Origin of the sequence: Pedobacter ginsengisoli (assembly GCF_002736205.1) — a bacterium.
GTDB lineage: Bacteria > Bacteroidota > Bacteroidia > Sphingobacteriales > Sphingobacteriaceae > Pedobacter > Pedobacter ginsengisoli_A.
Genome location: NZ_CP024091.1, coordinates 1,557,130 through 1,672,472, shown reverse-complemented (window position 1 = coordinate 1,672,472; position 115,343 = coordinate 1,557,130). Strand labels below are relative to the sequence as shown.

The 115,343-nt window shown below is 36.5% G+C and carries 97 protein-coding genes (2 of these 97 only partly in view); 37 read left to right on the top strand and 60 right to left on the bottom strand.

The genetic code is table 11. The features are described 5' to 3' along the window. The 3 genes from CPT03_RS06825 to CPT03_RS06815 all read left to right on the top strand — a co-directional run. A protein-coding gene (locus tag CPT03_RS06825; RefSeq protein WP_099438143.1) for a SusC/RagA family TonB-linked outer membrane protein crosses the window boundary here: on the top strand, nucleotides 1-272 show its 3' portion. It extends 3,037 nt beyond the left edge of the window; only the last 272 of its 3,309 coding nucleotides appear in the window; the start codon falls outside the window, past its left edge; it ends in the stop codon at nucleotides 270-272. A 31-nt stretch (nucleotides 273-303) separates the two neighbouring features. After that, entirely contained in the window at nucleotides 304-1,992 is a 1,689-nt protein-coding gene (locus tag CPT03_RS06820; RefSeq protein WP_099438142.1) for a SusD/RagB family nutrient-binding outer membrane lipoprotein, read from the top strand. An 84-nt stretch (nucleotides 1,993-2,076) separates the two neighbouring features. Beyond that, nucleotides 2,077-3,408 carry a cytochrome c gene (locus tag CPT03_RS06815; protein WP_216641615.1) on the top strand — a complete coding sequence of 444 codons (1,332 nt, stop codon included), beginning with the start codon at nucleotides 2,077-2,079 and terminating at the stop codon, nucleotides 3,406-3,408. Between the two features lie 10 nt (nucleotides 3,409-3,418). On the opposite strand, the gene CPT03_RS06810 is transcribed toward CPT03_RS06815, so the two are convergent. Together CPT03_RS06810 and CPT03_RS06805 are read right to left on the bottom strand one after the other, a co-directional pair. Beyond that, nucleotides 3,419-5,857: an alpha/beta hydrolase-fold protein gene (locus CPT03_RS06810; RefSeq protein ID WP_099438140.1), complete on the bottom strand. Its 2,439-nt coding sequence runs from the start codon at nucleotides 5,855-5,857 to the stop codon at nucleotides 3,419-3,421. 126 nt (nucleotides 5,858-5,983) lie between these two features. Then, nucleotides 5,984-7,483, bottom strand: coding sequence for a malate:quinone oxidoreductase (locus tag CPT03_RS06805; RefSeq protein ID WP_099438139.1), 1,500 nt, complete (start codon nucleotides 7,481-7,483; stop codon nucleotides 5,984-5,986). A 295-nt stretch (nucleotides 7,484-7,778) separates the two neighbouring features. Between CPT03_RS06805 and CPT03_RS06800 the strand changes: the two genes are divergently transcribed. The 4 genes from CPT03_RS06800 to CPT03_RS06785 all read left to right on the top strand — a co-directional run bounded on the left by CPT03_RS06800 (nucleotide 7,779) and on the right by CPT03_RS06785 (nucleotide 10,817). Further along, nucleotides 7,779-9,152 (top strand): NAD-dependent succinate-semialdehyde dehydrogenase, encoded by a 1,374-nt coding sequence (locus CPT03_RS06800; RefSeq protein WP_099438138.1) that lies wholly within the window; start codon nucleotides 7,779-7,781, stop codon nucleotides 9,150-9,152. Nucleotides 9,153-9,227: 75 nt separating this feature from the next. Continuing rightward, nucleotides 9,228-9,722 (top strand): SRPBCC domain-containing protein, encoded by a 495-nt coding sequence (locus tag CPT03_RS06795; protein WP_099438137.1) that lies wholly within the window; start codon nucleotides 9,228-9,230, stop codon nucleotides 9,720-9,722. Nucleotides 9,723-9,817: 95 nt separating this feature from the next. After that, nucleotides 9,818-10,324 carry a GNAT family N-acetyltransferase gene (locus tag CPT03_RS06790; RefSeq protein WP_099438136.1) on the top strand — a complete coding sequence of 169 codons (507 nt, stop codon included), beginning with the start codon at nucleotides 9,818-9,820 and terminating at the stop codon, nucleotides 10,322-10,324. Nucleotides 10,325-10,334: 10 nt separating this feature from the next. Next, nucleotides 10,335-10,817, top strand: coding sequence for a MarR family winged helix-turn-helix transcriptional regulator (locus CPT03_RS06785; protein ID WP_099441034.1), 483 nt, complete (start codon nucleotides 10,335-10,337; stop codon nucleotides 10,815-10,817). Between the two features lie 3 nt (nucleotides 10,818-10,820). On the opposite strand, the gene lspA is transcribed toward CPT03_RS06785, so the two are convergent. Continuing rightward, nucleotides 10,821-11,324, bottom strand: coding sequence for a signal peptidase II (gene lspA, locus CPT03_RS06780; RefSeq protein ID WP_245869995.1), 504 nt, complete (start codon nucleotides 11,322-11,324; stop codon nucleotides 10,821-10,823). Between the two features lie 184 nt (nucleotides 11,325-11,508). Between lspA and CPT03_RS06775 the strand changes: the two genes are divergently transcribed. Continuing rightward, entirely contained in the window at nucleotides 11,509-14,649 is a 3,141-nt protein-coding gene (locus CPT03_RS06775; RefSeq protein WP_216641614.1) for a TIM-barrel domain-containing protein, read from the top strand. Between the two features lie 59 nt (nucleotides 14,650-14,708). Here the strand turns inward: CPT03_RS06775 and CPT03_RS06770 are convergent, their stop codons facing one another. Together CPT03_RS06770 and CPT03_RS06765 are read right to left on the bottom strand one after the other, a co-directional pair. Beyond that, nucleotides 14,709-15,065: a LiaF transmembrane domain-containing protein gene (locus CPT03_RS06770; RefSeq protein ID WP_099438133.1), complete on the bottom strand. Its 357-nt coding sequence runs from the start codon at nucleotides 15,063-15,065 to the stop codon at nucleotides 14,709-14,711. Between the two features lie 132 nt (nucleotides 15,066-15,197). Continuing rightward, nucleotides 15,198-16,784 (bottom strand): M1 family metallopeptidase, encoded by a 1,587-nt coding sequence (locus tag CPT03_RS06765; RefSeq protein WP_099438132.1) that lies wholly within the window; start codon nucleotides 16,782-16,784, stop codon nucleotides 15,198-15,200. Between the two features lie 183 nt (nucleotides 16,785-16,967). On the opposite strand from CPT03_RS06765, the gene CPT03_RS06760 reads away from it, so the two are divergent. Further along, nucleotides 16,968-17,495 carry a superoxide dismutase family protein gene (locus CPT03_RS06760; protein WP_099438131.1) on the top strand — a complete coding sequence of 176 codons (528 nt, stop codon included), beginning with the start codon at nucleotides 16,968-16,970 and terminating at the stop codon, nucleotides 17,493-17,495. 43 nt (nucleotides 17,496-17,538) lie between these two features. On the opposite strand, the gene cfa is transcribed toward CPT03_RS06760, so the two are convergent. After that, complete coding sequence (gene cfa / locus CPT03_RS06755) at nucleotides 17,539-18,654, bottom strand: cyclopropane fatty acyl phospholipid synthase (protein WP_099438130.1); 1,116 nt, start codon at nucleotides 18,652-18,654, stop codon at nucleotides 17,539-17,541. Nucleotides 18,655-18,784: 130 nt separating this feature from the next. Here cfa and CPT03_RS06750 point away from each other — a divergent pair, with 130 nt between their 5' ends. Both CPT03_RS06750 and CPT03_RS06745 read left to right on the top strand, forming a co-directional pair. After that, nucleotides 18,785-19,417: a hypothetical protein gene (locus CPT03_RS06750; RefSeq protein WP_099438129.1), complete on the top strand. Its 633-nt coding sequence runs from the start codon at nucleotides 18,785-18,787 to the stop codon at nucleotides 19,415-19,417. A 15-nt stretch (nucleotides 19,418-19,432) separates the two neighbouring features. Continuing rightward, the gene (locus CPT03_RS06745) at nucleotides 19,433-19,672 is read left to right on the top strand and encodes a hypothetical protein (RefSeq protein WP_157766369.1); all 240 of its coding nucleotides are present in this window, start codon (nucleotides 19,433-19,435) and stop codon (nucleotides 19,670-19,672) included. A gap of 3 nt (nucleotides 19,673-19,675) precedes the next feature. Here the strand turns inward: CPT03_RS06745 and CPT03_RS06740 are convergent, their stop codons facing one another. The 6 genes from CPT03_RS06740 to CPT03_RS06715 form a co-directional block, all read right to left on the bottom strand. Continuing rightward, the gene (locus CPT03_RS06740) at nucleotides 19,676-20,203 is read right to left on the bottom strand and encodes an RNA polymerase sigma factor (protein ID WP_099438127.1); all 528 of its coding nucleotides are present in this window, start codon (nucleotides 20,201-20,203) and stop codon (nucleotides 19,676-19,678) included. A gap of 125 nt (nucleotides 20,204-20,328) precedes the next feature. Further along, nucleotides 20,329-20,517, bottom strand: a complete 189-nt coding sequence (locus tag CPT03_RS06735) for a hypothetical protein (protein ID WP_099438126.1) — start codon at nucleotides 20,515-20,517, stop codon at nucleotides 20,329-20,331. 68 nt (nucleotides 20,518-20,585) lie between these two features. Then, nucleotides 20,586-21,641, bottom strand: coding sequence for a UDP-glucose--hexose-1-phosphate uridylyltransferase (locus CPT03_RS06730; RefSeq protein WP_099438125.1), 1,056 nt, complete (start codon nucleotides 21,639-21,641; stop codon nucleotides 20,586-20,588). A 16-nt stretch (nucleotides 21,642-21,657) separates the two neighbouring features. Next, nucleotides 21,658-23,868, bottom strand: a complete 2,211-nt coding sequence (locus tag CPT03_RS06725; protein WP_245869994.1) for an alpha-galactosidase — start codon at nucleotides 23,866-23,868, stop codon at nucleotides 21,658-21,660. Nucleotides 23,869-23,887: 19 nt separating this feature from the next. Then, complete coding sequence (locus CPT03_RS06720; RefSeq protein WP_099438124.1) at nucleotides 23,888-27,229, bottom strand: DUF5107 domain-containing protein; 3,342 nt, start codon at nucleotides 27,227-27,229, stop codon at nucleotides 23,888-23,890. Nucleotides 27,230-27,286: 57 nt separating this feature from the next. After that, nucleotides 27,287-28,627: a sugar porter family MFS transporter gene (locus CPT03_RS06715; RefSeq protein WP_099438123.1), complete on the bottom strand. Its 1,341-nt coding sequence runs from the start codon at nucleotides 28,625-28,627 to the stop codon at nucleotides 27,287-27,289. Between the two features lie 128 nt (nucleotides 28,628-28,755). Between CPT03_RS06715 and CPT03_RS06710 the strand changes: the two genes are divergently transcribed. After that, nucleotides 28,756-29,640 (top strand): AraC family transcriptional regulator, encoded by an 885-nt coding sequence (locus CPT03_RS06710; RefSeq protein ID WP_099438122.1) that lies wholly within the window; start codon nucleotides 28,756-28,758, stop codon nucleotides 29,638-29,640. Between the two features lie 2 nt (nucleotides 29,641-29,642). Here CPT03_RS06710 and CPT03_RS06705 read toward each other — a convergent pair whose 3' ends face one another. The 12 genes from CPT03_RS06705 to CPT03_RS06650 all read right to left on the bottom strand — a co-directional run bounded on the left by CPT03_RS06705 (nucleotide 29,643) and on the right by CPT03_RS06650 (nucleotide 45,297). Continuing rightward, on the bottom strand, nucleotides 29,643-30,608 hold the full coding sequence (locus tag CPT03_RS06705; protein WP_099438121.1) for a YpdA family putative bacillithiol disulfide reductase: 966 nt from the start codon (nucleotides 30,606-30,608) through the stop codon (nucleotides 29,643-29,645). Nucleotides 30,609-30,612: 4 nt separating this feature from the next. Beyond that, a complete protein-coding gene (locus CPT03_RS06700; protein WP_099438120.1) occupies nucleotides 30,613-31,956 on the bottom strand; it encodes a deoxyguanosinetriphosphate triphosphohydrolase in 1,344 nt (447 codons plus the stop codon). Nucleotides 31,957-31,977: 21 nt separating this feature from the next. Beyond that, nucleotides 31,978-33,573 carry an aldehyde dehydrogenase (NADP(+)) gene (locus tag CPT03_RS06695; protein WP_245869993.1) on the bottom strand — a complete coding sequence of 532 codons (1,596 nt, stop codon included), beginning with the start codon at nucleotides 33,571-33,573 and terminating at the stop codon, nucleotides 31,978-31,980. 23 nt (nucleotides 33,574-33,596) lie between these two features. Then, nucleotides 33,597-34,448 carry a fumarylacetoacetate hydrolase family protein gene (locus CPT03_RS06690; RefSeq protein WP_099438118.1) on the bottom strand — a complete coding sequence of 284 codons (852 nt, stop codon included), beginning with the start codon at nucleotides 34,446-34,448 and terminating at the stop codon, nucleotides 33,597-33,599. A 40-nt stretch (nucleotides 34,449-34,488) separates the two neighbouring features. Beyond that, nucleotides 34,489-36,147, bottom strand: a complete 1,659-nt coding sequence (locus tag CPT03_RS06685; protein ID WP_099438117.1) for a UxaA family hydrolase — start codon at nucleotides 36,145-36,147, stop codon at nucleotides 34,489-34,491. Between the two features lie 42 nt (nucleotides 36,148-36,189). Then, the gene (locus CPT03_RS06680) at nucleotides 36,190-36,525 is read right to left on the bottom strand and encodes a peptidylprolyl isomerase (protein WP_099438116.1); all 336 of its coding nucleotides are present in this window, start codon (nucleotides 36,523-36,525) and stop codon (nucleotides 36,190-36,192) included. Between the two features lie 13 nt (nucleotides 36,526-36,538). Further along, a complete protein-coding gene (locus CPT03_RS06675; protein WP_099438115.1) occupies nucleotides 36,539-37,609 on the bottom strand; it encodes a GTP-binding protein in 1,071 nt (356 codons plus the stop codon). 24 nt (nucleotides 37,610-37,633) lie between these two features. Next, the gene (locus CPT03_RS06670; RefSeq protein WP_099438114.1) at nucleotides 37,634-40,261 is read right to left on the bottom strand and encodes a GH116 family glycosyl hydrolase; all 2,628 of its coding nucleotides are present in this window, start codon (nucleotides 40,259-40,261) and stop codon (nucleotides 37,634-37,636) included. A gap of 22 nt (nucleotides 40,262-40,283) precedes the next feature. Next, a complete protein-coding gene (gene fucP, locus CPT03_RS06665) occupies nucleotides 40,284-41,594 on the bottom strand; it encodes an L-fucose:H+ symporter permease (protein WP_099438113.1) in 1,311 nt (436 codons plus the stop codon). Between the two features lie 11 nt (nucleotides 41,595-41,605). Beyond that, nucleotides 41,606-42,835, bottom strand: a complete 1,230-nt coding sequence (locus tag CPT03_RS06660; RefSeq protein ID WP_099438112.1) for a DUF6786 family protein — start codon at nucleotides 42,833-42,835, stop codon at nucleotides 41,606-41,608. A 27-nt stretch (nucleotides 42,836-42,862) separates the two neighbouring features. Continuing rightward, nucleotides 42,863-44,029 carry a glycoside hydrolase family 172 protein gene (locus CPT03_RS06655; RefSeq protein ID WP_099438111.1) on the bottom strand — a complete coding sequence of 389 codons (1,167 nt, stop codon included), beginning with the start codon at nucleotides 44,027-44,029 and terminating at the stop codon, nucleotides 42,863-42,865. Between the two features lie 227 nt (nucleotides 44,030-44,256). Next, nucleotides 44,257-45,297: a substrate-binding domain-containing protein gene (locus tag CPT03_RS06650; RefSeq protein ID WP_099438110.1), complete on the bottom strand. Its 1,041-nt coding sequence runs from the start codon at nucleotides 45,295-45,297 to the stop codon at nucleotides 44,257-44,259. 177 nt (nucleotides 45,298-45,474) lie between these two features. Between CPT03_RS06650 and CPT03_RS06645 the strand changes: the two genes are divergently transcribed. Further along, a complete protein-coding gene (locus CPT03_RS06645; protein ID WP_099438109.1) occupies nucleotides 45,475-46,371 on the top strand; it encodes a DUF3078 domain-containing protein in 897 nt (298 codons plus the stop codon). Nucleotides 46,372-46,501: 130 nt separating this feature from the next. Here the strand turns inward: CPT03_RS06645 and CPT03_RS06640 are convergent, their stop codons facing one another. From CPT03_RS06640 to CPT03_RS06630, 3 genes are read right to left on the bottom strand one after another with little or no spacing between them, the layout of a single operon-like run. Beyond that, nucleotides 46,502-48,097, bottom strand: a complete 1,596-nt coding sequence (locus CPT03_RS06640) for an MFS transporter (protein ID WP_099438108.1) — start codon at nucleotides 48,095-48,097, stop codon at nucleotides 46,502-46,504. Beyond that, nucleotides 48,094-49,158, bottom strand: coding sequence for an HlyD family secretion protein (locus CPT03_RS06635; RefSeq protein WP_099438107.1), 1,065 nt, complete (start codon nucleotides 49,156-49,158; stop codon nucleotides 48,094-48,096). Before CPT03_RS06635 ends, CPT03_RS06640 begins: the two co-directional genes overlap by 4 nt. Before the next feature lies 1 nt (nucleotide 49,159). Further along, nucleotides 49,160-50,485, bottom strand: a complete 1,326-nt coding sequence (locus CPT03_RS06630) for a TolC family protein (protein ID WP_099438106.1) — start codon at nucleotides 50,483-50,485, stop codon at nucleotides 49,160-49,162. Nucleotides 50,486-50,568: 83 nt separating this feature from the next. Here CPT03_RS06630 and CPT03_RS06625 point away from each other — a divergent pair, with 83 nt between their 5' ends. Next, a complete protein-coding gene (locus CPT03_RS06625) occupies nucleotides 50,569-51,363 on the top strand; it encodes a helix-turn-helix domain-containing protein (protein WP_099438105.1) in 795 nt (264 codons plus the stop codon). 129 nt (nucleotides 51,364-51,492) lie between these two features. Further along, on the top strand, nucleotides 51,493-51,864 hold the full coding sequence (locus CPT03_RS06620; RefSeq protein ID WP_099438104.1) for a hypothetical protein: 372 nt from the start codon (nucleotides 51,493-51,495) through the stop codon (nucleotides 51,862-51,864). Nucleotides 51,865-51,871: 7 nt separating this feature from the next. On the opposite strand, the gene CPT03_RS06615 is transcribed toward CPT03_RS06620, so the two are convergent. Genes CPT03_RS06615 through CPT03_RS06605 form a run of 3 tightly spaced genes read right to left on the bottom strand, consistent with a single transcriptional unit; the run spans nucleotide 51,872 to nucleotide 56,021 of the window. Next, the gene (locus tag CPT03_RS06615; RefSeq protein ID WP_099438103.1) at nucleotides 51,872-52,333 is read right to left on the bottom strand and encodes a DUF4268 domain-containing protein; all 462 of its coding nucleotides are present in this window, start codon (nucleotides 52,331-52,333) and stop codon (nucleotides 51,872-51,874) included. 17 nt (nucleotides 52,334-52,350) lie between these two features. Further along, nucleotides 52,351-54,843: a YfhO family protein gene (locus CPT03_RS06610; RefSeq protein WP_099438102.1), complete on the bottom strand. Its 2,493-nt coding sequence runs from the start codon at nucleotides 54,841-54,843 to the stop codon at nucleotides 52,351-52,353. Beyond that, the gene (locus CPT03_RS06605) at nucleotides 54,840-56,021 is read right to left on the bottom strand and encodes an MFS transporter (protein ID WP_099438101.1); all 1,182 of its coding nucleotides are present in this window, start codon (nucleotides 56,019-56,021) and stop codon (nucleotides 54,840-54,842) included. The genes CPT03_RS06610 and CPT03_RS06605 overlap by 4 nt, the downstream gene beginning before the upstream one ends. 44 nt (nucleotides 56,022-56,065) lie before the next feature. On the opposite strand from CPT03_RS06605, the gene cysC reads away from it, so the two are divergent. Next, a complete protein-coding gene (gene cysC, locus CPT03_RS06600) occupies nucleotides 56,066-56,611 on the top strand; it encodes an adenylyl-sulfate kinase (protein ID WP_099438100.1) in 546 nt (181 codons plus the stop codon). Here the strand turns inward: cysC and cysQ are convergent. From cysQ to CPT03_RS06580, 4 genes are read right to left on the bottom strand one after another with little or no spacing between them, the layout of a single operon-like run. Continuing rightward, nucleotides 56,608-57,372: a 3'(2'),5'-bisphosphate nucleotidase CysQ gene (gene cysQ / locus CPT03_RS06595; RefSeq protein ID WP_099438099.1), complete on the bottom strand. Its 765-nt coding sequence runs from the start codon at nucleotides 57,370-57,372 to the stop codon at nucleotides 56,608-56,610. The two genes, cysC and cysQ, sit on opposite strands and share 4 nt — an antisense overlap. 4 nt (nucleotides 57,373-57,376) lie before the next feature. Continuing rightward, nucleotides 57,377-58,393: a sulfotransferase family protein gene (locus CPT03_RS06590; RefSeq protein ID WP_099438098.1), complete on the bottom strand. Its 1,017-nt coding sequence runs from the start codon at nucleotides 58,391-58,393 to the stop codon at nucleotides 57,377-57,379. A 28-nt stretch (nucleotides 58,394-58,421) separates the two neighbouring features. Next, nucleotides 58,422-59,633, bottom strand: a complete 1,212-nt coding sequence (gene chrA / locus CPT03_RS06585; protein WP_099438097.1) for a chromate efflux transporter — start codon at nucleotides 59,631-59,633, stop codon at nucleotides 58,422-58,424. Nucleotides 59,634-59,664: 31 nt separating this feature from the next. After that, nucleotides 59,665-60,864, bottom strand: a complete 1,200-nt coding sequence (locus tag CPT03_RS06580; RefSeq protein ID WP_099438096.1) for an MFS transporter — start codon at nucleotides 60,862-60,864, stop codon at nucleotides 59,665-59,667. Nucleotides 60,865-61,002: 138 nt separating this feature from the next. Here CPT03_RS06580 and CPT03_RS06575 point away from each other — a divergent pair, with 138 nt between their 5' ends. Beyond that, on the top strand, nucleotides 61,003-62,217 hold the full coding sequence (locus CPT03_RS06575) for an MFS transporter (protein ID WP_099438095.1): 1,215 nt from the start codon (nucleotides 61,003-61,005) through the stop codon (nucleotides 62,215-62,217). 7 nt (nucleotides 62,218-62,224) lie between these two features. Here the strand turns inward: CPT03_RS06575 and CPT03_RS06570 are convergent, their stop codons facing one another. Together CPT03_RS06570 and CPT03_RS06565 are read right to left on the bottom strand one after the other, a co-directional pair. Continuing rightward, nucleotides 62,225-62,941: a LytR/AlgR family response regulator transcription factor gene (locus CPT03_RS06570; protein WP_099438094.1), complete on the bottom strand. Its 717-nt coding sequence runs from the start codon at nucleotides 62,939-62,941 to the stop codon at nucleotides 62,225-62,227. Beyond that, the gene (locus tag CPT03_RS06565) at nucleotides 62,941-64,011 is read right to left on the bottom strand and encodes a sensor histidine kinase (RefSeq protein ID WP_099438093.1); all 1,071 of its coding nucleotides are present in this window, start codon (nucleotides 64,009-64,011) and stop codon (nucleotides 62,941-62,943) included. The genes CPT03_RS06570 and CPT03_RS06565 overlap by 1 nt, the downstream gene beginning before the upstream one ends. Before the next feature lie 222 nt (nucleotides 64,012-64,233). Here CPT03_RS06565 and CPT03_RS06560 point away from each other — a divergent pair, with 222 nt between their 5' ends. Next, nucleotides 64,234-66,672: a TonB-dependent receptor gene (locus CPT03_RS06560; protein WP_099438092.1), complete on the top strand. Its 2,439-nt coding sequence runs from the start codon at nucleotides 64,234-64,236 to the stop codon at nucleotides 66,670-66,672. 42 nt (nucleotides 66,673-66,714) lie between these two features. Here the strand turns inward: CPT03_RS06560 and CPT03_RS06555 are convergent, their stop codons facing one another. Genes CPT03_RS06555 through CPT03_RS06540 form a run of 4 tightly spaced genes read right to left on the bottom strand, consistent with a single transcriptional unit; the run spans nucleotide 66,715 to nucleotide 71,181 of the window. Next, entirely contained in the window at nucleotides 66,715-67,779 is a 1,065-nt protein-coding gene (locus CPT03_RS06555; RefSeq protein ID WP_157766368.1) for a glycoside hydrolase family 99 protein, read from the bottom strand. Next, nucleotides 67,772-68,545, bottom strand: coding sequence for an SDR family NAD(P)-dependent oxidoreductase (locus CPT03_RS06550; RefSeq protein WP_216641613.1), 774 nt, complete (start codon nucleotides 68,543-68,545; stop codon nucleotides 67,772-67,774). The genes CPT03_RS06555 and CPT03_RS06550 overlap by 8 nt, the downstream gene beginning before the upstream one ends. 22 nt (nucleotides 68,546-68,567) lie before the next feature. Continuing rightward, the gene (locus tag CPT03_RS06545) at nucleotides 68,568-70,280 is read right to left on the bottom strand and encodes an IlvD/Edd family dehydratase (protein WP_099441032.1); all 1,713 of its coding nucleotides are present in this window, start codon (nucleotides 70,278-70,280) and stop codon (nucleotides 68,568-68,570) included. A 10-nt stretch (nucleotides 70,281-70,290) separates the two neighbouring features. Continuing rightward, nucleotides 70,291-71,181, bottom strand: a complete 891-nt coding sequence (locus CPT03_RS06540; RefSeq protein WP_099438089.1) for an SMP-30/gluconolactonase/LRE family protein — start codon at nucleotides 71,179-71,181, stop codon at nucleotides 70,291-70,293. A gap of 129 nt (nucleotides 71,182-71,310) precedes the next feature. Between CPT03_RS06540 and CPT03_RS06535 the strand changes: the two genes are divergently transcribed. After that, nucleotides 71,311-73,647, top strand: a complete 2,337-nt coding sequence (locus tag CPT03_RS06535) for an ATP-binding protein (protein ID WP_099438088.1) — start codon at nucleotides 71,311-71,313, stop codon at nucleotides 73,645-73,647. 15 nt (nucleotides 73,648-73,662) lie between these two features. Here the strand turns inward: CPT03_RS06535 and CPT03_RS06530 are convergent, their stop codons facing one another. After that, nucleotides 73,663-74,049, bottom strand: coding sequence for a VOC family protein (locus CPT03_RS06530; protein ID WP_099438087.1), 387 nt, complete (start codon nucleotides 74,047-74,049; stop codon nucleotides 73,663-73,665). A 255-nt stretch (nucleotides 74,050-74,304) separates the two neighbouring features. Here CPT03_RS06530 and CPT03_RS06525 point away from each other — a divergent pair, with 255 nt between their 5' ends. The 4 genes from CPT03_RS06525 to CPT03_RS06510 all read left to right on the top strand — a co-directional run bounded on the left by CPT03_RS06525 (nucleotide 74,305) and on the right by CPT03_RS06510 (nucleotide 80,299). Further along, nucleotides 74,305-76,275 (top strand): LTA synthase family protein, encoded by a 1,971-nt coding sequence (locus CPT03_RS06525; RefSeq protein WP_099438086.1) that lies wholly within the window; start codon nucleotides 74,305-74,307, stop codon nucleotides 76,273-76,275. 10 nt (nucleotides 76,276-76,285) lie between these two features. Continuing rightward, the gene (locus CPT03_RS06520; protein ID WP_099438085.1) at nucleotides 76,286-78,712 is read left to right on the top strand and encodes a TonB-dependent receptor domain-containing protein; all 2,427 of its coding nucleotides are present in this window, start codon (nucleotides 76,286-76,288) and stop codon (nucleotides 78,710-78,712) included. Nucleotides 78,713-78,739: 27 nt separating this feature from the next. Next, entirely contained in the window at nucleotides 78,740-79,774 is a 1,035-nt protein-coding gene (locus CPT03_RS06515; RefSeq protein ID WP_099438084.1) for a DUF3500 domain-containing protein, read from the top strand. Between the two features lie 66 nt (nucleotides 79,775-79,840). Continuing rightward, a complete protein-coding gene (locus tag CPT03_RS06510; protein WP_099438083.1) occupies nucleotides 79,841-80,299 on the top strand; it encodes a DUF1569 domain-containing protein in 459 nt (152 codons plus the stop codon). Between the two features lie 7 nt (nucleotides 80,300-80,306). On the opposite strand, the gene CPT03_RS06505 is transcribed toward CPT03_RS06510, so the two are convergent. Genes CPT03_RS06505 through CPT03_RS06495 form a run of 3 tightly spaced genes read right to left on the bottom strand, consistent with a single transcriptional unit; the run spans nucleotide 80,307 to nucleotide 82,026 of the window. Next, entirely contained in the window at nucleotides 80,307-80,681 is a 375-nt protein-coding gene (locus CPT03_RS06505; RefSeq protein ID WP_099438082.1) for a hypothetical protein, read from the bottom strand. Nucleotides 80,682-80,725: 44 nt separating this feature from the next. After that, a complete protein-coding gene (locus CPT03_RS06500; RefSeq protein ID WP_099438081.1) occupies nucleotides 80,726-81,358 on the bottom strand; it encodes a M23 family metallopeptidase in 633 nt (210 codons plus the stop codon). Continuing rightward, complete coding sequence (locus tag CPT03_RS06495; protein WP_099438080.1) at nucleotides 81,355-82,026, bottom strand: peptidylprolyl isomerase; 672 nt, start codon at nucleotides 82,024-82,026, stop codon at nucleotides 81,355-81,357. Before CPT03_RS06495 ends, CPT03_RS06500 begins: the two co-directional genes overlap by 4 nt. Nucleotides 82,027-82,200: 174 nt before the next feature. Between CPT03_RS06495 and CPT03_RS06490 the strand changes: the two genes are divergently transcribed. Further along, nucleotides 82,201-82,683, top strand: a complete 483-nt coding sequence (locus tag CPT03_RS06490) for a hypothetical protein (protein ID WP_099438079.1) — start codon at nucleotides 82,201-82,203, stop codon at nucleotides 82,681-82,683. Between the two features lie 2 nt (nucleotides 82,684-82,685). Here the strand turns inward: CPT03_RS06490 and CPT03_RS06485 are convergent, their stop codons facing one another. From CPT03_RS06485 to CPT03_RS06460, 6 genes are all read right to left on the bottom strand, one after another. Next, nucleotides 82,686-84,821, bottom strand: a complete 2,136-nt coding sequence (locus tag CPT03_RS06485; RefSeq protein ID WP_099438078.1) for an ATP-binding protein — start codon at nucleotides 84,819-84,821, stop codon at nucleotides 82,686-82,688. A 176-nt stretch (nucleotides 84,822-84,997) separates the two neighbouring features. Continuing rightward, nucleotides 84,998-85,213: a hypothetical protein gene (locus CPT03_RS06480; protein ID WP_099438077.1), complete on the bottom strand. Its 216-nt coding sequence runs from the start codon at nucleotides 85,211-85,213 to the stop codon at nucleotides 84,998-85,000. A gap of 74 nt (nucleotides 85,214-85,287) precedes the next feature. Beyond that, on the bottom strand, nucleotides 85,288-86,568 hold the full coding sequence (locus CPT03_RS06475) for a sialidase family protein (protein WP_099438076.1): 1,281 nt from the start codon (nucleotides 86,566-86,568) through the stop codon (nucleotides 85,288-85,290). Between the two features lie 11 nt (nucleotides 86,569-86,579). Then, nucleotides 86,580-88,886 (bottom strand): TonB-dependent receptor, encoded by a 2,307-nt coding sequence (locus tag CPT03_RS06470; protein WP_099438075.1) that lies wholly within the window; start codon nucleotides 88,884-88,886, stop codon nucleotides 86,580-86,582. A gap of 71 nt (nucleotides 88,887-88,957) precedes the next feature. Further along, complete coding sequence (locus CPT03_RS23050) at nucleotides 88,958-89,158, bottom strand: hypothetical protein (protein ID WP_245869992.1); 201 nt, start codon at nucleotides 89,156-89,158, stop codon at nucleotides 88,958-88,960. A 211-nt stretch (nucleotides 89,159-89,369) separates the two neighbouring features. Then, nucleotides 89,370-89,816: an energy transducer TonB gene (locus tag CPT03_RS06460; protein ID WP_099438073.1), complete on the bottom strand. Its 447-nt coding sequence runs from the start codon at nucleotides 89,814-89,816 to the stop codon at nucleotides 89,370-89,372. Between the two features lie 60 nt (nucleotides 89,817-89,876). On the opposite strand from CPT03_RS06460, the gene CPT03_RS06455 reads away from it, so the two are divergent. The 12 genes from CPT03_RS06455 to CPT03_RS06405 all read left to right on the top strand — a co-directional run bounded on the left by CPT03_RS06455 (nucleotide 89,877) and on the right by CPT03_RS06405 (nucleotide 102,711). After that, on the top strand, nucleotides 89,877-90,743 hold the full coding sequence (locus CPT03_RS06455) for a hypothetical protein (RefSeq protein ID WP_099438072.1): 867 nt from the start codon (nucleotides 89,877-89,879) through the stop codon (nucleotides 90,741-90,743). A gap of 132 nt (nucleotides 90,744-90,875) precedes the next feature. After that, complete coding sequence (locus CPT03_RS06450; protein WP_099438071.1) at nucleotides 90,876-91,727, top strand: sugar phosphate isomerase/epimerase family protein; 852 nt, start codon at nucleotides 90,876-90,878, stop codon at nucleotides 91,725-91,727. Between the two features lie 467 nt (nucleotides 91,728-92,194). Further along, nucleotides 92,195-93,313 (top strand): formylglycine-generating enzyme family protein, encoded by a 1,119-nt coding sequence (locus CPT03_RS06445; RefSeq protein ID WP_245869991.1) that lies wholly within the window; start codon nucleotides 92,195-92,197, stop codon nucleotides 93,311-93,313. A gap of 196 nt (nucleotides 93,314-93,509) precedes the next feature. Next, on the top strand, nucleotides 93,510-94,373 hold the full coding sequence (locus CPT03_RS06440; RefSeq protein WP_099438069.1) for an RNA polymerase sigma factor RpoD/SigA: 864 nt from the start codon (nucleotides 93,510-93,512) through the stop codon (nucleotides 94,371-94,373). 92 nt (nucleotides 94,374-94,465) lie between these two features. Continuing rightward, complete coding sequence (locus CPT03_RS06435; RefSeq protein WP_099438068.1) at nucleotides 94,466-96,868, top strand: heavy metal translocating P-type ATPase; 2,403 nt, start codon at nucleotides 94,466-94,468, stop codon at nucleotides 96,866-96,868. Beyond that, on the top strand, nucleotides 96,859-97,041 hold the full coding sequence (gene ccoS / locus CPT03_RS06430) for a cbb3-type cytochrome oxidase assembly protein CcoS (RefSeq protein ID WP_099438067.1): 183 nt from the start codon (nucleotides 96,859-96,861) through the stop codon (nucleotides 97,039-97,041). Before CPT03_RS06435 ends, ccoS begins: the two co-directional genes overlap by 10 nt. Before the next feature lie 69 nt (nucleotides 97,042-97,110). Beyond that, nucleotides 97,111-99,222, top strand: coding sequence for a cytochrome-c oxidase, cbb3-type subunit I (gene ccoN / locus CPT03_RS06425; protein WP_099438066.1), 2,112 nt, complete (start codon nucleotides 97,111-97,113; stop codon nucleotides 99,220-99,222). Between the two features lie 7 nt (nucleotides 99,223-99,229). Continuing rightward, nucleotides 99,230-99,397 (top strand): hypothetical protein, encoded by a 168-nt coding sequence (locus tag CPT03_RS22890; protein WP_172954144.1) that lies wholly within the window; start codon nucleotides 99,230-99,232, stop codon nucleotides 99,395-99,397. Further along, complete coding sequence (locus CPT03_RS06420) at nucleotides 99,394-100,191, top strand: cbb3-type cytochrome c oxidase N-terminal domain-containing protein (RefSeq protein ID WP_099438065.1); 798 nt, start codon at nucleotides 99,394-99,396, stop codon at nucleotides 100,189-100,191. The genes CPT03_RS22890 and CPT03_RS06420 overlap by 4 nt, the downstream gene beginning before the upstream one ends. A gap of 2 nt (nucleotides 100,192-100,193) precedes the next feature. Beyond that, nucleotides 100,194-101,594: a cytochrome c oxidase accessory protein CcoG gene (ccoG, locus tag CPT03_RS06415; RefSeq protein WP_099438064.1), complete on the top strand. Its 1,401-nt coding sequence runs from the start codon at nucleotides 100,194-100,196 to the stop codon at nucleotides 101,592-101,594. 5 nt (nucleotides 101,595-101,599) lie between these two features. Beyond that, on the top strand, nucleotides 101,600-102,028 hold the full coding sequence (locus tag CPT03_RS06410) for a FixH family protein (protein ID WP_099438063.1): 429 nt from the start codon (nucleotides 101,600-101,602) through the stop codon (nucleotides 102,026-102,028). After that, entirely contained in the window at nucleotides 102,025-102,711 is a 687-nt protein-coding gene (locus tag CPT03_RS06405) for a sulfite exporter TauE/SafE family protein (protein WP_099438062.1), read from the top strand. The genes CPT03_RS06410 and CPT03_RS06405 overlap by 4 nt, the downstream gene beginning before the upstream one ends. A gap of 11 nt (nucleotides 102,712-102,722) precedes the next feature. Here the strand turns inward: CPT03_RS06405 and hemN are convergent, their stop codons facing one another. The 4 genes from hemN to CPT03_RS06385 all read right to left on the bottom strand — a co-directional run bounded on the left by hemN (nucleotide 102,723) and on the right by CPT03_RS06385 (nucleotide 106,883). Next, the gene (hemN, locus tag CPT03_RS06400; protein WP_099438061.1) at nucleotides 102,723-104,087 is read right to left on the bottom strand and encodes an oxygen-independent coproporphyrinogen III oxidase; all 1,365 of its coding nucleotides are present in this window, start codon (nucleotides 104,085-104,087) and stop codon (nucleotides 102,723-102,725) included. Beyond that, nucleotides 104,077-104,550, bottom strand: a complete 474-nt coding sequence (locus CPT03_RS06395; RefSeq protein ID WP_099438060.1) for a lactate dehydrogenase — start codon at nucleotides 104,548-104,550, stop codon at nucleotides 104,077-104,079. The genes hemN and CPT03_RS06395 overlap by 11 nt, the downstream gene beginning before the upstream one ends. A gap of 81 nt (nucleotides 104,551-104,631) precedes the next feature. Then, nucleotides 104,632-105,693: a response regulator gene (locus CPT03_RS06390; protein WP_099438059.1), complete on the bottom strand. Its 1,062-nt coding sequence runs from the start codon at nucleotides 105,691-105,693 to the stop codon at nucleotides 104,632-104,634. Then, nucleotides 105,693-106,883, bottom strand: a complete 1,191-nt coding sequence (locus CPT03_RS06385) for a PAS domain-containing sensor histidine kinase (protein ID WP_099438058.1) — start codon at nucleotides 106,881-106,883, stop codon at nucleotides 105,693-105,695. The genes CPT03_RS06390 and CPT03_RS06385 overlap by 1 nt, the downstream gene beginning before the upstream one ends. A 129-nt stretch (nucleotides 106,884-107,012) precedes the next feature. Here CPT03_RS06385 and CPT03_RS06380 point away from each other — a divergent pair, with 129 nt between their 5' ends. Beyond that, nucleotides 107,013-108,839 (top strand): hypothetical protein, encoded by a 1,827-nt coding sequence (locus CPT03_RS06380; RefSeq protein ID WP_099438057.1) that lies wholly within the window; start codon nucleotides 107,013-107,015, stop codon nucleotides 108,837-108,839. 12 nt (nucleotides 108,840-108,851) lie between these two features. Here the strand turns inward: CPT03_RS06380 and CPT03_RS06375 are convergent, their stop codons facing one another. From CPT03_RS06375 to CPT03_RS06350, 6 genes are all read right to left on the bottom strand, one after another. Continuing rightward, on the bottom strand, nucleotides 108,852-109,109 hold the full coding sequence (locus CPT03_RS06375) for a helix-turn-helix domain-containing protein (protein WP_099438056.1): 258 nt from the start codon (nucleotides 109,107-109,109) through the stop codon (nucleotides 108,852-108,854). A gap of 174 nt (nucleotides 109,110-109,283) precedes the next feature. After that, nucleotides 109,284-111,278, bottom strand: coding sequence for a sensor histidine kinase (locus CPT03_RS06370; RefSeq protein WP_099438055.1), 1,995 nt, complete (start codon nucleotides 111,276-111,278; stop codon nucleotides 109,284-109,286). 80 nt (nucleotides 111,279-111,358) lie between these two features. Further along, on the bottom strand, nucleotides 111,359-111,793 hold the full coding sequence (locus CPT03_RS06365; protein ID WP_099438054.1) for a hypothetical protein: 435 nt from the start codon (nucleotides 111,791-111,793) through the stop codon (nucleotides 111,359-111,361). 352 nt (nucleotides 111,794-112,145) lie between these two features. After that, a complete protein-coding gene (locus CPT03_RS06360; RefSeq protein ID WP_099438053.1) occupies nucleotides 112,146-112,493 on the bottom strand; it encodes a hypothetical protein in 348 nt (115 codons plus the stop codon). A gap of 208 nt (nucleotides 112,494-112,701) precedes the next feature. Further along, nucleotides 112,702-113,793, bottom strand: a complete 1,092-nt coding sequence (locus CPT03_RS06355; RefSeq protein ID WP_099438052.1) for a helix-turn-helix domain-containing protein — start codon at nucleotides 113,791-113,793, stop codon at nucleotides 112,702-112,704. A gap of 63 nt (nucleotides 113,794-113,856) precedes the next feature. Then, nucleotides 113,857-115,343, bottom strand: the 3' portion of a protein-coding gene (locus tag CPT03_RS06350) for a polysaccharide biosynthesis protein (protein WP_099438051.1). 466 nt of this gene lie beyond the right edge of the window; the window shows 1,487 of its 1,953 coding nt (coding positions 467-1,953); the start codon falls outside the window, past its right edge — the gene reads right to left on this strand; the stop codon is at nucleotides 113,857-113,859.

The window sequence follows — 115,343 nt, the reverse complement described above, 5'->3', positions numbered from 1 at the left end:
GTATTCGTGAAAGAGGTGCATTTAAATCATCATGGGTTGCTGTAAGAGACATTACATTAGGTTACGATTTACCTAAAAGCTTTGCTGCGAAAATAAAAATGAATGGAATTCGTGTAAACGTTAGTGCCAGAAACGTAGGTTTCTTGTACAATAATGCACCTGACAACATTAATATTAATGACTTTACTGGTACTGGTGCCGGTGATGCATTTTTAGGTGGTGGTACTCCTTATGTAAGAACCTTTGGGTTTGGTATTAATGGTAGTTTTTAATTCATTGTTTGACAAAATTGACTAAAATATTATGAAATATTTAAAATATAAAGTTGGCATAACGCTAACATCTTGTGCGCTGCTCCTGGTAAGTTCTTGTAGTAAAGAGAAATTTGCTGAGTACAACACAAATCCGGATTTGGTAGGTGTAATAGCCCCTGCCCCTCTTTTTACTAAGGCAATTACTAATTGGCATGATGATAGTTTTGAAGCTTTTTATGAGCAATACAGAGGTATTTCTAGATGGACTCGTCAGCTCGTAGGAGTTGCCGGTAACTCTATTACTATTACAGATCCAATAGGAAACATTAACAACAGATACGGAAGATTCTTTTCTAGTTCCGGACCTCTATTGGTAGATGTTCAAAAAACAATTGAAAAGCTTCCTGCTGATCAAGTGCCACGTTATGCCTATATGAGTTCTATTGCTGAAATCATGAAGGTTTACGAAGCTTGGTTTGTAACTGACGGTAATGGAAGCATTCCATATACCCAAGCGTTTCAAGCACGTTACGGTGGTACTCTTACCCCAACTTATGATACACAGGAGCAGTTATATGATATTTTCGACAAATCTTTAAAGGCAGCTGTTACTACATTAAAGGCCACTCAACCTGTTGAACAAGTGAGTTTTGGTAACAACGACTTATATTTTCAAGGAAAAATTACTAACTGGATAAAAGTAGCTACAAGTCTTCGTCTTAGAATAGCTAGCCGCCTTTCGAAAAGAAATCCTGCGAAACTTAAAGAAATAGCACTAGAAATTCTAGCCAACCCTACAGATCTTATTTCATCTCCAGATGAAGATTGGTCATTAAAGGCCGGTTCTTTATTCATCGGTACCGGAAACTGGGATATAACTGCTTCAGGAGCCTATGGAGCTCATCATTCTGTTGATTTTATGTACAGAAACAATGATCCACGATTAAAACTTTTCTATTTACCAAACTCATGGACTTTAGACAGATTTAATCAGGCTAAAACTCAAGGAAAAATAGCTGCAAACGCAGTGTATGATTCAAGACGTTATTATGGACAGTATACCAGTCCTGATGCTTCTACAGATCCTACTAAAGCTGCATTCTTTAGCCCGGTAGTGATTAAAGACGGCACAAACAACGTTAATTTGGATACTGTATCGCAAGTTCAGAACAGAATGTGGGCTCCTCAGCTTAATAACGGTAAAGGTGCAGCTACTTTGTTAATTTTAACTTATGCTGATGTTTGCTTTATCAGAGCGGAATTAGCTGCTACAGGTGTAACCTCAGAAAGTGCGTCTGAATGGTATTATAAAGGTATCGACGCGTCTATAACTACTTATGATAGAATGGCAAAGGCTGCTGCTTTAGAGGACTATACAGCATTGGATAATAACGCTGTTACTGCTTACAAAGCAATGCCGGAAATTGTTTACAATCCAGCAACAGGTTTACAACAAATTTGTGTTCAGCAGTATTTAAATTTTTATAAAAACTTTAATGAGAGCTGGGCATTATTGAAAAGGACTGGATTGCCAAATAAAACAACATCTTTAGTAGTTGAAGATTTTGTTGTATCTGGTCAGGTTCAGGCAATTCCTAGGCGTTTTGTTATCAATTTCCCAGTAGCGGGAGATCCTAATTTTAATAATAAACAAACTGCTATAACTGAAATGGCAAAAGATCCTGGTTTTGGTCAGGCTACAGATGCAAAAGGCAGAGTTTGGTGGGATATGCCATAATTATTATTTAATTTTATGTTTATTAAATGGCCGGTTATACCGGCCATTTTTAATTAAAGTTGTTACTTTAATGATTTTTAGCGTATGATGAAATTTTACATTGCTGTATTACTATTACTGATAAAGACATCTTTTACTTTTGGACAAAAGGAAACTTTCTTTAAAAATGTAGCCCCAATAATTTATAATAAATGTGCACCATGTCACCGTCCGGGTGAAGCCGCACCATTCAATTTAATTTCTTATGAAGACGTAGTAAAGCGTGCTTCTTTTATTAAAGATGTAATTAATACTGGTTATATGCCACCATGGCGAGCTGACAGCCATTATACCTCATCCTCTTTTTCGAATGTAAGAATGTTAACTGCTGCTGAAAAAAAAACAATCAATAATTGGATTGATAGTAAAATGCCAAAGGGACATGAAATAAAATCCACAACGGATATACTGAATAAATATCATGAAGGTACCAGATATAGCAGGCAGCCAGATGCTGTGCTTAGCGTTAGTAAGCCATTTCAGGTTAAAGGTGATAATGCAGAGCGCTTTATTGTTTTTAAAATTCCATTTGAATTTGACAAGGCTCAGAATGTTGAGGCTATAGAATTTATTTCAAAAAATAAAAAAGTAATTCATCATGCTAATTTTGCTATTTATGATGTGCCTGATGCTATTTCTACAACCTCACAACCTGATTTTATTAATAATACAGTAGGTGAATCTGATGAGTCACAAATAGCTTATGCTCCGTTAAAAACTAATATGGTTTATTATGGTGGCTGGATTCCTGGCACTGGTTATGAGTCTTACCCAAAGGATATTGGATGGACTATGCCAAAACGCGGAGTAATATTACTAACTATTCACTATGCTCCTGTTGGCAAGGATGAAATAGATTTATCTGGTGTAAACTTCTTTTTCACTACGACTCCAATTAAGAGGGTTATTGATGTTATTAATTTCGGATCAGGCGGCGTAGCCGAAGAGGAAATCACACCATATTTTATGATTCCAGCCGATAGCGTTAGGAAATTTACGCTTGTGGTTAGTAATCCTGAGAAGCAATCAATAATAGCAGTATGGCCGCACATGCATTTATTGGGTAAAAGCTTTAAGGCATATGCAATTACACCTCAAAAAGACACTCTGAAACTTATTTCGATACCTGATTGGGATTTTAACTGGCAGGAACTGTACACCTACAAAAAGCCAATTATTGTACCCGAGGGATCGCGCCTGATTGTTGAGGCAGTTTACGACAATACCAAGAATAATCCGAAGAATCCCTCAAATCCACCAAAAATGGTTTTTGGTGGAGGTGAGATGAAAACAAAGGATGAAATGATGACGATGTTGTTGCTTTATCTTCCGTATAAAGAAGATGATGAAAACTTGAATCTGGAAGATCAAAAATAAGCCCAAGGGCTTATTTGATCTTCCAACTATAATCATAATAACCGGCAACTTTCACTTCATCTATTCCTGATTTAAGCATATCTAAGTGATACACCATATAATCAGGAAACCCGCTTCCTCCTGCAAAGTACTGATTAGCCAGGGCTGCATTCATACCTTTTATACCACTTCCGGCTATTACAGATACAGTATTTGAACTGGTATTTTTTATTGGCCATACAAAATATGCTGCCAGATCATCTCCTGTAAGCGTTTCTTTTCCTACTTTAATTGTATTACGGCTTACTTGCACAGGGCAATCTTTTAATAGAGGTTTCCATGCTAAATTAGTGTCCTCATTACCATATATAACTATGTTTCTGTCTTTGTAAGCACTAGTCGAATACTCCTTGTCTGCTATAATATCTACTGCGCCATTGCCCCTGTAATACCACGTTTCGGCATCAAAGCGAGCCTTGTTTACGCTCCATTCATTCTCTTCTTTAGTTCCGGCTGTGCTATATACAAAAACCATCTTTTTATTAAAACCGTCTTTGAATGTACCATATCTGTGTGGTCCTTTTTCAGATAAACCAGGTGCAGAGGTGATGTTCCATTTATTGCCTTCTTTTAGCAAGTAGATTTCATCTGTTGTACTTTTGGTTGTATAATTAACAGGGTCCAGGCTATCAATGGTAATGGTAATGTTTTTATTGGCGCTAAAGTCTTTTAGATCTATCTTCAAAAGCCTTACGTTTTGTGAGCTTCCAGTAATATTACCTGCATTAATATTTCTTTTAAATTGAATTCTACTGTATTGAAGCGGGGCTGTTTGTTGATGAACAGTGGCCCAATAATAAGAAGATGAAATACCAGGGCTAGCAGTAGTAAAATCAATGGTATTAACTCCTGTATCAATAGGTTTGCTGTGCCATTTAAAGTATTCAAAAAGCGGATTCCAATCTACACTTTCATTTCCGTACCAGTGGGATCCATTAGGATATTCGTAATAACTAAAATCCTGATGGAAGTCTGCTAAAGTCTTTTTCATTGATCGTGCGTAATTAACAGATACGGTACGATCGGCATCTCCGTGAAGTATATAAATACCAAATGATTTATAGTTGTTTTTAAGTTTAAATACATCGCTTTGGTTACTTGCGCTGAGTAGCACATTGCCTATGGCCGACGAGCTGCTGTCTGGAATTAATCCATCAGCAGAACCATACCCTTTTAGTGTTGGGTAACCCGCGCAAGGTGCGATAGCAGCCCATTTATCAGGATAAGTTGCTCCTAAAAACCAGGTGCCATGCCCTCCCATTGAGTGTCCGGTAAGGTAGATGTGCTGAGGATTCGGCTTAAACTTATCCTTTGCCAGCTGTAAAACTTCCAGTGCGTCCAGCCTTCCCCAATCTTCCCAGTTAAAGCCTCTTGGCCTCCTGTTTGTTGGAGCTACAAGATTTCCCCAGTCTTTGGATTGATACGCTCTTGCCTGACCAATTGCTTCTACTCCCGCCCCATGAACAGAAAAGAACAGTGCTGAACCTGGTTCATTTGCCCCTATTTTAGGTGCTACTGCATAATATTGAAGACTACCATCAATATTACTAATAAATGTATTCATGTACTTTTCTGAAGATGGATCGGCTACCTCCAATGCTATATTGGTTTCATCAAGGGTTCTATTTCCATCTGTTAAATTGAGCTTGAAACTGGTTTTGGAATTACCGGTTATAGCTTCCGTGTTTAATCTGAAGATTACTTTTCTGGTTGACATTGCAGGAATTGAAGGCAATGTTGTGATCGTTTCTTTTCCTTCCAGATTGCTTTTTATCTTATAGTTCTTTAATTCCTTACTGGTTGAATTGATTACAACAATGGCTCCAAGTAAGTTGTTGTTTTTATCTCCTTTAACAATGCTTGGTAGCGTTGCATCTTCCGTATTTAAATGAACTGGTTTGTTATTGAAAAATAGATTTGCTGATAGATTTTGGCCACGTACATAAAATTCATTCAAGCCTTTTTTTAAGTTCACTGGAATATACATCCAACCAGATGAATACGGATCGCCGGCATGAATAACACCATTTACAAAAACAGCGCTATTGCCTTTAATATTTAGTAAGGCAGTTTTTTCTTGATCAGAATTATAGGTCAGATACAAATAGCCTCCGTTAAATGATCTGCTTCTAAATCTGCCGGCTGTATCAGCCGAAATCTTAAGCCATTTTAATTCAGCTCCTGTACTGCTGTTGCCAAATACAGCATCAGGAACGGGTTGCTTAAGTGATTTGGTGAACAATTGATAGGCCAGCAAATCTGTGTAGAGAGCTTCTCTGCCATATCTGTGTACATTGTTTAGTAATAATCCTTCGGTAAATTTGTAAATGTTTTGAGCGAAGGTAATGTTAGTTAATAGTAATAATGGAAATAGAAATTTCCAACTAGGGCTTAGAGATTTTTTTTTCATTTTGAAAGGAGTTTCCGGTATTCTAAAATACTAAAAAACAGCCTTTAAAAAGCCTTTTCTCTATGTTTTAAAACGTAACATCTTTAATAGATGAAGCTACATTTTAAGCGCTAAATAAAACTAGTACTATGCAGTTTTTAGACTAAGTGCATGAGTAGTTTGAATCCTGATTTCTTCAGTTAACTGTGCATTACCATTAAGTGGCTGACCGTAAGATGGAATCATGCTTTTCAGCTTTTTCTGCCAGTCTTCTGTTTTAATCTGATCGCTAAAGCAACGCTCCATTAAAGTAATCATAATAGAAACAGCTGTAGACGCTCCCGGTGATGCACCAAGTAATGCCGCAATTGATCCATCGGCAGCAGTAACTACCTCAGTTCCAAATTCAAGAACACCACCATGTTTTTCATCTTTCTTAATAACCTGAACACGTTGACCTGCTGTCTCTAATTCCCAATCTTCCATTTTTGCAGTTGGCAGATATTCTCTAAGGGCTACCATACGATCCTCTGGCGACTGACGTACCTGATCTATCAGATATTTAGTAAGCTGCAAATTATCTAATCCAGCGGATATCATTGGTCTGATATTGTTTATTTTTATAGAAAGAGGTAAATCAAGTAAAGAACCGTGTTTTAAGAATCTTGTAGAAAAACCTGCATAAGGGCCAAATAGCAATGCTTTTTTGCCATCAATCATTCTTGTATCAAGGTGTGGAACAGACATTGGCGGAGCTCCAACTGAAGCCTTTCCGTATACTTTGGCATTATGACGCTCAATAACTTCCGGATTAACGCATTTAAGCCATTGTCCGCTTACCGGGAAACCTCCAAATCCGTTTCCTTCAGGAATACCTGCTTTTTCCAGAAGTGGTAAAGAACCCCCACCAGCACCAATAAATACAAATTTGGCTTTTACAACCCTCTTCTTTCCAGTGGTTTCATTTTTCACCTTTACTTCCCATAAACCATCATTTTGCTTTAGTTTACGAACTTCGTGGTCAAAATGCATGCTTACATTTTCTTTCTTCTGAAGGTAATTAAACATCATTCTTGTCAGTGCACCAAAGTTTACATCTGTACCAAGCTCCATTTTTGTACCGGCAACTTTCTCTTTAGGATCTCTTTCGTTCATAACCAAAGGCATCCAGCTTGCAAGTTCTTTTGGATCCTCAGAAAAGGTCATTCCTTTAAAAAGATCACTTTTCTGAAGGTTGTTATATCTTTCACGTAAAAATTCTACGTTTTCATCGCCCCAAACAAAACTAATGTGTGGGATACTTTTGATAAAGGTTTCAGGAGAATCAACAATTTTGTTTCTCACTAAAAACGACCAGAATTGTTTTGATACTTCAAAAGATTCAGCTATTGAAACCGCTTTTTTAGTTTCAACTGAACCATCAGGAAGTTGAGGAGTATAGTTTAGCTCGCAAAAAGCAGAGTGACCTGTTCCTGCATTATTCCAGGCATCAGAACTTTCTGCGGCTGCAACATCTAATCGTTCAAAAATTTCAATACTCAGATCCGGTTGCAATTCCTTAAGTAATACACCTAAAGTTGCGCTCATAATACCAGCGCCAATTAATACAACATCTACAGTACTATTTGATTTGCTTTTACCAGTCATTTTTGAAATTTTTTGCAAAATTACGATTCCTAATTAAATTTTGCACGTAATCTTTTAGTCTGATTTTAATTAAATTGCGTTTAATTTACATAACCGTCAGATTTTTTGATCAAAACCTGCTAAAATGTACGGGTACGGCCTTTTTCTTATCCGTAGATACTTGAAAAACCTGATGTATTTATTTTAAAAAGTAATAAGAATTAAATTCCAGGTATGCATTTTAAATAAGAAAACACGATCAAACAACTTTTTGACACAGGTGTTAATTAATTATAACGACTTACCAAAGACAACTATGAGCATTCAGTCGGTTAATCCCGTTAACGGGAAAGTAATTAAAAATTATAAAGAACATTCCTGGAATCAGGTTTCTAAAAAGATCGTAGCAACGCACCTTGCCTGGTTAAATTGGCAAAATACAAGTTTTTCTGAAAGGGCTTATATGCTTAGAAAAACTGCAGAGCTACTTGTTCAGCGTAAAACAGAACTAGCAACTTTAATGGCAACTGAAATGGGAAAGCCAATAAAAGATGGTATTGCTGAAATTGAGAAATGTGCCTCCGTTTGTGATTACTATGCTGATAATGGTGAGACATTTTTGAAGGATGAAATAATTGAAACTGAGGCTAGCCGGAGTTATGTAAGCTTTCGCCCATTAGGTGTTGTGCTGGCTGTAATGCCCTGGAACTTCCCCTACTGGCAATTATTCAGGTTCCTTGCTCCCGCACTTATGGCAGGCAATTGCGGTTTGCTGAAACACGCATCAAATGTTAGCGGCTGTGCTTTAAGCATTGAACAGATTATTAAAGATGCGGGTTTTCCTGCAAATGTATTTCAAGTGCTGTTAATTAATAGTAAGGTTGTTAAGGATGTAATTGCTCATCCGGCTGTAAAGGCGGTAACCTTAACGGGAAGCACAGAAGCGGGCATACATGTTGCTCAACAAGCGGCTCAGCAGCTAAAGAAAAGTGTATTGGAACTTGGAGGAAGTGATCCGTATATTATTTTGGAGGATGCAGATATTGAATTGGCAGCAGATATTTGTGCTCAAAGCAGGCTAATAAACAATGGTCAGAGTTGCATCGCTGCCAAAAGATTTATTGTAGTAAAGAAAGTAGAAAGGGAATTTGTGGAATTGTTTAAGGCTAAAATGGCCGCCAGGATAACGGGTGATCCTTTTGATGCGAATACAAATCTTGGACCGATGTCCAGACTAGATCTTCGGGACGAGTTGCATCAGCAGGTTCAGGAAAACATAATGGCAGGTGCTAAATGTATCCTTGGTGGGCAAATACCTGATTATAAAAGTAAGCATGCTTTTTATACCCCAACAATTTTAACGGGTATAAAGAAGGGTATGCCAGCTTATGAAGAAGAAATTTTTGGGCCTGTAGCATCAATAATTTCAGCTAGGAATACGGATGATGCAATAAGGATTGCAAATGATACATCTTTTGGTTTGGGTGCAGCCGTATTTACAAGAGATCGATCATTAGGAGAGCAAATAGCTAAAACAAGATTAAACGCGGGTTCTTGTTTTGTAAATTCGTTTGTGAAGTCAGATCCCCGTTTACCTTTTGGAGGGATTAATCAATCTGGTTATGGTCGTGAATTGGGAATATTTGGTATTAGAGAGTTTGTAAATATTAAAACAGTGTACGTTAAATAACAAATGGCTTCGCTTTTATGATAAGCCATATTTAAAAATAATAGCCTTAAGTTTGAATACACTATAACAACTACAATGAAAAACTTTGATTGGACCTCTTTTACAATAAGAATTTTAGTAAAAACGAGTTTAAGTGATATTTACAACGCTTGGACCACAGGCTCTGAAATAGAGAAATGGTTTTTGAAGGATGCCTCCTTTACTAATACAAACGGAGCAAAGATTGGCAAGGATGAACCTATCCGGAAAGATTACAGTTACGAATGGCTCTGGTACTTATATGAGGATAAAGCTACAGGTAAAATAACGGAAGCTAATGGTTCAGATTTTATCCAGTTTACCTTTGAAGGGGAATGCCTTGTTGATGTGAAGTTATCTGTTCAAAAGGATTACGTTTTAGTAGAGCTTACTCAGAAAAATATACCGACTGACGAGAATAGTATGCGAAATATTAGATTGGGATGCCATAATGGATGGTCGTTTTACCTTGTTAACTTAAAATCTATTTATGAAGGAGGAATTGACCTTAGAGGTAAAGATACCGACTTTAAACCAATGCTTAATACTTAATTTTTAGCTCAAAATATCATGAAAATCTCACATTATTAGTTTTTGTATTTAAGTACGTAGTTAACTACGTACTATTGAACATAAATTTAAAATGTATGAGTACTTCGATATTAATAGAACCTATTTACAACAACTATTGTGCAAGAATAATTGATATTATTTTGCCTATACAACAGATAGAATTTGGTGTACCAATTACTTTGGAGGGGCAGCCTGATCTTTTAGATATTGAAACAAATTATCATAAAGATGGTGGTGGTTTCTGGGGTGCGTTAAATAACGAGGAACTGGTAGGCACCATAGCCTTAATGAATGTTGGTCATAATGCCGGTGTTATCAGAAAAATGTTTGTTAAGAAAGCTTACAGAGGTAAAGAATTAAATATTGCTCAACACTTGCTTGAATCACTTATTGATTATTGCAGGCAAAACAATATAACTGATATCTATCTGGGAACTGTAGATATACTTAAGGCAGCTTGCAGGTTTTATGAAAGAAATGCTTTTGTGAAAATTGATATGGAAGAACTTCCATCCTACTTTCCGAGAATGAAAGCAGATAATACTTTTTATCACCTGAACTTAAATGTTCCCTCTCTTTAAAAATCAGCATATGAATGTAATAGATGAATCGGGTATTTTAGCTATATCAACCAGGCTTCAGCGTTTAAGTGAACAGCTTCGCAAAGATGGTTTTCTGCTCTATAAAGCTCATCATATTAATTTTGAGCCCAAATGGTTTCCTGTTATTTACACCTTGCATTTTAAGCCTGTTCTAAGTGTTGTTGAACTTGCAGCTGAAATTGGTTATACGCATCCATCAACCATTAGTTTATTAAAGGAGCTGGAAAGAGAAAAGATAATACGTTCCAGAAAAGATAAACAGGATGAGCGGAAAAGGCTTATTTTACTTACTGAGAAAGGCAAAGAACTGCTTAAACAAATGCAGCCTGTGTGGGATATAATGGTTTTAGCCTTAACTGAGCTTACAAATACAACCAATAACATTATGAAAGCTATTGGCGAAGTTGAGCAAAAACTAGAGGAACAAAGCTTTTTAGACAGGGCAAAAAGAATATCGCCACTTGGCAGGTAGTTTTTAAGCCAGTTCTGGATTTGCTTTTTTAAAGTACAAATGTGTAAGTATTAGTAGCATGCCTATCATGATAGATACATCTGCTATATTAAATATTCCTGTTTGAAAGATTCCTAAATCTATATGTAGAAAATCTGTAACTGAACCATATAATAATCTGTCGTACAGGTTACCTATACCACCACCAATTACAAAGCTTGCTCCAACGATAAGTAATTTGTCGAGTTCTGTTTTATTTAAAACGTAGTAAATACCAAAACACAATACAAACAACGGCATTAAAGAGAGAAAAACAAACTTAACCGGTACTGGAAGCGAGTCTCCCGAACTCAAAAAGGCTCCTGAATTCTCAACTTTTGTTAGGGTGAAATTGTCGCTAATGATCTTTATGCTTTCATTGTAGTCCACGTGTTTTCTTACAATACTTTTGGTAACCTGATCGCAGCCAATGTTTAACATAACAAGCGAAAGAACTAACATCCTTCTAAAAGTTTTTCCTTTAATCATTTTCATGTGTTAAATACATGCTTAATATACTTACATGTTGTGTATGATTAAATATAATCGTTTTTTTTTTACCAGTGCGGTGACATATAAAGAAGCAAAGCATTTTATTTAGAACAAACGTTTGCGCAGGGATATAAAAATATTATTTAACAGATTAGCAAAACAAAATCACTTAAGTCTTTAAATGAGAAAGTTAATTCTATTTTCCCTCATGGCTGCTTTTACCTCACAGTCATTTGCGCAAAAACCTGCACCAGACCCAAAGATCTTTTGGTCTGAAAGTTTTAAAACCGGCAAACTACCAGAAGGCTGGCAAAATGTAGATAAAAGTAAAAAGGACCTGGCATGGTTAATTACCAACCAGCCATATCCAGGCTCTTATCAGTATCAGCAACAGGCTCCTCCTATTGCATCTAAAAGTCGTGGCTATCACTTACAGTTTCAGGCAGGCTATTTTGTTGATGAAGATCAGCCATCATGGGTAAAAAGGAAGGAATATCCCAATACCTGGATGCAAACAGCGGGAATAGATTGCTCCGCTAAATCATCGGTAATACTTCGTTTTCAGCATACTTTTAGGTATAATAGTGAATTTGCAGCACCAGGAGCAGGTTTATATGTTGGTGTAAGTACTGATGGCGAAAAGTGGACAGACTATAATGTAACCAATAATGTGCCTTCGGCTACAGATATGTTTAGTCCAATTAATCAGGAGGTGAACATTAGTAAGGTAGCGGCAAAACAGCCAAAAGTATATCTGCGGTTTTACTGGAAGGGCTATTACAGTTGGTATTGGATGGTTGATGACATAGAATTGGCAGAGGCTTACAATAAAGATCTTGCTATTACACGCTTAACATCGCACAATGAGGAAGAAAACACCTTTACCAAAAATGATGTTTTGGCTGTTACTGTTAAAAATAGCGGTATAGAAAGTATCAAGTCGAATTTTAAAATAGTTGGAACTATTGATGGAAAGAGAGAAATTTCTGCCGATGTTTTGGCTAGTAAAAAACCTATTGCCAGCGGTGAAGAGATTACGGTTAAATTTCCTGCTGTAGATTTAACGGACAAAGCCACACACAATTTAAACTTCAATTTAAAGTTTGATACTGATGAGAAACTATCTAACAATACTTTAAAGGCAAAAATAAATGCTAAGGAGACAAAAGTTGGCAACCTTACTGATTTTAAAGCCAATGGTAATGAGTTTAATATTACTGCAGGTTTTTCAGCTTTTAAGGTAATATTTTATACTGATGATATTTTCAGAATCTGGATGGCATCGGATGGAGAATTTACTAATCCTGCCGGTAATGATATTGTGGTTAGTTACGACGTTAAGAACCCTTCTGTAAATTCTGCAGATAAGGGTACTTACTATCAAATAAAGAGTAAAGATTGTGTTGTTCGTGTTTACAAACAGCCTCTGCGCTTTGCAATGTATGATGTTACCGATAGTACGCCTATTTGGGAAGAATCGGAACCTTTGTCATTTGGTGCCAGAACAAAACAAACAATGAAGCGTCATAATGATGAGTATTTTTATGGCGGTGGTATGCAAAATGGCTATTTCTCGCACAGAGATAAGGATATTTTAATTGAAAAAGGTGGTGGATGGGATGATGGAGGCAGAGCTAACCCTGCTCCCTTCTATATGTCGACAGCCGGTTATGGGGCATTTAGAAATACTTTTGATGCCGGTAAATACTCATTTAAACAAACTTTGGGTTTTACTCATAATGAAAATCGTTTTGATTGCTTTTACTTTTTTGGACCGTCGCTAAAACAAATACTTAATGGTTATACCCAAATCACAGGAAGACCTTTTTTAATGCCGCGCTGGGCTTTAAGCATGGGTGATGCGAACTGCTATAACCGGGGTGCTAAAGGTGATGACAGTAAAAATTACAAAGGAACCGGAACAACTGGTACTACACCGGATGTAATAAAACTGGTAGCAGACAAGTATATAGAAAACAAAATGCCACGTGGCTGGATCTTGCCTAATGATGGTTATGGCTGTGGTTATACTAAGCTGGATTCGACCATAATGGAGTTAAAGAAAAGAGGATTTTATACAGGGCTTTGGACAGAAAACGGAGTTGAGAAGATTGCTAAAGAGGTTGGTGAATATGGATCAAGGTTGGCGAAACTTGATGTAGCCTGGGTTGGACCTGGTTATAAGTATGCTTTGGATGGTTGCAAAGCAGCTTACGAAGGTATTGAGAACAATAGTAATGCTCGTGGTTTTATTTGGAGCGTAATGGGTTGGGCAGGTACGCAACGCTACTCGACAGTATGGTCTGGAGATCAAAGTGGTAACTGGGAGTATATTCGTTTTCATATTCCTACTATTATTGGGTCTGGATTGTCTGCCCAGAATGCGGCAACCGGTGATGTTGACGGTATTTTTGGTGGTAGCGATTCGACTTATGTAAGAGATTTGCAGTGGAAATGTTTCACTCCTGTTTTAATGGTAATGAGTGGCTGGGCCAAAAAGAACAAACAGCCTTATTTGCAGGGAGAGGTTAATTCTGCTACTAATAGGAAATACCTGCAATTAAAGATGCGCATGACTCCATATATGTATACGCTTTGCGAAGAAGCGTATGAAACGGGAGTTCCGGCTTCGAGAGCAATGGTTTTAGAATTCCCTGATGACGAGGTTACCAAGGGTAAGCAAACTCAATATCAGTTCATGAATGGCGAGTCTTTACTGGTTGCCCCTGTTTATAAAAGTGAATCTAAAAGAGATAGTATCTATTTGCCAAAAGGAACCTGGTACGACTACTGGGATGGTAAAGCCTATTCTGGCAATACCTGGGTAAATAATTATTCGGCTCCTTTAGAAAAGCTTCCTCTTTTTGTTAAGCAGGGCGCAATTATTCCGATGTATCCTCAAATGGATTACGATGGTGAGAAAAAAACGGATAGTTTAACATTAGATATTTATCCATTTCAAAAATCTAAATTTGATATGTATGAGGATGATGGCTTAACCCGCGATCATAGAAAAGGTGCATTTGCAAAAACATTAATTGAAGTTGATGCAACCAAAGACATACAAATAACTATAAATGCTGCCAGAGGAGATTACGAAGGCAAAAACAAGGATAGGGTTTATCTGCTTGATGTACATCATTCAAAAGCACCTAAAAAAGTTAGTGTTAATGGTAAAAAGTTAAAAGCTTACAATAATCTGCAGCAGTTTGAAAAGGCTGGTGCTGGATATTTTTTCGATGCAAAGGACAAATCTGGTACTATCCATATCAAAACAGATTACCTGAGTACGTCTGCTAATCAAACGATTGCGTTGAATTAGTAGGAAAAAAAAGAGGCAACCGCGTCCGGTTGCCTCTTTTTAATATATGATAGATTTAATTATTTTTTATTTCCGAAATCACAAAACTGCACATCTCTTTTAGGTCTGAAAATCATATACAGCCCCACGCCTATTAAAACCATTGCAGTTGTATATTGCGAAATATCAAAGAATATTAGGTCTTTTAAAGTAAATACACCGCCTAGTATTACGAAAAACACCCATCCGCCAGCTTTAAAGTTTTTCCGGTAGCCAATTAATAATCCCAAAGCCAGGAATAATGTATGCCAGCTCAAAACCCAAAATGGAATATTAAGTCCAATATTTCTCAATAAAAATATAGCGCCAATTACTAATAAAAAGATACCCATTCCGAAATGGCGATTAGATTTGATTTTGTTATTTAAAGTTTCCATAGCTTTTTTTCTTCAAAACTACTGGCTATAGCAAGGCTAATCAATGCTGAATAGTTGTGTTGCAGAAAACTGTCGGCCAATGACCTTAATAAATCGGTAAAATAATGTATCGTTTTTTAACCGGTACTTTTGCTATTGCCCATTAAATGAACCTGTTTTATTAAGTAACCCAAAATATTTATCGAGGTTGATTCCTAATGATTCTTCAAAAGAAGATTTTAAATCTTCTGGTTGCGGGTGTTTATTTTTCCACTTATCAAAGTAATGTTTAAAAGCATTATCCATCTTTTCTCTGCCAACTGAATTTTCTAGAATGTATAGCCATAATGCAGTTTTTGCATATGATGTCATGCTGTAATCATCTGATGAGGTAAATTTATCTGAAGGTGTTTCAATAGCCGAATTCATTGGGATGCTGGACATTGCACCATAAGTGCGATCTAAAAATTCCTTTTCCGGTAAGGCCTTAATTTCGGCTGGTATGGCATCTCCAAACATAGAGTTTGTTCTATATTTCTGGGCTTCATACCTGAACTGAAAATAAGAGTTTAACCCTTCATCTAACCAGGTATGTTGCCTTTCATTACTACCAAGCATACTCATAAACCAATTGTGACCAATCTCATGTGCAATTACACCATCAAGCGATTCCTTTTTAGCATCCGGACTGGTAATTAATGTAATAGTTGGATACTCCATTCCTCCGCTTGAATTATTTGCTGGCCCCTCTACTACTTGCACAACCGGATATTCATACGCTCCTACCCAATTACTGTATTTTCTTAATGCATCTTTAGCATAATTAATACTGTTGCTCCACAGTGTTTCTTTTTTGTTGTGATAATAGGTAAAAGCATCAATTACTTTTCCTGAAGTGAGTTTAACTGTATCGTACTGTATTACAAAGTCCTTATCGGCAAACCAGGCGAAGTCAGGAACACTATCAATCTTATAAGTCATTTTTTTTGTAGTGCTTTTGCTTATAGGCTTATAAGTTGCAGGTTGGCCTGTTCTGTTTGTTGTATTTTTTGTACCAAGGCTTTTATAGAGTGCCAGTTCGTCGGTATTTTGCAACACCCCTGTTGCACCCACTACATAATCTGATGGAACGGTTATGTTTACTTTAAATGAAGCATAATCACTATAAAACTCTCCCATATCGAGGTATGGGAATTCGTGCCAGCCATTTTTATCAAACACTGCTGGTTTAGGATACCATTGGCAAATCATAAATTCACCATCGGCAAAACCAGATCTTGAAAAATAGGAAGGTAATTTTACTTTAAAATCTGTAGTGATAGTAACCGAATCACCTGGTTTTAAAGGCGATTTCAATTTCAATTTAATTACATCAATATATTGTGGATTAGGATGGGGTTCGGTTTCTGCTGTTTTCCCATTCACTTTAAAATTTAATCCCTCAATACTGCCGTATGTATATTTGTCGAGCTTTTTAACACGTGAAGTATCATTCTTTATCTGTTGAAACAATGCCGTAGATTCCTGTTTGTAAGCATTTGGCCATATATGAAACCAGATAAAATCCAATTCTGAAGGGGAATTGTTTTTGTATACTATAGTTTCAAAACCTTTTAAAGATTTGTCCTGATCGTTAAGGGTTACATCAATATTATAGTTTACATATTGTTGCCAGTATTTGTCTTGCGCAAATGCCTTAGATCCTAAGCATAGCAATAAAATTATCAGGTATTTTCTCATCTGTATATAATCTCCTTTTTTAACTTATGTTTTTTATATAATATGCTAGTTTAATTTAGCAAGTAAGCACATTCATATCAAAATCTGCTCCAATTATTCTATTTAGCCTGCCATTCGGAATTAATATAAAACTTAAAGTGACAGTTTTTGTTCTAAATAGTAATTACCAATATATATAACAATATGAAAAATTTTTTAACAGTAGCTATTATTACAATAATGGCATTTTTTACTTCCTGCTCAACTACTGCAGAAGTTGAAGTAGCAGAAGCAAAACTGGCAACAACCGCTGATGCAAAAGACATCGGAGTAGCAAAATTCTATAAGTTAAAAGATGGGAAGATGAAGATGGATTTAGAGCTTAATTTTCCTGCCCGTGCTGATAGTACTGTTGCAGTGCATTTTCATGAGCACGGAGATTGTGGCGACATGGGCAATAATACGCATGGCCATTGGAATCCCACTAATGAAGCTCATGGTAAATGGGGATCTGCAGCATATCATTCAGGAGATATTGGAAATATCCAATTAGACAGTAAAGGTCACGGTACTATATCGGTTACTACCGACCGTTGGAGTATTGAAGAAAATGATATCAAAAATATAATTAACAGAGGTATTATAGTTCACGGAGGTACAGACGATTATACTACCCAGCCTACAGGAAATTCAGGACCTAGAGTTGGATGTGGTGTAATTGTTAAACTTTAAATGAAATAAAGATAGAGTGTGTATTACATGCTCTATCTTTATTTTATCTTACAGACTGATATAGCTGAGAAAAGGAAGGTTTTGTAAGAATGATTTGCCAAAGGTGGTTCTTTCTTGCCCTAAATGATGCAGCACTTAAACTTAAATAATACTCCCACATCCTATAAAACCGTTCTGAATAACTATACTTTAAATTACCCCACGAAGCACGGAATCTGTTTAGCCATTCCATTAAAGTACGATCGTAATAAAGGCCGAAATTATGCCAGTCTTGCAAAATCAGGAGTTGATCTATTGATTTCCCTAATTGTTCCACCGATGGTATCATACCCCCGGGAAAAATATATTTGTTTATCCAGGCATCTGTGTTTATGTTATTCTCATTTCCGCCAATGCAATGTAATAGGAATATACCATCGTCTTTTAGACAGTTTTTTACAAGCTGCATGTAGGTACGGTAGTTTTTGTAACCTACATGCTCAAACATGCCTATAGAAACAATACGATCATAATACCCTGTTAATAACCTATAATCCTGTAACAGGATATCTACAGATAATCCATAACAACGATGCCTTGCCATTTCTGCCTGTTGACTGGAGATTGTAACGCCTGTAACTTTTACCTGGTACTTTTCTGAAGCGTATTGAGCAAAGCCTCCCCAACCGCATCCTATATCTAAAACTTCCATGCCTTGGGTAAGCTTTAGTTTTCTGCATATTAATTCCAGCTTATCCTCCTGCGCTTCATCTAAAGTTTTAGCTTTTTCCCAGTATCCACATGAATACATCATATGCTTATCCAGCATCGCCTCAAACAGATCATTACCAAGATCATAATGTTCATGAGCTACACTAACAGATTTAGCTATGGTTTGCATATTAAATAAATAAGCTTTTAGGGTTTGCCACCTTACCTTTAGGCTTTTAGAGATCTGCTTTTCTATATCTATATTCAGTAGCTGAAATAAGAAATGGTCTAGTGCTAAGCAATCCCACCATCCATTCATGTATGATTCACCAAGTCCTAAAGATCCATAACGCAATACATGATTGTAAAAGCGATCATCATAAACCTGGATATCAAAAGCTTCCGTTCCGTTTAAATGTATGCCAGCTGGAAGTATTAACTCCTCGATGGTAGCCTGGTATTTGTTCATTGATTTAAATGTATTCTATTTAATTCCTTAAACAAACGAAGTGGCATAGTGGTTTATAATATTATACTAGCTAAATTGTTACAACTAAATGGATTATGAATTGTTATTATTATATATAAACTTATAAAACATGAAAAAATTATTGTTGCCCGCTGCAATAGGTATGGTTTTCCTATTTGCTCTATTATTAAATGCTTGCAACAGCACGAAGATTATTTCGTCATGGGCTGATGCTCAGGGAACAATAGAAAAATCCAATAAGATACTGGTAATTGCATTGATGGGCGCGAAAGATAGAAACCTTAAAGAGAATGTAGAAAATATAACTGTCCAAAATCTTAAAGCTCATGGTATTAATGCAGGATCAGCATTGGCTGAATATGGCCCAAAGGCTTTTGAAGGATTAAATGAAGCAGAGGCGCTAAAGAAAATAAGAAATAAAGGATATGATGGTACTTTTACCATTGCTTTGTTAGATAAAACTAAGCAAAAGAGATACAATCCCGGTTCTGTAGGTATGTGGCCAGGACCATATCGTTTTTGGGGATACTATCATTTCATGTATGGAAGGATTTATGAACCCGGGTACTACAGTGTAACTAACAAATTTATTCTGGAGGCTAATTTCTATAGTTTAAATACCGAAAAGTTGATTTATTCAGTACAAACTAAATCATTAGATCCTTCAAGTCCGCGTGCACTTGCAGCAGACTTTAATAAAAGACTATTCGATGATATGGTAAGTAAAGGTGTAATTAAATAAAAGGAGGATATTATCATGAGAACATTTCCAGTTAGATTCAGGAAAGCGAGCATGGAACTGGATGTACTTGTTACTTCGTCCGATAACTGCCGAAAATTTAAGGTTGAGATGGTTACTGGCGAGCCAGACCCAATAGTTCTTAGCAGAACTGATGGCGAATGGACAGTTGAGCACCCTGGAACACGATGTTTTCCTCCTGAAGGATACGAAGACCTGGAAAAAGCAATAGACAATTATTTGGCAGAGAATCCGTAAAGTTTAGTAACCGTTACCTGCAAATTCTTTTGTATACATTTTAAGGTTCTTTTTTAAGATACCTCTGGCCATGTGTATTCTTGTTTTAACCGTACCAATTGGCACATGTAGCATTTCAGAGATTTCATGATATTTAAATCCTTCAAAATACTTAATGAAAGGAGTTAAATATTCTGGCTGAAGTTTTTTCATAGCGTTATGAATATCTTCGAGCATGAATTTATTCTCTCCGAAATTTCCTGTAGCACTGTTTTGCAATTGCGATACTGGAATTTCTTCGTGTGTTGCAATGAATGATCTGGTCTTTACCCCTCGTCTATAGCTATTAATAAACGTGTTCTTCATAATTGTATATAACCATCCACGAAAATTAGTTCCATCCCGGAATTTTCTGGAATATCGCATGGCCTTTAATAAGGTGTCCTGAACAAGATCATTAGCATCCTCATAGTCTTGGGTAAACTTAAAGGCAAAAGATTCTAGAGCGTTTTGATTGAGACTAAGTTGATGGTTGAAATCAGTAGTGTTCATGGCGCGGAGGTTTAGGGGTGACTACTTTTTAATTCATTTGTTCAATGTTTTTAATAAAGAAATATCCGTCAAAACGCGTACCAAAATACACGTAAAACGTTGATATACAATAGAAAAAAAAGTATTTAATCCTGATCCAGGTACTCCATTCCCAAAGGCGTTATAGAAGCCGAATGTTGTACACTATGTCTATTGATCGTAATGAACCCCAACTCTTCAAGTTCTTCATACTGTTCTTCCATTCCGCCCAGTATTGAAGAACTTACTTGTTGGTCAATAATCTCTAATAATGATTTTATATCCTCTTTTTCCATGGCATTATTACTTTAATAGATTTCTTAAACGTCTACTTAAAGTTAATAAAAATCATTTATTTTTAGTATTAAAGATTTATACTTTTATAATGAATTTCTGATAAATTTCTTAATGTTTCTGCTGCCGCTTCAGGAGTAATATCACGTTGAGGATTGCCTAGCATTTCGTACCCAACCATAAATTTTTTAATTGTTGCGGAGCGTAAAAGTGGCGGGTAAAAATGCATATGCCAATGCCATTCTGCATGATTGCCATCATTTACCGGCATTTGGTGCATACCAGCTGAATAAGGAAATGAAACCTGGAAAAGATTATCATATCTCACCGTAATGTTTTTAAGTGCATCTGCAAGATCTTCTTGTTCTTTATCAGTAAACTCTAATATGCTCCTAACATGTCTTTTACTGACAATCATGGTTTCATATGGCCATACAGCCCAAAATGGCACCAATACTACAAAACTATCATTTTCAAATACTATTCTTTTTTGCTCTTTAAGCTCTACTTTAAGGTAATCTGAGAGTAAGCTTCTGCCGTTTACCTGAAAATATTTTTTCTGATTTTCTGTTTCTTTATGAATTTCAAGCGGAATACTATTTTGTGCCCAGATCTGACCATGAGGGTGCGGATTACTACAGCCCATCAGTTCTCCTTTATTTTCAAATATCTGTATGTGCTTAATAGAAGGGTTTTCGCTTAAAGCCTTAAATTCTTCGGCCCATAGTTGAATAATGCCATTAATAGCCGTCAACTCAAGTTCTGCGAGTGTAAGATCATGACGCGGAGAAAAAGCAATAACCCTGCAAATTCCCGATTGGCTTTCAGCTCTAAGTAAGCCATCTATTGATATTTCTCCTACTGGCGTATCCGGCAACAGTGCTGAATAATCGTTAGTAAAAGCAAAATTCGTAGTGTAATCAGGATTCTTGCTTCCGTCTGCTCTTTTGTTACCGGCGCAAAGGTAACAAGCCGGATCATGTTCAGGTCGGTTATCGGCAGGCAGGGACTCTACTTTTCCCTGCCAAGGCCGCTTAGTTCTGTGTGGAGATACTAAAACCCATTCTCCGGTTAAAATATTTTGCCGCGTGTGCGGATGTTCATTCAAATCAAAATTGGTATCCATCGTGTTATTATATATTCTATTTTACTTCCTCAATTTTTAATATTACACTTGTTCTTGAGGAGTTTACATCAGGGTTAAAGCCTACTTTCATTAAGAAATCACCTGTGTAGGATTTATCACCTTTTATAGAAGAACTGGTACCCGGATAAAGATTTATCTCTTCAATTTTGTATTTCTTGGCTGCATCCAGTCCTTTTAATAGAATTGGCAAGCTACTGTTTACCCCATATCTATAATTAACAAGGTAGTTAAAGATCACACCAGAGGATTTGTTCTCATCCATGTATAGCATAGAAGCCACACTGGATTCTTTTGGGTTTGATAAACGGTATTGGTTACCTTGCCAAATTATCGGTTTAATTTCGTTGTAAACTTTAATTGCATCCTGGCAATACTTAAGGTCATTCTCTTTTAAATGACTAACCACAATATCAAATCCCAACTTGCCCATCATAGCTACATCTGTACGGAATTTAATTGGTTGCTTACCCCAATCAGTAACGTGATTAGAGCTTGCTATTGCAGGGTAGAAATAAGAATATTCCCATTGCATAAAAATACGCTCAAGTGGATCAGTATTATCACTAGGCCAAAATTCCGTAAAATATTTTAATGCAGCATAGTCTACCCTGCCGCCGCCGCCTGAACAAAGCATCATTGGTACAGTAGGGTATTTGGCTCTTATTCTTTCTAATACTTTGTATAATCCGCGCACATATTCAATGTAAAAGTGCGACTGATTTTTAAGGGTTGCAGAGTGTGCATTGTAAATAACCGCATTACAATCCCATTTAATGTAGGCTAAATCAGGATTTTTCGTAAACAGACCATCAACTACACCAAATACAAAGTCCTGAACTTTAGGATTAGTTAAGTCGAGAATCAACTGGTTTCTAAAATAATACTCATCTCTTTTAGGTTGCTTAACCACCCAATCAGGGTGTTTTTCATATAAAACGCTTTTAGGATTCACCATTTCAGGTTCTATCCAGATGCCAAATTTCACACTGTTATTCTGAGCTTCTTTAACCAACGAAGAAATCCCGTTTGGCAGTTTTTCTTTGTTCTCTTCCCAATCTCCTAAACCAGCAACATCGCCATTACGGGGATACTTATTTGCAAACCAACCATCGTCTAACAGGAATAAATCTACACCTAGCTTTTTTGTGTCTTTTAAAAGCCCGGCAAGTTTGCTTTCATTGAAATCAAAATAAGTTGCTTCCCAGTTATTAAGCAATGTTAACCTGGTACCTTTACCATCAAGTAGTTTGTAATTTCTTGCCCAACTTTGTAGATTTCTGCTTGCTACACCTTTACCCTGGGTTGATAAGGTATAAAGAAAAACAGGGGTAACAAACTCTTCATTTGGCTTAAGTGTGTATGGTGAAGCATAATTGTTTATACCAGAAATAATACGCAAATTATCCTGATAATCTACTTCCAGATCAGTACGGAAATTTCCGCTGTATTCTAATGCACCAAATAGCACTGTACCTTCATCTTCTGTTGCCGGCTTATTTACAGATACCATAAATACAGATGGCTGAAAAAGGTTAGCCCTTGTGCCTAACTTTGTATCAAGAGTTTTGATGCCGTGGGTAAGTTTAGACTCTTCAGACTGCATTTCTTTAGCCCAGTCGCCATGGTATTGGTTCAAATAATAACCTGCACCTTTTATATGAAGATTTGCAGATGCATATTTATGAAGTGTAACATTACCTTTTTCATTATGTTTAATAGATGACCATTGTTCTACCACATCTTCCTTATAATAGCTTTTATAATAAAGGGTAACAGTAAAATTATAGGCCGGATCTTTCAAGACTATGCTTAATAGCGTAACATCATCATCAATCTTCTTTAAATCATGGCTTACATATTTTAAATCCAGAGAATTGTTACCATCTGCATGAGTTACTGTAATTGCAGGCTCCAATAAATTGCGTGAGCCTGAACCTGTATATGCTGAATTAAGCATTCCTGTATAATCAGGAGTTTGTTTAAACACATTCAATACCTGACTGTATTCACTGCTATTGGATAACTTTTTTCCAAAATAAATTGTTCCCAGATCTTTATCTGCATCTGCCTGTAATATCAGGGCATTATTTTGCGTTTCAATAGGAATAATTGTTTGTGCAGTTAGCTTGGCCGATGCAACCATTATACTTGCCGAAATCATAGCAAATGATACGTAGGCTGGAATTGAGTGTTTATTAAATATCATATCTGAAATATATTTGGTATTACATTCTATAATCAAAATTTTGTTTAACCATGTCTAGATGAAGCCTTGCGCCCAGATGCTCTGCATCAAGTTCCAGGGCTTTTAATAGTGCATTACTGGCATTTTCAAATTTTGCAAGGCCAAGATAGCCTAAACCTTGCAGAAAATAGCAATGAACTTTATTTCTAATATCAAGATCATCTTCAAATATCAATAGGTTTGGCAATGACACAGCAAAGTAATCAATCTTAACCTGATCATTAATATGCTGATTACCATAGTCTATTAACTTATTAAATATCTGTTCGGCATACTCCGTGTTGTTAAGTTTTTTCCACGCAAGTCCCTGATAAAATATTTTGTCTGGTTGCTGATCGTTGTAAAACATAGCAGCCGATGGTTCATCCAGTCCTTTTGTAGCCATGTTAAAATATTTCTTCGAGTTATCCTCATCATTTAATCCCTTATAAGCACAACCCAGCCAATAAAATATATCATTCTCCTGAGCACCATATAATTTTCCTTCGCCAAGGTTATGAGGATAAGTTTGCGCATCATTCAATAGAGTTATGGCTTCCTGATAAGATTCATTATGTATCTTTTGCTTGGCAAGTTCAATCAGGCTGCATACAAATTGACCTGAGGCTTTGCCTTCTCCACCTTCCCATGGATGAAATTTGTGCTGCATAAGGAGTTCATATGCCTTCTCATTTTGACCTAAAAAATTATAAATAGATACCAAATCAAGGTATACATCATCTCTTTCTAATGCTGTGTTAAGATTGCTCTCCAGAAAACTTAAACGCTCATTAGGACTTCTGTTTAATCTCTTGTAAAGCTGGTGCAATTCCATACATAAGCGATCATCCTTAGGGTCTAATTCAAATGCTTTTTCGAAACATTTTAGTGCTACATCCTGCTTGTTTTGTTTATTGAAATAGGCAATACCCAGATTTCTCAGCACAGTTGGGAAATTACCATTTAATTTTGCTGATGCTTCCCAGTAAGTAATTGCCTCATCGTATTGTCTCTTATCGTAAAATAGGTTTCCCAGATAGTAAGGAGCTTTTGAATCGGCAGGATTTAATTCTATAGCTAATCTTAAAACGTTTATTTCCTGCAACCTATTTGGAAAACATAAATAGGAATTGGCCTCAGCAGCAGCTTTCAGATAGCTTAATGCCTGTTCGGTTTCACTTAGTTTATAATAAAAATATCCCAGGTAATAATAAACCAGTGGACTTGTTTCTTCTCCTTTAATCGCATAGGTTAGTAAATCTATTGCTTCAGAAAATAAACCTGATTCTGCATAATCAATAGCATACTCAATAAAGTTCTGCTCATAGCCTCTGGATAATTTAAGAAGCTCCTTTAGATACTTATCCTCATTTAATACATCTTTTAAAGATCTGTAAATACATACTTTCTCAAACAATGCGCCCAAATTAAATGCATCCTTTTCAAGAGCAAGATCAGTGGTACGAATAGCATCATTTATTTGTTCCAGCTTTCTGTAAGCAGACGATTTTAAAACATAAGCCTTACTATTATTTGCATTATTATCTATTGAATGGTTAATGTGCTCTAATGAAATCTCGTAATCTTCATTAAACATATCAATCTGTGCTACAGAAAAATAACCGCTGTCTTTATAAGCTTTATTCCAGGTAGATTTATAAAATACTTTGTAAGCCTCTTCCAATTTATTTTGAAATTTAAGACATAAGCCTAAATTATAATATGCCTCACAATCATAAGGATTTGGATTGCGCTGGATACTTGTTTCTATTGCTTTCCGAAAGTATGGTTCACTTTTTTCGAACTGGCCTCTTCTTAAATACCATAATCCCAATGCATTGTTGCTCCTTACATCTCCTGGCTCCCTTTCTAAGGCTTTTTCATAATATGGTACCGGACTATAGGTAGCATGCCTGTATTGTTCCAGATGCTGTCCGGTTAAGAATAGCTGTTCATTGCTTTTAATATCTCCAGGAGGCAGCGCCGGTTTTGCTGCTTCAGGAATGTCGTTAATCTTATTCCTTGAAGGTTCATATCTCAATAATTCTCGCCCTTTAGCATTATAAATAACAAACAACAACTCATTCTCATTAAAGCCAGCTCCTACTTCTATCACTTGAGTATATACGTCATTAGGTGTGATACTTACTACTTCTTCAAAATAAGTTTTATCACTATCACTTAGCTTAACAGAGAGATTGTTTTGAATAGATGTTACATAAATTTGTAGTTTAATTTTATTGTCTATTTTATTAACAGACAATAACATATCTTTACTTGCATTCTTAATTACGCCCAATGACTTGTAGGGCATAAAGTATTGCGTAAAAGACTTTTCCTCATTTGGCATCAACCATGTAAAATCCGGCTGATTGTCAGTAAACATCCCTGTCATTAATTCAATGTAAGGGCCGTCTTCATCCGTTAGATTTCTGTCCCAGGCAACTCCAAAATCACTATGCCCCCAGGTCCATTGCTTTTTACCTGGCGAAACGTGATGATTGGCAACATGAAGCAAACCTCCTTCAGTATCATGTTCATATCCGCCTACAAAATCATAATCAGAGTTGATTGCCATATATGAAGTAGGAACAGGAATGTTTTTGTACATTGATATATCTGTACCAGGCGAATAATCGACCTTATAATAAGTTCCTGTAGCAATAGGAAAGGTAGAAACATCCCTTTTTCCATGATCAAAAACAGCATTTACATCAGGTGGAAAAACAGACTGATAGTGATCATTAACCTTTACAGCCGGGTTGGCCCACCACAAAAAGGTTTGTGGCAGTTCTGATCTGTTTAATAACTTGGCTTTAATTTCTATATATGCTTTATCAGGATAAAGGGTAAAACCGGCCATTCCTTTAGTATGAAACATCTGTTCAACCTCATTAACCCAAACAGTTTTACTTCCATCAGTATTTTCTTCAAGCTTGTAATCAATTGGATTAAAGGTAGTAGGCCGGTGATGTTGCGGCCAGTTAAACTCTATACCTCCCGAAATCCATGGACCTGTTAACCCAACCAATGCCGGTTTAATTACCTGATTGTAATAAATAAAATGCCTTTCTTTTATCTTATCATATGCCATCTGGATACGGCCACCCAGTTCTGGCAGAATCATCATTTTTATATAATCGTTTTCAAGAAATAGTCCGATGTACTCTTTATCAGTCTTTTCATCAAATATCTTTTCTACAACCGGATTAGGATAAACAACACCACTGCTCCCCTGATAGATTCTTTTTTCAAAGAACATAGGGTTTTTATTAGGCTTACCAATACCATAGGTTGGTATAATAACTTTCTCTTCCCAAACGCTTACGCTCATGCTTTTCATTAGAATTGTTTTAATATTTTATGTTGTGAATGCTGTCTTCTTTAAATCAGAGTTCTGTTAATGCCTAACAAAACTCTCTTCCAGTTCCTCTAGTGTTTGTCCTTTTGTTTCTTTAACTCTTTTTTTGATGAAAAGAAATCCTAAAAAGCAAATAGCCGCATACAGGTAGAACGGACCAAATGTGCCCAGTTTTTTAGCCAATACAGGAAATGTAAATACAAGGATAAAATAGGCGCCCCATAACGAGATAATGGCCACAGACGATGCTGCCCCACGTATTTTGTTAGGGAAAATTTCGGAGATAAGCACCCATGTAACCGGCGCCAATGAAATTGCATACATACTAATCGCTAATAATACAAAAGCAGAAACCAAACTTGCCGGGAATTGATTTTGTAATAGAAAAGCCAATATGATATATACAATTGATAAACCTAAAGACCCGATAAGCATAAGTGGCTTTCTGCCCAATTTATCTACCTGCCACATGGCTAATAAAGTAAACAGTAGGTTTACGGCGCCAATAGCTACAGTTTCAAAAAGTTGTCTGTCCAAATTAGCACCTACTGATTCAAATATTGTTGATGTATAATTGAATACAACGTTAATACCACATAACTGCTGAAAAACAGCCAGTATAATACCTACAATAACGGCCGGACGAACACTTTTTTCAAATACTGCTTTGTACGATTGTTTTTTTACTCCTACAAGTGATTTTTCGATATCAGAGAATGTAGAACTTGCAAATGATTCAGAACCAATTTTTAGTAACACTTCATTTGCTTTCTCAGGTCTGCCAGCTTTAACAAGCCATCTTGGACTTTCGGGTAACCAAAGTACACCAATTAAAAATATCAAAGATGGTACTACTCCAAGCCCAAACATCCAACGCCATGCATCTGGGCCTGTATCAGCCAGAAAGTAGTTCACTAAATTGGTTATCAAAATACCAATTACTACTGTTAATTGGTTAATTGCTACATTTCGTCCTCTTACTTTTGCTGGCGAAATTTCAGCAATATACATTGGACATAACATAGAAGCCATACCTACACCAATCCCCGCCATAAATCTCATCACAACAAAAAGTGTAAGACTTGATGCGAAAGCAATACCTATTGATGACAGCGCAAAAATAATTGCCGCAATCATAAGTCCGGGCTTCCTTCCATATCGATCTGCAATATTACCGGCAATTAAACATCCTACAATGCATCCCAGAGCCAACGAGCCAGTTAAGAACCCCTCCCACCATGCATCCAGCATAAACTGAGTTCGTAAAAAGGGTAATGCGCCTGATATTACTGCAAAATCGAATCCAAATAGGTATCCTCCAAGAGCGGAAATGAAGGAGATGCCGATAATGTATTTATGATTAAAAGTTATTTTTTCCATACTGTTTTAGATTAATAATTTGGTTGGCTAAAATTGTCTATTATATCGCAGTCGGCAAATAGATTATTATTTCTTAAAGATGGACTTTTTTATCATTAATATTAATTGATAAATTTGCCCCAAGCACAATGGAAACAAAAAAGAAAATTAAAGAAGGATTTTTAGGGCAAAAAATGATTGTTCTTACTCCTAATATTAGGAAAAGTATTAAAAACAACCCTTTAATCAACTCTTTTTACCTTACCGCAATAGGTTATTATCCTAATGCTGTGGGGCATGACAGAGAGCGCAAAACAGGTTCCGCTGAGTTTATTTTAATTTATTGCGTAGATGGTGAAGGTTCTGTAGAACTGGACAATAAAGTTTATAATTTAAGAGCGAATACCTTCTTTATTATCCCCAAAAATACACCCCATAGGTACTTTAGTTCATTAAAGAATCCATGGAGTATCTACTGGTTACATTTTAGCGGGGTTAATTCACGTATGATTTACGAACGTTCTCTTTTTGAAGGACAATCTGAAGTGCATTCTATTCCATTTGAGCAGGATAGAATAGATATATTTAATCAGATATATACCATGCTCGAGGAAAGTTTTGGCACTAAGGAAATGGAGATCATGAATTTCAGGTTGCTCTATTTTGTAACCTCTCTAATTTATTATAAAGAGATAAATCCGTCTGTTTATAATAAAGACGCAGTAAGCAGCTCGATTTCATTTATGAAAGATAACCTGGATAAACGGCTTACCGTAAACCAACTTGCCGAACAACAAAAGATTTCTCTGTCTCATTATTTAAGGATATTTAAACAAAAAACAGGTATTTCGCCTATAGCTTATTATAATCAGCTTAAAATCCAGCACTCATGTCAATATCTTTATTTCACTGATAAAAGCATTAAAGAGATTTGCACTGTACTAGGTATTGATGATCAATATTATTTTTCTCGATTGTTTAGCAAGCTCATCGGCACATCTCCTTCCGAATACAGAAAAAAACACAAAAAGTAAGCTTAGCTTTTATCCTTAATATCTTTTATGATTTTGGCTGCATGGTCTCTTGAGTTCTCAATAAACCATAAATGGGTATCCATGCCACCACAAACTACCCCAGCTAAATAGATACCTTTTTCATTGGTTTCCATTGTCTCTAAATTATGTTCAGGTGAGCATTTCTCGTCTTCACTAAGTTTAACGCCAAATTTTCTCAGCAAATCAAAATCTGGCTGATAACCTGTTAGAGCCAGTACAAAATCATTAGGAATAGTAACTATTCCATCAGGTGTACGTATTTCAGCAGTATCATTGGTTATGCTAACCAATTCTGAATTGAAATAGGCTTTAATACTTCCTTCCTCAATGCGATTCACAACATCTGGTCTAACCCAATATTTAACACGTTTACTTATGGCTTCATCCCTTACAACCATAGTTACCTTGGCTCCTTTTCTGTAAGTTTCCAAAGCTGCATCTACCGAAGAATTACTGGCCCCAACAACAATAACATTTTGCATTGCATAGTAATGAGGGTCTTTGTAATAGTGCGCTACCTTTGGAAGCTCCTCACCTGGTATATTTATTTTATTGGGGAGATCGTAAAATCCCGTAGAGATAACAACGTTTCTGGTTAGATAGCCTGATTTTGAAGTATTTACTATAAAACCTTCATCTTGTCTCGTAACTTCATCAACCAATTCAAAAAGCCTTGTGTTTAGTTGAAACTTAAGTGCTACCCGTCTATAATACTCAAGCGCTTCGGAACGTGTAGGCTTAGGATTATTTGAAACAAAAGGAACTCCTCCTATTTCCAGCTTCTCTGATGTAGAAAAGAAGGTCATGTTCTGAGGATAATTATATAATGAATTTACAAGACATCCCTTTTCGATGATCACGTAGGTTAAACCAGCTTTTTTAGCTTCAATACCACAGGCAATACCAATTGGCCCTGCTCCTATAATAACTAAATCAGTAACTTCCATTCTATTAACTCATTGAAGGGAATGATATTCCCTTAATTTTCCTAAATAGTTCAACAGCATAGATATCTGTCATTCCTGATACAAAGTCTAAAACACTTTGTATTTTGGAATAAACATCCTCTTTTGGTGTTAAAAATTGTTTTGGTATCAGTTCAACCAGTTTCTTATGGTATTTCGATTCGTTTTGCAGATAGGCTGGAATAAACTCTTCCAAAAGCCCTCCCATAACCTGGTAACCTGCTACTTCGATCTGAACTACTGAAGAATAATTATAGATTTTCTTAATCGAAATCTGTTCTATTTCCTTCATTACCGATAAGAATGGCTCTTCTATAGCATCCATCAGGCTTTTATTGAAATTACCACTTAATATCGATTCCTGCTCTTGATAAAATACATTTGAACATTGCCATATCAATGTACTTATAGATTTTGCTCGCATCAAAGTGATCTTTGCATCATCATCTTCCATTTCAGCTAGTCTTGATAGCATCTTGCCATCATTACATAAAGGCAAAAGTAAAGTCTCTACTTCCTTGTAAGAGAGTATTTTTAAACGATGTGCATCCTCAAGATCTATAATATTATAGCAAATATCATCCGCGGCCTCCACTAAATATACCAGTGGATGGCGCTTATAAATTAAAGGCGATTCCTGCACTTTAATAAGGTCCATCTCGGCAGCAATCTTTTCGAATCCACTTTGTTCCGACTGAAAAAAGCCGTATTTTTTAGTATAAATATTCTTTTTGTTATGCCCTGCAATAGATGCGCATGGGTATTTAGCTATCGCAGCAAGCGTAGAATAAGTTAACGCAAATCCTCCTGTTCCTTTTCCTGCAAAGGGATGAGTTAATATTCTCAAAGCATTGGCATTCCCCTCAAAATGAATTAAATCTTCCCATTGCGCTTTAGTTACCTGCTTCTCATATATCTTTCCATCGCCGCTATTGAAATAATGTGATATAGCCGATTCACCGGAATGACCAAAGGCCGGATTACCCAAATCGTGCGCCAAACAAGCAGAGGCAACAATATTTCCGATTTCACAAAGTAGCGGACAAGTTTCGTCAATATTACTGTCCAAATCTTTTATCCTATTGTAAAAAATGGTCCCTAATGAGCGCCCAACACTTGCAACTTCAAGGCTATGTGTAAGTCGGTTATGAACAAACACACTGCCTGGTAAAGGAAATACCTGGGTTTTGTTTTGTAATCTTCTAAAAGGTGATGAAAATATGATCCTATCGTAATCTCTTTGAAACTCAGAGCGTGCTTCTTTTTGATTTCCAGTAAACCTATCTTCATTTCCCCATCGTTTTGATGACAATAACTTTTCCCAATTCATAGCTTAAAAATAAGCACGAAGTTAAGGTATTAAATCAGTTTTCCATGATCCATCTATCAACCTCAAAATACTCAATGGGTTACTGTTTTGTAATGCTTCAGGAAGTAATTGATCTGGTATATCCTGATAAGATACAGGTCTTAAAAAACGATATATCGCTGCTGTACCTACAGATGTTGATCTTCCATCAGTTGTTGAAGGGAAAGGCCCACCATGCTGCATAGAATGACAAACTTCTACACCAGTAGGAAAACCATTATAAATAACACGACCAGCTTTTTGAGTAATAATGTCTATTACGGAAACTAAATTGTTTCTGTCGCCAGGCTCGGCCTGAACAGTTGCTGTAAGTTGTCCTTCCAACTGGTTTAAAACATGCTGAAGTTGCGAAGTATTTTTAACCAATACAAAAAGCGTTGCTGGTCCAAAAACCTCTTCGTTTAACTGCTTGTTTGCAATAAAATCATCTCCCGAAACCGTAAAGGATATTGGTCTGGCTTCGTTTTTGTTATTATTTGCTAACTTTTCACCCTCAGCCAAAACATTAACTCCTCTTAGTGTTTTAGTTAATTCTATGCCTTTAGAATATGATTGACATATATTCTTGTTTAGCATTGTTGCAGGTTCAATTACACCAAAATGTCGCGAAAAATAATTAAGAAAATTCGTGCCTGCTTCGCTTTCAATAAGCAATATTAAACCAGGATTAGTACAAAACTGCCCTGACCCCATAGTTACTGAACCTGCTAATCCTTTGGCAATCGCCTCTCCTCTGGTTTTTAATGCTTCTTCCATTAGAATAACAGGATTTATGGCACTCATTTCAGCATAAACAGGGATGGGTTCAGGTCTGGTGGCTGCCGCGTTAAAAAGTGTCATACCTACCTTTCGGGAACCTGTAAAACCAACTGCTTTTATAACCGGATGCTGAACAAGTTTTACTGATTGATCATTATTTAGATTTAAAGCAGAAAATACCCCATCAGGCATTCCAGTTCTTTTAGCAGCCTTAATTATGGCATAAGATATCAGTTCGCTTGTACCAGGATGAGACGGATGCGTTTTTACAACTACCGGGCATCCGGCAGCAAGTGCTGAAGCCGTATCGCCGCCAGCTGTTGAAAAAGCCAGAGGGAAATTACTCGCTCCATAAACCGCCACAGGGCCAATTGGAATAAGCATTCTCCTGATGTCCGACTTTGGCAATGGAGCTCTTTCAGGCTGAGCGGTATCAATTCTTGCATCCACATACCAGCCATCACGTAGCAATTGGGCAAACATTTTAAGCTGACCGCAAGTACGGCCTCTTTCGCCAGTTATTCTACCAATGGGCAAGCCCGATTCTGTAACTGCTTTTTCTATTAATGTTTCCTCTAATGCAATTATCTCTTCGGCAATTGCATCCAGAAACTCGGCACGTTTAATTGTTGAAGTGTTTTTGTACCTTCCAAAAGCCTCCTGCGCTAGTGTTAATGCTTGCTCAAACTCCTCATCTGTTGCATATATAAACTTATCCGATATTAAAATATTTCCGGCAGGATTGAAAGCCTGAAAACTCTCGCCACCTTTACCACTTCGAATATTTCCAATAAAATTCTCACCTGTAATAGACATCATGTTTTGTAAAGTTTAAAACTATTTTATAAACGAATAGCTATGTGGTTTGTTAATGTTCCAATATTATCAATACTTATACTTACCTCATCGTTTTCATTCAAAGTAAAATCATTAGGAGGCACAATACAAGTACCGGTCATTAAAAAACAGCCTTTTTTAAAGTCGCATTCAGCATACAAATAGCTCACTAATTCATTAAGAGAACGTTTCATTCTGCTTATAGATACTGAATCACGAAAAACTTCATTACTATTTCTCTTTATTACCATCTCTATCATTGTTTTGTCTGATATTGGTTTTTCCGGTACATATAAACATGGTCCAAGTGCAGCACTCCTCTCATAGATCTTTGCCTGCGGCAAATACAATGTGTTTTCTCCCTCAATACTTCTGGAACTCATGTCATTTCCAATGGTATAGGCCTGTATGTTTCCTGATGAATTGATAAACAATGTTAGCTCGGGCTCCGGTACATTCCATGTAGAATCTTTTCGAATATTTACATGCTGATTGTGGGCTGCTACACGATGGGCCAATGATTTAAAGAATAGTTCAGGCCGGTCTGCATCATAAACTTTATCATACATGCTCGCTCCACCAGAATCTTGAGATTCTTCTTTTCGTGCGTCACGACTACGCAAATATGTTACTCCTGCGGCCCACACTTCCTGTTGTCCTATAGGTGCTTCAATAACGTTTTCTAATATGGTTAATGCTTCATCTTCCTGTAAAGACTCTGGATTGGTGCTTAATTTACCAAGTAAATATTGATGTAAATTGTCGTTATTAATTAATGTATCCCAATCAGCATCAATTAAGCAATATCCTTTATCGCTATGCAAAATAGCACCTCGTTTAGTTTTATATAATTTCATGATTTATAGTATCCATTTTAATTTGAAATTGTCTGTCTTATTATAAGGATATCCCCCTTTTCCAGGGAATAAAATCGTTGTGTCCAAGTGTTTCAGCCTTTGCTTTAACCTTGCCGCTTGCTATCTCAATAATGTAATCGAGTATACGTTCTCCTACCTGTTTAATCGTTTCTTCAGCGGTTATTATAGTACCTGCGTCTATATCAATTATATCGTTCATCTTTTTGTATAGTGTGGTATTTGTCGATATTTTTACCACCGGAGCAATTGGATTACCTGTCGGAGTGCCCAGACCCGTAGTGAAAAACACCAACGTAGCTCCTGCTCCAACCTCGGCTGTTGTCGATTCTATATCACTACCAGGAGTGCATAGCAACGTCAAGCCCGGTTTGGAAACCTGTTCAGGATAGTCAAGAACATCAATTACTGGTGAGGTACCCGCTTTTTTGGCTGCGCCTGCAGATTTAATTGCATCTGTAATTAAGCCATCACGAATATTACCTGCAGAGGGATTTGAGTCAAAACCCGAACCTACTGCTTTAGCCCTTTCATGATAAGCAGTCATTAAGGCCATAAACTTTTGGGCTACATTCTCATCTATACAACGATCGCTTAGTTCCTGTTCAACCCCGCAAAGCTCCGGAAATTCAGAAAGGATTACTGATGAACCTAAGGCAACCAATAAATCTGAGGTATACCCTAAAGCCGGATTAGCAGAAATTCCAGAAAAACCATCTGAACCGCCACACTCCAACCCTATGCAAAGTTTACTTAAAGGAGCAGGTTTGCGTATAATTTCATTGGCTTTCATAAGACCAGCAAATGTTTGCTTTATGGCCAACTTCATTAAATCAGCTTCTGTTCCTACCTGTTGCTGCTCAAAACAGTATAAAGGCTTGCTGAACTGAACGTCTCGTTTAGCAATCTGCTCCTTCAACAGCGATATCTGTGCATTCTGGCAACCTAAACTTAATACAGTAGCTCCAGCAACATTAGGATGCGTTATATAACCGGCAAGTAAGCCACAAAGGTTAATTGCGTCATCTTTTGTGCCACCACAGCCTAGTGAATGAGTTAAAAATTTAACTCCATCAACATTTGGAAAAACCCTATCCTCTGCCTTTACATCAGTTTCTAAAGCATTTAAATCAATATTTAATATATCCTCTCTTGCAATTCCTGCTCTGTGCATTTTAACCAATTGCTGTACCTGATTATAATATGATGAATCGCTATCATTATAGCCCAATCCTTTCATAAAGGCATCCTGAATAACCTGTACATTTTTATTTTCACAAAATACAAGAGGGATAATTAACCAGTAATTTGCCACGCCTACAGTACCATTATCTCTATGATATCCCATAAAGGTCCTGTCTTCCCATGCAGATACTGATGGTACATCCCAGCTTATTTTTCTTTCTTTAAGTTTGTAATTATTAGCCGCATGACTAATGTTACCTGTAGTAATTACTTCACCTCGTTTAATGGCCTTTGTCGCCTTGCCTACAAGTACCCCGTACATAATCACATCATCACCCGGTTGTAAGTCTGTTGTAGCAAACTTATGTTTTGCCTGCACATCGGTAATTAAATCATAAACCTCAGTACCACTGTTTATTGAGTTGCCTACCTTAAGATCTGATAATGCTACTTCTATATTATCAGTACTATTTATTTTAAGTGTTTTTGACTTCATTAATAAAGTATTTCTTTTTCTAGTATTCGTTTCAAATCCTTTCTAACAGCATCCATCGGGACCACAATAGTCATCCGGTAGCGGTGGGTTTATTCCATTTTTCAGTTCCTCATCACTAGCATATCGAACCTTGTCAATTACAACCAGAATATGGAAATCATCATCTAAATCCTGAAAGCCGTTTTCCTTTGATAAAAAAATCTTCTTTTCGTCTCCTTCATTTAGGCCAGTCAGCTCCTGCTCAAGTGAAGGAAGTATTGACCCTTTTCCATGTAAATAGCTAATAGGCAAGCCCTCAAAGATGTCTTCAAGTACCTCTCCTTTACTATTTTCCATTTTGTATCTTATCGATACTACTGTTTTCTCCTCAACGGTCATAAGTTCGCTTTAATTAGGTAAGCACTCTGTGAATGGGATTTGGGTATCCGGGTCTAAAGGATGAAATTCCCTTTTGAACTACCTTATATTCATTCCTTTTTTCCATTTCCCTAATTGTATTTAACACAATCAATTCGAGACGTTCTGGCGCTACTTGTACTCTTGCATTAATAAGAATATCAACTTTTGCTGAAACGTCTTTTCTATCTATACTTAGTGCAGACTGACTCCCTGCTGTAAAACTTATTTTCTCTTGTTGCATACCATCGTCAATAAAAAACTTCAAATGACCGATACTTAATTCATCATCCATTATCGCTGAATGAATTGCCCTGACTAATGCTGTTGCTTCACCAAATGCATTATTATTAGCTGAAAATAGTTTAATTTCTAAATCAAGCCAGGCTAATTCCGCCTCTCCGGCTCCATACACTTGATAGTCTAAGTCTAAAGACTCTCTAGAAGTTATTTTAGTACACATCAGTATAGTCAACCACTCATTTATGCTAACCTCATCCAGGGAATTTTGAAATAAAACTGTCTTCTCAGGATATTTAGAGGCAACCAATACCTTCATTTTTTCAAGTTCTGTATTGCTTAATGTATCAATCTTATTTATTACCAGTATATCCGCTTCCTGAATTTGCTTCTTATAAATGTAGTTTACACTATCTACAAATAAGGCCGTTCCCTGGAGGATATTTGGTAATACATTTGCATCAACAAAAACAGAAATTATAGTTTCTATATCCGTACGGAATTCTTGTAAAGGCTTCACTACAGTTGCTATCATATCTGTACAGGAGCCTACAGATTCAGCAAATATCACTTCAGTATTGTCTTTTTGCCTTAGAATTTCAATAATATCATCAAGCTTATTATAATTACAACAAAAGCAACCATCTGTAACTTCCATAACCGGAATATTGGCATATTTAATAAACTTTGTATCCACTAATTGTACCCCCTGATCATTGGTAATTACACAGACATTAACCTTGTGCCTTGTCAATTCGGCACATGCATTCAGGATAGCAGTTGTTTTGCCACTGCCCAAAAAACCACCAATAAGATATAATTTCATAGTTCTAATTTTAATATAGTCATATCAGGATAAGCGCGTTTCTTTACCAGCTATTACCGCCTTTTTTATTGGTATATTACCATAAGCAACATTTAAAGAAATTTTATTATTCTTAAAAGTTACTGTACCAAATCCTGTAGCTGTTGAAAGGAAACTGGTAAAATCTCCAACTTTAGAATCCATGTATAAAGTTTTATCTACTGCATCGTACCTCACACCAGTAAGCCCCTGTATCAAACCATAACTTGACATTGCTCTTGCATACCAGTGTCCACATTCATATTCATTAAAAGGGTTACGAACTCGTCCATCATAGCGGTCACGGCAAGCCTTTACAATATCTAATCCTTCATTTACCTGCCCCATAAGCATCAAATGAGAGGCAACCTGATATTCAATTCCGGTCCATACTTCATTGCTGTAAACAAAAGGCAAAGAAAGCATTCCCCCTTTAGGCCATGAACAGAGTAGTAATCCACCTTCGTATCCTGCCGCATATGATGGGCGCTGAGGATTTACGTGGTCACTCAAATCTGATTTCAGATTGTATTTGTGAACAGATAATAAATGACTTTTAGTCTTTTCAATATCCAATGGCTCCTCAAGTCCACACATTCTGGAAATCCATCCACCAAGAATACCGTCAGACAAGCAACCTGTTCCGTATTGGTATTTTGGACCTTCAATTTTTAAGATCTCAAGTGCTTCGGCAGTATACTGAGTGGCAAAAGATTTTTCGTTTACCGGATTGGGTGCTTTTAAGCCGGTCCATTGTATTTTCTGATTAAAATATTCTCCGTTATACAACTCCGTTTCCATGAACTTTCTACCGGCAGTGTAAAGTGCTTTATATTTTGAAATGTCTTTTTTAAGAAACTGCCCCATTTTAATAAATGCTGTCAGGGCTCCCAGGTAAAAACTTGTGCACATCCCGTCAGGTCCCCAAAACTCAATATCATAAGTATTATGGTGTGGTTCTTCAATAATACCTTTATTTCCAGGATCCCAGGTGGTGATTGCATAATCCATGCTTGTCTTTACCATTGGATACATTTTTTTCAACCATGCAGTATCACCACTAATCCTCCATTCCCTGTATACTTTCATAATTCCTCCAAGCTGACCATCAGCAGCAGCGTGAAAATCATGTTTCGCAGAACTTATAGGCATATTTGCTCTAAATTGCTGATGCCCGTCAAAGTTCTGATTTTCACAAAATTCTGTAGCTCTCAAACTCCTTTCAAGAGACGGAAAAAGATGAGGAATTGCCTGTGCATAATTCCATACGTGGGTGCAACTCCCATGACAACAGCCTCCATCATCTCCACACCCCTCCCAACTCCATAGCCGACCATCAAATTGTCTTAATACAGTTGGAGATTTAAGGATGGTAAGATTAGCAGCAACCGCTTCAATTACTTCTGGAGGCAAAGTGCTTGAATAGAAGGCTTCACGGAATATGGCTGACTTATTTTGTAGTTCGCCATATTTATCTTTCCAGTAATCGGCTACCTCTTCAATACTTTTAAATTTACTGCTATACCATGGTCTATAGTTTGGAGCATTGTAATTTGACTTCTCTTCAAGCCCAATCGCCGATGGGGCTATGCAACATTCTGCCGAATTAGTCTTTTTTGGATCAATAACCATATCTCCAATACGAAGATCCGAATCTGGCACATACCAGGCCAGCATGAGCCTGATTGTTTTTTGTTCTCCTGCATTGAGTTTAAACGGAACAAATAATGAAGCACCGGGTGCATCTGAGTCTGGCTCCTGGCTTTTAACTTTCCCCTCTTTAATAGTGTTCCAAACCATCGTTAGCGGATCAAACCATCCACCTCTAAACCAACAATAATCTACAGTTGCAGGTTCATTCGTAAAAATGGCGAAATCAGTTTTCAAATGTGGTTTCTCTTCTGTTCCTTCTTGCGAGAGTACAAAGCCATTAGACATTTTTTTAATCGCTCCTTTTTGTCCGCCTTGCAACACAAAATTTCTGGAGTTATAAGAAAATACTGCCTCAATGACTTCATTACTTGTATTAGTGAATTTATATTCTAAAGCACCAGCGGGTAAACCAGAATTGTCTTCATCAGTTGGGATAAAAGGACTCCAACCTATAATTTGTGCCTTTAAAGGAATATCCTTTTCTTCAAGGTCTATTGTTGCAAATGGAAACCGATCAGAAAATACAGTACTATTAAATCTTGGCAATCCATAATTAGCGCCACTAGCTCCATTCCCTGTACCGCGCTGACCAAACATCTTCCATTCCTCAACCGGTCCTTCCAGCACTCTGGCTACAACTTTCTCCCCCTTTATTGCAATGGCAGCAAACATATTGGGTTCATGAAAAATCTCAGGCCTGTTCCGTATTGACATATGAGATATGGCTCCGCTACCTTCTAAACAGAACATACCGGCACCCAAACCACCTATCGGAAAGGCAACCCTTCTCAGGTGTTCTTCTTTATAGCTGCTATTATAACCTCTTTTGCCACTCTTTGCGTCGGGTTTTGCCGATGCTTGCAATGCTTCAATATCCTTCTGCTTGGCTTCAGCCATCAACACTGAAGGCATAGCAGTAAGCCCTATTCCTCCAATAGCTACTTTCTTGATAAATGACCGTCTGTTATCATTATTTTTCATCAGCCTATAATTTTAATCTCTGTTAATGATGTTGCAGAGCAATGTTCTTTGCTTCTATTTTTTTCCCTATCCCTTTGATGGCGTACCATGCAATAAATGCGAAACATACCATTGGTATTACAAAGGCTATAGACATGCCGAAATTGTCGCCAATAAGTCCCATAACCGGTGGACAAAATGCACCACCTGCAACAGCCATTACTAAAAATGATGCTCCCTTTTTTGTAAGTGGTCCCAAATCATATACACCTAAGGCAAAGATTGTTGGAAACATTATCGACATAAAAAAGTAAGTAAGAAACAGTGCCACTACCGAGAACCATCCTATTTCTAACAACACTATAAATACCAACACTGTATTTACCACAGCATATATTCCAAGAAGTTTTTGTGGCGACAGGTATTTCATCATGTATGAACCTGATAAGCGACCAATCCAGAAAAGCCCCATTCCTCCTATTGCAAGAATTAAAGAAGCGGCCTGTTCAGGATTTTTAGGTGTAAATACTTCGCCAAACCAACCTAAATGCTGCATTATATTTTGAACCGGCCCTGTTACGTTAGGTATTGTCTCGGTTACATAGTTAATAAAGAATGAATTAACTCCGGTCTGAGCAGCTACATAAAGAAATTGGGCAATTACAGCCAACACAAAAGCCGGATGTTTTAATAAATTGCGCATAGGTGGGTCTTCTGCAGTCTCGGTCTCACTGGCTTCTTTAACCTCAGGAAGTTTGATCAGCATAAAAACCAATGCAACTACCACAACAATTCCGCCTACCAACATATATGGCCTTACAAGCGAATCAAACTTATCTACCCCAGGGGTATGTTCAGTACCAAAAATGAACAGTCCTCCCATTAATGGCCCTAAAATCCATCCCAATCCATTAAAAGATTGAGATATATTGATCCTTCTGGCGGCATATTCTTTTGGCCCTAAAATAGTTGAATAAGGGTTAGCGGCAGTTTCCAGACAAGCCAGTCCACATGCCAGTACAAACAAAGCAAGTAGAAACGGAATAAATGCCTGTAGTTTTGCAGCTGGATAAAACAGAAATGCACCAATGGCAAACAATACCAGACCTAAAATGATTCCTTTCTGATAACCAAACCGTTTCATGAATAGTCCTGCCGGCACAGCCATTACCAGGTATCCGATGTACAAAGAAAATTGTATAAAGCCCGATTCCGCTTTTGATACATGTAAAATATTCTGGAAATGCTTATCAAGCACATCCAGCAGTCCATGTGCAAAACCCCACAATAAAAACAAGCTGCATATGAATATAAAAGGCATAAGATAGCTCTTGCCATTTTCTGTTCTAAACATAATATTCAGTATTATAATTTAAATGTGCCTTCTATTTCATCTAAAGAGATCCCCAACACCTTTTTAGCAATCTCATTTAAAGCAGCCTTTTCTCCAATAAAATGAAATACACTGTGCATGTGCGTATGCTTTTCTCCAGGTTTTAAGAATGTAGGTGGCGATACACTTTCTAACTCATAGAATGGCCCCATTTGCGAACCATCTTCTAAAGGACCGTCATTATAAGCATTCATACCATCGCCGCTAAATGGATCCTTATCAGGTGTCCATTCCTGATTTAAATACTTGGCTTTATTATCAACATCAAACATTGTGATGGTAAGCAGATTCTGGTCTGCTGCATAGCTACCGGCAACATTTTTAACCCTTACAGGAGGAATTCCAAGTTTACCACGCGACTTACCATCTGCCTTAAACAGCAAAATTCCATTTTTATAGCTAATACGATCTTTAGCAATCTCACCAAAATAATTTGTAGTAGCCACTTTGCCCGGTGCATTTTCAATATAAGGAATAACAATAACGGTTTTAGGCGATGGGCTAAACATATCTAAACTCCATATACATGGTGCACCTGTTTTTTCTGTCCACTCATTGGTACCATTATTAGTGATGGTATTTATAGTTTTAAAAGCAACAGAACCAACCTTAGCATCCAAAGTAATGTTTAAAGCCTTTTCAATGTTATCTTTTTCCAGAATCTCTACATCTCTGTCAAGCTTTATTTTCAAATTGGTACCGGCATAGTTTTGCAGTTCCATTTCTTTGTTTAGGGATGCTTTCTTAGTATCAGACTTTACAAGAATCCAGCTTTCACTGTCAATCCCCGCAGGAGTGCGCCAGTTTTTAAATATCATTGAGTCGCCAGGCTTAAAATACAACGAGAATTTGCCACCTTCCGGGCCTAGCCATAAACGATCTTCACCGCCATATGCATTCATGTGCGGGTCCAAAGGTTTGCCAAAAGCTTTATAATTAACCCAACCAAAACTTTTGCCGTCAAGCCCTTCGGCAGTTGAGGTAAATACTTTTGCCTGATATTTTGGTGATAAGGCAAGCTGGGCGCTTCCATCATCATTTTTTAAAACAACAATGCTATCGTTTTCTTTAAGAAAGTTTAAGTCATAGCCAAACGTGCCTTTTTCATAAGCCTTTGTACTTTCCTGGTTCTTTGTGTTCGATTGGCAGGAAACAATCATCATTCCTGCCAGTATTATTGATGGAATTTTCAGCAATTTCATGTTCTGAGTTTTAAAGGTTAGACAGGGTTAATTTACTTCCAATTCGTCTCTAGAAGGTAGTTTAGGGAAATTACCATGAGGCTCGGTTTGGTACCAGTAAGCTACAGTCATGATGTCTGATTTCTGCGCAAGATATCTTCCTCCATCTCTCCATCCCAGATCTTGAATGGTAACCTTCAAATCTTTATCAAAACGTATAGGATCCATTATATGCCACCTGTACATGCCAAATCTTTGCTGTGCTTTATAGGTTCCATCTGGTCTTATTACCTGGTGTAAACCAGCATATGGGGTACTGTATTCAATATATTTACCACCCCTGTCGAAGTTGTACGATCCGCAGAAATAATCTTCGGTTCCCGTTCCGGCAATTGTAGGATATTCTTTATCACCATCTAAAAAGAACTTAATCTCGCCTTCTCCCCACCATCCATTGTTATTTACACCAAGTCCCATGTATAGACCAACAAATTGCCCTTTGCCTTTTACGCCATCAATTATAGTATGTAAAGAGCTGGTGTTAGGATTTGATCTTCTATATTGTGCATGAAAATAAGCCTCATCATCAGCCACCGGAGTAAGTGTATAGTTTACCTGATAGTATAACCTCATCTCGTCTCTTGGGTTAATGTTTTCTATAGTGATTTTGCATTTTTTTCTGAAAGGCATTTTCCAATAGCAGTTAAAAGCGCTCCCAGGGTTAACGCTAACCGGTAAAGAGTTCAATGGAGCATATTCCCCCCATCCCATTCCAAAAAATGCACCTACAGGAGCTTCAATTGAAGGTTCTTTCTCATCGTCCCAGTAAAAACGTAAAATAGAAAACTGCCAGTTACCCGTTGGTGTCATCCAGATTTGCTGTATAGCACCCGGGCCTTCCATTTCGGCTATTGTTATAGTTTCTCCACTTTTAACAATTATAAAAGGATTTACTTTCCAGCCAATTCCCAGGTCACGGGCTTCATTAGCGGCATTGGCTACGTTACGCTGACCTTTGCTTTTAACAGGGTCTGCCATTCCGCCTTTACCTTTTTCACCGGTAAAGTTCTCCGGACTAATTGATCTGGTCTTTGCATCAGACAATCGGGATAGATTACCAAGATTCATATCAAGGCCATCAAATTTCTTTGGATTTTGCGCAACTGCAGGTAAAACAAAAATGGTTGCGATGAATAGTACTAAAAGCTTTCTCATAATTTTAAATTGCGCTGTGTCTCAGTTACTTATTATTCCCTTAACCTCACGATATGCAATCCAAACAGTTAAAGAATAGATTTGCTTACACGTTTAAGCTAATTGATACAAAAAAAAATGCTGAGCACTTCGTGTTTTAAATGGTTTATACTTGGTTGTGTACTCAAACTTAAGCTTAAACGTTTAAACGAGCAAATATTTTTTACTTTTTTTATCGATTAGCAATATTACCTTACCTCTGCCTTATCAGACCCGCATGATTGTCTTACAATCAATTTCGAAGGGATACTTAATTGAGTATGGGTACTTTTCTTGTCAGAAATATTTTTGATCAATACCTGCACAGCTTTCCTCCCCATTTCTAGCAACGGCTGTTCTATATAAGTTAAGGGCGAATAGAAAAAATCAAAAGCTTCGCTTTCATCAAAGCAAACTATAGCTATATCATCAGGCACTTTCCAATTCATGTTATTAAGGGCTTTTAAACCCTTTAAGGTAAGTGTGTTTGTTGCAAAGAAAACAGCCTCCATTTTTGGGTTCTGAACCTTTAATGCTTTAATTGCTGCTTCTACATCATCCTGCGTAAAATCAAAATCAACGGTTTTTATCAGCGGAGTTTTGGCTTTTAACAATTTATGATCCTTAAGCGCTTCAATATATCCACGCTTTCTCTCCAGCATGTGCACCAGGTCAGTTTTGTATGCTATCATACCAATATGCTTATGGCCAACCTTAATTAAATGGCTAACAGCATTATAGGCCGACTCATAGTTGTTAGTTACAACGTAATTGGTTTCCAATCCCTTAAAATACCTGTCAATCAATACCAAAGGGATGTTATTCTTTAAAAGGGCTTCAATCTGATTTTGCGAATTTTCGGCTGGCGCAATAATAAAACCATCTACCTGCCTTTCGGTTAGCATATTTATCAGATTTTGAGATTTCTTAGGGCTCTCATCCGCACTTGCAAAAAGAACTGTGTAGTTAAATTTCTGTGCTTCATCTTCTACATTTCTGGCCAGGTTAGCAAAAAAAGGATTGGAGATATCTGCAACTATTAGCCCAAAGGTATGCGACTTACCTGTTTTAAGGCTTTTTGCTAATTGATTGGGCTGGTAACCCAGATCTGCCGCGGTATCTCTTATCACCTGCGCAATCTCCTTACCTACCCTTGCTTCTTTCTCTTTGTTGTTTAGTACATAAGAAACCAGTGCTGTAGATACACCTACGGCTTGCGCAATATCTTTAATTGATACCTTTTTGTTCATATAACAAATATATGCTTAATCGATTAAGAAGGAAAAATATTTAAAACAACATATATACTTCTCTTTCAATGAAGGCGTTTATTTTCATAAAATAACAACAATTAACGATATTAGATTAATCATTTATCGAATTAATTAGAACACAATTATTTAAAATTTATCTAAACAATACCTATTATGAAAAAAATTGCTTTACTACTTTCATTGTCGTGTGCCAGTATTGCGGGCTATGCACAAGACACTCCGGCTCCTGACACAACTAAAACCTGGACAATCCACGGAGAGAATACATTTTTAATCAACCAAAGTTCATTCTCAAATTGGGCAGCCGGAGGTGTAAATTCTATAGCTGGTAACCTCGTTTTTAACTATGATTTTAACTATAAAAAAAACAAATGGACCTGGGATAATAAAGCCATTGTCGGATTCGGACTTAGTAAACAAGATAATATTGGGGTTCGAAAAAATGACGACCGACTTATCCTGAACAGTTTACTAGGCTACAAGGCTTCTAAATATTGGATGTATACTTTTTACGCAAACTTTCAAACCCAATTTGCTAAAGGATACAGATATCAAGGTAACAACAAAGAACTAATTTCAGATCTGTTTGCTCCTGCTTATCTTACACTCGGTCCTGGTATAGCGTATAAACGTGATGATAATTTTAGGGTCAACATTTCTCCATTCGCATCAAGATTTGTTTTTGTAAAGAACAGGGATTTAGCCTCATCTTTTGGAAATGACCCAATGAAAAGACTTCGCTATGAGTTTGGTGCTTCCTTAGATGCTTATTACAAAGTAAACCTTGTAGAGAACATTAGTTTAGAGAACATATTGAAATTGTATTCTAATTATCTGGATAAACCTCAAAATATTTACACAGATTACACAGCTAACCTTTTTATGAAGGTAAATAAATTTGTAACCGTAAATGCTGGTGTACAGTTACTGTATGACGACAAAACAGAAATTCCAATTCTTGATGCCAATGGTGCAAGAATAGCAGGTCGTGGTAAAAAAGCTTTACAGGTTAAGCAAATTTTTGGAGCAGGCTTTACTTATAAGTTTTAGCCGGTTTAAATTCAATCCTTCACAAGATTAGCCTTTCTTCACACATTCTACGCACCTCCTTCACACCAAATACACAAACAGGTACCTTTTTGTGAAGGAGGTGCGTAGAATGTGTGAACTATGTGTGCACTTAATATGATATTGGAGCCGGTTGCTTGGTTTTAAGATTAACAATAGTTCTATTAATATATGGAATTAATGCTATAATAAGGATTACAACAATTAATAAAGCACTTATAACCTTATAGTAATCAATTGCCGATTTCAATTGAGCCTGAATTTCAATAGATTTACCAAGCAGTCCCTGGGCAATTTTAGATGCCTGTCCGGTTGAAGCACCCTTCGCCAATAGCGCCCTTTTATATATTTCAAGCTTTTCAAGTGCTACTGGATTTAAAGAAGTGATGTGCTCCTGAAAACGATTTATATGGTTGGTTTTATTGTAAAGCTGATAATAGTTGATGAGTGCTATACTGCTACAAAAACCCATAAAACGAAAAAATACCCCAACTGCTGATGCTGTACCACCCAAACGTTCAGGAACTGAAGACACAGCGAAAACAATTACCGGAGTCATCAGCATACCAGCTCCCATCCCCTGAACAATTAAAGGAATTATAAAAGTTGAAGCATCTGCCTGGGTGTTAAACAAAAATATCATCCAGATATGAAATATCAGAAGTAATCCAAAACCGTAGATCCAGATTAACCTCATCGGTCTTTTTAAAATCAATAGTCGTGAAGAAATTAAAACACTTATGGCAATTCCGACAATATTGGCCATCATGATATAAGCAATATGAATTGGATCCATTCCTAAAACAGTAGCAAAATACAGGTTAGTAATATTTAGCGCACCACGAACAATGTAAAGCACAAAGATTAAAAACACACCAATTATATAGTTTCTGTATTTAAATACTTCCATATTCTGGCTAGGTCTTTTTAAATTAAGTTGTCTTAAAATATGAATTAGCAATAGCACTAATATTGCTCCGCAACTTCTGTATATACGTTTATCCTGCAGCCAATAGTATTGTTGGCCATAAGCCAGCACATAGCCAATAAAACATAGCATTAGCGCATAGAGTACAAAACTTGCCCAATCTACCTGATAAAGTGGAATTTTGCGATTTAAACGCACTGTATTCATTATAGAAAGCAAAAGAATAGCGCCGGGTATATAGCAAAATATGATTGCTTTATACAAGAAGTTGTAATCGTAGGCATCTACAATAGGTGCGGTTAGTAAAATAGATATCGGGCTTATACATAGCAACATGCCATAGAAAATAGAATATCCCATCTCTCTGGCTCTTTCGCTTTGTATTCTACTAAATATTAAGGTAATACAAATGCTTGTAGTACCACAATTGGCCATGCCCTGTATAAATCTGAATATAAAAAGCGTGTGTAAATTCTGAGTATTATAGCAAATGTATGAGGTAACAATTTGTAATATAATTCCCACAAGAAAATACTCTTTAGTAGCCAGGTATACAAAAAATCGTCTTTCTAAGGCAAAGAAACTGGCTACGGCAGCATAAAAAATGATCATGGAGTATTGAACATCTGCCGGTTCAATACCGTAATACCCTGCCGCTGCATTCGGATTAGCTGTAGATAAGCCAAAAAGCAATAAACAAGGTAAAATTACGATGAATATTGTGCCTCTGATTAACCATTCCGGAGCCCAGCTTTTAAATACAGGTTTTACAGCGATCATTGGTTTTTAGCAATTACAACAATAGCATTCATACCAGCCTTAAGCTTATCTGTTAGTTTCTTGCTGTCATCTAACTTAATTTTAACCGGAATACGCTGTACTACTTTTACAAAATTCCCAGTTGAATTATCGGGTGGCAGCAAAGAGAATCTGGCTCCGGTAGCCGGAGATAAAGAAACGATTGTGCCCTGAAACTCCTCGCCAGGAAAGGCATCTGTTTCGATAACGGCATGACCATTTAGTTTCATACTTGCTATCTGTGTTTCTTTGAAATTGGCAATAACCCATTTACCTGCTTCCTGATCTACGATAAAGGCTAATGTTTGTCCGGCCTGAATTAGTTGACCCTCCTGAATGGTTCGTCTGCCCATTTTACCATCATAAGGCGCAGTAATTACCGTGTAACCTACATCTAGCTTGTTCCTGTTTAATAATGCCTCTCTTCGCTTTATTTCGGCCAGATATACATCTCTTTGAGATCTGATATCATTTACTTTAGAAGCTGAAGTTTCATAGCTATTGAGCGCTGATCTGTATTCTGCATCTGCAACGTCGAGTGCGGCTTTGCTATTTTCCAATTGCTGAAGGGTTGCAGATTCTACTTTAAAGAGCTTTGAATAACGATCATAATCTTGTTGCTGCTTTAGCAATTTAGCTTTTGCAGAAGCAATCTGTGATTTCATCACACTGGCCGCTTTGGCTGTTGTAAGCTCATTGCTCTCCATTACTTTAATCTGGGCCTGCGCATTTAACAATGCAGCTTCGGCCTCTTGCTGGCCTAATTTATATTCGCTATTGTCAATAATCAGCAGGGTATCACCTTTCTTTACATCCTGATTTTCCTCATATTTAATTGTTCTTATATAGCCTGTTACTCTTGATGTTATAGGATTTATATATTCTTCTACTTGTGCATCATTAGTCTCTTCATATTTATAAAGATCTAATAAGGAAATTGCTCCCCAAATCATTAAACCAACTACAATAACACCTGCAATCCAGGCAGTAATTTTGGTGATGAGTTGATCAGTGCTTGTATAGTTTTTCTTTTTTGTTCGCATTTTAAAGGTTACCTATTGCTTTTTGTAATTGGAAATATTGTAGTTGTGCCGCTATTTGTGATGCTGCCAAATCAAAACGGGTTTGCAACAATTGTGTATCAGCATCTAAAAGATCAGTTAATAGTGATAACTGATTGAAATAAGTATTGTTAACGATTCTTAGGTTTTCTGTAGCTTGTTTTATATTCTGCTTTGCTACATCAATACGTGTTATCGCCTCTTTGTATCTTAAATAGGCTTCGTTCACTTCCTGTCTAACCTTATCAGCTGTTGCTTCATATTCAACCTCTTGTCGCTTAAATGCCAGTTCCGCCACCTTGGTTTTATGTTTATTATGGTAAAAAGCCGAGATAGGAAAACTTGCTTTTATACCACTTAGTCCGAGGCCATACATTGCTATAGAATAGGGATAAAACTGAATTTGTGGGTAGGAATAAGCATAATTAGCAAAAAGTCCCACTTTAAAAGAAACGTTTGCCTTTACTTTTTTGAGTTCCAGCTTATTTAACTCGACTTCTTTTTCCGAGATTTTTAGCTCATATGAGTGGGCTACTGCTTCATCCAGATATTCCGGATATGTTTTAATATCCAAACCTGAACTGCTTAATGAGTCTGGTAATATTTTAAAACTATCCTCCTCACCTATTAGTATTGTCAGTTTTTGATTGGCTATGTTTATATCATTATCAATTTGTAATAGCGACATTTTTTGGCGCGACAGCTTAAGCTCAGCTCTAAGTACATCACTTTTTAAAATTACTCCGTTTTTAAGGAGTTGTCTGATTTCATCAAGTTGTTTCTCCTGATCACTGATATCCTTTAACAGCAAGTCTTTAAAGATCTTACTTCTTTGCAGGTCAAGGTAATATGCAGCTGATTTTAGTTTAATTTCGGAAGTAGTCAGGTTTAGTTGTTCTGCCGAAATATTCCTTTTTTCTTTCTCTTCCCTGATCTTCAGACTGGTTTTATTTCCATTATAAAGGTTCAGGTATGCATTGCCACCAAAGCTGTAAGCGGTATGAACTACTTCGAACTGTGATGGTGTATGAAACAGACCATTACTATAGATAGGCATATTACTTACTCTGGCATACTCTCCTTCTGCTTCGATATCAGGCAATCGTTCTGCTTTGGCATCTTTTATTGCTTCTTCAGATTCATTGAGTTTTAAACTCTGCATTCTTACAGCTTTACTGTTAGCCTCTGCTTTATTCCATATTTCGGCTAATGATAAATGGCTTGCTGATGGTTCTTTTTGGGCAAACGTAGCACTTGAAAGGAGGATTGAGAGTGAGATAAGAGCATAGTGTTTTTTATAGGAGTACATATAGTGTAAAGAATACACAAAGTTAGCTATACAATTAAGCTGTATTTTTATCTATATTGCCAATTATTTGTCCATTCCAGCCAATGAATATTTTACAAACATCAGAATATCTGAATGTAATTGACTTAAATTCAGATGGTATATTTGTTTTGCATGAAAAACTGGAGCGCAAATTACCTGTACATTCTCATACCAAAGGTCAATTAACGTATGTGCAAGGTGGAGTAGCTTACATCCATATTAAAAACGTAAGCTATATTATCCCTGCCCGACATTATGTATGGGTGCCGGTTGGTTTAATGCATTACCTGGAAGTAAGGCATCAGGGAACGGTTATCAGAAATATATATTTTTATAGTCAGGACGACTCCAAGGAGCCTTTTTTTGAGCAATTGGGCATCTACCCTGTTAATAACCTTTTACTGGAAATGATAATATATACTGAGAAATGGAATGGCTTTATCTCTTCTGATAATGTAGTTCCCTTCCAGTTCTTGTCTTCTTTGAAGAACTTGCTTCCACAGCTTGGTGCAAAAGAATTTCCAATTGCTTTACCTACTACAAATAATGAAAGATTATTGCCAATTATAGCTTTTTTGGCTAAGCATTACAATGAGCCACTTACGTTAGAAGATATTTCTAAAAGATTTGGCATGGCCGAAAGAACACTTTCAAGATTATTTCAATCTGTAATGAGTATCTCCTTTTTACAGTACTTAAAATTGTTAAGGATGGTTAGAGCTATTGAAATGATTTTACAAACAAGTAAATCAACCAGCGAGATTGCTTATGCTACAGGATATAATAGTTTAGCGGCATTTAGCAAAGCATTTTATCAACTCACAAATATCCGCCCGTCTGATTTTGGAAAGCGTTAGCAGGCTTAATAAAAAAGAAAACGGGAATAATCATACCGACCATTCCCGCTTATCTAAATTAACGCTCTCAATACAAAGACGCATATTTAACAGTAATATTGTATTAAGTTTAAAATAAATGTTTATGCCATGTCAGTAATCACCAGAAAAACACAAATAGATGCCGCGGTTTTTGAAACTGCTAATGCTAGTAATGAGGGTATTAACCGGCTTTTAGAGTTTCATATAAATAAAACCGGAGAATTGGATAAATTAATTATTGAGTACGAATATGGCAAAGGCAAAATAGAAAATGTTAAGGTGCTTGAAGGTAGCCTGAGCAATGACAGCAATTTAAAAGGTAAATTTAAAGCTACATATCAGATTAGCGAGTATTCTATATGTGCAGCAATAGACTATACGGATGATCATACGATGGATATAGATTTTGCTGTTGACAAAACTACCAATGAACTTACGCTAACCGGTGAAACCCGTTATGAAAGATACGATGAGCTTTAGATATACCTTATTTGAATAGCTCAAAACCATAACGCGCATCGCTCCAGAACTCATCTAAGGCTATGATTCGTGGCTTAAAGAACGATATTAGTTTAGGCCAATCTTCTTTATTAAATATGCTTACGGCTGGTAAAACGGTATAAATTTTACAAACTGTTTTGCCATATTCATCAGTTGTATGCATCTCCCACTCCCATTCTTCTCCTAAGGTGTTGCTTAAAAGCTTATTATACTCTTCAAATTGCTCAAATAAAAGCTGCTGTATACTAAGGTCTGGGTTCGATATTTCAATGCCTATCCACGCAGATTTTTTATCAACCTGCATTTTAAAAGCCAGATGTTTAATGCCGGTTTTATAGTTTACCCAGTTAATTCTTAATCCTTCTGCAGAAGGTTGCAAGGCCATGTACTGCCCATATGCGGTCCAAAAAGCTTGCTTAATTTGCGAAGCCTGATCTTTTGAATACAATCTTTATAGTTTAATATTTATACTGAAGCTGTGTTTTTCTTAGCCCTGAAATGCAAAAATACAGCAATACCTGAAATGATTACCAAAATCAAAGAAGAAATCATTGATATCTTATCTCCTACAAGGTAAGAAGTTGGTTCAAACTTAAATTCTAAATTGTGACTCCCAGCAGGTAGTTTAGCTGCTCTAAGTATGTAATTAGCTCTAAAATAAGGGATTTTGTTGCCATCCAAATAAGCATTCCATCCTTTATCATACCATATTTCTGCAAATACGGCGATGGCGTCTTGTGCACTTTTATATTTATAAACAAGGTGATCCGGATGATACTCGGTCAGTTGAATTTTTGCAGTAGTATCAGTTAAAGATTTTACATCACCAATTTGAGATTTAACGGTCTCATCAACTATTGCCGTTGTTTTAGGATCAAAACTGGTAATGCCTTTCATCTCTTCATCCGCATTTTTAACGTAGTTTATATTACTAATAAACCAGGCATTACCCAAAGCTGTTTTTCTTTCTATAGCCTGAGGTGTTGGACTGGATTTATCAGCCATTATCAAATATTTGGTATTTAACATATCTAATACAGGCTCGTTTATTTTCTCGCTAAATTGTGCGGTAATCATTTCATCATAGCGTTGTAGTCTTGCAGAGTGCCTTCCTCCTACCGATTTGTGGAAATACGAGGCCGAAGCATCAAAGAAAGGATTGCCTTTAGTGAAATCTATAACCCTAAAGTCAAGTGCTTTATCATTTAAGATCTGAAGATCAGCTGCAGTAGCCTGGTAATTTTGGTCGAGCACAGATTTATCATAGAAGTTGCTGTTATTCAGGTATCTTCTGTCTACACTCCACATATCAACCAATATCAGTACACCTAAAACAATAAATGCAGTGTTTGCTTTAACTTTGCCTTTCAGTATTGCCCATAAAATACCAAAGCCCAGTAAAATGAAAATCAGGGATCTGAAAGCATCAGTTCGGGCAAGTGATATCCTGTCTTCTATCAACGCACTACCTATTGAATTGGCAAAGCCGAGGTCAGCTTTAAATGCCTCGGCAATATGATTCACCATTTCCTGATGGGATGTGTCTCTAAAGTCAAAAAACAGTGTAGGAATAAGCATAAATACCAGTAAGCCACCACCTGTTATGTATAGCGAGTAAAGTAATTTCTTAGGTAAATCTTTTGTCTTGTCTTTCTCATCTACAAATTGCTTAAGCGCTACAAATGCAAGTAATGGAATAATTAATGCTGGTATAACCAATATAGATTCTACTGCCCGCATTTTGTTGTACATAGGGAAATAATCAAAGAATAGATCTGAGATTAATGGGAAATGCCTGCCAAATGATAAAAACACAAATAGAAATGTGGAAGTTAAAATCCACCACTTCATTTTACCCTTAACTATAAATAACCCAAGCACATATAAAAAGATTACAATACAGCCAAAATACCATGGGCCATGGGTGCTGGATTTTTCGCCCCAGTAGGTTCTTATTAAACCTTGCTGAAGCTGAGGGATAATCTCCTTAACCTGATCTTCGGGAACACCCTTTGCTACCAATGCTTTAGCAACATGAGAATGCTCGTCTAATTGTTTGATCTGTGTAGCGCCACCATACATGTTTGGAACAAGAAATGTAGATATTTCGCCAACACCCTGACTCCAGTTATAAGCATAATCTCTGCCAAGTCCGGTATCTGATTTTGAAGATGTCCTGGTTAAATTTGCCTTACCGCGTATAGATTCATTTCCATATTCATAGGTAGTCCATAACTGTCCGGCATTTACACCAACGGCTAAAATAACACCTGCTACAAGATAGCCCGCAGAGGTAAAGAAAGCCTTCAGCTGTTTGGATGCTATTGCATAATAAAGCTCAAAACCTGCTAATATGAGTAAACACATGAACAGATAGTAGGTCATTTGAATGTGGTTACATCTGATTTCGACAGCAAGAAAAAACGCAGTTAACAAGCCACCCAATAAATATCGCCCCCTAAAAGTGAGTAAAATAGAACCAAGCACAGGTGCAAAGAATGAAATTGCCATTGCCTGATTGCTGTGGCCGGCTTCAATATAAATGAAATTATAAGAGGTAAAAGCAAAAGCTATTGCTCCGGCAGCAGCAAGCCAGGGCTTCATTTTTAATGTACTTAATAAAAAGTAAGCACCCAAAAGATAACAAAGAACAATATCTATGGGGTTCGGAAATACAGTTTTTAAAGTATTTATAACATAGTTGGCAATACTTCCGCTGTTCGATACCCAGATCTGGAAACTGGGCATTCCACCGAACATAGAATTGGTCCACAATGGCCCTTTTCCAGTTGCGGCTTTAACATCCATAATTTCCTTTGCCATTGCCTTGGCTTCAAGCACATCGCTTTGGTAAAGGTCTTTACCCTGCATTGCAGGACTGAAATAGGCAAAACAAAGAATAAAAAATATCCCAATGATAATAAAATGTGTGCTGTTAGCTTGAAACCATTTCTTCATACAGTAAAGAAAGCTCTTTTTTTCCACATTATCATATACACCAGCGCCATTAGTGCAACACCGGCAGTACAATAAAGAATAGTTGGAATCATAGCGATCACGTCCTGATAGGCCCACCCGGCCAGTAAAGCTCCCAAACCAATACCTGCTTCAAGCGCTATGTACATGGTGGCCATAGCCTTACCCCTATACTGGGGGTGACTGAGGTCTATAGTCCAGGCGTTTAAAGCAGGCGATAAGATACCAGTTCCTATGCCATAAACCACTGCTCCTGCAAGTAAACCGGTTTCAGAAGTACCATACCCTGTAATAACCAATGAGGCACACAGAATGATCAATCCGCAAATGGCCACATTTATACGGCCATATTTATCAGATATCTTTCCGGCAATAAACCTGATCAGTAATGAAGATATGGTAAATACCATAAAGAATATCCCTTTGTTAGCCAGACCAATATGGCCACTCCAATCAGGTATCAGTGTTAATATAACACCATAGCCTACATACGATAGCAAGGTTACAATAGCTGCCGGCAATACCCTAACGTCAATTATGTCTTTACGTGATATTTTCAGAACAGACAAACTAAACTTCTGTTTATCCTTTAAAGTTTCCTTCATGTTCATCAATATGATGATCGATAGCAAAGCCAGCGCAGATGAACAGTAAAACAATACGTTTATTGAATATAAACCACTTATAAAACTACCAATAGCCGGGCCAATGGCCATTCCGGTACTAAAGCATAACCCATGTATGCCTAAAGCCTCTCCCCAACGCTCCCGCGGGATAATATCAGCTACATAAGCTGCCGTAGCTGTTGGCTTAAACCCGGTTGAAAAACCATGAACAAGACGTAGAAATAAAAAGCCAGAAACCGTACCAAGAATAGGATATAAAAATCCGCAAACAAAGCACACAATAGATCCGACAGCCATAACTGGAACCCTGCCAATTGTATCGGTCAGTTTCCCACTAAATGGTCGCGATATACCAGCTGTAAGTGTAAATAATGCTATAATCAGGCCTTTATATTCTGCACCACCCAAACCGCTAAGGTAAGCTGGTAAATCAGGAATAAGCATATTAAAGCTGGCTGAGAATAAAAGAGAACTCAGACAGAGTAATGCAAATGGAAGATTATATATTGGATCTGATGTAGAGGAATTATTCATTGACTATGCAAAGGTAGTAAACTATTTTTTTATACATTCGTTTAATGAAATTACCACATCAAAAGGGAATGGTGATATGGCTTATGGGCCTATCCGGAGCAGGCAAAAGTACCATATCGAATTTATTTGAAGAACAGTTAAATGAGTCTGGTTTCTTTTCTATAAAACTTGATGGTGATGAAATGAGAAAGGGCTTAAACCACAATCTTGGTTTTAGTATGGACGATAGAGCCGAGAATATTAGAAGAGCGGCTGAAACTGCTAAAATAATTGCCTTAAACGGAATAATTGTTACCTGTTCTTTTATTACTCCTTTAAATGCTCATAGAGAAATAGCAAGAACTATCCTTGGCGATATGTACTTTGAGGTTTTTATTGATTGCCCGCTGGATGTTTGTGAGCAAAGAGATATTAAAGGCTTATATGAACAAGCATACAACAATACACTAAAGAATTTTACAGGAATAAGTTCTGCTTTTGAACGACCGGAAAATCCGGATTTAGTACTTCATACCGATCATTTTACTGCTAAACAGTGCTGCGATCAATTGCATAATGCTGTAAAAACCAGAATTGCAGATATTTCTTAACTTACCTTACAGTAAAACCCTGGATTTAATAGCGATGGCTTATTGTAAACAAATTCTTCAAAATCTGCATTAACCATAATTGCACCGCTGCCTATGGCTATGGCTTGTCCAGCTGCAGTATCCCATTCCATAGTTGGACCTTTTCTATAGTAGATTTGAGCTTTACCTTCTGCAACCAAACAAAACTTTAACGAACTGCCTATTGAGAGTTTACTGACCACAGGATACTGCTTTAGTATGTTTTCCTCATCCTCATCAGCATGAGAACGACTACCGATAGCAACCCATTCTGTGGCTTTCTTATCCACACTAATGTGTTCTGAAGGTTCACCAGGGGTCATTTTCCAACTTCCCTTTCCAATAATCCCATAATAAACCACATTTAATACTGGACTGTAAATTACTCCTATTAAAGGCTTATTGTTTTCCATAAAAGCAATATTAACAGTAAACTGCCCATTCCTGCTGATGAATTCTTTAGTACCATCTAGAGGATCAACACACCAATACTGCTTCCATTCTTTTCTGATAGCATATTCAATATCGGCGCCTTCTTCAGATAGTATTGGAATTTGAGGATAAAGTTTAGTTAAGCCATCTACAATAATCTCATGCGAAACGCGATCGGCAATTGTTAACGGAGAATTGTCTTCTTTCCTGGTAATCCCAAAAGCTTCCTGTGTCCCATTATAGACTTCCAAAATGGCTTTTCCGGCTTTAATGGCAATATCGATTATTGGCTGTATATCTGTAATATTCATTTCGTTATGGTAATATTGTTGCTGATCTTTCTTTTATTTCTTTAAGGATTTTGGCTTGTGCTTCCCGGTTATCTAAGTCACTTTGTCTGGCGCTTAACAAGGTCTCTTTTTTTAATATGGCATTCTCTTTATCATAAGCAGCAATATGATCTGCATCAATTAAATTTGCATCTGGATTTTGGACAACCAGTTCATAATCTAACTGCCTCAATATATCACCTGCAACCAGCTCAAAAATTTCCAGGTCATTGCCTTTAAACTCATTTAAAAATTTACGGGTATTGTTACTGATGATGGGCTTTTCCAGATTGCTCCACATTTCGCCTGCAGCAGCCGTAAGCTTAGATGTTTTGGAATCGTAGAACTTAAGCATATCAGGTTGATAGGCAATATCCAGATAAAGGCATAGTTTCCTGATTTCGCTTTCAGGTTCAGTAATCAGTGTTTCATAATTCAAGGCAAAAAAGCGCTCTGCAGGTAAGCTTGCCCTTAATTTTAAACAAGCTGCCTGATCTTCGCTCCATTGCTTCGCAAGGTGATAAATGTGTTTTTCGCCAACAATAGCTTTCTTAAACGAGCAGGCTACATCTCTCCCATCTCTGTACAGGTAAATGTATTTCAGGTTTAATCCAAAATCTTCCATTTCTGTAGCATAATGAACATTTGCCATGCTTTTACAGCACCAATACTTAGCACCCTTGCTAATAGCTGCCTGTTCATATACCAGCCTGTTTATCTCTAAGAGATCATATCGTGTAGATTTTTCATAAATCTCATCTGCATTTAGTAAAACACCTTCCCACGGTACCGGATTGGCGTTTACATAAGCCACCACGTCATTAACCAATGTTTTGTACGATGCGCTGTCAAGCTTCCCGTACAAATGCAAAAGCGGCATAAAAACCACCAGAATATGTGGCGGATGTGGCGATGCTATTTCAGCCGACTGGTCCAGAATTACCCTTAAAAGATTAGATCCGGAACGCTGAGTTCCTATAATTTGTATGCCGGTATTGGTCATTCTTGTTAGTTAAAAATTAATCGGGCAGTTAACCCATAAAGTGCACTGCAGTCCCTATTAGTAAAGAAATAATGATTAAGTATACAGGATTAAATTTAAATCTGAAACTTAAAATAAATGCAACCAGAAATAATGTAACATTAATTGAAGTGGAATGCACTGAAAAAAAGAGCTTTATGGCCGAAGCGATGATCATACCCACTACAACAGGTTTTATTCCTGCCAGTGCATTTTTCATTACTGTGGAATCAGCATTGGTCTTAAATATTTTGGAAACAATAATCATGAGTACCGACGAAGGCACAAAAATAGCTATTGTAGCTAATGCCGCTCCTGCCAGACCCGCCAGTTTATAACCCGTAAAAAATGCACTTACCAGAATCGGCCCCGGTGTTAGCTGACTAAATGCAATGCTATCTATAAATTCCTGATTACTTAGCCACTTTAGTTCTGTTACAAAAAGCGACTGCATAATCGGGATCATCACATATCCACCACCAAAAAGCGAAAGGCTTATACCTGAAAATACAGAAGCTATTTTAAGTAAAACAAGATCTGTGTACCTGTATAATCCGGTAACAAAGGCTGCATATAACAACAACAGAGACGATAGCCCGATTTTAGCACTACTGCTTAATCTTTCCCATGTAAATTTGGCTTCGCCACTATCCCTTAAATTGGCCAGCTTAAAATAAACACCAATTAAGCCACCAATTAATATAAGCAATAGAATGATCAGGTATCCTTTAATAAAATAAAGTACTATAATAGAGATCAAACAAAGAGCTATTTTGCTGTTATGCCCTTTTACTTCTTTTAAGAATATATTTAAACCAGTAGTTAAGATAATAGCACTTACAGCCGCTACTGTATAGGCCATTATACCAGAAAGATCCTTAACATGGATATAGTTAAAATAACACCACGACAGTACATACATCAACACGCAAGCAGGAAGCAGGATACCCAGCATGCTTACCAGCAGGCCGTTCTTTTTGTGCAGATGGTAACCAATATATGATACCACATTTACTGCCAATGGCCCTGGTAACAAACTGGCAATACTAACCGCATTTAATAAATTTTCCTGACTCAGCGTTTTATCCTTTTCAATCATTTCCTTTTGAACAACGGCTATTAAAGCCATATGTCCGCCAAAAGAAACGCATCCTATTTTAAGAAAAGTAAGGAAAAGGTACTTTAAACCCACTTCCTTTTGTACTATGCTAATATCATTCACTCTCTTTCTTTGTTTTTACGGTTGATTAATGCTACTTCATCAGTCTGTACATGTATGCCGAGATCAATAACAAAATAGTAATCACAATCCAAAGCGTGTTGTAACCATACCTTTCGGCAATAAAAAACCCGGCTATAGGACCAACAACTTGCGCTATCGACCAGCAAAGCATGTATCCTCCTGCATATTGCCCCCTGTTAAACTCGTTTGCTCTGCTCATTACAAAAGTATTAATAAAGGGCAAAGCAAACATTTCACCAAAGGTGAAGAAAACTATACACAAGGTACCCAATAATATAGGACTTCCAAAAGGAAGCAAAAGTACAGCAAATGAACATGCAACTAATAAAGCGCCTACTACTATAAAAAAAATAGGAGACCTTTTATTCTCAATCTTATGGATCATCACCATTTCAAACAGTGCTATAATAATCCCATTGATCCCTAGTATTAAGCCTATTTCGAATTCGCCTATCTTCCAAATTTCTTTATAAAATACCGGAACAACTCTAAACATCAGAAAAGCGCAAATCACAAAAACAGCAGTTAATAGCAAGAATCTGATAAATACTGCATCTTCCCAGGGTTTGCGTACCACAATTCCTTTAGCTTTTTCCTTTAAAACCTTTCTGTAGTCTTTAATTCTTGGCAAAAACCAAAAGATACCCAGCCCTGCAATAATGTTTACCGAACCATCAACAATAAACAATAATCTGTAATCGTAAGATGCAATTAAGCCTCCTGCACTTACGCCTATTGCCCATCCCATATTCACAGCAAGCCTGTTTAACGAATAAGAACGGGTCTGCAGGTCTGGTTTGGCATAAGCTGCTATGGCTACAAAGTTGGCTGGTCGAAAAGCTTCTGAAAAGAAACTGATCACAACTGCCAGCACACAAAGGGTATGAAAATCAGTAATATTTGCAAAAAACAGAAAGAACGTGCCGCTAACAATAGATGCCACAATCTGAACCGGCCTAAATCCAATTACATCTGTAAGTTTACCGCCAGCGGCAGAGCCTAATATAGAACCCACCCCAAAAAGTGTAATGATAAAACCTGCATCAGAAGCAGGCCTGTGGAGCGATTGCGTTACAAACAACCCCATAAAAGGTACCGCCATGTATCCGCTTCGGTTAATGAGCATAACAATGCTCAATATCCAGGTTTCACGGCTTAAGCCGGCAAAGGATAGTTTATAATTGCGTGCAATTTCTCTGAATAATAGCATAGGTTAAGAGCTGTGACAAATATAGCAGTACTTTAAAATTTTACTTTCCGATTGTTTATTTATTACATTCCCGTGTTCTAAAAATATGGGCCAAAAACCCTTTAAAGGGTAACTTTGGCTGATCAAAAACATCACCAATTGACAGTATCAAAACCATTAAAAGAACACAATAAAGGCATTTCAACAGTCCTTGCTTTTGCCTTACTGCCCTTATCCGGCTTTGCAACAGATATTTATATTCCTTCCTTACCTACCATGGCCACAACCATGCAGGTTAGCAGTTTACAAGTACAGTTAACACTAAGCTTATTTCTGATCAGCTATGGAATTTCGCAGCTTTTTATAGGCAGCGTACTGGACAGTTTCGGCAGGTATAAACTCAGCCTGATCTGTCTGCTGGTATTTGCTGGGGCAAGTATTGTTATCGCTAATACCCATAACATCTACCTCATTTACCTTATGCGAATCATTCATGGGTTCACAGTAGGAACTATCATTGTAGGCAAAAGAGCCTTTTTTGTCGATATTTTTGAGGGCGACAAGCTTAAACATTACCTAAGCCTGTTCTCTATCATTTGGTCTACCGGGCCTATTGTAGCGCCATTTTTAGGGGGGTATTTACAGACCGTATTTGGCTGGGAGTCGAATTTCTACTTCCTGGCAGGATTGGCTTTGATACTGGCTTTATTAGAGTTCATTTACAGCGGAGAAAGCCTGAGCCGCTTTTCTAAATTCTCATTAAAGAACATAGGCAATGTCTATCTCAAAATGATTAAAACACCAAGTTTTAGTTTGGGTATAGTGATGCTGGGCCTGGCCTATTCAATGGTAATGATCTACAATATGACAGGTCCGTTTATTATAGAACATCACCTCCACTTTTCACCTGTAATAGCCGGTTATAGCTCTCTGATCCTCGGCTTTGCCTGGATGGTTGGCGGCTTTATAGGTAAAGCCACCATCAACAAGCCATTTTTAAAGAAAATGATTGTGAACCTGGGGCTGCAAATACTGTTTGTATTGCTCATGTTTATCAGCATTCAATTCATTTCAAGCATATATACACTCATATTTTTTGCCTTCTTAATTCACGTAACTGCAGGTTATATCTTCAATAACTACTTTACATTTTGTTTGGGCAGGTTCCCTAAAAACGCAGGTATTGCCAGCGGATTAACCGGTGGTGTTACTTATGTTATTGTATCATTTCTCAGCTATAGCGTAATCTCTTTCCTGCCGGCCAAAGATGAGCATAACTTAAATTTCAGCTACCTGCTTTTAGCCATAGTATCTGGTATAGTGATGTTTATTATCTTTAAGCTTACCAGAAAAGAAGAGCTAACAGCTGCCTGATAAGATTTTAAGAAAAACCAAGGTCTTTTAACAACTGATCTTTGTAATTACTTCCAATCGGAATTTCATTGTTATTAATAAAGATACGATTGCCCTCAATGTGGCCAATTTTGGACTTATTAATGATAAATGAACGATGCGTTCTTAAAAAAAGCGCTTTTGGCAATAGTTCTTCGAAGTTCGAAAAAGGCATTTTTGGCAACAGCAAATTACCCGTAGTTATGATTTTGGTGTAATTACCTTGCGCTTCGGCATAAAGCAAGTCATCATATTCAATTTTATAGATCTTGCCATCTGTTTTAATAAAAATAAAGTCTTCAGCAGCAGAGCCAGAAACTTCATTTGTCTGCACATTAGTTTTAGGTTCAAATTTCTCTAAAGCTTTATCTACAGCTATAATAAAACGATCAAAAGAGAATGGTTTTAACAGGTAATCGCAAGCAGCCAGGTCAAATGCATCCACTGCAAATTCCTTATATGCAGTAGTAAATATAATCTGAGGCTGATCTTTTAGCGTTTTTACAAATGAAATCCCGTCCATTATCGGCATATTAATATCCAGAAAAAGGATATCAATCTTTTGTTTCTGCAATACCGCTTTTGCTTCAAGTGCGTTTCCGCAAGAGGCTACCACGTTCAGGTAATCAAGGTGACCGCAATAAGTCTTTATTATATCCCTTGCAATGGGCTCGTCATCAACAATAAGGCAGTTTACCTGGTTCATTATTTCATTTTTAAATGTAAGATAACATTGTAAAATGAATTATCCCTTTTAATGCTTAATTCATGTTCTCCCGGATAAAGCAATCCTAGTCTTTTACTAACATTATCTAAACCAAAACCACTGCTTTTGTTAAGCGTATTTCTCTCTTTCTCTTCTTTTCCGTATGAGTTTTTAACTGAGAACAGAATAGAATTACCCCAGGTCTTTAATTTTATATCTATGTATATCTTCTCGTCAATTGTATTTTTAGAGTGTTTAAAAGCATTTTCAATAAACACAATTAAAAGCATAGGGGCTATTTTAATTTCGGGCATAATTACCTCTTCAATTTCTGTGGTTAATACCAGCCTGTCGCCAATTCTTATCTTTTCAAAGTCTATGTAGTTGTTAATGTAGGCTACTTCGTCCTTTAATGGAACATATATTTCTGTTGCATCATAAACGGAATAGCGCAATAATTCCGATAGTTTCAGCAGTAATCCCGGTATTTTCTCATGATCGGTAATAGAAAGGCCATACATGTTGTTCAGCGTGTTAAACAGAAAATGCGGGCTCAATTGAGATTGCAGCAAATGCAGCTCACTTTTGCTATGAGCAGCCATTGTTCTGGCCTCCCGTAACCTGTTCTCAGAAACCGCATGAACGATCTTGATCAATGCACCAAGCGACAAACTGATGAGCATAAATGGAAGCCACGACAGTAATAAATTAATAGCAACTCTTCCTTTCAAAGGGAAATCAGCATGAAAAAACAACCACCCAATACAAACAACAATCAGGATAAATAACCCCAAAGCAAGCTCTTTGGGAAGAGTTTTTAACCTTACAGTCCAAATCTGGGCAATATACCTGCCCGTAAACAACCCGATAAAAAAGACTACAGTTCCGGCAAAGGCTACAGCTTCATCTTCATGAACCTCAATAGACTTCGCATACGTTTCTATCACCAAAAAGATGGGGATAGCTACAATAAAAGATAAGAAAATATAAAGTGGCTGGCCAAAAAAACTAATCAATGGCTTAAATTTTATACCGCTCGTATTATTGCTGATGTTCCTTGTATCGTTCATAGGCTACAAATTTGAACAAGTTCACCGAGCCAATAAATATTTACTGATGAACAGGCCAAAATCATTGACAGAATCTTAAAAACAGGTTATAAAACTATTCAACACCCTAAAACGGCTTTCCATCAACGAACAGCCAAGTTACAACATATTTTTTTTCGTAGCTATTCTGAACAGGCAATATTTGATCAATCAATAACCTAATCACCATTAAAACAAATTGTAATGAAAACATATATCATCTTCTTTTTAGCTTCTCTTATCTCGCTTACGGCCCTTGCGCAGGTTAACCCCAGCATTATTTCTTCAACTGTAAAAGATTCAAAAAATGAAGCCATTGGTGGCGCTACAGTACGTCTGCTTAAAGCCACAGATACTGCAGTTATAAATACACGAACTACAGATGTTGATGGCAAGTTTCAATTCAATAATATCGCAAAAGGCAGCTATTTATTAAAGATAACAGCCGTAGGAATGAAGGAATTCAACTCATCGCCCCTACATGTTGAAGAAAATAAAGGCATCATTCTTCCGGTAATTGTATTATTACCAGCTAAAAGTACAGAACTTGCAGAAGTAGTTATTAAGGCAAAACGACCATTAATTCAAATGGAAATAGACAAAACAGTGGTTAATGTTGATGCCATGATCAGCAGTGCCAGCAGCAATACTTTAGAAGTGCTCGAAAAAACACCCGGCATTGTTATAAACTCCAATGGCGACATTACCTTAAACGGCCGCTCTGGAATAATGGTTTTAATTGACGGGCGCTCTACATATATGTCCGGACGCGACCTTTCTCTTTACCTGAAATCACTTCCCGGTTCTCTTTTAGATAAAATAGAATTGATGGAAAACCCTCCTGCCCGCTACGACGCATCTGGAAATGCAATTATCAATATCAAACTGAAAAAAAGTAGAATAGGTGGTTTTATAGGAAGCTTTTCTACAGGATATTCTAAGGGCGAGTACGGAAGAAATAACACTTCCATGAACCTGAACTACAACTATAAAAAGATCAACTTATTTGGAAGCCTTGGCTATAGCCACGAAAAAAACTATAGCTACGACAACATCACAAGGAGTTTTTTTGACAGCAGTAATAAGCCCACATCAACTGTGGGGCTGATAAACAACCAGGAATTTAAAAGCAATGGCTTAAACGCAAACGCAGGATTAGATTATGCCGCTACTCCAAATACCACCTATGGCTTGCAGCTGAATATAAACGACAATAAAAACAACGACCTGTTTAATTACAACAGCGACAATTACAGCGCCGGACAGCTAGACAACATTGGTGAAGGAAATACCATTGGCGATAATAAAAGGACCAATATAGGCTCTAACCTCAATTTTCTGCACAAATTCGGAACAACAGGAAAAGAACTGTCTGCCGATATCAACTATCTCAATTACCGCAGTACAGGCAATCAATCGCTGGTAAACTCACTTTATCAGCCAGACGGCGAGCCAATTAGCAACAGTAAATTCTTTTACGATTTACCATCTACCATAAATATCTATACAGCTAAGGCAGACTATGTACAAACCATGAAAAACAATGCAAGATTCGAAGCTGGCTTTAAGTCGAGTTTAGTTTACAATGATAACAAGTCTGATTATTACAACATTACCGATCAGGGACCGGTTATCGATAACGGACAATCAAACCATTTCAAATTCAGAGAGAACATCAACTCTGCCTACGTTAATGCCACAAAGGGCTGGAAACACCTGTCTATCCAATTAGGATTACGTTTGGAAAACACCCGGTCTAAAGGCGAACAGTTGGGCAATGCAGCAGTGCAGGGAAGCAGTTTTAATAAAAATTATACCCAACTGTTTCCAAGTATATTCTTTAATTACAAGCTGGATACAGTAGGCACTAACACGTTAAACTTTAGCATCAGCAAAAGAATAAACAGACCAAATTATCAGTACCTAAATCCATTTGTAATGTTTAAAGACAAGTACTCCTATTCTTCAGGTAATCCGGAACTAACCCCTCAATATCAGATGCGTTATGAACTTAAATATCAGCACAAACAATGGCTTAGAATGGGCTTAAGCTACAACCGCTTTACAGATGTAATTTTTCAGACCACACGTGTGGTTGACGATGTCTTTATCAGGAAGCCAGAGAACGTAGCTTTTGGTTACATGATGATCCTTAATACCAGCATTACAGCTACACCTTCTGAATGGTGGACGCTTTATTTTGAGCCTCAGCTTTCAAAAATGGGATTAGATGGCACTGCTTATGGCGAAAAACTTAATCCTAGTACCTATGTGGCCAGAATTGGCGTATACAACAGATTTCAGCTTAAAAAAGGCTGGAACGCTGAACTGGACAGCTATTATGCCAGCCGTGATTTAAACGGCCAAACTTATACAGCAGGCAGATACAGGGTAAATGCAGCAATTCAAAAAAAGATCTGGAAAGATAAAGCAAGTATCAGATTCAATATGGATGACATATTCCATAGCTGGGTAGCCAGGGAACGATCAGTAGCACTGGCACAAGCCTATTCCTATCAAATAGGCGAAACAGATACACAACGCTTTGGCATTTCATTTACCTGGAGCTTTGGTAAAGATACCTTTACACGTAAAAGCAAGCATAGAAACAATGCGCTTGACGAAGAAAAGAGCAGGATGTAATAAGATGACGGGCGTCGGAGTGGCGCCCTGAAAAATCTCTCGTCATTTTTTTAAGAAACGATTAGTCCAATATCTCGTTCTGGTTAGGTAATAATCATCTGACAGCGGGTTATAATCAAGGTAAGTAAAACCTGTAATGCGCTTTGGCTTTGCAGGTTCAATTTGTGTACCCTCATGCCATTCGTTAAATGAAGTAATGGCCACATATGGGCTTTTCACAGCAATTGCTTTCATCCAATAATCATCATAATATGCCCCATTATCCCTGCTTTGAGTGTTGGCACTGTTTTCAGGGCGAATACGTTCATCTATATAACCCGGCCCTACACAGGGGATAAATATTTTCTTATTCTGAACCGCCCATTCCTGCATCTTAGCCCAGTTATTTGGGTTAGAACCATAGCGGAACACCTTCGAAACAAAATAAGTATAGAACCCGTCAAATCCTGAATCTTTAAAGAACTGATGCTCATTATCGTTAACCCAAAGACCGATAAAATCAGCATCATAAGCCGTCTTTCTAATTGTTGAATTTCCAGATGGCGATAAGACCTCTGACCATTCAGCGGCTTTGCTTAAGTATGAATCATAAACAAAGAAAAGCGGTTTCTTCTCATCAGAATAATAAAAAGCAGGGTGTTTGCCATAAGTATCAACAATGTATTTCACATCGGCCTTAACCGTTAAAGGCGACCTGTTTCCGTAAGGTTCAATCTGAAAACCGACTTTTACACCAGCCTTTTTAGCTTCATCAAGTATCACCGGGATGCTCTTTGCTGTAAAATGACCTTTGCCCCACCAGGTCAAAAAAACTGCATTTATACCGGCTTTAGCAATCATGTTCATGTGTTTGCCTACCAGCACGGGGTCATTTGTACTATAATTCCCTAAGGATGGAAAAAAATTAGCACCTATGTTATCACCACCGGGGTAACCATTAGGATCGCCATTGCTCCAATGCGACCAGTGCTGATCTACACCATCAAAAGCCTTGGTTTGATACCAATTGTAATAAAAGCAAAAAACCTTTGGTTTAATTGCTACGGCCGATCCGCAAAACAACAGAACCAGCGGCAAAAGGAAGATAACTTTTCTTAATCTATTCATTTGGCGAAGGACTAATTGCACTCCAGCCACCATCAATAACCAAACTTTGGCCGGTTATATGTTTTGCACCATCAGAAACCATAAACAAGGCAGCATTGGCAATATCAATAGTTTTAGCAGGGCTGCCCATAGGTGTAATTCTAGACCATACCGCTTCATAATTAGGATCATCTAAAGTACGCTCAGTTAAGGTTGCACCCGGTGCAATGGTATTTACATTAATTTTAAACGGAGAAAGCTCTAGTACAAGGTTTTTGGCCAGCATTTCAAGAGCAGCTTTAGTCATACCATAGGCAGCAAGGTCTTTATGCGCCTGATGCGCAGTAACAGAAGAAGTAAACAATAAAGAGCCACCTCTGCCCTGTTTTTTCATTTGGTTGGCCGCGGCCTGTGCTAAAAAGAATGTGCCGCCCAAATTAGTATGCAACACCTTGTACAAAGAATCCTGAGGATAAGTAAAGAAATCACCAAATAAAGTAATACCTGCATTAGCAATCACAACATCCAGGCTGCCAGAAGTTTTCACTGCCAGATCAACCATACTTTGGATAAACTCTTTATCACCCGAATCGCCTGCACAGGCAATACAATTTCCACCTGCGCCTTTAATAGCCTGTGCTGCTTTATTAGCCAGCACCTCATCAATATCATTTAATAAAACTGTAGCACCTCTGGATGCCAGTTGCTTACATATTTCAAATCCAATGCCCTGTCCGGCACCGGTTACAATTACCGTCTTATTAACAAATGCTGTTGAAGTCATCATAATAGTCTTTCGTCTTTATAAATTAATGTGAATCGCGTAATACTTCACTACCTGAGTTACCTTTTAAAAAATCAAAATCAGCACCTAAATGTGCTTGTTCAACATGTTCTACATACAACCTTGCGTAGCCCCGCTTAAACTGGTTTACAGGATCAGCAAGCGCGATCCTTCTTCTTTCCAGTTCATCATCAGGCACCAGCAAGTTTAATTTTCGGCCTACAACATCCAGTTCAATCATATCACCGTTTTTAACCAGGGCAATTGTACCGTTTTCAGCAGTTTCCGGCGATACATGGAGTACCACAGTTCCAAAACCGGTTCCGCTCATGCGGCCATCAGATATACGTACCATATCAGTAACTCCTAAATCGAGCATCTTTTTAGGCAAGCCCATGTTGCCAACTTCAGGCATGCCGGGATAACCCTTAGGGCCGGTATTTTTTAGTACCAGCACACTATCAGGATCAACTTCCAGTTCCGGATCATCAATTCTGAGCTTATAATCTTCAATGTTTTCAAATACTACAGCCTTGCCAGTATGCTGCATTAAACGCGGATTAGCTGCCGAAGGCTTAATAATGGCACCATGCGGACAAAGATTTCCCTTTAACACTGCCACACCAGAATCAAGCTTAAAAGGGCTTTCCACAGATGCAATCACCTCCTGGTTCAAAGTCTGCGCCCTTTCAAGGTTCTGGCCTATACTCCTGCCATTTACAGTAATACATTCTGCATTTAAAAGGCTTTGCATTTCTTTCATTACCGCAGGCAAACCACCCGCATAATACAGATCTTCCATAAAATGCGCACCGGATGGCTGTAGATTAGCGATCAGCGGTATTCCGGCAGAGAAACGGTCAAAATCATCAATATTCAAAGGGATGCCCACTCTGCCAGCAATGGCCAGCAGGTGTATAACAAAATTGGTAGAGCCACCAATAGCCGCATTTACCTTTATTGCGTTTTCAAAAGCTTTGCGTACCAGAATATCAGATGGTTTAAGGTCTTCCCTAACCATATCTACAATCCTACGTCCAGAGAACTGGGCAAGCACCTTTCTTGAAGCATCGGCAGCAGGAATAGCAGCGTTGCCGGGCAGCGAAAGCCCAAGCGCCTCAACCATGCAAGCCATAGATGATGCAGTACCCATAACCGCACAATGTCCCCTGCTACGACACATACCGGCCTCGGCAAGGTTCAGTTCTTCTTCCGACATGATTCCCGACCTCACGCTCTCAGAAAAACGCCATATATCACTTGTACCTATATTTTTCCCCTGAAATTTGCCCGTAAGCATAGCACCACCCGAAACCACAATAGCAGGAATATCAACACTGCAAGCACCCATAACCAGCGCCGGAGTAGTTTTATCGCACCCGCACATCAACACCACACCATCAATAGGGTTAGCCCTTATAGACTCTTCCACATCCATACTTACCAGGTTGCGGTAAAGCATGGCGGTAGGTTTAATAAGCGTTTCACCTAACGACATTACCGGAAACTCAACCGGGAAACCACCTGCCTCAATTACCCCTCTTTTTACAGATTCGGCAAGTTCCTTGAAATGTGCATTGCAAGGTGTAAGTTCCGACCATGTATTGCATATTCCAATAACAGGCTTACCCTGAAACTCATCAGCCGGAATGCCCTGATTTTTCATCCAGGCCCTGTAAATAAATCCATCCTTACCCTTTTTACCAAACCATTGCTGACTGCGAAGCTTTTTTTCCATATCAATTTTATTATAACGCGCAATTAAAAACCTGAGCACCTGTTACGCCCGGCCCTACTATAAATATATGACCACTTTGGGGAAATTCCTTAAGGTCGTTTTCTGTCATTTCTTTTTTTGCCGTGGTGATGATCATCCTGTCCAGGGCCTCGCCTACAAAAGCACAACTGCTTACATTAGGGGCCGGAATATCAATAAATCCAATCATTTCACCAGATTCTACATCAAACCTGCCCACACCATAACCACCCCACAGGGCTATCCAGAGCTTACCTTCGGCATCCAGTGCAATGCCATCCGGCAGACCCTTTTCTAAAGGAACTTGCACAACTATCCGCTCAAATTCCAGATCACCGGCAAGCTCATCATATAAATATGATTTAATAGCACCTGTAATACTATCAGTATGATAGAGCCTCTTGTTGTCGGCAGTCCATGCCATACCATTAGAAATAGATAGCTTATCCATTTTCTCGCTAACCTTCGTGTTTTTATCAACACAATAAAGCGCACCTGCATCTGCTTTGTGTTTCAGTTCAGTAGTACTTATCCATAATCTGCCCATATTGTCGCAGCCCCCATCATTACACCTGTAGGTTTTCCAGTCGGCATTAAGGTCAGCAGTAATTATAGATAAGGTTTCGGTAACCAGGTTAAACCGGGCTACACCACCCTGTAAACCCAGGATAAGTTCGTCAGCAGTATTGCTTTTAACAATTAATGAAACACGGCTAGCTAACTGATATTGGCTGCAGGTTTTACTAGCCAAGCTATATTCATAAATCATGCAGCCCTCAATATCCACCCAAAAGCAACTCTGTCGCTCATTGTGCCACATCGGGCTCTCGCCCAATACACAACCCGAAGGATACAACACTGCTGCCCCTGTTTTGTTTACCATTTGAAGATTCGTATTTGGTTAGTTCAATGTTAAAAGATAAATATATGTAATAGAATTTTGTAAAGAAGGTAACAAATCAAATAGAAATATAATTGTATCTTTAGATAATTATTTTGCTTATAACGTTCAATGTGGGTTAACAAACCTTATCTTTTATTTCTGATAGTACTATTAATTAGCAGTAAAATAACTACTGGTACTACCATACCTGTTGCGGCTAATCCAAAAGCAGTAATAGATTTGCGCAATCAATCTTTTGATAAAATTGTAAAGATTGGCAACCAATGGGAGTTTTACTGGAACCAGCTTCTTGAACCTGGTGATACAACGGCAAAAGACGGCAAACTGGTTAATTTTCCGTATACATGGAAGGGCTTTGGCTATGCTACCTATAAAGTTACAGTGCTCTTGCCCCATAATAGAAAATCGTTTTTGATGGGCATGCCCGAAACCTATACATCGTACAAACTATATGTAAACGGCAAGGCAGAGGCAACAAACGGAAGGGTTGGCACAAACAAAGGAAGCGCTGTACCCTACTGGCAACCCCAAACGGTTCCAATAGCTGCCAATGCTGATACACTAAATTTGTTATTACAAGTCTCCAATTTTGCCCACAGCAAAGGCGGTGTAAAAAAGCCCATAACAATTGGCAACAGAGATGAGGTAATTCTGCGCAGACGGCAATCATCGGCCATAAATCTTGTACTCACAGGATGTATGTTAATGGGCGGCCTGTTTTTTATGGGCTTATACTTACTTGGCAAAAACGATAAGGCAATCCTCTTTTTCGCTATTTTTTCTTTAGTATATACCTACAGAATTATAGGTACGGATACGTATGTGCTGCACACCATTATACCTAACCTTAGCTGGTACCTAACCTTAAGGCTCGAATACCTTACCTTATTTATAGGTATAGGGCTATTTGCACTTTATACCCTGAATCTGTATCCAAGAGATATTAATATACTGATTGCAAAGTCAATATGTGCAGTATGCTGCTTATTTAGTTTAGCAGTAATCTGCTTGCCTCCTTTTTATTTTACCCAATTAATTAATCCATTTTTAGTAGTAATGCTGTTCAGCCTGCTGTATGTGCCATACGTATACATAAGGGCATACAGAAAAAACAGGACTGGCGCGATATATACCTTAATGAGCTCATTTGCCATGTTTCCGGTATTCGTAATCTCGCTACTTCACTATTGGCAAATTATACCTCCTTATGAGTTAATTAGCTTTTTATGCTATATTTTGTTCTTTTTTATGCAATCGCTGGCCCTATCACACAGGGTTTCGTTTGCATTAAAACAGGCAAAAGCGCAAGCCGAAGAAGGACTTATTGCCAAAAGCGAGTTCCTGAGCAATATGAGCCACGAAATAAGGACACCGCTAAACGCAGTAATTGGTATGAGCCACCTGCTGTCGAAAACCAACCCGCGCGAGGATCAGATAGAACAACTGGATGTGTTGCGTTTTTCGGCGAATAATCTTTTGGCTATAGTAAACGATATTTTAGATTACCATAAAATTGAATCAGGGACAATATCTATTGAACGTTCTGAAATGGATATTGTATCTATTACTGAGTATATTGTTAAGGGCCTTGAAATGGCTGCGAAAGACAAAGGTTTAATTCTTTCCTTAACAACAGATAAGGCTTTACAAAACAAGGTAATTGGCGATCCGACCAGAACTACGCAGGTAATTACAAATCTGGTACATAACGCCATAAAATTTACCGAAAAAGGTTCCGTAAAGGTTTCTATAACCGTTGTATCTCAAAATAAAACATCAATAACTCTTTCTATTGAGGTAAAGGATACAGGTGTAGGTATCTCAAAAGAGAAATTGGCAATTGTATTTGAGCGGTTTATGCAAGTAAACACTTCTGGCTTTAAAGGACCAAAAGGTACTGGCCTCGGATTAGCCATATCTAAAAAAATCCTTGAATTACAAGATTCCACTTTAAATGTAAAAAGTATTGAAAGCAAAGGCTCTACTTTCTATTTTGAGCAAACTTTTGAAAAAGCCGGAAAAAGAAATGAGAGCAATTACAATGTAGAAGAAACTATACAAAATTTAAAACCTTTTGATGGATTACATATTTTATTAGTTGAAGATAACCCAATGAATATTCTTGTTGCCCAACGATATCTTGAGGGTTGGGGAGCCTCAATTGATGTAGCTTTAAACGGTTTTGAAGCTCTTCATAAATTTGATAATTCCAGACATAAAATCGTACTTATGGACTTGCAAATGCCAATTCTTGATGGATATGAAGCAGCAAGAAAGATGCGCAAAACTGGTGTTACAAAACCAATAGTAGCACTTACAGCTAACCTGGCAAGCGAAATACAAGATCAGATAAAAGAGGCAGGTATAGATGATTACATTATAAAGCCATTTTTACCGGAAGAGTTATTTAAAAAAGTAATGCATTATACTTTGGAAGACAGGTAAACTAAATCAGAGCTTTTACATGTAAAACACATTAAATTTATGACCATCGGGGTCAGAAAACACAAGACCATAATACCCCTCTCCAAACTTCTGTGCTTTTGAAACAATCTTTCCACCAGCGATTTCAACTGCTTCCTCCCACTCATTTACCTCATCTTCGCTTTCAGCAGAAAGGGTGAATATAACTTCATTTGCGATGTGTGCGTCAGAAATTTCAATCTCCACATTTGCCTTCAGCTTATCTTCTAAGAAGAAATGCATTACAAAATTATTTTCACCTATAAAAAAGCTGGTTAGGTCGGCTGATCTCCCATTGGATTTAAATCCAAGTGTTGCATAAAATTTCGTTGTTCGGTCCAGATCACTTACTGTTAAATTCGACCATATCTTTTTCGGGTTCATATCTATATTTTTTTAGTTAAAAGCTATAACACAAAAATATGGTGTTTTAGTTAAACACCATGGGTGTAGAAGTGACATTTGTGACGGTAGGTTGCGACATGCATTAGTAAACTGCGGTATATACCACTCCGATCTACATACGGCTAGAAAAGAATGTCATGGTACTGGAATTTGGTAAATAATTTTCAATAATCTTTAAAATTCAGATTTTCTTCTAAATTGACATGGTACTTTACCTCATTAAAAAAATGAGATATGAGTACTAAAAGATTTTCTACTGTGTTTTCCGTTTTAGGGATATACATGTTTGTTTCATTTCTAATAAGGATAACATTCATCATTTGGTCTGCAAAGGATGTAGATGCCAGTTTAATTTCTGTTTTAAGATCTTTTGCGACTGGGATTCTTTTTGACTTAACTGCAGGTTTATGCTTCCTGTTTCTATATATTATTTATCTTTTTTTACTCCCAAAAAGATGGATTGGCTCTGCACTTGACAAAGCATTTACCTATATCTACTTATCGTTAACTCTTTTCATTATTTATTTCAGTTTGATGGCTGAAATTCCATTTTGGGATGAATTCGGAGTAAGGTTCAATTTTATAGCAGTTGACTACCTGATATACACTTATGAAGTTGTTTCAAACATAAACCAATCTTATCCATTGCCTTTGGTAATTGCGATACTACTGGCTTTGGTTGTGGCTACATTTATTTTATTACACAAAACAGAAGCTTTAAGAAAAACATTTTCAGAAAAAAGTTCCATCCGTATCCGAGCTATCTACGCTGCGCCTTTATTACTTACAACAGTATTACTATTAGAATTATTGCAAAATAAACAAGCAGATTTTAGTAACAATGCAGTAATAAATGAGCTTGGAAAAAATGGAACATTTTCTTTCTTTGCCGCGTTTAGGTCGAATGAGCTTGACTACAATAGTTTTTACCCTAAACTTCCCGAAAATGAAATTTACAGTATTGTTAGAAAGCATCTTTTACAGGAAAATCAGAATTATACCTCTGGACAGTGGGATAATATTATCAGGTATACTAAAGGAACGAATGAAAAAAGGCCAAATGTAATATTAATTGCCATCGAAAGTTTTAGTGCGGATTTTTTAAGTACGTTTGGCAATAAGGAAAATATTACTCCTAATTACGACAGTCTTGCTAATAACAGTATTTTCTTTAACAATATGTACGCTACCGGTACAAGAACTGTTAGGGGAATGGAAGCGCTTACGCTTTGTGTACCTCCAACTCCGGGGAATAGTATTGTAAGAAGACCAGATAATAAAGGTTTATTTTCGACAGCCACTGTTTTTAAAGAAAAGAATTATCATTCGTACTTTATTTACGGAGGCGATGGGTACTTTGATAATATGAATAACTTTTTTGGTGGGCAGGGCTTTGATATTGTAGACCGAGACAGAGGCAATCCCCTATCAGATGATATTCCTACGCATCGTTTCAAAATCCCTGACAATGAAATAAGTTTTGAAAATGCCTGGGGTATTTGTGATGAGGATTTATATAATCAAGCCATAAAGTATGCTGATAAGACCTTTGCACAGAATACTCCATTTTTTCAGTTTGTAATGACTACGTCTAATCATAAACCTTACACGTTTCCTGATGGTAAAATTGACCTACCTAAAGGAAATAGAAATGCAGCAGTAAAGTACACTGATTATGCTTTAGGAGCATTTATTACCAAAGCTAAAAAGAAAAGCTGGTTTGCAAACACTGTGTTTGTTATAGTAGCTGACCATTGCGCAAGCAGTGCAGGTAAATGGGAAATAAATATAGATAAACATCACATACCTGCAATCATTTATAATCTACCTGAGCGATCTCAAAGAATTGATAGACTGGTTTCACAAATTGACTTGATGCCTACACTATTTGGCTATTTAGGATGGAACTACAATACTGCCTTTTACGGTAAAGATGTAAATGAAACGAAAGCCTATGAAGAACGGGCTTTCATAGGAAATTACAGGACTTTGGGGATGCTTAAAAGAAATTTATTTACTCAAATAGACGATCGAAAAAGAGTAAAACAATTTTCGGTTTCTGAAAAAGACAATTCATTAACTGAGGTAAAATCTCAGGACAAAGAATTAGTATCAGAAACAATTTCTTATTACCAGACTGCAAGTGAAAGGTTTAAAAATGGTAAAATGAAGGAGTTGAATAAAAAAAACCAGCAATTACCATAAACTTCTACAAATGAAATATTTAAAGGTAAATATATGCGTTTTACTACTATGCGCTTTAGCCATAAAAACTCTGGCTCAAAAAAAATTGGATGTCAATAAAGTTACCATTTCTAGTATAGTAAAGAGCAGTGAATTCCTTAATGCAATTCCGTATGCCAATGTAGTTTTAAAACATGAAAAAGATAGCAGCTTCGTTTCCGGCACGATAACAGGCGAAGACGGAAGGTTCACGATTGAAGGAATTAAGCCAGGTAACTATCTGTTAGAGGCATCTTATATTGGTTTCGAAAACAAGTTGCAGCATTTATTTATTGGCAGCCTTTCCGAATTTTTAGATCTTCCACCAATTGAATTAAAGGAAAAATCTACTTCGCTTGATGGCGTGAATATTACCGCCAAAACCAGTGACATAAGTGATAAGCTAGATAAAAAAACATATTCTTTGTCAGACAATATCAGTCAAAGTGGTGGATCTGTATTGCAAAGTATGCAAAATCTACCGGGTGTAACCGTGCAAGACGGAAAAGTACAGCTAAGGGGTAATGACAAAATAACTATTCTAATTGATGGAAAACAAACTGCATTAACAGGATTTGGAAGTCAGGCAGGTCTAGACAATATTCCTGCATCAGCAATTGACAAAATTGAAATCATTAATAATCCTTCTTCAAAATATGATGCTAATGGTAATGCAGGAATCATTAATATCATTATGAAAAAAAACAAACAGAATGGTTTTAATGGAAAAGCAGGATTTACTACCGGTTTAGGCTCGTTGTGGGTAAGAAAAGAAAACCTACCTACAATTAGACCCCAGTATACGTTTACACCAAAAGTCAATCCATCATTGTCTCTCAATTACCGAAAAGATAAAGTGAATCTTTTTTTACAAGCCGACAACCTTTATACCCACACACTAAACAAGAATGAGTTTGTAACCCGCACTTATGATGATCAAACTGTTATAAATTCGCAGTTGAAACGAAACAGAAATACTAATTTTTTAACAACTAAGACTGGTATTGATTGGAATATTGATGAGAAGAGTATGCTCACAGTTTCGGGAATGTACGGCAGCGAGAAAATTATAGACAAGGGTGATCAGCCTTTTTTTGATGGCAATAAGCTTGAACGAATTCGCCTTTGGCAGTTTCTGGAAGATGAACTAAAAACAACTGCAATGGCTACCGCAGCTTACCAATATAAATTTAAAGATGCAGGACATTTATTGAGCGCTGGTTTTAATTATACGTTTCACCGCGAAGATGAAAAGTATTTTTACGATAATTACTTACTTGAATCAAAAGGCACAGATGCTTTTAAACTATTGTCGGATGAGAAAGTATATGATTTTAACATTGATTACATTAAACCACTAAAATATGGGCGGATAGAGACAGGTGTAAAATTGCGCAGCAGAAGCATTCCGACCGATATGAATTTTATTCCAGGAGCTAATTCTGTTTTGGATAAGAATGCCGGAGGCTGGGCTAACTACAAAGAATTAATACCTGCCTTATATGGCAACTATGTTTTTGAAAATGAAAAGTGGGAAGCAGAATTAGGCTTACGCGTTGAGTATGTTAAAATTCAGTATGATGTAAATCCTGATCATCCAACGTACAAAAGTGATGGGTATAATTATACGCAACCTTTCCCAAACCTAAGATTAGCTTATAAACTGAATAACAGTAACAAAATTTCTATGTTTTATAATAGAAGAGTTGATAGGCCTAATGAAGTAGATATCAGAATTTTTCCGAAATATGACGATGCTGAAATTATTAAAGTTGGCAATCCGGCATTGCGTCCCCAGTTTACTAATTCTATTGAGTTAGGTTATAAAAACAATTGGGACAACGGATATTTCTATTCAGCCTTATATCATCGTTCTGCAGATGGTACTATTACCAGAATATCGAGCATTGTTCCAGGAAGCAAATTGATTTACGCTATATTTCAAAATGCTAATCAGAGTTATAATACGGGTGTAGAGGCTATCTTAAACCAAAAAGTATCCAATATTTATTCATTTAATTTTAACGGTAATATTTACAGAAATCAAATCGATGCTTTTACAGTACTAAACTTATATCCATTACCTAATACTTTTTATGCCGAAAAGCAAACAGCAATTTCTGGAAATGTTAAGCTGAATAATATTCTTCGTATATCCAATGGCTTTGATGCACAATTAACCGCCATTTATTTAGCGCCCGATATTATACCTCAAGGCAAAATTCAATCAAGATTCTCAATAGATGCAGGCTTAAAAAAATCTGTACAGAGCGGTAAAGGAGAAATTTTCTTTAATGCCACTGATCTGCTGAATACAATGGTTATTAAAAAACAAATTGAAGGTAATGGTTTTTTTTATACAAGTAATGACTTTTACGAAACGCAGGTTTTTAGACTAGCATATAGTTATAAATTTTAGTTATTTTTATAATTATTGGCCTTGTATATGAAAAACCTTAGCACAATATTCTGTATATTATTTGTTTTGCTTTTTAGTATAAACAGCAAGTCGGTTACTAAAATAAATAACACCTTTACCCCTGGACAAGTTGTAAATGCCGCAAATACCTTTATCAAATCTTTAAATGCCGATCAGCAAAAAGCGGTTGTTGTTGACTATGTTAGAGAGAATGCAACAAAATGGACAAACCTACCATGTGGATTGCAATGCAGACTTGGGCTTTTATTGGGCTCATTAACAGATACACAGCTTCAAAATGCCAAAGCAGTAGTTAAAGCTGCGATGGGGACTCAAGTTTCAAGGGGATATGACCAAGCTATGCAAATTTTGGCAGCTGACGGTTTTCTGGGTACGAGCCGTAATGGTTATTCTGCTGGAAATTATATTATTGCATTTCTAGGTAAACCATCCCTTACAGGGAAATGGCAACTTCAGCTAGGGGGGCATCATCTGGCGGTGAATCTAACATTTGATCAGGGCAAGGTTATTGGAGCTTCACCCCTGTTTATTGGCTTAGAGCCCAAAACCTGGACTGCCGATGGTGTTACCTACACCCCTCTTAAAGCAAACCATGATCTGTTGACAGGCATCCTGGCTTCATTGAATACTGAACAATTAGAAAATGCCAAATTAAATAATGGCTTTAGTGATATATTAGTTGGCCCTGGTGCAGATGGTAAATTTCCTACCACTAAATCGGGTTTGAGAGTGGGTTCATTAAACAAACAACAAAAAGCAATGGTAGTAGACGCTATGAAAGCCTGGGTGCAAATTGCTGATGATGCTACAGCTAAAAAGTTAATTGCTACTTATACGACAGAAATAGATAATACTTATATAGCCTATTTTGGTGGGACAGCACTTACCAATAAAGGTGATTATATACGGATTGACGGCCCATCTGTTTGGATTGAGTTTATTTGCCAGCCTGGGGCCGTGTTTCCGGCTGAGGTACATTATCATACTCTTTACAGAGATCACACCCGTGATTACGGTGGTGGTTTTAGTTTTTTTAATTAACTTCATCGCACGATATTATAAACCGGCAAATTGTACCTGAATTAATTTTTATTAACAATCTTAAAAATGGCATTACCTAATATCTTCAGTAAATCAGTTTCTGATGAGATAATTACAAGAATTAACAATCTAACGCCTGAAAGTCAGCCTGAATGGGGTAAAATGGATGTTGCCCGAATGCTGGCACATTGCAATGTAACTTATGAATTGGTGTATGAGGACATACATAAAAAACCTAAGGCCTTTTTGAAATTTATTTTGAAACTAATGATAAAAAACAAGGTTGTTAACGAAAAGCCTTATGGTAAGAACGGAGCAACTGCACCTCAGTTTTTAATTACTGATGCTAAAGTGTTTGAAAATGAAAAAGCACGCTTAATTGACTACATTGAAAAAACCCAGCAACTTGGCGAAGCTCATTTTAACAATAAAGAATCTCACTCTTTTGGTGTACTGACAAAGACTGAGTGGAACAATATGTTTTATAAACATCTTAATCATCATTTAAACCAATTTAAGGTTTAATCTGCTCCTATAATGCAAGCGTTAATTCATAATCGCTAATTGCAAAGAACAGGTTTTGAATCTGATGAACATACTCTACACGTTTCAGCGTATGTTCATTCAACTGTACTATCCAGATTTCACAATTATTCTGATCTATTGAGTTTAATAGATTGAACTCATTGCTTTGCCCCTCACCATCTTCTATGTAAGTAATGAAAGAGCTAAGCTTAACTTGTAGACCTAAGGATGATGCCCAATATTCATTGATTGGAACACCTTTGTATTCGCCATGAAATGACTCCCAAAATTTTGGAGTTTTAAAATGATCTTCAGTTACAACAAACCAACTCCCATCTTTAAGTCCAACAATGTTTCCAATTCTTAATTCATGTGCATCCATACGATTTATTTAATTAGTTACTACTAAATATACCAACTGGCAGGCTAATTTTTTAATTTTGTTTTTAAAAAGATTAATGGGTTATAAAAACGTTGATTGAGTTGTTTTTGATTCATTGTTAACCAACTAGCACAACCGTAATCGTCAAAGCTTTTACGGATCTCGAGGTGAAGATGATGATAGTCTCCTCCATATTTTTTCGATTCTTGTTTTGTAAAGAGGCGGGCTAGTTTTGTTTGTAGGGTTACCGGCTGCCCCTGACCAACATAAACCTCTTTTAGGTGTTTGTAAGAAGTAAAGATCTCTTTACCATCTGTAAGTTTATGCCTTATTACTATAGTCTGCTGATTTTCTGCTAAATGTACAGAACACACAACCCCATTGGCTATTGGATAGACACTTACCAAACTTGTTTTAGATTTTAACGGATTAATGTCTATAGCGGTGTGTATATGACCTTTATAAAAACTATCCCGGTGATCTCCGAATATGCTGATTATCTTGATTTGCTTTATGTCTTTTCTGTCACTTACATCAAATGGCAGTTTCCAATCGGTAGCCATAACGGCCGGTACAGCATCTATGTAATAGGGTTTCCATCTGCCTTTATCGTTATCAATTGTAGGCTTTTGGAAGCTCAGTACTAAAAGCAGCATACTAAAGAGCACTACTTTCATAGTCGGGCTTTATTAAGTTTTTGCACTTCTTTTTTTGATAGCACGACGGCTTTAAAAGTTACAGGCACTAAAGGAAGATCATTTCTGTTTGTTGTTACGTTATTAATTGCGTCGGCAACATCCATTCCCTCTATGATTTCACCAAAAATGGTATAATCATTATCTAAATGGGGTGTCCCTCCAAGTGTTTTGTAAGTAGTTCGTTGTGATGGTGAAAATTTGATGTCTTTCTTCTTTTCCAATGCATCAAGCTGTTCATCTGTTTGTGGCTTACCTACAACTAGATATATTTGGCTAAAATAGGAACTCTTCTCTGGATTATCATTCCTTCCAGCTCCAAGGGCTCCTTTTTTATGAAACAATATTGGAGTTATCTCAGCAGCTAACCGTTGTATTGGTAATTCAGGATGTAATTTTTCTCTTTCGAGAATAGTTTCGTCCAGTTCCCCTCCCTGACTTACGAAAGATTTTATGACACGATTAAACTGAGCCTTATTATAAAGTCCCTTTTTAATTGCTTGCAGAAACATATCTCTATGTTTAGGCGTCTTATCGTATAGAAGCAGGGTAATGTTTCCCTTATTGGTAATGAGCCTTACATAAGTAGACTGGGCATTGGTGATTAACGCAAATATTAAAAGTAGCAAAGTTAGGACAGGAGTTCTCATCTGATGTTTTCCAGGTTAAAGATTTTACAACGAATATAGAAGATTATTTGATTGATTTTGTCGGTATATTCTTGCTTTCGGTCGGTAAATAATAAGATCCGGCAGATTACATACGCTTTATTTTAGTCTTCGGTATATTCATTGCTCTATCCAGATCAAATAAAATCGCACAAAATGAAAAGAATACTTTTGGCTGTAGCTTTCGGAGTAGCTTCGTTAAGCAGCATAAACACTAAAGCACAAGTAAGTGTAAATATAAATATCGGTTCACAACCACAATGGGGACCGGTTGGTTATGATCATGTTGATTATTATTATCTACCTGATATAGATGCTTATTACAATGTACCAAATAAACAATATATTTATCTAAATAATGGAAAATGGACATTCAATAATAGTTTGCCATCAAGGTATAGGACCTATGATTTGTACAATAGCTACAAAGTTGTAATTAACTCGCCTAAGCCTTATTTGTCGCATAAAGTGCATGTTAAAGAATACAGCAAATACAAAGGTTATAAAGGAAAACAAGTAGCAATTAGAGACGGTAGAAGCATTAGACAGGCCAGACCTGTAAACAACAAAAACAAGTCTCGTGAGGCAAGGGATAACAACAAACATGATAAAAGAAATGAAAAAGGTGGTAGGCATTAAACCTACCCCTTTAAAGCTTTAACTATCTGCTCAATTAAGCCCGCCTCTATAAACGGTTTACTAACTATACCGGAAAACCCTTTGGTTAGGATTTTATTCATTTCAAATTCCTCAGGGCTTGCACTAATGACTATTATCGGTAGTTTATTTTGTGGAGCAGGTAGTTTCTTAATTGATTGCAGAAGCTCATATCCATCCATTTCCGGCATCTGAATATCTGTTAAAACCACTGTTACATTTTCTTTATTGAGAACATCTAGTGCTTCTTTTCCATTTCCTGCGCTATAGAATTTAACATTCCATTTTTGCGTCATCATTTTAAGAAATTTTAGATTTAAATCATTGTCATCAACAGCAAGTATAGTTATTCCATTTAATAGCGAAAGTGGGTCTTCTGGAGTTTGATTTACGACTGTTTCCCCATTGTTTACATTTTCTACATATGGAATGTAAAAACTAAAAGTACTCCCTACTTTTTCAACACTCTTTACACTTATTTTTCCTCCCTGTAGTTCTACAAACTGTTTACAGATATAGAGTCCCAGTCCCGTACCCGTTTTACCTTTAGAGGAATTCGTTTGATAATATTTAGAAAACAGGTTCGCTTGCTGATCAGCACTGATTCCCATACCAGTATCAATTATATTCACTTCCAATTTAGGTCCATTATTCAGTTTGGTTAATTCAGCATTCACCGTAATCTGACCCTCTTTTGTATACTTGATGGCATTACTTAGCAGGTTAATCATAATTTGCTTTAGTCTAAAACTATCGCCAAGTAAAATAGCCTCTTTATCTCCTTTAAACTCATAATTCAGTACCAGTTTTTTCTTTGTTGCGCTGAACTCCATATTTTCAATTACACTTTTAAGTATAAAATCTGGATTAAATGGATCTGTATTAAATTTAAATTCACTATTTTCCATCTTAGCAGCATCAAGAGTATCATTCAAAGTGCCTAGAAGCATATCCGATGATAATCTGATAGAATCTAACATATCAGATTGCCGTTTTGACAATTCTGTTTGACTGAATATATACAAAAAACCTTTTATAGCCGTTAGTGGATTCCTTATTTCATGACTCATATGTAATAAAAGATCCATCTTTTGCTGGGCAATGGTAACTGCTCTTTCATTTTCATTACGCAATTGCACTTCTGAGCCGTTAAGTTTTACTATGAATACAATTAGGAGCACCGCAAAAACCAAAACTAAAAATAAAGCTGCCAAATACAATCTGTTTAGCAGATCTGTTGATTCCTGATAACTTTTGAAAGCCATTGCTTTAAATTCATCGGCTATATTATAATTAAGTGCCTTAACCTCATTAATTATATTTTCCAGTTCAGTACTAATTCGATCGTTCAGGCTTATCAGTTCACGTTGCATGGTAAGCATTTTAACATTTCTTTCCTGAAGTTCCTGCAGTTTATTTAAGTACACAGTTCTCTCCTTTCCAGCTCCTTTACGGGTTGCAAGCGCTGAATTTTCTGTTACTTGACGGTGGTTTATTTCAACTACAGCAGTAGGTGAAGTTGCTGATTTATTAGAAATGGCATCTTTTAGTCTTGAAAAAAGTCCTTTCTTCTGAACTACTACCTCCTTACGAATAGTATCCGTCTTGCTTTTTACATTCCTGTTGGATTTAAGTGTAGTAACCAATTTTTCTTCGCCCATGCTCCCTTGTGCCTCAAAAGTGGCATAAGCTGTTAGCAAAGAATCAAAATTATGTTTAAGTGAGTACAGCTTACCTGAAAGCTGAAGCTTTTTATTGTACCAACTTTTAACTTTTACACTTTGATCAGGGGTTAGCTGTAACGTATCCGCATTTCTTTTTAATAAAGTATCAATCTCATCAAAAGCTCTAGATAGTTTTGCTTTATAATCTGCACTTTTTGTACTTTTCACATTTAATAAGGACTCCTGAAAGTCATCATCAGCCTGATGCAACAGCAACAATATTTGTTGCGGTTTGGAACTATCAACTTCTACATTGTTAGCTTGCTTAACTATATTTTCTAATTTATGCGATATGGAATTACGAACAAAAAGAGCTGCAAGAGCTAAAACAATTACTATAACCAAAAAAGCAAGGAGAATTTTTCTGGATTGAATTTGTGTATATGTTACTTTCATTAAGGTATATTAAACAAGGAAGACTGTTGCGACAATAATATTTACAATCACGATGTGCTTATAGGCAAATAACATACCAATGGTATTTATGCGTTTATACCCACATCAGCTCGTTTATTTGCCATTAATTACCCAGTTCATGAAAATTTTTACTCAAGTTGTAGATAAAAATAGCTTTAATATAAAGGATCTTGCTCTGCCCGGTGACCAAGGTATGCTAAATAATCTGCTATTTCATCAGTCTTAATTAAGTTGGTTTGCTTACTGCTTTGCTCTTCTTTTATTGTAATGGTCCTGGTTCTTGTAAACAAAATACTCACAACTATACCAATAGAAAGTCCAGTAATAAATCCAAAGTAAGTAATTGATGGATCAACTTTTTTGAGTTTCATAATATAAGGTTCTATGTTAGAAACATTTTTGACTATAAAAGTGTTTTAATGAATCTTAAAAAGGAAACCGTGAATTAATTTGTATCTACTTTGGTATAACATATTTCTGACTGGCCATTCTGCTCTCTTATCCATGCCATTAACACTCCTCTATCTAAAGCCAAAATTACTGCATGATGATCTGGCTGTTGTCCATCCGTAATGGTGATAACTTTATCTTCTTTTCCAGATGCTAAAATCCTCAATACAATTTTTGAATTTGCAGCTTGTTCATGGCCCATTGTCATTCCTCCATGAGAATGCTTCATTTTCATTGGCTTTTCCTCTGGTTTATCTTTCAACTCTTCACAAACCATAAACAACTTATCATTTTTAAGCGAAACTAGCTGAGGATGTCTGCCATGAGCAGTAATTAACCTGCGCTCACCAAAGCTTGCATTTTTACCTGATGAAGAATAATAAATACCTGAACCACCACCTGCAGTAAACCAAACTGCATTTACACTTTGTCTTGTAGTAGCAAGTGAAGGCCCTGAATGCGGACAGCCATCTATTTGCCAATTATCTTTACTAATGGTTTTTACAGCACTAAATGTTTTACCATTATCGATAGATAATTTATACCCCATATCACGAACCTGTTTGTCTGCAAGACCCGTTGGAAGTGTTATATTCCTGTAGGCCAAATGAATATTCCCTTGTTTATCAGAAAGGATCTTAGTTCTGCAGCACTCACATGTGCCTTTTTCCAGGCAAGTGTCCATACCAAACCCATTCCCCTTAGTTGTTTTATTAAAAAACAAGGCCGAGCCTTTAATGCTTTTGCCATAACGTCCGTCAAGCCATATGGCCGCAAGCTCTCCATCCTTCAATTTAGTGATGTCAAAAAAGCTGCGTCCATAATTATGCGTTGTATCAGAATGCAGAAATTGCGAATCAGACCACGTTTTTCCATTATCTGTGGAAGAGCTATAGTAAATAGCTCCAGCATAGGGATTTCTTTCATTAGGAAACCGTTTTGAAAACACAGCTATCACAGTCCCATCAGACTTAAAGGCTATTTTACCCATACTCTCTGCTGAAATACTGATCCCGCTGGAAGCGGGAACAGTAACAGGAATACTAAAAGTGTTGTTTCGCTCATTATAACTAGCGTATTTTAAGCGGTATAAAGAATCCTTAGCATCTTGCTCGGACCAACAAAGTACAGGATTGCCTTTGCTGTCATAAGTAAGATAAGAACCCACAGCCAAACCCTCTGTGCGTAAGGTGCCAATTGTAATTTTATTTTGCTTTTCTTTACATGCGCCAAGAAAAATGATTCCAGCAAACAGTATTATTATTACTCTGTTCATTTTGATGATTATTAAAATATGTACTTAACATTTAGCCCACCATAACCATTTCGTTTTGGTGAAGGATTAAAATATGCGGGTTGCCCACCATTAAAACTGGCTGCGTTTAAGGAAACAATTGAACTATAGCTTTTATCAAGAATATTATCTAGACCTGCATAAATATTTAATTCACAGTGCTTAACTACTTGCTTTTTGTATCCTAATTTGGCATTTACAACATTATAAGAAGAATTATAGTTTGTATTTGCATCATTAAGCGGCAGTTTATCACTATAAAAATAACTTCCATAAAAATACAATCCATTTTTTGCTTCAAAATCTATACCTGCATTTATCATCCATGGAGCTATACCAGTTAGCTCATTTCCATCGTATATAGCTGTAATCTGATTCTGTGCATTTAAAATCTTATAATCTTTAAACTTAAAATCGGAATAGGTTATGGCCACAAATGGACGCAAACTAAATATCTGGTTATCGTCTTCAGGTTTGAATAGCTGATAGGACAAGGATAGTTCCGCACCATTATGGCTCGTTTTACCTGAATTATTATAAATTGTAATACCTTGTTGTATAGATTGAGCAATTAACTCGCCTTTCATGTCCATTTTAAACAAAGCCAAATCATATTCTAAACGTGTTTTTAAAAGGTTCCCCTTCACATTGAACTCATAGTTCATACCTTTTTCTGCTTGCAGATTTGGATTGATAGAACCATCAACATTCTTTATTTCGGAACTTGAAGGTGGAGAAAACCCTGAGCTTACACTTGCATGCAAACTGATCGCATCACTGAAAGTATGACTAAGGGCAATACGTGGTGTTGCTTGTGGATCGAATTTTTTTATCCCACTCTGATTTTGTTTCAGGTAATCACGAAGATCATAGTTCAAACTATTATAACTGATTCCTAGAGTTAAAGTGGTCTTCTTAGCCAACTCTGTTTCAGATTGATAAAACACTGAATATTGAGTATTTCGATAATCCACATTAGAGTTTATCGCTCCTTCTTTGCCTTGGTTATTTACATACTGGATACCCTTAGTTAGGCCATTATTAAATTCTGCACCAACAGTAAATTTGGTAGGTAAAACATTAAATGCGGGATCGTATATAAAGCGGGTTCTACCTCCATAACTTTGATAGGTATTACGGATATACGCATAAGGAAGAGGATGATTTAAATCATAGAAATAAGTAAAAACACTTGTGGTATTATAGAAGTGATCGTTAAAGTGATATTGTTGCCCTAAGCCTACCCTTGTCCAGTTCTGATATCTGCCAGCAGCTTTATCAAGATTTGTGGCATTAGCTTGCTTTGGATTTGCAGTAAGCTGATCCTGGGTTAATGATCCGGGGATTTGCGAATATTGTGTAGTCCTATTCAGCATTAAGGTAATAATGCGTTTATCGCTCGGAAAAAGTTGAAAGTTACCGGTCAAAAACCTACGCATATCTTTACTATGCTCTCGATAACCATCATATTCCTGCCAGCCATAAGATGCGTAACTATTTACTTTATCACCACCACTTTTATACGTTGTGGCTAATCGATGTAAGCCATAAGAACCAACAAGCGCCGAAGCTTCTATACTTTGTTCTTGGTATGGCGACCGCTGTAATTGAAAGTTAATCACCCCTGCAGTTCCTGCACCATAAATACTTGAAGCAGGCCCTTTTATTACCTCAGCCCTACCAATGCTATTTACATCCAATGCTTCAATTCTTGTAGTACCATCAGCTTCTGTAACGGGAATCTCATTTACATAAATCTTTACATTACGGATGCCGTAAGATGCACGTATCCCATTACCTCTTATTGAAATTCGGGCTTCTGAAAGTGTACTTTGATCCATCCGAACTCCTGGAATTGAGTTTAGTGCGGGCTGTAGCGAGACTGCACTTCCACGATTGATATCTCTTGAAGTTATCAATGAAATCCCTCCTGCTGTTTCCTTGCTCGTTTTATTTTCACTATAACCTGCTATCCTAACTTCATTAAGACTTACTCCATCAGCCTCAAGTTGAACATTGAGTTCATTTTGATTGGTACTAATTTTAATGATCTGAGATTTGTATCCAGATAGAGTTGCTTTTATTTGCCCATCAAGTTGATCGCTATAGATTTCGAAGTATCCTTTCGCATCGGATTTACCCACTTGCTGGGCTGTACTTGTTGTTAAAATAACGCCTGCCAAAGGCTGACGCGTTTGCGAATCGTAAATATGGCCTTTAACAGGCTGCGTTTGGGCTTGCACATGACAAAGCATCATAGCCAAGCCTATAGATATATATAAGTATCTGAATAGGTGCATTATAAAATAATTAAAGTATAATTGTTATTCCATGAAGATATCAGAATATGGTATTCTGTTTTACGTATTGGCTACGCCTGTGGTGGATGGAATATAGCAGCGGAATGCCTTGGGAGTGCAAAAGGCAACTCCACAAGTTTAATAACTTTAATTAATTGGGGTAAAAAGTTGAAGATTGTTTTATTTGTGACTAATGCTTCCTGAAAATGACCTTTTTGAGCTGCGCGACTTTGATTCTTTTCTTTTTCCTCAGCCTGCTTTAACTTTTTCATCAGATAACATTTCCCGTTACAATGCATCATTGGCTTGTCCCGGTTCTCGCAAAGCTCCGAAGCAATATAATTTTTATTCAGCTCAAATCCTGCATAAATAAAGAATCTGCTAAAATTAGCAGTCAGCATCATAAAAATTAAAGAAAAAGCGATAAGGCTCCTGAACATAATTGCTGCAAAGGTAGTGCTTATATAACATTAAACAATATTATTATTTCTTGGCACCAAAAGATAATGGAATATTATATTTTACTCTTACTGGACGTCCGTTCATTACACCCGGAATCCAGGCTGGGGAATTTTGAATGGCTTTTACAGCCGCCTCATCACAACCGTCACCAATTCCTTTTTCTACAACAACATTGCTTATTGAACCATCGCTTTCTACTACAAATGACAACAGAACTTTTCCTGATGTGCCGTTTCTTTTGGCTTTATCAGGATACACCAAACTTCCTTTAAGGTATGCTGCAAATCCTTGCATGCCTCCTTTAAATTGAGGAGGAGAATGAAGTGCATTAAACTTAACTAAAGCAGAAGTATCCAACTTTCCTATCATTTTCTGATAGACTTTGCTGGAATCAACATTAGTTGAATCACTTTGTGAATAACCTAACAAAGGTAAACATAGAAAAAATAAAATAGAGCGTGTTTTCATAATTCAATCTAATATAAATTATATTTTTAAGATCACTTAATAAATTTTTATATTAATGAGATGAATAAATTAGTCTACGCCCCATTATTACTAATATCTATTTTAAGTGGGTTTACATTAGTAAAATTGCCGTTAATCATCCTTCAAAAGGGATTAATTGTTGATCTTGATGCTGATAAAGGCGTTGTTGTAAACGAAGAAAATAAAGTGGAGAAATGGATAAATCAAGCCTTAACACCTGTTGTTAAAGAGTTTGTTAAACAAGATGAGGGACGAAAAGTGAAAGGCTCGGGGATGCCTTCTTTAAGAAATAAGCTTTCAGAATTAAACAACCACAATACAATTGCTTTTAACAAACAAGAACTTATTGCCCACAATGAGGATGCGTTTGACTATTTGATAAGAGGGAGCGGATACACCTGGTTTTGTATTTTAAGGGCTGGAAAGCAATTAGGGGAGCTAAAAGATGTAAATTCTTTTTTTGGCAATTTAAAGAATGGGGGAAATTATGAAGGTATATGGGCTGGACTTAATGACGACAATAGTATTTGGATGGGTAGCAGAAATGGAGTAACATTTGGTAGATGGGATGATAATAATCCACGTGTTACTGCTAATTCTATACTTAAAATTGATAAGTACTACCTGCTAATAGGCAGAATGGGCAAAGGAACTGATACAGTTACACTTGCTTTGTACTTAAACAACGGCACTTCACCTATTGTTAGCCATCCTTTTCCGGTCAATAAGTTAGCTAATTCTTCAAAACTAGCTATTGGACAGGAACGTAATGCCGTAGAGCACCCTGGTACAGAATCCTTTATCGGCGATATTTCAAGATTTCTTCTTTATGATCGTCCATTAAGTAATCGAGAGTTAAGTAAAACAGCACAGATGCTTAAAAAAATGTATGGCATTATTGACTAGCGAACCATTAATATTATAAAATAAGTCTCAATAATTACGCAAACTTTGCTCTGAAAACTTGAAAAAATTTAGTCTATTGAAGTTAGAACTAAACAATATTAAAAGCTAAATTCGAAAATAAGTGAAAATATTATGACTACAAGAAGAAATTTTTTGCAAAAAGGAATATTAGGGCTAGCCTCAACTAGTTTAGTAAGCATACCAACTGCTTTTGCCACATCTGTTAAATCAGAAACCTCTAAAGGAAAACCGGACCCTTTTAAATTAGGTATTGCTGGCTATAGCTTTATTAATTTTAATTTGGATGAATCTTTAAAGATCATGAAAAAAGTTGATGTACATTATCTATGTATTAAAGACTTTCACCTACCATATAAAAGTACAGTTGAAGAAATAGCTGCATTTCATGCTAAACTTAAAGAAAATAATGTAACTGGCTATGCAGTAGGACCTATATACACTAAAACAAGAAAAGAAATAGATGATGCATTCGACTATGCCAAAAGAGTTGGTGTTGACTTGGTTATAGGTATCCCATTACATGACGACTTGGACTACGTTGCCCAAAAAACAAAGGAATATAATATTCGATATGCAATCCATAATCATGGCCCGGAGGATAAGCTATATCCAAGTGCTGAAAGTATTTACAACCTCATTAAAAACCTTGACAATCGCATTGGAATATGCTTTGATATGGGACACAACAAAAGAGATGGACGTGATTCGGTGGCCGATTTTCAAAAATTCTCTAAACGTATCTTTGATATGCATTTAAAAAATGTAACTGCTGCCACAAAAGATGGTTCCACCTGTGAGCTTGGCCGCGGTATAATTGACATCCCGGCGTATGTAAAGATGCTAAGAAAGGTAAACTACACCGGTTCATGCAGCTTAGAATATGAAAAAGACATGAAAGATCCATTAGCGGGAATAGCGGAATCCATTGGATATTTTAAGGGTGTTTGTGATGCCACACGATAAGTAGAGACTTACACTTTTATTGGTTGTGATGGTACTTGTAACGGGTATATTTTGTAAAAATCTCGTAATGTGACATCCACAACTGTCCCAATAAACATTAAAATTCGGGCATAATTCATTTAAAATCCTGCAATGAAATAGAGAATAAAATATTAAAAAACCATTAATCAAACATAATGTATTAATTTAAATAAATAAATTCAATATATTGATTTATAATTATTTAAAATATAAAAAATAAACCTTAACTTGATCCTCCTTACAGAACCAAATATAATTTCGACAACCTAATATTAGGTCAACAGGAAGCACTAAAAATATTAGCAATAGAGAATAGCGATTTCCTTAAGCTATTTACCATCCTTAGGATTAATTGGCTATCTTCGTTAGAAATGGACAAAGTTAATTTCACAATAAAAGTATCCCCTTTATTCGCCAAAAATTACAGTAGTAAAAGACCTCTCCTATTGTTACCCATTTTTTTGGTGCTCTCCTGCAATCCGATCAATAAATCTGAAGGAACAAATACTGCTAATCTTAATAAGGCTGAGTCATGCTCCGATAATTTACCAAGCAGGTATGGTATAGCAATGCACAGTCAGCAGGATTCTTTGCTTTCTTCGACTTCAAGAAGCTCTGTTAAAGGAATGAAGTGGATTCCAGCAGGCACATTTTTAATGGGTGCAACTGACAATGAGGGGCGTACAGATGAATACCCTTCACACCTGGTCAAACTAGATGGCTTTTGGATGGATGAAAAAGAAGTTACTAATGCTGAATTTACCCAATTTGTGAAGGCCACAGGTTATAAAACAGTAGCAGAGAGGACACCTGATTGGGAAGAAATTAAAAAACAATTACCTGCAGGAACACCAAAGCCATCAGAGGATTTGTTAGTAGCTGCTTCCCTAACATTTAACCCTCCTTCCAGGCCCGTTCCTCTTCACGATGCATCTCAATGGTGGGCGTGGACGCCCGGAGCAGACTGGAAGCATCCTGAGGGGCCAAAGAGTAATTTAAAAGGTAGAGATAATTATCCGGTTACCCAGGTTTGCTGGGAAGATGCAAATGCTTATGCAAAATGGGCGGGTAAAAGATTGCCTACTGAGGCCGAATGGGAATATGCAGCAAGAGGAGGACAGAAAAACACAATATATCCCTGGGGAAATGAGCAGGTTGAGATTGGAAAACCCAAAGCAAATACCTGGCAAGGAAGCTTTCCGGATAAAAATACAGACTGGGATGGGTATCATGGCTTGGCACCAACAGGATCATTCCCTGCCAATGCATATGGCTTATTCGATATGGCCGGCAATGTTTGGGAATGGGTTTCAGACTGGTACACAAACGATTACTACGAAAGCCTGAAAGCTAAAACAGTTATTAACCCAAAAGGACCAACAACGAGTTTTGATCCTGATGAACCTACAGTTCCAAAGAAAGTAACCCGGGGTGGGTCGTTTATGTGCAATAGTTCATATTGTAAAGGCTACAGGGTAACAGCAAGAATGAAATCATCCCCCGACACAGGTTTGCAAAATACTGGCTTCAGATGTGTAAAATCCAAATCCGGTTCTGAAAAATAAATTGGCCGATATATAAGAAATAATTCATCCAAGTCCATAAATTGAAGAATAACGTTTTGTATCAAAGTAAAATATTACAGGAGATCAGAATAATAAATTGCATTAATTTTCTAAAACAGGAGAATTTACTAAAGAATAGGGCTAGCCATTCATTAAAACGTTAGTGTCCATAGATTTGCTTTCATTAAATACTAAAATGAGAGCAATAAAAATTCAAAGACTAATAACAAATCGCGACGATGTAACCAGACGTTATTTCAATGATTTAGAAAAAATGCCACTAGCCAAAGTTGAGGAAGAGGTAGAGTTAGCTATGAAAATTAGAAGTGGTGATCAAGCCGCTCAGGATAGACTTGTTATTCTTAACTTACGTTTTGTTGTGTCGGTCGCAAAAAAATACTTGGGCAATGGCATAAGTCTCAATGATCTTATAAATGAAGGTAATATTGGTTTAATTAGTGCTGCTTCTCGCTTTGACGAAACAAAGGGATTTAAATTCATTAGTTACGCAGTGTGGTGGATAAGACAAGCCATTTTAGCAGCCATTTCTAATTGTGATAGAACAATGAGATTGCCACAAAACCAAATTCTTAGTGTTACTGGTATAAATAAATCAAAAGTCAAACTGTTAATGCAATTGGAGCGTGAACCAACTTTACAGGAGTTAGCAGATGATACAGGATTTAGTGTAAAACTAATAAATGAACTCACTAATATATCCAGACGTTGTAGATCGCTCGATGAAGAAATAAATGATGAAAGTGGTTCAACACTTCTTGATCTCATAGCAGACAATAATCCAGATATAAATCCAGATCAAATGGAAAAATCATCTCTGCTGATAGAACTAAGGCGCATAATGAAAGTCAAACTTACTAAAAGAGAATGCTATATTTTGGAGAATTTTTATGGGTTAACTGCTAGTGGACCAATTGATATGGACACTATTGCAGAAAACTTAAAGATTTCCAAAGAACGCGTTAGACAAGTTAAATATGGTTCTTTAAATAAACTAAAGATGGTTGCGCAAACTAAGTTACTTTTTCAGCACCTATCATAATTAAAAAAATGATGTATATCATTTATTAAGAAGATTAGGATCACTATTGTACTTTATATAAATATTGAACTTTGACGCATACTTTTTAAGAGATGCTAAAAGGAAGCCTAATTTTATCAGAAGAGCATTGTTTTCATTGTGGAGAGGATATTATAAGTCAGGAATATATCCAGAATAACAAAAAATTTTGCTGTTCAGGATGTAAAACCATCTATGAAATCTTAACGGAGAACAACCTCTCCAACTATTATCTTTATAACAAGGTCCCTGGAAAAACTCAAAGTAAGTTAACTTCAAATTTCGATTACCTTGATGTTAAACAAATTACTAGAAAGCTGATTGATTTTGAAGACGATAGTAAAACGATTATAACATTATATATTCCTGCCATCCATTGTAGTTCATGTATTTGGTTGTTGGAGCATATTCATTTACTGCAACCTGGTATATTGCAATCAAGAATTGATTTTCTTAAAAAACAGGTTTCACTAACATTTAAAAACAATAAAATTACTTTAAAGCAAGTTGTGCAACTCTTATCTTCAATTGGTTATGAACCATTAATAAGTTTACAAGATGTTGTAAAAAACAATAACTCCAGAAAGACGGATAGAACTCTTATAACAAAAATTGCAGTAGCAGGTTTCTGTTTTGGCAATGTTATGTTATTAAGTTTTCCAGAATATTTTGGCCTTGGTGATTTTGAGCATGAATTTAAGGATTTTTTTGGATGGCTTAACCTGGCATTTTCTTTACCTATTGTTTTATATAGCGGAAGAGATTACTTCTTTTCTGCATGGACAAATTTAAAAGCAAAAAGATTAAATCTGGATTTCCCATTAGCACTTGGTATCCTGGTTATGTTTTTTCGCTCACTATACGAGATCATATCACATACAGGAGCAGGTTTTGTAGATACACTTTGCGGATTGGTATTCTTTCTATTAATAGGAAAATGGATGCAGGTAAGGACTTTCCATCACATTTCCTTTGAAAGAGATTATCGTTCTTATTTTCCGGTAGCTGTAACTGTAATTAATGAAGAAATTGAAAAACCAACTGCTCTTGGTGACTTAAAAATTGGCGACAGAATCCTAATACGTAGTCACGAAATTTTGCCTGCAGATGCCATTCTACTTAAAGGTGATGCCGAAATTGACTTCAGCTTCGTAACAGGAGAATCTATTCCTGTAAAAAAAACATTAGGCGAAATTATTTATGCCGGGGGCCGACAACTATCAGGTTCAATTGAAATGGAAGTATTGAAACCCGTATCGCAAAGCTACCTGACCCAACTCTGGAACAATAGTGCTTTTATTGAATCCAAAAAAAAGATTAAAACATTTAGTGATACAGCCAGCAGATATTTTAGTGTTATACTACTAGTAATAGCTCTAAGTTCTGGTATTTTTTGGCTTTATTCAGATTCATCTAAAGCACTTGCTTCTTTTACCGCCGTTCTAATTATAGCTTGTCCTTGTGCATTAGCTTTGAGTTCACCTTTTACATTAGCGGCAGTATTATCTGTTTTTGACAAAAACAGATTCTATTTGAAAAATACTTCAGTTGTTGAAGAACTGGCGCGTATCAATACCTATGTATTTGACAAGACGGGAACGATAACTAGTCCAGATGCCGCCACACTTTCTTTTAACGGTAGTATAAGTGAGGAACACATGCAGCTAATCAGTGATCTTGCCAGAAATTCAGGGCATTTACTGAGTCGTGAATTAACAAAATTTATTAATAAACCTAAATTATTTCCTGTAATAGAGTATACTGAAAAGATTGGAAGAGGTATCAGTGGTAAGGTTAATGGAAATTACGTAAAATTGGGAAGTTCTACCTTCCTTAACCTTCCGCTGAAAAACTCTTCCCCAAGTAGTTCAATCCATGTGACGATCAATGATTTTTATATGGGCTATTTTACAATCAAGCAGCAATGGAGAAATGGTTTTAAAGAACTAATGCTAAAATTAAGTATCTGGGCAGATTTACATCTACTCTCAGGGGATCATGATCACGAAAAAGCAGAACTAATCCCGTTCTTTGAAGATACCAGAAAACTGCATTTCAAACAATCGCCACAAGACAAACTTGATTATATACAGCAACTTCAAAAGGAAGGTAAGAAAGTGTTGATGTTTGGTGATGGCCTTAACGATTCAGGGGCATTAAAACAAAGTGACCTTGGTGTTGCTATAACAGATAATATCAATAATTTTTCTCCAGGCTGTGATGCTATATTGGATGGCATATCATTTCATAAAATACCACAATTTATTCAGCAAGCTAAAGATGGTGTTAAAGTAATTAGACTTTCTTTTATTCTTTCCCTGATGTACAACGCACTAGGTTTATACTTTGCAGTTCAGGGCTTATTATCTCCATTAATGGCAGCAATACTAATGCCCATAAGTACCATTACAATTATCCTGTTTACCACAATATCAGTAAGGCTCTTTGCCCACAAAAATAAATTATTATGGAAATGATCTATTTTCTTATCGGTTGCAGCATTTTGTTAGCAATGATATTTCTTGTGGCTTTTTTTTGGGCAATTAAATCCGGCCAGAATGACGACACCTTTACTCCTGCTGTTAGAATCCTTTTCGATGATGAAATGATGGAAAAGGAAAGAGAAATAAGTGACGAAGATCATACTTAGCTAAAATCTTGATCACACATCGCCATAAACCACAGCAGTAATTTTACAAGCGTTAACTATAATTTCAATATGACTGAAAAATTCTATTACGACAATAAGATCGTCAGGAACTTTGCCGTAGCCACCATCGTTTGGGGGATAATTGGCATGACAGTAGGGCTTCTTGCTGCTATGCAGCTCTTTAAACCCGAATTAAACATGGGTTCACAATATACTACATTCGGCCGAATCAGACCTTTGCATACAAATGCTGTAATTTTTGCTTTCGTAGGTAATGCTATTTTTATGGGTGTTTATTACTCTTTGCAGCGACTATTAAAAGCCAGAATGTTTAGTGATATACTCAGCAAAATCCACTTTTGGGGCTGGCAGCTTATAATTGTTTCTGCGGTCATAACGCTTCCTTTAGGTCTTACATCCTCTCATGAATATGCAGAATTGGAATGGCCAATTGACATTGCAATAACCATAATTTGGGTTGTATTTGGGATAAACATGTTTGGTACCATTTTCAAAAGAAGAGAGCAGCATATGTATGTAGCTATATGGTTTTATATAGCAACCTTTGTTACAGTAGCTGTTTTGCATATTGTAAATTCGTTTCAATTGCCCATATCCATATTTAAAAGTTACTACTTGTACGCCGGAGTTCAGGATGCTTTGGTTCAATGGTGGTATGGCCATAATGCAGTGGCCTTCTTTCTGACCACCCCTTATTTGGGAATGATGTATTATTTTCTTCCTAAAATGGCTAACAGGCCTGTCTATTCCTATAAACTAAGTATTCTACATTTCTGGTCACTTATATTCATATACATTTGGGCAGGCCCCCATCACCTTTTATATACTTCTCTCCCATCCTGGGCGCAGTCATTGGGTGTCGTATTCTCAATCATGCTTATTGCTCCAAGCTGGGGAGGTATGATTAATGGTTTACTGACCTTACGTGGAGCATGGGATAAAGTGAGGGAAGATGCTACTTTGAAATTTATGGTGGTAGGTTTAACTGCTTATGGCATGGCCACTTTTGAAGGACCAATGCTTGCTTTGAAACAAATTAACGCTATAGCGCATTACACCGACTGGATTGTAGCACATGTACATGTTGGTGCATTGGGATGGAATGGTTTTTTAACTTTTGGAATTCTGTACTGGTTAATACCAAGAATATACAGAACTCCTTTGTATTCCAAAAAGCTTGCAGCATTTCACTTTTGGATAGGAACACTTGGCATCATTTTCTATGCCGTGCCACTTTACTTTGCCGGCTTTACACAGGGGCTGATGTGGAAACAGTTTACTGAAGATGGGATGCTAAAATATCCTAACTTCCTTGAAACCGTATTACAGATCATTCCAATGTATGTATTGAGGGCAGTGGGTGGTGCAATGTATTTAATAGGTGTGATTGTAATGACCTATAACATTATTAAGACTGTACAAGCAGGGAAACTCCTCGCAAATGAGCCTGCCGAAGCGCTTCCGCTTTCAAAAGCTTACGAGCCATTAGGTACTGACAAAAAACTCCACAGAGCACTTGAGCGAAAACCTATGGTATTTATGGTACTTTCTTTAATAGTAATCTTAATTGGGGGAATGATTGAGATGATGCCAACATTTACAATAAAATCTAATATTCCAACCATCAGCAGTGTAAAACCATATTCTCCTTTGGAATTACAGGGCAGAGATCTTTATATCAGGGAAGGATGTGTAAGTTGCCACTCTCAAATGATTCGCCCTTTCAGGTCGGAAACAGAAAGATACGGGGAATATAGTAAGGCGGGAGAATTCGTATATGATCACCCATTTCTATGGGGTTCTAAACGTATTGGCCCTGACTTAGCAAGAGAAGGTGATAAATATTCAAATGCTTGGCACTTCAATCATTTACTAGATCCTCAAACCATGTCTCCGGGTAGCATTATGCCTCCTTATGAATGGTTGATTAACCAAAAATTGGATACAACTACCACTATTGCAAAGATTAATGCAATGCGTACACTTGGGGTTCCATATGAACTTGGATTTGAACATAAAGCGAACAATCACCTTAACAATCAGGCAAAGGAGATAGCTGCAGACTTGCGCAAGAGTAATGTGCGGGTCCAAAGCGACAAAGAAATTATTGCAATTATTGCCTATCTGCAAAGATTAGGCGTGGACATTAAAGCTAAATAGACCTAAAATGTTTAAACAATTTTTAAATCAGGTAGATGGTAGCCAGGTATATTTAATAACCTCACTTGGCATATTCCTATTATTTTTCATTATGGTGGCAGCCTTGCTTTTGATAATGAAAAAGGACAAAATTAAGTACATGAGTGAATTACCCTTAAATGACGATGCACAATGACAGATCTATTTATTTGGGCTTTACTGATTACTGCAGTATTGCTCCTTGCAGTCTCAATTCTGCTTTTAAAGGTTATAAAAGTATACGTAAACGAAAGCCTAAATCCTACTGAATTTAAAACACCTGAAGAAAAGAGGCTAAAACGTCTTGAGACTGAGGCTATCGAAGCAGCAAAGCCAAAAAAAACATCAATTTGGTCAAAAATCATGGGTTTGAGGCCAATAGCTGAAGAAAAGGATATGGTTATGGAACATCAATTTGATGGAATTGCAGAATTGGATAATCCTACTCCCGCCTGGTTTATGGTGCTGTTTTATGGAACTATTATTTTTGCTGTTGTTTACCTGTTAAGTTACCACGTATTTGGGGTAGGTATCCTGCAGGAGGAAGAATATTCAATAGAATTAAGACAGGCTGAAGATGCTAAAATAGCATTTCTGCAAAAACCAGGTAGCTCTGCAAATAAAATAAATGAAAGTAATGTTGTGCAATCAAATGATGCAGGTGTGCTTACTGCTGGTGCAGGGCTTTTTAAAACTGCCTGCGCCCCTTGTCATGGCGAGCATGCAGAAGGTTTAGTCGGTCCAAACTTAACCGATGAGTTTTGGCTCCATGGTGGTAATATTAAGGATATTTTCAAAACGATTAAATATGGAGTTCCCGACAAAGGTATGATAGCGTGGGAGAAAAGTCTTAAGCCAAAACAGATTGCTGATCTGGCCAATTACATTTTATCTCTTAAAGGCAGTAAACCAGCAGGAGCAAAAGGGCCACAGGGTGTAAAACAAGATTAAAAATGTCACAAACACCAGCACATTTCAGAGACCAGTTGTCTACTCTTACAGATGATGGTTCAAAAAGAAAGTGGATTTATCCGAGGATACTAAAGGGCTCACTATATAAGTACCGCTCTGCGGTAAGCTACTTTTTCCTCCTACTGCTTTTTAGTGCGCCATTTGTAAAATTAAATGGAGAGCAACTGGTGCTTCTGAATGTATTGGAAAGAAAATTTGTCTTTTTTGGAATTGTTTTCTGGCCACAGGATTTTTATCTCTTTGCGTTAGCTCTTCTAATTTTTATAATTTTTATTGTATTATTTACCGTAATATTTGGAAGAGTATTCTGTGGCTGGGCATGCCCTCAAACTATCTTTTTGGAAATGGTATTCAGAAAAATTGAAAACTGGATTGAGGGAGATCACAATCAACAGAAAAAATTAGATGCGGCTCCATTAAGTTTTAATAAGTTACTAAAAAAAACACTGAAGCATTCTATTTTTTTCTGTATTTCATTCCTGATCTCAAATAATTTTCTTGCTTACCTGATCGGCTCTGATAAACTCATTAGTATCATTATTGAACCCATTAAAAATCATCTTTCAGGATTTATATCAATATGGGTCTTTTCACTTATATTTTACCTCGTGTTTTCGAGAATGAGAGAGTTGGTTTGTACTGTTGTGTGCCCATATGGTAGATTGCAAGGAGTTTTACTAGATAACCAAAGTATTATTGTTGCTTATGATTATGAACGTGGTGAACCCAGAAAAAAGATAAATAAGGAGGAAAATATTCAGTCTGGGGGTGATTGTATTGATTGCAAATTATGCGTTCAGGTTTGTCCTACAGGAATAGATATAAGAAATGGTACTCAACTGGAGTGTGTTAATTGCACTGCATGTATAGATGCCTGTGATATGGTGATGGTAAAAATTAACCGGCCCTTAAGACTTATTGGTTTTAAATCTGAAACAGAGATTAAGGATAAAACAGGCTTTAAGATCAGCAAAAGGATATATGGTTATAGCGCTATACTGGTCATTCTGACTATTATACTCTCATTTCTGATTATAAGGCGTACTGATGTACAAACAACCATTTTACGAGCAAGCGGCACACTTTATCAAATTAGAGATAAAAACCAAACAGTAAGCAACTTATATACCGCAGAAATGGTAAACAAAACAGGTAAGGCTATTGAATTTGAAATAATACCCGACGATAAAAATGCGCAGATTCAGTATATCCAGAAATCTAATATGATAGCGTATGGCAGTAGTGTTAAAGTAACCTTCTTTGTAATTATGCCACTAAAAACAATAAAAGAATATAAAAGTAAAATTAGTTTTAAGCTGCTCTTTAAAGGAAAAATAGTAGACAGGTTTGAAACTACATTTATAGCACCTTCAAACAATTAACCACTATGAATTGGGGTACCAAATTAATAATTGGAATGTTATCATTTATCGTATTTATAGTAATACTAGGCATTATCATGATGCGTAGTGAAACCGATGCGCTTATTGATACTAACTACTATGAAAAAGGATTAAAATACGACAAAGAGTACTTACAAAAAGAACAAGTAATAAAAGATAATGCCTTGCCAACAATACAATTATTAGGTCAGGACATACACATAACATTTAAAACTGAGGCTTCAGGATCATTAAGAATAATTCGCATGGCAAAAAAGAGTATGGATAGGCATATGGATTTCAATACTGGCAACAATAAAACCTTAGTGCTAAGATCCCATGGTTTAGCAAAAGGACAATGGAAATTTATTTTACAATGGAAGAATAGCAGTGGTGGTGCTTATTTAAATGAACAGGAAATTTTAATACCATGAGTAATGAAAAGTTAGCATTTTTTATTGGATTACTTGGCTCTGTTCACTGCATTGGCATGTGTGGACCATTAGCATTTGCTGTTCCATTTAAACACTCAGGATGGGGTCATTTACTTTGGAATAAATTGATTTATCAATTCGGCCGTATTATTTCCTACTGTTTTTTAGGTGCTTTGGTTGGTTTAATGGGGAAACAAATATGGCAGGCTGGACTTCAACAAGGTATCAGCATACTTACCGGTGCTTTAATTATACTTGCAGCATTTTCAAGATTATTTAAATTCTCAGTCATTAAAGGAACTCCATTAAAAATATTAAGCCCTTTTAACAAAGTATTTAGTTATGCTTTTAAGCATAAATTAAATCATCTGATAATTGGAATAATAAATGGGCTACTGCCTTGTGGTTTCGTTTACCTCGCCTTGGCAGGAGCATTAAATACAGGAAGTATTAAACAAGGTATCATTTACATGTTCTGGTTTGGTGTTGGTACGGTGCCACTAATGTTAAGCGCAGCAATTATTGTTGGTTTCTCAGGCTTTACTTTTAGAAATACCCTCAATAAGATAGTCCCCTATATCATGCTGATTCTCGGGTTTTGGTTTTTATTAAGGGGATTTGAACTAAACATCCCCTATTTAAGTCCACAAGCACCTAATTCCAGTCTAATGGAATGCAGATAAGTAAAGCTTGATTAATCTGCTACACTAAATAGCTGCTCATTTGGCACATTTTCCCAAAGTCTCGCATCAAAAGCCATACATATGTTTCTTAAAAATCTCTTCCCATATTCGGTAACACGAACATCATGTTCTGAAAGCAATACCAGGCCGTCTTGAGCAAGCCATTTAACTCTTTCAATACTTTGCGTTACATTTTCATTCATTTCTTCAGGATTCTTCCATGATGTATATCCTTTACACATTAAATTCAAAATATGCTTTCGAATTACAAGATCCTTATCATTTAAAATGTGTCCCTTTGTTATTGGTAACTCTCCAGCGCCGACGATACGAATATATTCTTCAACATTTTTTACATTCTGAGCAAATGCAGTCCAGCAATCACTTATAGATGAAACACCCAACCCAATTAAAACACGACTAAATTGTTCAGTATAGCCCATAAAATTTCTATGCAGTTTACCATTTAATTCAGCATAGTATAAACTGTCGGTTTTTAATACAAAATGATCCATACCTATCTCTAAATATTCACCAGCTGTAAGTAAGCGTCTTCCCATCTCATATAAGTTCTTTTTCATTTCAGCAGACGGTAATTCATTCTCCGTATATTTACGCTGACCGGGTTTTATCCATGGAACATGAGCATAGCTGTAAAAAGCAATTCTATCTGGTTTTAATTTTAGCACCGACTCGATTGTTTTACTTAAACCATTTACCGTTTGAAGTGGCAACCCATAAATCAAATCATAATTAATTGATTGATAACCAATCTCTCTTGCTTTCTTTGTTATTAGTTCAACTGATTTATAAGTTTGAATTCTATTAATTATAACCTGTACCTTTTTATCAAAATCCTGAATACCCAGACTTAATCGCCTAAATCCTAATTCATATAGAAGAATCAGATGTTCCTCGGTTGTATTATTAGGATGACCTTCAATACTAAAAGCAGCATCCTTGTGTAGGGATGATGATCCAATAAGGCCATTAATTAGTAATTCCAGGTTCTGAGGGCTAAAGAAGGTCGGTGTTCCACCACCAAGATGTATTTCTTTAATTTGAGGCTTGAAACCAAGATGAGCACGATATATTTCCCATTCTTTTAAAACGGCATTAATATAGGGGATTTCAACACCATGATTTTTAGTAATCCTTGTATTACATCCACAATAGGTACATAAACTTTCACAGTATGGTAAGTGCACATACAAACTGAGCCCCTCCTTACCTTTATCGGAGGTATCAATAAGATTATTTAGCCACTTATTTTTATTAAACTCTTCTAAATTCCAAAATGGCACAGTTGGATAACTTGTATATCTTGGAGCAGCAACACGATACTTATCGTCGTTGTTTATGCTTCTATTTATCATTCACCCTGATTTTTAGATTAGCCTTGTGGTTACTTCTTTCATCGCAGGCTCTGGAACATATACACGCATCGCCTAAACACTTCCTGCCTTCCCACCTATCTAGATTATTGATAGTTTCCATAGCGAGCACCATAGGAATTTCAGTTTCATCAACGCCGCTTAAAGCTAACGCAGGAACGCTTGAGATCTTAATATTTTGTTTATCTGCTTCTTGCCTATCTATATGTGAGCTATCAATTGATCTGGTAGCAATATATTTAATACCAAAATCAGCTAACTTATTAATTACCTTAGCCGATACATCATCATCTGTAAAAACAATTACAGCATCCTTTCCTTCTGCGTAAAATATAGTTTCTACCGACAATGAATTGGATATCAGCGTAATTTCATGCTTTTTGTGATTAGCTATCGCCAGGGGCTCCTTTTCTGTCGATTTAATACTATATGCTATAACTCTCATTCTTTTGAATTTATCTATCAAAATTAAACGGTGCTACCCTTTTAAAGAATGAGATTGATCACCTCAATTTAGTGATCTTCGTCAGTTTTTCATATTCTGAAGTCTTGAATGGTCAAGAATTAAGATCTGGCTTCCTTTTCGTTCAATCAGTTCCTCGTCCTTAAAGTCGCTTAAAATCCGACTAACAGTCTCGGTTGCCATTCCAGCCATAGCAGCTAAATTATCTCTGGATATAGTTAATAAAGAAGCACCAGAAGTAAGCTCTTGATTGCTAATTAAACGTATCAATACATCTGCCATCCGCTTTCTCACAGAATGATACGCCAGTTGGATCAACTGTTCTTCCTTATCTAATACATTATTCGCCAAAAGCTTAATAAACCGACTTGCAACTGAAGGGTATTTATTTAATAAAGGTTCTAACAAATCTTTTGGCAACAAGCATAACGATGTATCCTCCATGGCCTCACTTGTTTCATGATAATTTTCATTTGCAAGCAATGCAGCTACACCAAAATACTCATCGGGTTTATAGATCCCAGTTAATAATTCTCTTCCATCATTGGCAACCTTAAAAGTTTTAACCCTCCCTGTAATTACAAGATAAATACCATTTACCGTATCTCCTTCATAATAAATAACCTGCCTTTTTTTTATTTGCCTTACTTTTCTCTCAGAAATTACTTTTGTAAGTTCTTCAAGTCCCTTGTTGTTGTTTAAAAGGTTATCTAATTTATCAAGCGACTCACTATATAAACTTTTTTGCAGCTCCCTTTTCTTTAGCCTGGTCTCAATAGCATTTAAAAGTTCAACATCATCAAATGGTTTAGTTAAATAATCATCAGCACCCATTTCCATGCCTTTTCTTATATCAATTCGCTCAGTTTTTGCTGTTAAAAAAACAAATGGTATAGCAGCGGTTTCAGTCTTTTTACCCAAAAGGTGTAAAACACCATAACCATCAAGTTCTGGCATCATGATATCACACAAAATCACATCTGGCAGGTACTGTGTTGCTAATTCAACTCCATTTTTACCATTTTCAGCCTGAAATACTTCATAATTTCCAAGCATCAAAATCTCTGCAGTACTTTCCCTGATGTCGTTATTATCTTCAATAATAAGTATCCGTATCTTCTTCATCAATTCTGTTTATTAAACGACAATGTAAATTTTGTTCCCTTATTAAGCGTACTTGTAAAACCTACAAATCCCTTCATCAAAGTTGCATATCTCAGCACAATATTTAAACCTAAACCTGTCCCCGGAATATTCCCTGTATTATTTGCTCTGAAAAAAGGTTGAAAAAGTTCCTTCTGATCTAATTCAGGGATTCCGATTCCATTGTCATTAATGGTGACTATGCATTGGTTATCAGTAATCTCAGTATTAAATTCAATAAAAGTATGTTCCCCTGAATATTTAATTGCATTCGATATTAAATTGATCATACAGTTTTTAAGAAGATTTTGGTCAAGATAAACCATACTTTCCAAACCTGTATGCTGATAAATTATATTTTGTTCTTCTTTGGCTATCATTTGCATCTCTTCTGTTATTTCTTCAGATAGTTTTACCAGATCAAATAATTGAAAAGAAGGTTCAACATTGCCAGCCTCCAGGCGTTCCAATGAAAGAAAATCATTCAATATAGTTGTCAAATTTCCAACAGCATTTTTGATTTTACTTACATGCTTTCTTATATTATCATTATCATATGGCGCAGCATATTTTTCAATAAGAACTGAAGACAATTGAATGGAACTTAAGGGAGTCCTAAATTCATGTGAAGCCATTGAAACAAAACGACTTTTCAGCTGATTCAATTCCTTTTCTTTAACTAAGGAAATACTTACTTCTTCTTTAGCCATACTCAATGCCTGAACCAATTCTTTTAAAGACTTTGTCCGATCGTTAACCAAATTTTCCAATTCTGCTGCATGTTCCTTTAAACGCTGTTCAGCTTCTTTTTCTTTCGAAAGATCATGAATAAATCCTGTATAAATAGTTCGATGATCATAATGAACTTCACTCACTGCTAAGCGAAAAGGAAATGTAGTACCATCTTTACGTAAACCTTTAACCTCTCTTCCCTTACCAATAATTCGCTTTTCACCCGTGCTTTGATAACGATGAAGATATCCATCATGCCCACTTCTGTCTGGCTCAGGCATTAACATCGAGATGTTATTTCCAATGACTTCCTCAGCAGCATAGCCAAAAAGCTTTAATGCAGCAGGGTTTAGACTTTCTACAATACCTCGGTCATCAATAGTAAGAATTCCATCAATTGCAGTTTCAATAATTGCCTTAAGCAACTTACCTCCATCCATAGTTTCTCTTTATACAAATGTAATAAAACGCGATACAGCTCAATACCACCAAAATCATCTTATTTAGTGACCATGGTCATATTTTGCAAATGCTAATATAATTCTCTTTGCTAAATAAAACAGTTACTTATGCAACACACTTTTCACATTCCTGTACTTGGATTAGGTTATTCAATTGATACTCCATTAAAAGTTGCCAAATATGGTATATCATCCGTTGTCTCTATTGTAGATGATGAACTTATCGAACGAATGAGGAAATACCATGCTGATAGAAATGGTGAAGTTTATAATTCTATACCTAAGGAAGTACCCAACAGCCGTGCCTTAAGGATTACAAGATATTTAAATCTGTTAAATGGATTAGTTAATAAACAGGTAATTGAAATTAAAACTCAGGATTTTGAAAATCAGAACGATCTAAATAAATACTTTGAGCTGTTACCTGAAAATTCTATTCTAAAATCAAAATTCATTCACATGAAGCAATTGCCTCAGGGAGATGAAAAGAAGAAAATTCAGAATTACCTGAAAAAAAGTATTGTTGCAGGAAATATTGACGTAAACATAATGTCAAAAGTAGATAAAGCAAATCATCATAATGGTATTTATACAGGCGATGAAAATACTGACGCCTTAGCAGCATTACGTGGTTTTGCAAATAGTAACCTTAATTCATCTGTTATTATATCGGCGGGTTTAAATCAAAGATTGTATGCTTATATGGAGACTTTTATTGATTTTTTCCCAAATGCAGAAGGTCACTTTACAAAAAAAATAATATTAAAAGTTAGCGACTATCGTTCGGCCATCGTCCAAGCGAAGGTACTTGCAAAAAAAGGTCTTTGGGTATCAGAATTTCGTATTGAATCTGGTTTAAATTGCGGAGGACATGCTTTCGCTACTGATGGATTACTTATGGGACCAATACTTCAGGAATTTAAAGAAAATCGATTGGAATTGTTTGCAGAATTGTTTCAGATTTATCTAAATGCACTTAAAAGTAAAAGTATCTATTTTGATATGAACTGGAAACCTCAGCAAAGAGTTACATTTCAGGGAGGAATAGGCACGGCCGAAGAACATCAGTTCTTAATTAATTATTACGAGCTAGATGCAGCAGGCTGGGGAAGCCCATTTCTTCTAGTACCTGAGGCAACAAATGTAGATGAGCATACTTTGGATGACCTAGCCAATTCCCAGGAAAGCGACTTCTATCTGAGCAACGCTTCTCCCTTGGGAGTTCCCTTTAACAATTTCAAGAAGAGTTCTGCAGAACTTCAAAGAATAGAAAGAATTGCCAAAGGGCGTCCTGGAAGTCCATGTACAAAAAAGTATCTCTGCAGCAATGTTGAATTTACCACAGAGCCTATATGTACAGCTTCCAGACAATATCAACGACTCAAAATAGAACAGCTAAAAAATCTAGGTCTTGAGTCTAAGATATTAAAGAAAAAGATTGATTCCATTACTGAAAAAACCTGTTTGTGCGAAGGTTTGTGTTCTTCAAACTTCTTAAAATTGAATATTCTAAAACCCAAAGAGAATAAAGCTGTGAGTATCTGTCCAGGACCTAATATCGCCTATTTTTCTAAGCAATATAGTTTGGCTGAAATGGTTGGACATATTTACGGACGAAATAACTTGTTAAAGGGAATCAACAGGCCTAATATTTTTATTAAAGAACTTGGACTTTATGTAGATTATCTGAAAAAAGATTTAGAAAATTTCTTTTCAGATTTAGAAGTAAAACTTGAAGATTACAGCGCTCAGTTAAGTTTATTGAATTCTAAAAAATCTAAATACATTACTAAATATTATAATCAGCTAATTGAGGGGATAAACTACTATAATAAAATTACCGTTATGCCTGATTTGAGACACAAGATCTGGGATAGCGATCAAATGAAAAAATTTGATGATATATTTAATAATTTAATGCTTCTAAAATTTTAAAGCAATAATTATTTATATAATACCAAGGCCTTCCGTTATTTCATAGAGCGTGCTCAGGCTAAAACAATATGTTCCACTTAACCACTTATTGATTGTAGACTTATCTTTTCCCATTATCACAGCAAATTCTTCTACAGAGATCTTTCTTAACTCTAATACATTCTTAATAGCAATAGCTAGTTTAACTGATCGTACTTGTTCTTTATATTCTTCCAAATCTACATTAACATTTAAGAACCGAGACTTTATACGTCTTTGATGTTTTTTCATGGTATATGTTATTCGTAAGCGTATGTCAGTAATAGTACCAAATAAATAAAAAACAAAGAAAGAGCCTTCTCTTTACTGAGAATGAAGGTGTTTGGTCTTATTATTGTTTTTTAGTGAAGATTTATGAGGTAAATGAACAACTATATGCGAAAAAAATACCATACTTCACCGGCATTAAGCAGCAGGGTTACTTGAATTATCCTTTAAAAAAAAGTATAATTCAACTTCATTCCCTATAATGTTCTGTTGTAGTTGGCTCCCATTTGCTTTCATATATTCCCTACATAACTGCAGGCCCAATCCAGTTCCCGATTCATTGGCAGCACCGGCTACATCTGACCTTCGCCTGTCCTTTTCTCCACCTTCTAATGCACTTTTTACAGCAGCCGGATTTAAAACCACATTATGAACTGCAACCCTAAGCCCCTTGGGTTGTCTTTCCAGGTTAATTGAAATTGTATTATCCTCCGGCGAAAACTTAACTGCATTGTCTATCAAATTTCTTAAAATAAGCTTTACCTGATTCTCATCAGCATACACCATACTTCCTTCGTTTGCATTAAGTTCCAATCTAATATTTTTCGACTGTGCTATGGGCTCATACACCAGCATTAAAACTTCGGAAAGTTTCTTTAGATCGAATTCTGTAAATTGCACACTTACCTGATTCATTTGGTCTTTCGCCCAAAATAATAAGTTATCAAGTGTAAGCCGCATCTGATCTATATTCTTTCGATTCGCATTAAGCAACATTTTGAGTTCTTCAAAGTTTAACATTCCCATATCTTTCAAAGAAAATATGCTTATTAAACTATTAAAAGGTGTTCGCAGATCATGAGCCACAATAGAAAACAATTTATCTTTTACCCTATTTGATGATTCAAGCTCAACAATTGTCTCACTCAATTTTAATGTTCGTTCTTCCACAACATGTTCCAATCGTTGGTTCTGAGTTTGGACAAGTTCCATGAGTCCTTCCCTTGCCTCTCTTTCACTGCTAATTAACATACTATACCTATCTCCTAATGCAAATGCTAACAATAACATTTCTATAGTTGTCGTAATCGGAAAAATCTCAAAGGTATAGTCTCTTAATTCGAGTATACCAAATAGATTTAAGTTAATCAGAACTATACCACTTACCCTAAAAAGCCACGCAACAATATAAAATTTAGCAGGACGATGCCCTTTATTCCATGATACTATACCTACTGCCCCTAAACCTAATGAGATAAAAAGAGTAGTGTATCGTATCATGGAGGCTGCTGTACTTTTGTAACCCAATAAACTCACAATCATTAGCGCCAATGCAAAACTCATCATAAAATAGTACACCGGTTTAACACGGGGTAACAAAGCATCTAGATTCAGAAATTTCCATGAAAACAAAATACCCGCCATAGATGATAGCGCCAGAAAGAAATGTGGGTACTTATATATTATTATTCTGAAATCATATTCGAACAAATAAGCATATCCCCTTAAATATAACACTAAATAAACAAAGCCAGCGAGAAGATATAATCCATAAAAAAGATACATCTTTTCATGCAAACTTATATACAGGAAGATATTTAATAATAGAAGAGTAATAAGCACTCCTATGTAAATAGATTCAATATGCTGCTTTAAAGCAGAACCTGCTATATAAACTTCATGACTTATAAGCTTAATTGGTACAAGCATGAAATTATTTGTTTTAATGCGAAGATATACCTCATTCAAATCGTTTGCCTGATCTGGTTTCGATAAAGAAAATATAAAATTATTTTTCGCAATTACGCCTTCAATTTCATTGCTAAGGCTACCAGACTTTATTACCTGTGCTTTTCCATTAATGCCAGTAGTATAACATTCAACAATTTCCAGATTTGGAACATCTACTACAAGAAAACTACCTGAACCAGTAGTGTTTTGGTAAAGTATTCTTATCCAGAAAGTCGATTTACTATTCCCAAAATTAAGAATATCATCTTTAGATTGTTTAAACTTATCTGCCTGATATAGCTTCTTAACCTCATTTAAAGTAAGTTCACCGGTCTTATCTTCCAGATATATCAGTTTCTTGCCTATATTCTGATAACTCTGCTTATCAAGCTGGATAACACCTTCATTTGCAACTGAAGACAAAGAAAGTGACAATAACAGGATTAAAGCAAAAAATCGCATGAAGGCTTGGTTAAGCTGCTAATTATTTCATTATAGCACAAAAATTTAACTAAAATAACAAATAAATATTTTAGAAGGTATTAATTCTGTAATTTAAGTCCAGAAATACCAGTTACAGTTTCATCTTCCTTATTTTTTCCCTTCTTTCCCTTTTTCTTCTTATTATCTCCGTTTAAACGTTCCTCCTGTAACTTATCAAATTCGGCTATCTGATCTCCCTTTAATATATTTTTGATGTTATCATTTGTTTCATTCTGAAACTTATAGAATTTTGTTACATCATCTTCCTTAGAGGTACCTGCCTGTTGCTTTTTCACAAGCTCAAGCTGCTGTCTGTACATATCAAATACATAGTTATAGATTACACTTTTCTGAGTAGGACTTAGTGCCAACCGTTCGTTCAATTCATCTATATTTTTAACTGTTAATTCCTGAGCAGTTGGAATCTTTTTTTGAGCATTTGCCAAGGTACTAAAGGTCAAACCAAACAATATTAGTAAAATGTATGTTTTCATCAATCTGAATTTCTTGTGCAATTTAGAACTTTTTTATCAAAATAACGCTTGCATAGAGATCTATATATTTATTTGTCTTAATCTAAAGCGGTATAAAAACCAAATACCCTAACTCAAAACTGCCGAGCCGGAGAAGGATAATTTTGTTTTAATTTGAAAAGGAGAAAGAGGTTCCTTAAAAGCTAAAAAAGACTGAGGCTTGGGTTAATAAGGAAAAGCCAATTTTTAAGAATGTTTGCTAATAATCAAAAGGATTAGGCTAAGACACCTAAATATCACCACATGATTATTGATTATCCCGATAAGAATATATGGAAACGGCCCATAAATTAAAATAAAAAAAGCCCTTTGCTTACGACAAAGAGCTTTTTCTTACTAATTTTTTATAATCCTCTAATAAGGCAATATATTTTTCCATCCAGTAATATACTGAATTGGTATGATCTGACTGTCCCTCATTTTTATACTGGATTAAATCTTCTTTAAAACCAAAACCACTCAGTTCTCCTTCAAAATCATGTGTAAAATCATAATTTATGACTTTTCCGATCTCAAAGATCACGTCCGTATGAAGTTTTTTTTGTCTAAACCAATTGTACAGGGTCCGTCTATTTACCTGTAAACGTCTGGATAGTTCACTAATATTTACATTTTGTCGTCGAACAGCTAGTTCAACAATCTCACCGGCGTTATGTTCCATAACCTCAATAATTAAATAGTTATCAAATCAAACGTTAGGGACGTTTTTAATGTAGTAGCTTTTAAAGTTTAAATCTGGAAAGTTCTAGTGAGTCTGAGCATCAAAATAAAGGTTCTAAAAATCTTACAGTCAAAGATATTTAACAGAAAGAAATACGTGAACCTACTCATTGTCATAAACTTACTTTTAATGACCAAACTTTTTATAATCAAGTAATATATATAATAACCCCACTTACTTCCATGTTTTCATTATGCCAAAGATTCACCATACACTTTAACCGATGTCCATTGTTTATAAAGTAATAAGTCCCCACACAATCCTCTATTTTTCCATTATTCATTTTCTTTTTAAATGTGATAAGATCAGGACTGTTTTCTGTAAATGCATCAAGAAAATTCAACCCAACCAGAGTGCTCCCCTGAAAATCAAATTCTTTCATCCATTGTTTCGATGCCAATAAATAATTCATTTCCAGATCAAACATTGCAACAGGTAAAGGAAATTGAGTTATCAGAATTTTGTTCTTTTCATCAATATCAGTCACCAAAGCTCTTTTCCCTGTTTTTTCAACTTTACTCTTTTTATAGCGATTATAACAAAGCGTATAGTTTGCAGGATTTGAAAAACCAAGCATAAATGCCATTTGCTTTTTACTGCAGCCTGTTCTGCTAATATATTGTTCAGCAAACTCCATCTGTAATCGTCTGAAATATAGGTAAGGGCTCGTCTGGTAGGTAGTTTTAAAGTCGCGCATTAATTTTGACGCAGAAATATTATGTAAAATGGATAGATGCTCAATCTTAGGAAAACCAGATAAGATTAACGTGCCCAGATAATCTGCAATTTGATGGCTCTTGTTACCGGCGGTATCATGGCTCAAAATTGTTTCCTGATTCATATGAAATTGATCAGTTAAGAATTTTTCATCTTCTGAACCAGATAAGTTTTTATTATAGATATTTGCGAAAAAACCGACTACATTTCCATTTTCTATATCAGGATAGTAAATTATAGTTACCGGACATTTTTGGCCATTTATCATCTTAATTTCTGAATTATACTTTTGCAAATGACCTTCTAGGACCTTATTCACGTATGGCAGGTGGTATTCATGAAAGTGACCATTAAACAAAACCCTTAAGCTAATTATGCCTAACAATTCCTCAGGAGTTTTACCACACCATTTAAAAAATTCATTATTTGCAAAACGACATACCAAGTCTATGTCCCAATAAGACCATAAACTAATTTCCGCACAAACTTGCATAACGGAAATTTCTTTAAAACTTGATCCCATATAATTTGCTTTTATTATTTCAATATTTCTTAGGTAGACATATAGATATAAAAAGCAGTAATCTTAGCTCACTCCTGGTTCAACACTAACATCCATTAGATCCCCAGTTTCCACATTTACGACTTCAATACTTTGATAGTTAACATTCGTACTTACATATTCAGGAACAATCTCCTTCATTTTTCGAACCACTTTTTGGTCATCATTTAAGCGATTCAATGTTAGTAACTCTTCTATTTTTCGTTGTACATAGTCGTATGGGTAATAAATTACATTTGATATTTTAATTTTTTCATGATAAGTTGGAAGTACCTTTTCGGTTTTATTTAACAACTCTTCATACAGCTTTTCACCAGGTCTTAATCCGGTAAAACAAATTTTAATATCAGTGTAAGGCACAAACCCAGCTAACTTGATCATATTTATGGCCAAATTCAGAATTTTGATTGGCTCGCCCATATCAAAAATAAATATCTCCCCTCCTTTGCCCATTACAGAGGCCTCCAGCACTAATTGCACTGCTTCTGGAATGGTCATAAAATATCTGGTAATGTTTGGATCAGTAACAGTAACGGGACCTCCTGCCTCAATTTGCGACCTAAACCGTGGAACAACTGACCCATTTGACCCCAGTACATTTCCAAATCTGGTCGTAATAAATCTTGTTCTATGAACTACATCATTTTGATAATTTTGTAACGACTGAATATAGATTTCTGCGATTCTTTTTGATGCGCCCATAACATTCGTTGGTTTAACAGCCTTATCAGTTGATATCATGATAAATTTTTCAACATCATAATCAATTGCCAGATCTGCGAGATTTTTAGTACCCATCACATTAGTTAAAATTGCTTCAGAAGGATTATGCTCCATCATCGGTACATGCTTTAAAGCTGCTGCGTGAAATATTATTTCAGGCCTATAAGTCTCGAACAAGTTTTTGAGTCTTCCGTAGTTTTGAATATTTACTATAAACAATTCACAAACATTACTCTTAAAAGTATCTTCAATTTCTAACTGCATTTCATGTAGTGGCGTCTCTGCCTGATCACATAAAATCAATAGTTGCGGATTGCATTTTAAGACCTGACGAACAATCTCCGAGCCTATAGATCCGGCAGCACCAGTAATCAAAATTCTCTTACCTTTAAGTTCTGACTTAATATTTTCTCCTTCCATATTAATCGGATCCCTTTGCAACAAATCCTCAATTCTCAAATCAGGAAGTTGGCTTAATTTCAATTTTCCTTTCAACCAATGATTTGAAGCCGGGACAGATATAATTCTTATTCCACATTCCATACATCTTTCTATCGCAGCCTTTCTTCCATCAATATCCAAGCAGTCTTCGGCAACGATCATTTTCTCTACGCCATACTTGTTTTTTAAGTCTTGGATAGCATCAGAGCCATATACCCTTTTTTGTTCTATATGTTTATTCCTACGATCGGGATTATCATCTATAAAGCCCAGTATCACAAAATTTCTTTCTGAAGAGGAGTCTAGTCCTTGCTTAATTAATAGCGATGCCCTATCCGCTCCATAGA

Coding starts and splice junctions, on each gene's coding strand:
- CPT03_RS06490 (WP_099438079.1), top strand. CDS start 82,201: ATGAAAAGAATACTTTTGGCTGTAGCTTTCGGAGTAGCTTCGTTAAGC.
- ccoG (WP_099438064.1), top strand. CDS start 100,194: ATGTCACAAACACCAGCACATTTCAGAGACCAGTTGTCTACTCTTACA.
- CPT03_RS06725 (WP_245869994.1), bottom strand. CDS start 23,868: ATGATATTTAATAAACACTCAATTCCAGCCTACGTATCATTTGCTATG.
- CPT03_RS06790 (WP_099438136.1), top strand. CDS start 9,818: ATGAGTACTTCGATATTAATAGAACCTATTTACAACAACTATTGTGCA.
- CPT03_RS06560 (WP_099438092.1), top strand. CDS start 64,234: ATGAAAACATATATCATCTTCTTTTTAGCTTCTCTTATCTCGCTTACG.
- CPT03_RS06545 (WP_099441032.1), bottom strand. CDS start 70,280: ATGGAAAAAAAGCTTCGCAGTCAGCAATGGTTTGGTAAAAAGGGTAAG.
- lspA (WP_245869995.1), bottom strand. CDS start 11,324: ATGATTAAAGGAAAAACTTTTAGAAGGATGTTAGTTCTTTCGCTTGTT.
- fucP (WP_099438113.1), bottom strand. CDS start 41,594: ATGTTTAGAACAGAAAATGGCAAGAGCTATCTTATGCCTTTTATATTC.
- CPT03_RS06670 (WP_099438114.1), bottom strand. CDS start 40,261: ATGAAAAATAATGATAACAGACGGTCATTTATCAAGAAAGTAGCTATT.
- CPT03_RS06810 (WP_099438140.1), bottom strand. CDS start 5,857: ATGAAAAAAAAATCTCTAAGCCCTAGTTGGAAATTTCTATTTCCATTA.
- CPT03_RS06740 (WP_099438127.1), bottom strand. CDS start 20,203: ATGAACACTACTGATTTCAACCATCAACTTAGTCTCAATCAAAACGCT.
- CPT03_RS06405 (WP_099438062.1), top strand. CDS start 102,025: ATGAGTAATGAAAAGTTAGCATTTTTTATTGGATTACTTGGCTCTGTT.
- CPT03_RS06475 (WP_099438076.1), bottom strand. CDS start 86,568: ATGAACAGAGTAATAATAATACTGTTTGCTGGAATCATTTTTCTTGGC.
- CPT03_RS06730 (WP_099438125.1), bottom strand. CDS start 21,641: ATGGATACCAATTTTGATTTGAATGAACATCCGCACACGCGGCAAAAT.
- CPT03_RS06515 (WP_099438084.1), top strand. CDS start 78,740: ATGAAAAACCTTAGCACAATATTCTGTATATTATTTGTTTTGCTTTTT.
- CPT03_RS06715 (WP_099438123.1), bottom strand. CDS start 28,627: ATGGAAAAAATAACTTTTAATCATAAATACATTATCGGCATCTCCTTC.
- hemN (WP_099438061.1), bottom strand. CDS start 104,087: ATGATAAATAGAAGCATAAACAACGACGATAAGTATCGTGTTGCTGCT.
- CPT03_RS06620 (WP_099438104.1), top strand. CDS start 51,493: ATGTCAGTAATCACCAGAAAAACACAAATAGATGCCGCGGTTTTTGAA.
- CPT03_RS06770 (WP_099438133.1), bottom strand. CDS start 15,065: ATGGAAACTTTAAATAACAAAATCAAATCTAATCGCCATTTCGGAATG.
- CPT03_RS06700 (WP_099438120.1), bottom strand. CDS start 31,956: ATGAATTGGGAAAAGTTATTGTCATCAAAACGATGGGGAAATGAAGAT.
- CPT03_RS06745 (WP_157766369.1), top strand. CDS start 19,433: ATGAGAACATTTCCAGTTAGATTCAGGAAAGCGAGCATGGAACTGGAT.
- CPT03_RS22890 (WP_172954144.1), top strand. CDS start 99,230: ATGTTTAAACAATTTTTAAATCAGGTAGATGGTAGCCAGGTATATTTA.
- CPT03_RS06680 (WP_099438116.1), bottom strand. CDS start 36,525: ATGACCGTTGAGGAGAAAACAGTAGTATCGATAAGATACAAAATGGAA.
- CPT03_RS06590 (WP_099438098.1), bottom strand. CDS start 58,393: ATGACCAATACCGGCATACAAATTATAGGAACTCAGCGTTCCGGATCT.
- CPT03_RS06690 (WP_099438118.1), bottom strand. CDS start 34,448: ATGAAATTATATAAAACTAAACGAGGTGCTATTTTGCATAGCGATAAA.
- CPT03_RS06630 (WP_099438106.1), bottom strand. CDS start 50,485: ATGTACTCCTATAAAAAACACTATGCTCTTATCTCACTCTCAATCCTC.
- CPT03_RS06675 (WP_099438115.1), bottom strand. CDS start 37,609: ATGAAATTATATCTTATTGGTGGTTTTTTGGGCAGTGGCAAAACAACT.
- CPT03_RS06540 (WP_099438089.1), bottom strand. CDS start 71,181: ATGGTAAACAAAACAGGGGCAGCAGTGTTGTATCCTTCGGGTTGTGTA.
- CPT03_RS06525 (WP_099438086.1), top strand. CDS start 74,305: ATGAGTACTAAAAGATTTTCTACTGTGTTTTCCGTTTTAGGGATATAC.
- CPT03_RS06765 (WP_099438132.1), bottom strand. CDS start 16,784: ATGAGAAAATACCTGATAATTTTATTGCTATGCTTAGGATCTAAGGCA.
- CPT03_RS06390 (WP_099438059.1), bottom strand. CDS start 105,693: ATGAAGAAGATACGGATACTTATTATTGAAGATAATAACGACATCAGG.
- CPT03_RS06655 (WP_099438111.1), bottom strand. CDS start 44,029: ATGAGAAAGCTTTTAGTACTATTCATCGCAACCATTTTTGTTTTACCT.
- CPT03_RS06470 (WP_099438075.1), bottom strand. CDS start 88,886: ATGCACCTATTCAGATACTTATATATATCTATAGGCTTGGCTATGATG.
- CPT03_RS06410 (WP_099438063.1), top strand. CDS start 101,600: ATGAATTGGGGTACCAAATTAATAATTGGAATGTTATCATTTATCGTA.
- CPT03_RS06450 (WP_099438071.1), top strand. CDS start 90,876: ATGACTACAAGAAGAAATTTTTTGCAAAAAGGAATATTAGGGCTAGCC.
- CPT03_RS06785 (WP_099441034.1), top strand. CDS start 10,335: ATGAATGTAATAGATGAATCGGGTATTTTAGCTATATCAACCAGGCTT.
- CPT03_RS06750 (WP_099438129.1), top strand. CDS start 18,785: ATGAAAAAATTATTGTTGCCCGCTGCAATAGGTATGGTTTTCCTATTT.
- CPT03_RS06380 (WP_099438057.1), top strand. CDS start 107,013: ATGCAACACACTTTTCACATTCCTGTACTTGGATTAGGTTATTCAATT.
- CPT03_RS06480 (WP_099438077.1), bottom strand. CDS start 85,213: ATGAAACTCAAAAAAGTTGATCCATCAATTACTTACTTTGGATTTATT.
- CPT03_RS06570 (WP_099438094.1), bottom strand. CDS start 62,941: ATGAACCAGGTAAACTGCCTTATTGTTGATGACGAGCCCATTGCAAGG.
- CPT03_RS06650 (WP_099438110.1), bottom strand. CDS start 45,297: ATGAACAAAAAGGTATCAATTAAAGATATTGCGCAAGCCGTAGGTGTA.
- CPT03_RS06395 (WP_099438060.1), bottom strand. CDS start 104,550: ATGAGAGTTATAGCATATAGTATTAAATCGACAGAAAAGGAGCCCCTG.
- CPT03_RS06420 (WP_099438065.1), top strand. CDS start 99,394: ATGACAGATCTATTTATTTGGGCTTTACTGATTACTGCAGTATTGCTC.
- CPT03_RS06520 (WP_099438085.1), top strand. CDS start 76,286: ATGAAATATTTAAAGGTAAATATATGCGTTTTACTACTATGCGCTTTA.
- ccoN (WP_099438066.1), top strand. CDS start 97,111: ATGACTGAAAAATTCTATTACGACAATAAGATCGTCAGGAACTTTGCC.
- cysQ (WP_099438099.1), bottom strand. CDS start 57,372: ATGAATATTACAGATATACAGCCAATAATCGATATTGCCATTAAAGCC.
- CPT03_RS06535 (WP_099438088.1), top strand. CDS start 71,311: ATGTGGGTTAACAAACCTTATCTTTTATTTCTGATAGTACTATTAATT.
- CPT03_RS06505 (WP_099438082.1), bottom strand. CDS start 80,681: ATGGATGCACATGAATTAAGAATTGGAAACATTGTTGGACTTAAAGAT.
- CPT03_RS06660 (WP_099438112.1), bottom strand. CDS start 42,835: ATGAAATTGCTGAAAATTCCATCAATAATACTGGCAGGAATGATGATT.
- CPT03_RS06550 (WP_216641613.1), bottom strand. CDS start 68,545: ATGATGACTTCAACAGCATTTGTTAATAAGACGGTAATTGTAACCGGT.
- CPT03_RS06455 (WP_099438072.1), top strand. CDS start 89,877: ATGAATAAATTAGTCTACGCCCCATTATTACTAATATCTATTTTAAGT.
- CPT03_RS06720 (WP_099438124.1), bottom strand. CDS start 27,229: ATGAAAAGCATGAGCGTAAGCGTTTGGGAAGAGAAAGTTATTATACCA.
- CPT03_RS06580 (WP_099438096.1), bottom strand. CDS start 60,864: ATGCTATTATTCAGAGAAATTGCACGCAATTATAAACTATCCTTTGCC.
- CPT03_RS06625 (WP_099438105.1), top strand. CDS start 50,569: ATGAATATTTTACAAACATCAGAATATCTGAATGTAATTGACTTAAAT.
- CPT03_RS06355 (WP_099438052.1), bottom strand. CDS start 113,793: ATGGGATCAAGTTTTAAAGAAATTTCCGTTATGCAAGTTTGTGCGGAA.
- CPT03_RS06385 (WP_099438058.1), bottom strand. CDS start 106,883: ATGGATGGAGGTAAGTTGCTTAAGGCAATTATTGAAACTGCAATTGAT.
- CPT03_RS06555 (WP_157766368.1), bottom strand. CDS start 67,779: ATGAATAGATTAAGAAAAGTTATCTTCCTTTTGCCGCTGGTTCTGTTG.
- CPT03_RS06360 (WP_099438053.1), bottom strand. CDS start 112,493: ATGGAACATAACGCCGGTGAGATTGTTGAACTAGCTGTTCGACGACAA.
- CPT03_RS06800 (WP_099438138.1), top strand. CDS start 7,779: ATGAGCATTCAGTCGGTTAATCCCGTTAACGGGAAAGTAATTAAAAAT.
- CPT03_RS06795 (WP_099438137.1), top strand. CDS start 9,228: ATGAAAAACTTTGATTGGACCTCTTTTACAATAAGAATTTTAGTAAAA.
- CPT03_RS06640 (WP_099438108.1), bottom strand. CDS start 48,097: ATGATCGCTGTAAAACCTGTATTTAAAAGCTGGGCTCCGGAATGGTTA.
- CPT03_RS06440 (WP_099438069.1), top strand. CDS start 93,510: ATGAGAGCAATAAAAATTCAAAGACTAATAACAAATCGCGACGATGTA.
- CPT03_RS06820 (WP_099438142.1), top strand. CDS start 304: ATGAAATATTTAAAATATAAAGTTGGCATAACGCTAACATCTTGTGCG.
- CPT03_RS23050 (WP_245869992.1), bottom strand. CDS start 89,158: ATGAAAAAGTTAAAGCAGGCTGAGGAAAAAGAAAAGAATCAAAGTCGC.
- CPT03_RS06460 (WP_099438073.1), bottom strand. CDS start 89,816: ATGAAAACACGCTCTATTTTATTTTTTCTATGTTTACCTTTGTTAGGT.
- CPT03_RS06815 (WP_216641615.1), top strand. CDS start 2,077: ATGATGAAATTTTACATTGCTGTATTACTATTACTGATAAAGACATCT.
- CPT03_RS06510 (WP_099438083.1), top strand. CDS start 79,841: ATGGCATTACCTAATATCTTCAGTAAATCAGTTTCTGATGAGATAATT.
- CPT03_RS06710 (WP_099438122.1), top strand. CDS start 28,756: ATGGAAACAAAAAAGAAAATTAAAGAAGGATTTTTAGGGCAAAAAATG.
- CPT03_RS06500 (WP_099438081.1), bottom strand. CDS start 81,358: ATGAAAGTAGTGCTCTTTAGTATGCTGCTTTTAGTACTGAGCTTCCAA.
- CPT03_RS06735 (WP_099438126.1), bottom strand. CDS start 20,517: ATGGAAAAAGAGGATATAAAATCATTATTAGAGATTATTGACCAACAA.
- CPT03_RS06610 (WP_099438102.1), bottom strand. CDS start 54,843: ATGAAGAAATGGTTTCAAGCTAACAGCACACATTTTATTATCATTGGG.
- CPT03_RS06695 (WP_245869993.1), bottom strand. CDS start 33,573: ATGATGTCTATTACAGGTGAGAATTTTATTGGAAATATTCGAAGTGGT.
- CPT03_RS06485 (WP_099438078.1), bottom strand. CDS start 84,821: ATGAAAGTAACATATACACAAATTCAATCCAGAAAAATTCTCCTTGCT.
- ccoS (WP_099438067.1), top strand. CDS start 96,859: ATGGAAATGATCTATTTTCTTATCGGTTGCAGCATTTTGTTAGCAATG.
- CPT03_RS06365 (WP_099438054.1), bottom strand. CDS start 111,793: ATGAAAACATACATTTTACTAATATTGTTTGGTTTGACCTTTAGTACC.
- CPT03_RS06685 (WP_099438117.1), bottom strand. CDS start 36,147: ATGAAGTCAAAAACACTTAAAATAAATAGTACTGATAATATAGAAGTA.
- CPT03_RS06760 (WP_099438131.1), top strand. CDS start 16,968: ATGAAAAATTTTTTAACAGTAGCTATTATTACAATAATGGCATTTTTT.
- CPT03_RS06375 (WP_099438056.1), bottom strand. CDS start 109,109: ATGAAAAAACATCAAAGACGTATAAAGTCTCGGTTCTTAAATGTTAAT.
- CPT03_RS06635 (WP_099438107.1), bottom strand. CDS start 49,158: ATGCGAACAAAAAAGAAAAACTATACAAGCACTGATCAACTCATCACC.
- CPT03_RS06435 (WP_099438068.1), top strand. CDS start 94,466: ATGCTAAAAGGAAGCCTAATTTTATCAGAAGAGCATTGTTTTCATTGT.
- CPT03_RS06605 (WP_099438101.1), bottom strand. CDS start 56,021: ATGAATAATTCCTCTACATCAGATCCAATATATAATCTTCCATTTGCA.
- cfa (WP_099438130.1), bottom strand. CDS start 18,654: ATGAACAAATACCAGGCTACCATCGAGGAGTTAATACTTCCAGCTGGC.
- CPT03_RS06530 (WP_099438087.1), bottom strand. CDS start 74,049: ATGAACCCGAAAAAGATATGGTCGAATTTAACAGTAAGTGATCTGGAC.
- cysC (WP_099438100.1), top strand. CDS start 56,066: ATGAAATTACCACATCAAAAGGGAATGGTGATATGGCTTATGGGCCTA.
- CPT03_RS06495 (WP_099438080.1), bottom strand. CDS start 82,026: ATGAGAACTCCTGTCCTAACTTTGCTACTTTTAATATTTGCGTTAATC.
- CPT03_RS06805 (WP_099438139.1), bottom strand. CDS start 7,483: ATGACTGGTAAAAGCAAATCAAATAGTACTGTAGATGTTGTATTAATT.
- CPT03_RS06705 (WP_099438121.1), bottom strand. CDS start 30,608: ATGGAAGTTACTGATTTAGTTATTATAGGAGCAGGGCCAATTGGTATT.
- CPT03_RS06645 (WP_099438109.1), top strand. CDS start 45,475: ATGAAAAAAATTGCTTTACTACTTTCATTGTCGTGTGCCAGTATTGCG.
- CPT03_RS06370 (WP_099438055.1), bottom strand. CDS start 111,278: ATGCGATTTTTTGCTTTAATCCTGTTATTGTCACTTTCTTTGTCTTCA.
- CPT03_RS06775 (WP_216641614.1), top strand. CDS start 11,509: ATGAGAAAGTTAATTCTATTTTCCCTCATGGCTGCTTTTACCTCACAG.
- CPT03_RS06565 (WP_099438093.1), bottom strand. CDS start 64,011: ATGAACGATACAAGGAACATCAGCAATAATACGAGCGGTATAAAATTT.